The organism is Actinobacillus genomosp. 2 (genome assembly GCF_029773605.1).
Lineage (GTDB): Bacteria > Pseudomonadota > Gammaproteobacteria > Enterobacterales > Pasteurellaceae > Actinobacillus.
On the sequence record NZ_CP103807.1, the window covers coordinates 403,701 to 519,043 of the forward strand.

Below are 115,343 nucleotides of genomic sequence, written 5' to 3' on the forward strand. Positions count from 1 at the left end.
GAGATATTCGCCAATTTATCTAGTAACTGCTCACGTGCTTTTTCGTTACCAGCTCGGGAATCTCTTGAAAGTACACGAATACTTTCTATCAATTCTAAAATGTCGTTACCTTGGGCTTCACGGATGGTTTCGCCTAAAAAATCACCAAGCATATGGATGTTGTTACGCATAGCGGAGTATGGCTGGTTCATAATTTTTTCCTATGTATTGCATAAATTTAATTAGGGGTAGATATACCTAAAAATAGGCAAAATAGCAATAAGGAATTAATTAATTTTATGAAATAATGATAAAACGCAATAAATAATGCTATTTACTTTAAATAAAAAATAAAGCGGTCAAATTTAGGAAGTTTTTTTGAAAATTTTCCCCAAAATTTAACCGCTTATAATGAGTTTGAGATGCTTGTTTACCAGCTACCGCCTGCACCGCCACCGCCGGAAGAACCTCCGCCGAAGCTGTCACCGCTACCTCGACTTCCTCCGCCGAAGCCTCCTCCAAATCCGCCGGAAGAACCGCCACCAAAGCCACCGCCGAATCCACCTCTATGGCGAGATGAATTGATGATGATTCTACCTAATTGATCTGCGGCACTTGGGCTAATATATTGCGTATTTCTTCCTGGTCGGAAAATTAAGAAAATCACAATACCGGCAACAAGGAAGAACAGTAGACCGTCAATTTGCTCTAAAGATTCTTCACCTGCGTCTTCTCCATAACTATCATAAGCGGCATATTCGCCGTTAATTGCCGCCATAATCGCCGATAAACCGCTGGCAATCCCTTCCGCATATAAGTTTTGTTTGAAATAGGGTGTAATGTTGTGGCGAATAATGGTTGAAGCAATCGCATCAGGCAATGCACCTTCTAAGCCTCGACCGGTTGCAATAAACAGTTTTCGATCGTTTTTTGCAATCAGTAATAATACGCCGTTATTCTCATTATTTTTGGTGCGACCAATGCCCCATTTATTAAATAAGTTATGCGAATAACTTGCGACATCTTCGCCATTGGTTGATGGCACAATTACCACAATAATTTGCGAGCTGGTTTTCGTACGGTTAGCAATTAGCGCATCTTCTAAAGTTCGCCATTCTTGTTGAGTTAAGGTTTTGGTGTAATCGGTCACATAATAAAAAGGATTCGGTGCAGCAGGGTAGTTATCTGCAGCAGTAGCTTTTAATGTGAAAAATACCAAAAGGATAAACCAAATCGGCTTAAAGAACGCTTTTATCATTTAATTACCACCTCATTTGACAATTCATTCGTATCATTATCACAACGAGGAAAATAAGTGACTAACTGTGCTTCCACTTGTTTAATGCCGTCACAAATTGCTTGAGTATAATCCGCTTGTTGACATTGTTGTTTCATCGCATCATAAACCGATTGCCAAAAAACTTGGCCGACTTTTTCGTGAATCGCTTTATCGCCGACAATCGCTAAGTTGTGTGGTTTAAAAGAGAGATAAATCAGTACGCCGTTACGTTCAGCAGTTTCTCGCATTTTTAATTCATCGAAAAGTTGATTTGCTCGAGTGATAGCATCGGCTTTTGCTTTACTTTTACGTTCGACAACTACGCGTAATTCGGCAGAGGTTTGTTGCTCTAAATGTGAAATTGCCTGTTCGATACGCTGAGTATCAACAGGCAATTTATTTGAAAGAAAAGAAAATAATTTCATATCGTTATCATAAAATTCACGGAAAACATAGAATCTATCCGGACATTCCGTGCTTTCCGTGATAAATCCATTAGTTGAAGTTAACTGTTGGTGCTTTTTCTGAACCTGCTTCCGCTTTGAATTGTGGTTTGGCTTTAAAGCCCATAATCATCGCAGCGATTTTGGTTGGGAACTCACGCACTTGTTTGTTGTATTCTTTCACCGCAGCGTTGAAGTTATTGCGTTCAACATTGATACGGTTTTCCGTACCTTCTAACTGTGCTTGAAGATTTAAAAAACCTTCGTGTGCTTTTAATTCGGGGTATTTTTCAACTGAAACTAATAAACGAGAAAGGGCAGAATTTACACCTTGTTGAGCTTCTTGGAATTTTGCCATTTGTTCTTCGGTTGCATTGTTTGGATCAATGGTTACTGCGGTTGCTTTAGCTCGAGCTTCAATCACAGAGGTTAAGGTTTCTTTTTCAAAGTTTGCTTGACCTTTTACTGTGTTGACTAAGTTAGGGATTAAATCTGCACGACGTTGGTAAGCGGATTCTACATTACCCCATACTGAGTTGATATCTTCTTCTGCACGCATTAAGTCATTATATTTGGTTAAAGAGAAACCGCCGACAGCAAGTACGGCAATCACTAAAATCCATAAAATTTTCTTCATATTAAAAAGTCCTATTTAAGGTTAAAAAAACGGGCGGATTTTATAGGTAAGCGGTCGAATTTCCTAGCAAACTTACAAAAGTTTTCAGAAAAAACGATATGTGTTAGATAAAAAAACGGAGCTTTTTAGCTCCGTTTTTGTTTATTGCAAAAGAATTATTCTGATGCTTTTTGTTTGATTGCCGCGTAAATCACACCGGTTACCACTGAGCCGATTGCGATTGCTACTAAGTACATTGACGGTTGTGAAACGAATGGAATCACAAATAAACCACCGTGTGGCGCTTGGAGTGTGATAGCAAATGCCATTGAGATCGCACCTGCAGTAGCACCGCCTAACACAGAACTGATAATGACACGTACCGGATCTGCCGCAACAAACGGTAATGCACCTTCAGAAATAAAGCATAAACCTAACACGAATGATGCTTTACCTGCATCACGTTGGTTAGAGGTAAATTTATTGCGTGCAATTAAAGTTGCAATCGCCATACCGATAGGTGGAACCATACCGGCTGCCATAACTGCTGCCATTGGCGTATATTGTTGTGAAGCAATTAAACCGACACCGAACGTATATGCCGCTTTATTTACCGGACCTCCCATATCGATACACATCATTGCACCAAGGATTGCACCTAAGATAATCGCATTCGCTTGACCCATTGAATTTAACCATTCAACTAAAGCATCCATAATGCCTTTTACCGGTGGATTGATCAGGTAAATCATCGCTAAACCGACAATCGCAGAACCTAATAGCGGTAGAATTAAAATCGGTTTAAGCGAAGTTAAACTTGCCGGTAATTGAATCACGCCGTTTAAGAATTTCACGGTATAACCCGCAAGGAAACCGGCTACGATACCGCCTAAAATCCCCGCACCGGCTGTCGTGGCTAACATACCACCGATTAAACCGACTGCTAACCCCGGGCGGTCTGCGATAGAGAAGGCGACATAACCGGCAAATACGGCGATCATTAAGTGGAATGCTGCGCCGCCACCGATATCCATTAACGCTTTCGGTAAGCCGCCTGCGATGGTTTCATCTTTAAACGCTTCAATACCAAACATAAATGAAATCGCAATTAATAAACCACCGGCAACCACTAACGGTAACATATGTGAAACACCGGTCATTAAGTGTTTATATAAACCTTTTTTCTCGCCGCTTGCTGAACCTTCAGCTTGTTGTGCAGTCGTTGCACCACCTTGATAAACGGTTGCTTGTGCAAACGCTTTTTCAAATTCTTGTGCCGTTTTCTTCAACGCTAAACCGGTTGAGGTACGGTACATCGGTTTACCTTTGAATTTGTCTAAATCCACGTCAATATCCGCCGCCACGAAAACTAAGTCTGCCGCTGCAATTTCTTCCGCAGAAATCGGGTTACCCGCACCAACTTGACCACGGGTTTCAACTTTAACGTTCCAACCTTGCGCTTTGGCATAGTTTTCAATCGCTTCCGCAGACATAAAAGTATGTGCAACGCCAGTCGGGCAAGCGGTTACTGCTACGATGTTTTTTACACCTGAATTTGATGCGCTAGAAACGGTTGCATTTGCAAAAGTTTTTGCATTTTCGACCGCTTGTTTAAGAATCGTTTCCGGTTGAGTAAAGGCTTGGTCTAAATTCACCACTGCACCTTGTTTGCCGGCAGCAATAGTCGGAATTTCATCGTTAAATAACACGACAAAATCAGCTTGTTCAGCGTTTACAACTTGATGACCTTGTTGCTTGGCTGCCGCTGATAATACTTCATTCACGAGGAAAGCTCGGGCTTTACCCCGTGATTGAGGGAATACAAAGGAAATATTCATTTTGAGATCCTTATAAGTTTGAGAGAATTTTATTTCTCCCTTCTTTAGCAAAGAGGGGCTGGGGGGAGATTTAGCAGAAATAACTTTACACTCATATGAGAATTTGACTCTATAATCAAATCTCCCCTACCCCTCTTTTCTAAAGAGGGGGATTTTATTACAAATTATTAGCTAATTGAGTTAATTTCACCTGTGCCACAATCTCATCTAGGGCATTTCGGTCGCTGATACCAACATTGCTTTGTGATACCGCTAATGCCGATGTACCGCTTGCGAAGGCGAGGGTTTTCGCTTTATTCCAACCTTGAGCAAGCCCATAAATTAAGCCTGCCACCATCGAATCGCCGGCACCGACCGTACTCACAACATTTTGGCAACGAGGCGGTTGAGCTTGAACCACGCCTTCGCTGTTGAGCCATACAGAGCCGTCTGCGCCCATTGAAATAATCACGTTCTCAATACCACCGGCACGTAATTCTTGTGCCGCTGCAATCACTTCTTCTAAGCTGTTTAGCGGACGATTCGCCCAAACTTCTAACTCACGACGATTCGGTTTTACTAACCACGGATGGGCTTTTAAACCTTCGGTTAATGCCGCATTGCTGCTGTCTAATACAACTTTTAAGCCTTGTTGGTGGAGTGATTCCAACCATTGTGAGAATTGTTGCGCCGTTACACCACGAGGGAGTGAACCGCATACCGCCACCAAATCAAACTCTTTTGCCCATTGTTGTGATTGAGCGGTAAAGTTTGCCCAATCTTCAGCGCTAATTTCAAACCCTAAGAAGTTTAAGTCTGTCACATCCGCTTCGGTTTCGGTAATTTTCACGTTAATACGAGTTTTACCGTCAATACGATAGAATTGATCGTCCACACCGTTTTGTTTAAACGATTGAACGAAATCGCCTTGATTTTCAGCACCTAAAAAACCGGTAACTGCTAATTTAACGCCGAGATCCGCTAATACTTTCGCTACGTTGATACCTTTACCGGCAGGGTATAAGCCTAAGGTTTCAACGGTATTTACTTCGCCCACTTCAATGCGTTGTAGGCGGCCGACCAAGTCAAACGCCGGATTTAAGGTTACGGTTGCAATACGTAATTGTTGTGTCATTGTTTGTTCCTTAATTACTCGCCTAAACCCGCAGCAATCGCCGCACTGATACCGTCAATCGCTTTTTGGGCGTCATCACCGGTTGCCACGAAACGTAAGCGGTGCCCTTTTACTACACCTAATGCTACAATTTTCATTAGGCTTTTCGCACTGACTAATTGGCTGTCTCGATCTAAGTTTTGCACAACGATAGTTGCATTATATTTTTTCACTTCGTTGACTAACACCGCACTTGGGCGAGCGTGTAAGCCGTGTTCGTTTTGAATCACGAATGTGCCTTCCACTTGACCTTCTAGTGTAGGCTCAGAAGCGGTCAGATTTGCAGAATTTTGTGCAGATTCAACCGCTTGCGGCTGTGCTACATCTTCAATCGTATCTTCAACCGCAGGCACAAATGAAACGCTTTCACCTAAGCCTTCTACGAATGCTTTTGCTAACGCTTCGATCGCTTGTTGAGCATCTTCACCCTCCGCCACAAAACGTAAACGATGTGCTTGGCTTGCACCTAACGCCACCACTTTCATTGTGCTTTTCGCATTCGCCGGCGCAGTGCCACGATCTAAGTTTTCTACCGTTACTTTTGCCGCAAACGGTTTTAAGGTTTGCACTAAAACAGCACTTGGGCGAGCGTGTAAGCCGTTGTCGTTACGTACGGTGAAAGTACCGATAACCTGACCCGCAGCCGGTTGCTCGGAAGCAGTCGGATTTGCAGAATTTTTTGCAGATTCAACCGCTTGCGGTTGTGCCGTACCTTCAATCGTATCTTCAACCGCAGGTACAAATGAAACGCTTTCGCCTAAGCCTTCTACGAATGCTTTTGCTAACGCTTCGATCGCTTGTTGTGCATCTTCGCCTTCCGCCACAAAACGTAAGCGGTGTGCTTGGCTTGCGCCTAACGCCACCACTTTCATTGTACTTTTCGCATTAGCCGGTGCTGTGCCACGATCTAAGTTTTCTACCGTTACTTTCGCCGCAAACGGTTTTAAGGTTTGCACTAATACTGCACTTGGACGAGCGTGTAAGCCGTTGTCGTTACGCACGGTAAAGGTGCCGATTACTTGACCTGCAATATTCTGAGTAGAAGCGGTTGGATTTTGTCCGCTATTTGCAATATTTTCCCCATTGAATAAAGCAATAATTTGAGTAGCAGACGCTGTACTAAATTGAGTTCTTACTTCATTGCTTAATAAACGGCTTAAGTATGTTTGAAGTGCATTATCCGTTGCGGAAACCGTTACTAAGGTTTGACCGGTTGTGTTACGAGCAACGGCAATACCATTTGCCTGATTACCTTTTGCTGAATCGGAAAGATAAACTTGATTACCGAGATTAAGCGGCAGATTTGCAACAACGTCACTAATAAATGCTTGAGTAACATACGCTTTTTCTTGGAGTTTACCGGCATTAATCGCAGAAAGTGTCACTAAACTTGGCGTATCTACATTTAATGAAATTAATGACTCATCTAATACAGCTAGTGATTTTTTACCGCTTAAAACACGAATAAATTCTTCAACATCTTGTGTTTTTTCTAACACTTCAGCCGCATCTTCATCGCTTAATACGGTTGTTAATTGGCGTAACAGAGTAAGATGTTCGTCTGATTTCGCCGCAATACCGATCGCAACGTATGCTTTATTACCTTCACCCCATTCGACACCTTGAGGAAATTGATAGATTTGTACACCGGTTTCTTTGACTAAGTGACGGGTATCTAATGTGCCGTGCGGAATCGCAATGCCATTACCTAAAAAGGTTGAGGTTTGGGTTTCGCGAGCTAACATTCCTGCTTCGTAACCTTCCGCTACATTACCATTTGTCACTAAACCTGCCGCTACTAATTTAATTGCTTCTTCTTTACTGTTTACAGAAGCATTTAAACAGATATTTTGTGCCGATAAATTGAGCATCTTAACTCCTTATTTGGATTTAATTTAGAAAATAAAAATATTGTGGAATATTGTACTCGAATATTTGCTAAATCGTTCTAGCAAACCTAAAAAAATGTCAAAAAATGTGATCTAGTTCGCATTTTTGCAGAGAAAAGTATGATTTTAATCACAAAAATAAATACTGGTTCAGCAGGAGTATAAAGGCAATGCTATAATGCAAACGTTTTCGTAAAAAGAAAAATAATTTAGTTTCTGAAAAAATGTTGGGGGAGAGCATGAGTGGTTATACGTATTCGAAACAGGATTTAATTTTTATTGAGCAACTTTCCCAAGCCTATTGTAAAGATCCGTTTTCCTACCTCGGTTTACATCAAGTAAATAATCGCTCCTTGATTAGAGTATTTTTACCTGACGCTACCTCAGTAACTATTATTGATTGCGAAGGTAAATGCTTGGCAGAAACACAAAAAATTGATGATTGCGGTTTATTTGTTGCAACCTTAACGACTCAATTTACTACGTTAAATTATCGTTTACGAGTAGGTTATTCATTGGCAGAAATTGAAATGGAAGATCCTTATCGTTTTACGTCTTATCTTTTGCCTTTAGATAATTGGCTCTTATCCGAAGGTACATATCTTCGCCCTTATGAAAAATTAGGTGCTCATTTAGAAAGTCAAGCAGGCGTTTCTGGCGTACATTTTAGTGTATGGGCTCCTAATGCTCGCCGGGTTTCGGTTGTCGGTGATTTTAATCATTGGGACGGGCGTTTGAATCCCATGCGTTTTCACTCGGAAAGTGGCATTTGGGATATTTTCTTACCAAATGTTGAGAAAGGGGCACTTTATAAATTTGAAATTTTAGACAGCAATGGTGCGATTCGTCTGAAATCGGACCCTTACGCATTTGCTTCTCAATTCCGTCCGGATACCGCTTCGGTCGTGACCGGTTTACCGGAAAAAATGGCGATACCTGATAATTTACGTCGAGCTAATGAAGCGGATCAGCCGATTTCTATATATGAAGTTCATCTTGGATCATGGCGTCGTAATCTTGAAAATAACTATTGGTTGAATTACGAAGAAATCGCTAATGAACTGATTCCTTATATAAAAGATATGGGATTTACGCATATCGAATTATTACCCATTACTGAATATCCGTTTGACGGTTCTTGGGGCTATCAACCGACCGGTCTTTATTCTCCGACTAGTCGATTCGGTTCGCCAGAAGATTTACGTACTTTTATTCGTAAAGCTCATGAGGCAGGAATCAATGTCATTCTTGACTGGGTTGTCGGACATTTCCCAACTGATTCGCACGGATTAGCACAATTTGACGGTTCGCATTTATACGAGCATCAAGATCCAAGAGAAGGCTATCATCAAGATTGGAATACCTTAATTTTTAATTATGGTCGTTATGAAGTGCTTAATTATCTTTCTGGAAATGCCTTGTATTGGACCGAGCGATTCGGCATTGACGGATTGCGTGTTGATGCGGTGTCTTCAATGATTTATCGCGATTATTCCCGTAAAGATGGGGAATGGATTCCGAATCAATATGGTGGACGAGAAAATTTAGAAGCATTAGATTTCCTACGTAAAACAAATCAAATGTTAGAAAAAGAAGGACAAGGAGCAGTTGCGATTGCTGAAGAATCGACCTCATTTGCCGGCATTACGCATAGTCCAGCGGAAAACGGCGTCGGTTTCGACTATAAATGGAACATGGGTTGGATGAACGATACCTTACGTTATATGTCGCTTGATCCGATTTATCGTCAGTATCATCACGATTGGATGACATTCGGCATGATGTATCAATACAGTGAAAAATTTATATTACCGCTTTCACATGATGAGGTTGTACACGGTAAAGGATCGTTACTTGGCAAAATGTCAGGTGATTGTTGGCAAAAATTTGCGAATTTACGTGCTTATTACGGCTATATGTGGGGTTATCCGGGTAAAAAATTACTGTTTATGGGGAATGAGTTTGCCCAAGGTCGTGAATGGAATTACAACGAAAGCCTAGACTGGTTCTTATTAGGCGAGCAAGGTGGCGGTTGGCATAAAGGTGTACTGAATTGGGTGCGAGATCTGAACCGTGTTTATAAACAATATCCGGCACTTTATCAGTTAGATTATGACCCTCAAGGTTTTGAATGGTTAGTCGTTGATGATTGGCAACAATCCATCTTTGCCTTTGAGCGTAAAGCTAAAGAAGGGGAAAGCATCATTGTGGTCAGTAACTTTACCCCAGTTGTTCGTCATAACTATCGTATCGGTGTGAATCAGGACGGCAAATATACTGAGATTTTAAATTCGGATGCAGCATATTACGAAGGTAGTAATGTAGGTAATTATGGTGAAATCAAATGTGAGAAAATCGCCTCACACGGAAAAGATTTTTCGATTGAGCTTTCTATTCCACCGCTATCGACGATTTTTATTCGTTGTCAGCCGAATGTGAAAACAGTTAAACTCAGTCGTGAGCCAAAAATGGCATCCGTTCAGGTCAAAGCATCTAAGAAATCAAAAACAGCGAAAAAACAATATAAAAATAAGCAATGAAAGTAACAGCGGGTAGCCCTACGCCATTAGGTGCGAAAGCGGTCGGAAATGGCACAAATTTTGCAATTTTTTCGGAAAATGCGACCGCTATTGAGCTTTGTATTTTTGATAAGCACCAAGAATTACGTTTTTCGATGCAGCGTACCGCTGATATATGGCATTTATTTGTCGAAAATATCGGGGGCGGTACACGTTACGGTTTTCGTGTTAGTGGTTTGGCAGATGAGAAAAACGGGGCGTTATTTAATCCGCAAAAAGTGTTGTTAGATCCATATGCTAAGCAAATTGTCGGGAATCCTTCAGCTAAAACCGAAGATGAATGGCAATATTTTCAGTGGAATGATCCTCGTGATAATGCTCATTTAGCTCCTAAGTCCGTTGTAGTAAATGAAGATAACTTTGATTGGCAAAATGAGGAAAGACCATATTATCCGTGGTCGGAAACCATTATTTATGAATTGCATATAAAAGGATTTAGCCAATTAAATCATAAAATTCCGCCGCATTTACGAGGTACTTATGCCGGTTTAGCTCATCCTGAATCTATCGCTCATTTAAAGCGTTTAGGTGTCACGACAATCGAATTACAACCGATTAGTCGCTATATAGATGAAGTGCATTTGCAAAAAATGGGTAAGACGAATTACTGGGGGTATAGTGTTATCGGGCATTTTGCCGTTGAGTCTCGTTTGGCAAGTAATCAAGAGGATCCGATTTGTGAATTTAAGCATTTAGTCAAAACACTCCACCAAAACGGTTTTGAGGTCATTTTAGATTTAGTCTATAACCATACGGCAGAAGGCGGAAAAGATGGGTTTATGTTGTGTCAAAGAGGTATTGATAACCCAAATTATTATTGGTTGGATGAGCAAGGCGAATATCAAAATTGGACCGGTTGTGGTAATGCTCTTAATCTGACCCATCCACAGGTTTGCCAATGGGCGATAGATAGTTTGGTGTATTGGGTAAATGAATATCATATAGACGGTTTCCGTTTTGATTTGGCAACGACACTTGGTCGAACGCCAAACTTTGAAATGACATCCCCATTTTTTGAAAAGATCAAACAAACACCGGAATTACAACATATTAAATTCATTGCCGAACCTTGGGATATCGGTCCTAATGGTTACCAAGTTGGTGGATTTCCGCTGCAATTTGCTGAATGGAACGATAAATATCGTACGGCAATGCGAGAATTTTTCTTATGTGAAAGTGGCAATTTAGGTGAGTTTGCTCGACGTTTAGCCAGGAGTGATGACCTGTATTGGCAATATTCCCCAGCAAAAAGTATTAATTATTTTGCTTCTCATGACGGTTTTACGTTACAAGATCTCGTGAGTTATAACAACAAACATAATGAAGCAAATAGTGAGTGTAATCGTGATGGCGATAGTCATAATTATAGCAATAATCACGGTGTTGAAGGAGAAACGGATAACGAATTTGTAAATATTTTGCGAGATCAAGCCGCTTGTAGTTTATTAGCAACGCTGTTTTTATCAAATGGTGTGCCAATGTTACTTGCCGGCGATGAGTTAGGACATTCTCAAAAAGGCAATAATAACGGTTATTGCCAAGATAATGAAACAACTTGGATTGATTGGCAAAATGTGAACGAATCAAGAATAGAATATGTAGCAAAATGGATTGCATTACGTAAGCGAATCGCTTTGCTTTCTCATCAAAATCATTGGTGGACGGAAAACGATGTTCAATGGTTTTCTCCGCAAGGAACATTGATGGAAGTGGCAGATTGGCATAATAAGCAATTAAAAGCGTTACAAATTCTGTTACAAGATCATTGGTTGATTTTAATCAATGCCAAGAAAACCACCCAGCAATATGTTTTACCTGATGGAAAATGGCAGCTTTGTATCGGTAAAAATATTGCAACTTTTGTAGCAGGTACGCAATCGATTGCTTTGCAGTTGGAGCAAATGGGCGTATGTGTGCTTCAGAGAAAATTAGGCCTATATTAGCCTAGGAGAAAATTATGCTTACACAAGAAAAAAACGATCTTACAAAAACAGGTCTTGATATTACTAATGATACATTAGTGCTTATCTTAGCGGGTGGTCGTGGCTCTCGTCTTTATGAATTAACCGATAAACGAGCAAAGCCTGCCGTGTATTTCGGTGGTTGTCGTCGTATTATTGACTTTGCATTATCAAACTGTATTAATTCTAATTTATTAAAAGTGGGTGTGATTACCCAGTATGCGGCACACTCGTTACTTCGCCATTTACAACGCGGATGGTCTTTCCTTCCGTATGAACGTAACCAATATATTGATATGTTACCGGCTCGTCAGCAATTGGATGAGAATACTTGGTATCGTGGTACGGCGGATGCGGTTTATCAAAATATGGCGATTATGAAATCACATTACCGTCCTAGATATGTCGTGATTTTAGCTGGCGACCATATCTATAAAATGGATTATACCCAGATGTTGCGTGACCACGTAGAAAGTGGTGCTAAATGTACGGTTGGTTGTATCGAAGTGCCACGTGAGCAAGCAACAGAATTTGGTGTAATGGCAGTAAACGATAAATTAAAAGTCAAAGAATTTGTCGAGAAACCGGCGAATCCGCCAGCAATGCCAGGTAGACCTGATTCATCGCTTGCCTCAATGGGTATTTATGTATTTGATGCAGATTATCTCTATAAAATGTTAGAACAAGAGGCGTCATCGCCGGGTACATCACACGATTTCGGTAAAGATATTATTCCGAAAGCGGTGGAAGAGGGCGTATTATACGCTCATCCGTTTGAGCGTTCTTGCAAAGGTAGAAATGCAAGTGGGGCAATTTATTGGCGTGATGTTGGTACGATTGATAGTTATTGGTCGGCACATATGGATCTCGTTTCAGAACAGCCACAATTAGATTTATATGATGAATCTTGGCCGATTCACGGTCGCCCACAACAAACTGCGCCGGCACGTTTCTATTATAATAAACAAAGACAACGCACTTTAGATAACTCGTTAATTGCCGGTGGTTGTGTGATTACCGATGCTGAAATCAGTAATTCAGTATTATTTAATCGTGTACACGTTGAAGCCGAAGCAATCATTGAGCATAGTGTTATTCTTCCACAAGTCACGATTGGTAAAAACTGTGTGATTAAACGTGCAGTGATTGACCGTCACTGCGTTATTCCTGATGGCTTACAAATTGGGGTAAATGCAGAAGATGATGCGAAACGCTTCCGTGTAAGTAAAGGCGGAATCGTCTTAGTTACGCGAGGTATGTTGGATGCTTTACAAAAGCAACAATCTGAAGCGGAATTAAATCAATCTATTTAGATAATGTTTATGGATCAAGGACGTACATTGTACGTCCTTTAACCGTTTCTATAAGCGGTCGGATTTTTTTATTTTTTACAATCAATGAAATGGCAATTAGATGAAAATTTTACATATTTGCTCAGAAATGTATCCGTTAATTAAAACGGGCGGATTAGCCGATGTGATGGGAGCATTACCTTATGCACAACAAACAGCAGGCAATGATGTTAGAGTGCTGCTTCCTCTGTATCCCCAAGTAGCGGAGAAAATCGGAGAAACTAATGAAGTGGCAACAATTGGTACATTTGCCGGTTTAGTGACGATTCGTTTTACTTATTTTAATGGTTTAGGTGTGTATGTGATTGATGCACCGCATTTATTTCAGCGTTCGGGAAATCCATATCATGACTCAGGTTATGCAGATTATCCGGATAACTATAAACGTTTTGCGCTTTTAGGCTATTTAGGTGCACAAATTTCTGAGGGATTGGATAAATGGTGGGGTAAAGCAGATATTCTACATGCTCACGATTGGCAAGGCGGTTTAGCCTGTGCTTACCTGAAAAGCTGGAATAGTCCGGTAAAAAGTGTATTTACTATTCATAACATTGCGTATCCAGGACGATTCCATTCATATCATCTGCACGAATTAGGTTTACCTTGGCATTTCTTCCAAGCCGAAGGTTTAGAGTTTTATGGTGAGATTTCATATCTTAAAGCCGGATTATATTTTGCAGATAAAATTACAACAGTAAGCCCAACTTATGCGTTGGAAATTACCGAAGAAATTGCCGGTGGCGGTATGCACGGTTTATTACAAACTCGTAAAGCACAAGGTCGATTACATGGTGTATTGAACGGGGTAGATGATGCTGTTTGGAATCCGGAAACAGATACGAATATTGTTGCGACCTATAAACCGAGTTATATGCACGGCAAAGCGAAAAATAAAGTGGAATTACAGAGAATGTTCCACCTACCGGAAGATAAAGATGCAATGTTGATGGTAATGGTGACTCGTTTAACCGAGCAAAAAGGTGCGGATTTTCTGCTTGATCGTATTGATGATGTGATGACTCAACCCGTACAACTTATTGTGTTAGGTAGTGGATCGCCTCATTTAGAGTACTTATTAAATGAAGCTCGTAGTCACTATCCTGAACAAATTGGGATCTATATCGGCTATAACGAAGCACTTTCTCATCAAATTATTGCCGGTGGCGATGTGATTTTAGTGCCTAGCCGTTTTGAACCATGCGGTTTAACCCAGCTTTATGGCTTAAAATATGGTACGTTACCTCTTGTCCGTCGTACGGGTGGATTAGCCGATACTGTTGTAGATAGCCATAAAGAAACGATAGAACAAAGAACGGCTACCGGTTTTGTATTTAATTATCCGAGTAGTGATGATTTCTTAGAGGCTTTCCAGAGAGCAGTAAACTTGTGGCAAAAACAAAAATTATGGTCAAGTGTACGCCAAAATGCATTAGCCCAAGATTTTGGATGGGCGAGAGCTGCTGCTGCATACCAAGCTATTTATCAAGACATTGTATAACGAATTTAATTTATTATTAGGAGTCGCAAATGGGCAATAAGGTTTTAAGTCCGGAGAATATTCAACAAGTTAAAGATGCTATTTTATATAAGATGGTGTTTGCTCTAGGGGTAGAGCCTCGTGATGCAAGTAAACGTAACTGGCTTAATGCTGCATTACGCGTTGTGCGTGATTTATCTACTGAATCTTGGTTGCAGACACGCCGTAGCCAAATGGCAAATGGCAGTCGCCGTGTCTACTATCTTTCAATGGAATTTTTAATGGGGAGAACCTTCTCAAATGCAATGATAGCGGAAGGTGTTTATGAACTGATTGATGCGGCATTAAAAGAACTTGGTCAAAATTTAGAAGATATTATTAATGAAGAGGGTGATCCGGGCTTAGGTAACGGTGGTTTAGGACGTTTAGCTGCTTGTTATATGGACAGTCTTGCGGCAATGAAAATTCCGGCTATTGGTTATGGTATCCGTTATGAATACGGTATGTTCCGTCAAGAAATTCGTAATGGCGAACAAGTTGAACAGCCGGATCAATGGTTGGAAAATGAATTTGTATGGCCGTATTTACGCTCAAGTAAACGTTTCCCGATTTGTTTTGGCGGACGTGTATGGAATGAAGGCTCGAAAGTTGTATGGCAAGCGGATGAAGAAATTGTTGCTCAAGCACATGATCAATTGATTCCAGGTTATGAAACAACCTCAACGAATAGCTTACGTTTATGGTCGGCACACGCTTCGGGGAAAGGTTTCGGTTTAGCAGATTTCAACCGTGGTGATTATTTTTCGGCAATGAGTCGCCAGAATCTTTCAGAGAATGTTTCTCGTGTGCTTTATCCTGACGATTCAACTTATAATGGACGTGAATTACGTTTACGCCAAGAATATTTCCTCTGTTCCGCTTCGGTGCAAGATATTATTCGCCGTCATGAAGCAGAGTGTGGTTCTTGTATTAATCTAGCGGATAAAGTCGCGATTCACTTAAATGATACTCATCCAACACTTGCCGTACCGGAGCTAATGCGTATTCTGATTGATGAGAAAGGCTATAGTTGGGATCAAGCGTGGAATATGACTCGCAAAATTTTCTACTATACTAACCACACCTTAATGAGCGAAGCATTGGAAACTTGGCCGGTGGAAATGTTAGGGCGTATTTTACCGCGTCACCTAGGTATTATTTTTGAAATCAACGAATGGTTCTTAAATGAAGTACGTGAGAAATTCCCGGGTGAAGAAGATTTAGTACAACGTGTGTCACTGATTGATGAACAGGGTGATCGCCGAGTGCGTATGGCGTGGGTGGCGGTAGTCGCTTCAACTAAAGTAAATGGTGTTGCGAAGATTCACTCGGATTTAATGGTGGAATCCATTTTTGCCGATTTTGCACGTATTTATCCGGATCGTTTCACTAATGTGACCAATGGGGTAACGCCTCGCCGTTGGATTAAAATTGCCAACCCGGGTTTAGCCAATATTTTAGATAAACGTATCGGGAAAAATTGGCTAACCGATCTCAGCGAATTAGAGAAATTTAATGTCTTTGTGGATGATGCGGATGTTCAAGCTGAAATTGCAGCGGTGAAATATGAGAATAAACGTAAATTAGCGGATTATGTTGAGAAAAATTTAGGCATCAAACTCAATCCAGAAGCGATTTTTGATGTACAGGTTAAACGTATTCACAAATATAAACGCCAACAGTTAAACGTATTACATATTATTACGCTCTATAATCGTATCTTAAAAAATCCAAATGCGGATTGGACACCACGTGTGTTTATCTTTGCTGGTAAAGCAGCAAGTGCTTACTATGCGGCGAAGAAAGTCATTCGTTTGATTAACGATGTTGCAAATGTCATCAATAATGATGAACGAGTACGTGATTTGATCAAGGTGGTGTTTATTCCGAATTATGGCGTATCGCTCGCACAAATGATTATTCCGGCAGCGGATGTGTCCGAACAAATTTCATTGGCGGGAACAGAGGCTTCTGGTACGTCTAATATGAAGTTTGCCTTAAACGGTGCATTAACTATCGGGACGTTAGACGGTGCGAATGTAGAAATTTTAGATCACGTCGGTAAAGATAACATCTTTATTTTCGGTAACACGGTCGAACAGGTAGAAGAGCTGCGTCGTAATGGTTATTCGCCGTATCATTATTATGAAACGGACGGTGAATTAAATGAGGCGGTTTCGCAAATCTTAAACGGTAAATTCTCACCGGATGATCCATATCGTTACCAAGATCTGATTTTAAATTCAGGTGATTATTACCAAGCCTGTGCGGATTTCCGTAGCTATGTTGAGGCACAAGAGCGAGTTGCAACCGCTTATCGTAATAAGAAAGCATGGACACGTTCAGCAATTATCAATATTGCGAATATGGGCTATTTCTCATCAGATCGCTCAGTATTAGATTACGCACGAGATATTTGGCATATTGATCCAATGGATGAAGTACAATTAAAAGAAAATACGGATTTGGCGAGTATTATTGAAAGTTCAAGTAAGCTATTGATTATTCGTAAATAATATGAACAAGCGGTCTGTTTCTTGCAAAACTTTGCGGAAATTTGAGCGCTTGTAGAGCTAAAAAAGCCGTTTGTTTTGGACAAACGGCTTTCTTTTTATTTTCGCTTAAATAATTTCATTCGGTGTGAAGAAGTAAGCGATTTCACGTTTTGCAGATTCTTCAGAATCCGAACCGTGAACTGAATTTTTACGACCGCTGATAGCGTAGAGCGCTCGAATCGTGCCGGCTTTACGTTGCTCTGGATTCGTTGCACCCATTAATTCACGGTAGTGAGCGATAGCATTCTCGCCTTCAAGCACCACCGCAACAATCGGTTCTGAAATCATAAATTCGACTAATGGCGCAAAAAATTCTTTACCTTGGTGTTCGGCATAGAAACCTTCCGCTTGTGCTTGGGTCAGTTGTACTTTTTTGAGTGCTTTAACGGTTAAGCCTGCTTCTTCTAAATGGCTAAGAATTTTACCGATTAGATTGCGTTTTGTTGCATCGGGTTTAATTAAACAAAGCGTTTGTTGGATCATTGTTTCTCCTTAATTCGCAAAACAAGCGGTGAATCTCACCGCTTGTTATTGCTTTTATTTTACTTGCATACCAGGGCGGATACCTTCATCAGCGGAAAGTAAGAATAAGTCTGCACCGCCGGTGCCTGCCGATAAGATCATACCTTCCGATACGCCGAATTTCATTTTACGTGGTGCAAGGTTTGCGACCATAATCACAAAACGTCCGACTAATTCTTCTGGATTGTTATAAGCCGCTTTAATACCTGATAACACTTGGCGTTGGTGATCACCTAAATCTAATTGGAATTTCAATAATTTGTTTGATTCCGGTACGGCTTCACAGCTAATCACTTTTGCCACACGTAAATCTAATTTTGCGAAATCATCTATCGTGATTTCCGCTGCGATAGGCTCAACAGCCGTATTTTCGGTATTTTCCACTTTTTGTTGTTTTCCTTTTTTATCTTCTGTTTTATTTTGTTCTGCAAACAGTGCTTTGGTTTCTTCAATCACAGCATCAATTTGTTTTTTCTCAAGACGAGAGAACAATGATTTAAACGATGCAACATTTTTACCTAATAATGGTTGATGAATGTTGTCCCACGTTAATTCGGCTTGTAAGAAAGCTTCGGCACGTTCCGCTAACTGTGGTAATACAGGTTTTAAGTAACTCATTAACACACGGAATAATTCAATACCCATTGAACAAACCGCTTGTAATTCTGCTTCACTACCTTCTTGTTTTGCGATCACCCAAGGTGCTTTATCATCGACATATTTATTTGCTTTATCACAAAGATCCATAATTAAACGAATTGCTTTGTTAAATTCACGATTTTCATAATGTGTTGCGATCTGTTCTGATTGTGCAATAAATTCTGCGAAAAGTGTTTCGTCTTCTAATTTATCAGCCAGTTTTCCTTCAAAGCGTTTTGCAATAAAACTTGCATTACGTGAAGCAAGGTTCACTAATTTATTAACGATATCGCTGTTGACTCGTTGTACGAAATCTTCAAGACTTAAATCTAAGTCTTCAATTCGCTCGTTCAGTTTTGCCGCATAGTAATAACGTAAACATTCCGGATCGATATGTTTTAAATAAGTACTTGCTTGAATAAAAGTACCGCGTGATTTTGACATTTTCACACCGTCAACCGTGACGTAACCGTGTGCAAATACATTGGTCGGTTTACGTAATTCACAACCGTCTAACATCGCCGGCCAGAAAAGGCTATGGAAGTAAACGATATCTTTACCGATAAAGTGATAAAGCTCGGTATCTGAATCTTTTTTCCAAAATTCATCAAAGTTTAAACCGCTGCGATCACATAAATTTTTAAATGACGCCATATAACCGATAGGTGCATCAAGCCATACGTAGAAGAATTTATTTTCTGCATCTGGAATCGGGAAACCGAAGTAAGGCGCATCACGGCTGATGTCCCATTGCTGTAAACCACTTTCAAACCATTCTTGCATTTTATTGGCAATTTCTGATTGTAATGAACCTGAGCGAGTCCATTCTTTTAGCATACCTTCAAAACTTGGTAAATCGAAGAAAAAGTGTTCGGATTCTTTCACGATCGGTGTTGCACCGGAAACTGCAGAACGAGGATTAATTAAATCCATCGGGCTATAGGTTGATGCACATACTTCACAGTTATCACCGTATTGGTCTTCCGCTTTACACTTCGGGCAAGTACCTTTTACAAAACGATCCGGAAGAAACATTTGTTTTTCAGGATCAAATAACTGAGAAATCACACGACTTTTGATAAAACCATTTGAACGTAATTTCTTATACATTTCGGTAGTAATTTCACGGTTTTCTTCACTATGAGTCGAATGATAGTTATCGAAACTAATGTTAAAGCCTTTGAAATCCGCTACGTGATCCGCTTTAGCTTTTTCAATGAGTTGTTCCGGAGTAATGCCTTGTTTTGCCGCATTAAGCATAATTGGTGTGCCGTGTGCATCATCCGCACAGACAAAGTGGATTTCGTTACCACGCATACGCTGGAAGCGTACCCAAATATCTGCTTGGATATGTTCAAGCATATGGCCTAAATGGATTGCACCGTTTGCATAAGGCAAGGCACAAGTAACCAGCATTTTTCGTTTTTGGTTTGACATTCGTAATTCTCGTAAGTAAAAAATAAGCTATGGATGTTATTCCATATCATCTAAAAATTTGTAGGAAATTGTAGCCCAAAAGCCGTGATTTTTCTAGTAGAAAGCCATTGAGCAATGTGTTAAGCCTTATTCGTTATAAAGTGCCATATAAAGATTTTGTTCAAAATTTACTAAAGCGGCTCGTTTAGTTTTACTTTCAAGTTCTCCGGTTGAATAACCATTCACAAATTGTACAAATGCGATTCGTTCGCCACGAGCATTTTTCATAAAACCGGCGAGATTATATACACCTTTTAATGAGCCTGTTTTAGCAATCAAATTTTTAGCGAGCGGTTCTACGGCGATAGAGCCTCGTCCGGAAAGCGTACCGTCTACACCTGCTATCGGAAAAGTATCGAATAATTGCAAATTTTGCTCGTTTTTAGCGATATATTCTAATGCTTGTAACATTGTTGCTGCACTGACTTGATTATGGCGAGATAACCCCGAACCGTCTACAACGACACTATTATCGAATTTTATGCCTGCTTTGCTTTTTAGCAACGATCTCACTACATGGCTTGCTAACGGAAAAGATGCCGCACGATTTTGCTGTTTATAAGCAATCGTACGAAATAGACTATCAGCAATTTGGTTGTCAGATTTCTTCATCATTTTCTTTAGAAGTTCCGGTAATGGTACGGACCAATGTTCAGCTAATAATGTTCCATTTTGTGCATTGAGTGGTTCTTGAATTTTTCCTTCAAAGGCGATACCAAGGCGTTTCAAATTTGCCTTGATGAGATTCGCCCCATATATCGCCGGATCTTGAACTGAAAAACTAAGTCCAAAAGGTTCTGTTTGACGAGCCATACAACCTTTAATTTGGTAGCGATTATTATCATTCACAACCACATCCAGCTGGCAATAAGCGGCTTCAGATTTATCTACAATATATGCTGAGCTAAAAACTTGTACCGGATAAGCACTAGGAATATTTACTTTTGCGACATCTCCGACTTTTTGATTAGCATCTAAATTGACGTAAAAGCAATTATTATCGACATTTACTGCGGCAGGCGGTGCATTAAAACACATGGTTAAATCATTCCAAATCCAGCCGGCAGCTTTATCGTGACTGGCAAACACCGCCGTATCTAAAATTAAATTACCCTCAATTTTAGTGATACCTTGCTTTTTTAACTCGTTAATTAATTGATAAAGTTGACCGCTTGTTAAGTCTGGATCACCACTAAATTTAGCAACCAAATCGCCTTTTAGTATTCCATGCTCGACTTTACCATTTGTAAGTAGTGCGGTTTGAAAGCGGAAATCTTGTGGTAAAGCTAATTTGGCTGCTAAAGCGGTAAAGACTTTTTGAGTGCTAGCAGGCAACATAAAAATATCACTCTGATATTGGGTAAGAATTTGATCGGTATCAAGATTTTTTGCAATAAAAGCTGCGGATGCTCCGGGTGGTAAATAACTTACAAGTTGAGAAGGATTAATTTCAGCTATCGCAACAGAGGGAAGTAAGAAGCCAACTAAGGTTAGTTTAGACATTAAGGAACGGGCGGATTTAAACAACATATAAATTCGGGAGTTGATATTTTTAACAAGACGTTGAATAATAGCCCTTTCACTTATATTCGTAAACCTTAAAATTTTTATAAAAGGATAAATAATGAAACAAATTCCAATGACGGTGCGTGGAGCAGAGTTGCTTCGTGAAGAATTAGAATTTTTAAAAAATGTTCGCCGCCCACAAATTATTGATGCGATTGCGGAAGCACGCGAACACGGTGACTTAAAAGAAAATGCGGAATACCACGCAGCACGTGAACAGCAAGGTTTCTGTGAAGGTCGTATTCAAGAAATCGAAGGTAAATTAGGGAATGCGCAAGTTATTGATGTGACGAAAATGGCAAATAACGGCAAAGTGATTTTTGGTGCAACTGTTAGTTTGGTCAATGCAGATACAGATGAAGAAGTGACTTATCGTATTGTTGGCGATGATGAAGCAAATATTAAAGAAGGCTTAATTTCAGTAAACTCACCGATTGCTCGCGGCTTAGTTGGCAAAGAAGTAGACGATTCGGTGAGTATTGTCACTCCGGGCGGTAAAGTAGAATTTGACATTATTAATGTAGAATATATTTAACTAAATTCCGTATAAAGTTAAGCGGTCATATTTCTTCAATATTTTGCAAAAATAGAAGAAATATGACCGCTTTTTATGTTTATTGGAATAAATGATGATGTTTGACTAATTCTTCTCGGGTAAGGGTAAATACACCCAGTCCGCCATTTTTAAATTCGAGCCAATGGAATGGTACACTAGGGAATTGTTCAATCAAATGCACCATGCTGTTACCGACTTCACATACCAATACCCCGTTATCGATAAGATAATTCGGTGCTTCGGCAAGAATACGTTTAGTAATATCTAAACCGTCAATACCTGAACCCAATGCTAACTCCGGTTCATGGTGAAATTCGTGAGGCATATCGTCCAAATCTTCTTGATCAACATACGGTGGGTTGGTCACGATTAAATCATATTTATCTTGTGGAATATCGTTAAATAAGTCCGAACTGATCGGGAATACACGATGTGCAACTTGATGGCGTTCAATATTAATTTGTGCGACATCTAAAGCATCAAGCGATAAATCGACCGCATCGACTTCCGCATTAGGGAATTGTTTGGCACAAGCAATGGCAATACAACCGCTACCAGTACACATATCTAAAATACGTTTCGGTTCATTTTTTAATAAACCTTTAAAGCCGTTGGTAATTAATTCTCCAATCGGCGAACGAGGGACAATAACACGTTCGTCCACATAATATTCCTCTCCACAGAACCACGCAGAATTGGTTAAATACGCAACCGGTTTACGCATACCTAAACGCTGTTGAACCATTTCGATAACACGTTCTTTCTCGATACGAGTTAGATTGGACGAATACATTGCTTCCGGTACATCAATCGGCAAATTTAATGCACTAAGTACAAGTTGGTGGGCTTCATCCCAAGGGTTATCTAACCCATGACCATAATAGAGATCAGAAGCATTGAAATAGCTATACGCCCAACGCATCATATCTTGAATCGTTTTTAAATCATCAGCAGCAGATGATTCGATAATTTCTTCTAATAATTCTAGGTTATGCTCAAACATAATTGTCCCTTTAAAAAATAATGAAAAATTGGTCTATTTTATACTGATATAGTTTTTTGTGCTAGAATCCGGCAAAATTAAAGGAAAATAAAAATGAGAATAACTCAGCTTATTGAATTAGACCAAAAACACATTTGGCATCCTTATTCTTCCATTACTAATCCTATTCCTGTTTATCCGGTAGAACGAGCAGACGGCGTGATCATCACTTTAAAAGACGGTCGTAAACTGATTGACGGAATGTCTTCATGGTGGGCGGCGCTACACGGCTATAACCATCCTCGTTTAAATCAGGCGGCAACTGAACAATTAAGCAAAATGAGCCACATTATGTTTGGTGGCTTGACTCACGAACCAGCGACTAAACTTTCGCAAAAATTATTAGAAATTTTACCGCCTGAGCTGAATAAAATTTTCTTTGCAGATAGCGGTTCGGTCGCAGTTGAAGTCGCTATGAAAATGGCATTGCAATATGCCCAAGCAAGCGGTCAAAAAAATGCTAAAAAACGCACTAAATTTGCCACGATTCGCTCCGGTTATCATGGCGATACTTGGCATGCGATGTCAGTTTGCGATCCTGTTACCGGTATGCACGGTCTATTCAATTCCAGCTTGCCAGTACAATATTTTTTACCGCAACCGAGTGTGAAATTTGGTGAAGCATGGCGAGATGAAGCGATTTTGCCACTGCAAGAGTTATTTGAACAACATAGCGATGAGATTGCCGCATTAATTCTCGAGCCTGTTGTACAGGGTGCAGGTGGGATGTATTTCTATTCGCCGGTGTATTTACAAAAGGCGAGAGAATTATGCGACCGTTTCGGGATTTTGTTAATTTTCGATGAAATTGCCACCGGCTTCGGGCGTACCGGTAAATTATTTGCATTGGAATACGCTGAGGTAGTGCCGGATATTATTTGCTTGGGCAAAGCGTTAACCGGCGGTTATTTGACTTTATCGGCAACAATCACCACAGAAAAAGTTGCAACGGTCATTTGCGAAGGAGAGGCAAAATGTTTTATGCACGGCCCGACATTTATGGCGAATCCGCTTGCCTGTGCGATTGCTTATGAATCGATTAATTTATTATTAGAAAGTGATTGGCAAGCCAATATTAAACGTATTGAACGGCAATTAATAGATGAACTCACACCGGCGAAACAATTTAAATCGGTAGCGGAAGTACGGGTATTAGGCGCAATCGGTGTATTAGAAATGCAACAGCCGGTTGATTTGGTATTACTACAAAAATTATTTGTCGAACACGGCATTTGGGTTCGCCCTTTCGGCAAACTGGTTTACATTATGCCGCCGTTTATTATTAGTCAGGCGGAATTAACCCAACTCACTAGCGCCTTATTACAAGTATTAAAAATAGCTTATAACGAATAAAAACGTAATACATTTGATTGGAGGTTTTATGAATGTATTCGAACAAAAGTTAGCGGAATTAACACAAGCCGGCTTAAAGCGAGCGTTACCGCCGATTCAACATGATGGCAAGTGGATTCTTGCTGATAATCGCAGAATGTTAAATTTTTCCTCAAATGATTATTTGGGGCTAGCTTCAGACCAGCATTTACAGCGTCAATTTTTGCAAAAAATCAGTGAAAATGAACCGCTTGTTACTCCACTTACCTCATCTTCTTCGCGTCTACTGACCGGTAATTTCCCGATTTACCAAGATTTTGAACAGCTGATTGCCAACCGTTTTAAGCGAGAAGCGGCTTTGTTATTTAACAGCGGTTATCATGCCAATATCGGTATTCTGCCGGCGTTAGCGGATAAAAATACCCTCATTCTTGCCGATAAGTTAGTTCACGCCAGTTTGATTGACGGTATCCGTTTAGCCGGTGTGTATTTTTATCGCTATCAACATAATAACCTCGAACATTTAAGCCAATTACTCAGCAAATATTCCACTCAGTTTGAGCGGATTATCATTGTGACTGAAAGTATTTTTAGTATGGACGGCGATGTTGCACCTTTGGTTGAACTCGTGGCGTTAAAAAGAGCCTTTGCCAACCAATGTCACATTATGTTGTATGTGGATGAGGCACATGCAATCGGTGCATACGGAGAACAAGGCTTAGGTATGGCGGAAGTATTAGGCTGTATTGGAGAAATTGATTTTTTAGTAGGTACGTTCGGCAAAGCATTGGCTTCGATGGGAGCTTATTTGGTTTGCGATCAAGTGATTAAAGATTACTTAATTAACACGATGCGTCCATTGATTTTTTCGACCGCATTACCGCCGCTAAATGTTGCATGGACGGCATTTTTATTTGAGCAGTTAGCCGAATTTCACCGTAAACGACAATATTTAGCACAGCTTAGTGAGAAACTAAAACAAGCGGTACAGCAGAAAAATAGTTATCCATTACAAACGCAAAGTTGCATTATTCCGTTTATCGTGGGAGAAAACGAACAAACGATGCAAAAAGCCAAAACATTGCAACAACAAGGTTTTTATTGCTTGCCGATTCGTCCGCCGACAGTGCCGAAAGGTACGGCTCGTATCCGCTTATCCTTAACCGCTGATTTAACCATAGAAGAATTAGATCGTTTAATTGCTTGTTTATAAGGAGACAATGTGAAAACAAAATTAATTTCAACTCAACAAGCCAATTTGATTATTTATTTTGCCGGTTGGGGCACACCGGCATCGGTTGTCTCACATTTAGCGTTGCCGAACGGTTATGACTTATTGATTTGTTATGATTACCAAGATTTAAACTTTCCTGCTTTTGATTTTAGCCGTTACCAAACCCTCCGCTTAGTTGCGTGGTCGATGGGCGTTTGGGTGGCGGAAAATGTATTACCGGAGATTAATTTGGCTTCTGCGACAGCGATTAACGGTACGTCTTTTCCTAAACACGATGAATGGGGGATTCCGCTACAGATATTTAACGGCACATTACAAACATTAAATACAGAAAATCGCTTGAAGTTTGAACGCCGAATTTGTGGTGATAAACAGTTGTTAAATGCTTACCTCGCATTACCCGAACAGCGTTCGCTTGCTGAAATTCATCATGAACTTGAGGTATTGAATACGGCAGTTGAGGCAAATCTTGTTACGCCGAAGCTACATTGGACGAATGTGATTATTGGCGAGAAAGATCGTATTTTTTCAGCACAAAATCAGCTAGCTTTTTGGCAAGATAAAAATGTGCGTATGACACAAATGCCTAAAGGTGAGCATTATCTCTGGCAACATTTTTCTGAGTGGGAGCAATTATGGCAAAGTTAGCTAAGCCATTGATTGCACAACGTTTTGCTACCCATGTCACAGAATATGACGAGCATGCGATCGCTCAACAACAGATTAATCGACAATTGGTAAATTTGCTTGCCCAAACGAATAAACAATGTTTTCGGCGAGTGTTGGAAATCGGTTGTGGTACGGGCGATTTAACCCAGCATTTAGTGCGTGAATATCAAATGGAATATTTGGTCGTCAATGACCTGAGTGATGTCTATCAAGATTGCGTTTTGCAAAAAATTGGCGAAAATCGACCGCTTGTTTCCTTTGAGTTTATAGCCGGCGATGCGGAACATTTGTCCTTTGATGGACAATTTGATTTGATCAGTTCTGCGTCCGCAGTACAGTGGTTTGAACAACCGCAAACTTTTGTTTCGCAAGCCGTGAATCTGTTACAGCCAAATGGTGTTTTGCTATTTAATAGTTTTGCAACGGAAAATTTGGCGGAAATTCGTCAACTAACGGGAGTTGGGCTGACTTACCCAAGCCTAGAAGATTGGCATGCTTGGTTAAGTAAAGACTTTACCCAGTTACAGATTATACAACAGCAGATTCGTTTAACCTTTGCTTCACCGCTTGCCGTGTTGCAACATCTGCGGAAAACCGGGGTAACGGCAATTAGTACGCAAACCTGGACACGCAAAAGGCTGATGGCATTTAGTGAACAATATCAAGCTCAATTTAGCTGTGAACAAGGCGTTTATTTGACTTATGCACCGATTTTTATTTTGGGAGTGAAAAAATAATGGGCAAAATCATTTTCGTATCGGGCATTGATACCGACATTGGCAAAACGGTTGCCACCGGATTTTATGCTAAACGTTTGATGGAAAGAGGCTACTCGGTGATTACACAAAAAATGATTCAAACCGGCTGTGAAGGAATTTCCAGCGATATTTTGCAACACCGCCAAATGCAAAATATGCCGTTAACTCAAGAGGATAAAGACGGTATTACTTGTCCTTATCTTTTTTATTACCCTTGTTCGCCACATTTGGCAGCGGAAATGGAAAATACCGTGATTGATACGCACAAAATTGCTGAAGCCAGCCAATTGTTAGCCGAAAAATATGATTATGTTTTGTTAGAGGGCGCTGGCGGCTTGGCTGTGCCTTATGATAATCGATATACCACGCTTGATTACATTGCGGAGCAGCAATTACCATTGATTTTAGTCACTTCCGGCAGATTAGGTTCGATTAATCACACCTTGCTCAGTTTAATGGCGTGCCAACAAAAACAGATTCCATTAGTCAGTTTGATCTATAATAGCTATCCACAAACAGATGAAATTATTCAGCAAAGTACGTTAAACTATTTAAGAGAATATATTGAACGCAATTTCCCGGAAGCGGAATTTTTAGTAATGGACAAACAAGCATGTTAGATAACGAAGATTTTGCCCTTTTCCAAGAAGCGGTAAAAGGCACGAAAAAAATTAAACAGGATACTTTTGTACCGAAAACAGCACCTCGTAAAAAAGTTAACGAGCTGAGAGAACTACAAGAACAAAAAGATACCGAATTTTTCTTCTCTGATGAATATGAACCGTTATTACGAGAAGAAAATGAGAAAATCAAATATTTGCGTGCGGACATTGACCCGTATATTTTGAAACAATTACGCCGTGGTGATTTTCAGCCGGAGCTTTTTTTAGATTTGCACGGTTTAACTCGTGAACAAGCGAAAAAAGAATTAGCGGCACTAATTTTGGCGTGTGAGAGAGAGCAGGTTTATTGTGCCAGCATTATGACCGGTTTTGGTACACGTACTTTGAAAGATCAAATCCCTCGATGGTTGGTGCAACACCCTAAAATCATTGCTTTACACCAAGCACCAAGAGAGTGGGGAGGGGATGCGGCAATTTTAATTTTGGTAGAACAAATCGAAAATCCGGAAAGACGTTTATTTGAACGTAAATAGCCCTCTACAAGCGGTCGTTTTTGTCAAAATTTTACGATATGTCATAGATATATTTATAAGCACACGGATGAAAACAGCGTGTGCTTTTTTGTATGCTATCGATTTATTAATGCCTCTTGAGACAGAGATCACAAAAATAAAAAAACATAATAATAGAAAAAATAATGAGAATTGAGAGATTGATTTTTTGGCGTACAATCATCTTATTTATACCGACAAGCGGTAAGATTTTCAGTTAATTTTGCAAAATGAGGGAATAAAAATGAAACAGCGTCGATTTGGTAAAACAAACAAAATGGTTTCTGAAATAGGGTTGGGTACTTGGCAGTTAGGCACGAAATGGGGAGAGGCATTTAATCATCAAGAAGCAATGGCGATTCTAGAAACGGCTTATGAACAAGGCATTAACTTCTTAGATACTGCAGATGTATATAACAATGGTCTGAGTGAAAAAGCAATTGGTGAGATCCTTAAAAAATATCCTGATTTTTTCTATGTCACCACCAAATGTGGCAGAGCATTGAATCCGCATATCGCTGAAATGTACACACCGAAAGCGATTGAAGGTTTTGTTGAGGGGAGTTGACAACGTCTTAGTACAGAAAAATTAGATTTAATTCTGCTGCATTGTCCACCGACTTCCGTTTATCGCAACGATGAAGTTTTCGCTAAACTGGAACAGCTTAAAACTGCCGGTAAATTAGTTAATTACGGTGTAAGTATTGAAACAGTTGAAGAAGGCTTAATCGCAATGGAATACGATATTGCCGCAATGGAAGTCATTTTTAATATGTTCCGTATTAAACCTTTGGAGCAACTTTTCCCAACCGCACAACAAAATGATGTTGGTATCATTGCTCGAGTGCCACTTGCTAGTGGGCTATTAACAGGCAAATATAATGCGAATACCACTTTCGGAAAAGATGATCACCGAACCTTCAATCGTAACGGTGAAGCGTTTGATAAAGGAGAAACTTTTTCCGGCGTGGATTATCAGCTCGGTTTACAAGCCGTTGATGAATTAAAAGCACTTTTCGGTACGGAAGATCTGATTCCTTATGCCTTACGTTGGGTACTAATGTACGATGAGGTGAGTACGGTTATTCCGGGAGCGAGTAATGCAAAAAGTGACGGAAATCTATAACCGGCTCATTCGACCAAGTGTACACCCACTTTGGTAAAAAGGGTTCAGTCATTTAGTCAGAAATCAGAAAAAGCCATAGTAGATTTAAATATATCTGCTATGGCTTATTTTTTTGATTAGATAGACAAAATTTTGCAGAGATCCGACCGCTTGATCTATCTATCTGATTCGGAAATTTGTAGAATGTAAACCTTTATTTATAAAGGAGAATTTTTATGTTAGAACTTGTGATCGCTATTTTGTGTAGCGTATCAGTCGGTGTGCTGATTAAGGTTGCACGTCAGAAGCAAATTGCTATTGATCAAAGTATCGCAGTGAACTATATCGTCACGACTTCAATGACCTATTTTTTACTGAATCCGGATTTTAAAGGGCAAACCGTAGTTGATATTGTGGCGAATAGCCCTTCGTCTTATCTGTTTTTTGCATTAGGTTTCTTATTACCGACTATTTTCCTGATTCAAGCTAAATCGCTTGAGTTTGCCGGCATTATCCGTACTGATGCGGCACAACGCCTTTCGCTGTTTTTACCGATTTTGGCAGCATTTACTATTTTCGGTGAACAAATTACCCAAAATAAATTAATTGCTCTAGTATTAGCTTTTATTGCTCTGGGGTGTTTACTCTGGAAAACCCATCATGGTATGGGTAAAGGTGGTAAAATTGCAGTAATTAGCTTGGCTTGTGTATGGTTAGGTTATGGAATGACCGATACGCTATTTAAGCAAATTGCTAAATCAGGTTCAGCTTTTCCAGTAACATTATTTATTGCTTTTGTCTTTGCCGGCTGTTTAATGTTTGTTTATTTACTGCTTAAACGTACACAATGGCACGTGCCGAGCGTTGGTGTTGGTTTAGTATTAGGTGTGTTAAATTTCTGTAATATTTTATTCTATATCAAAGCACACCAAGTGATGAAAGATGATCCGACATTAGTATTTACCGGTATGAATCTAGGTGTAATTTGTTTAGGAACCTTTATCGGGGCGTTAGCCTTTAAAGAAAAAATTAATAAAGTGAATTACTTAGGCGTACTGATTGCGATTATTGCAATTATCTGTTTATTTTATTGGAAATAATCCGATCCGAATCAATAATCCCAACTATTCAGACAGACAGTTTGAGCTATAATAAATCCTCTCCGTTAGCTAATGGAGAGGATTTTATGTTTTTAAGGGGAGAAGAATGAAGTTAATCAAGCAATGTAGTCAAAATTATGTGAATTGGGTGCTACGCTTGGGCAGAGCAAAAGCCGCCTTGTTAGGTTTTTTTGTGTTGGCAATTTTTGCCATTATTGTTCAAGGCGCATTAACCTATTTATTTACCGGCGAAATTCAAACACGTGATATTTTACGTTCGATTTCTTTCGGGATGATTTCTGCCCCATTCGTGATTTATTTTTTCAATCTCATTGTCGTCAAACTGGAAAAATCACGTATTCAACTAGAACAAAGTATTTATGATCTCGGTGTGTTACGTGAGCAAGATGCACGTTTAAATGCCACGCTTGAAAAAAATAACCGAGATAAAAGCGTGTTAATGGCAACAATTAGCCATGAATTACGTACACCGCTTAATGGTATTATCGGTTTAAGTCGAATTTTGTTAGAGGGAGAACTCACTCAGCAACAGCGAGAATATTTAAAAACAATTAATATTAGTGCGGTTTCCTTAGGACATATCTTTAGCGATATTATCGATTTAGAGAAAATTGATAGTCGCCGTATTGAGTTATTCAATAAGGAAGTTGAGTTTTCTCAGTTGATCAGTGACATCAGCAATTTTGCCAATTTAATGGCAGATCAACGTAAAATTAAATTCCATATCAGTTATTCGGATAATCTGCCGAACTTTATTTTAGTCGATAACGCTCGTTTAAGTCAGGTGTTGTGGAATTTGGTCAGTAATGCGGTCAAATTCACCCCAGCAGGCGGTGACATTTATCTTGATGTACAACGTGTAGATGAAGACCATTTTAGCTTTACGCTTAGAGATACCGGTATCGGTATTCCGAAAAACGAACAGCGTAAAGTCTTTGCGATGTTCTATCAAGCAGAAAATGCACAAGAGAAAAAAGCACAAGGTAGTGGTATCGGCTTAGCCATTTCAAAACGTATCGCTAAATTAATGGGCGGTGATCTCATCCTTGAAAGTGAGGAGGGCAAAGGTTCAGTCTTTACCTTAACCATTCAGGCGGATACGGTTGAGGCGAAAAAAACGGTTAAAATTAATGACCATGCGTTAAAGGTGTTATTGGTTGAAGATATTGAAGTCAATGTCGTGGTTGCTCGTGCAATGTTAGAAAAATTTGGCTGTGATGTTGATGTGGCAATGAGCGGCAAGGAAGCATTCCAATTGTTTGAACAGAATAGCTACGACCTTATTTTACTCGATATTCAATTACCGGATATGACCGGGTTTGATATAGCAAGACAATTACGAGAACGCTATGAAAATGAAGAAGTGGATTATTTACCACTTTTAGTAGCATTAACCGCGAATATCATGCAAACCAAACAAGAATATCAGCAACAAGGTATGGATGACGTATTGCGTAAACCGCTTTCGTTAGAAGCATTATCCGAATGTTTGAATCATTACTTTAACAGCGATTTTGTGGAAAAAACCGGTGAAATTAGACCGCTTGTTGAAACGGCAGACACGCTAAATTTACCTTATGATCGTAAGATATTATCTGAATTAATCGAAGTAATGGGAACAAAAGCGGTACTGGCTAATTTTGCATTATTTGCTCAGCTTATGCCTGACTATTTGGACAATTTGCAGAATTATTTAACGGAATGGCTTGCGACAGATTCTGTAGAGATGCGAAAGAATACGGCGGATGAAGCTCATAAGATCAAAGGTGCACTAGCTTCAGTCAGCTTAAAACGTTTGCAAGAAATTGCTCAATATGCCCAAACCGATAACGGAGAGGTTTGGGAGCAGAATATTGCACAGTGGGTATTCCAAATTGCACAGCAATGGCAAGCAGATCTAGCTTTAGCAGAGCATTGGGTAAAAGAAAATTATTAATGAAAGCGTAATTTAAAAATGGGAAGATAAATTATTTATTTTCCCATTTTTTATGTTTCGGATTCACAAATTCCACACCCTTATCTTTAAAATGAATACCTTCCAATGCTAATAAATAGCGTTTTGCCGGTAAGCCGCCACCGAAGCCGGTTAGCGTTTGATTTTTTCCCAATACACGGTGACAAGGCACAATAATTGAAATAGGATTACGTCCTACTGCACCTCCCACGGCACGCATTGCATTCGGTTTACCAAGTTGCTGAGCGATTTCACCATAGCTTGTCGTTTTACCGTAAGGGATAGTTAATAAAATCTTCCATACGACTTTTTGAAATTCCGTACCTTGCGGTGCCAGAAAATCTAAATGCTGAAAATCCAATTTCTCACCGGCAAAATAGCGGTCTAAAATGTTACGTGTTTTACAGAAAATATCAAAAATTTGACCGCTTGTTTCAGTCGCAATTTGCCATTTTTGAGCATCAGTAGTGAGTTGTTCTTGTTCAAATTCAATGCCGAGTAATCCATTATTATTGGCAATCAATAACAGCTTCCCGACAGGTGAGTAGTAATATTGATAGTGAATAGTAGACGACATATTAACCTTATTTCAAATAAAAAAGCGTGTAAGAGTTTACACGCCTTTTAAACATTCGTAATTGCCTATTTTGAGTTAGACATTAGAATTTGTAATTAAGATTTAGACCGTAGAGGTTACCACGAGCTTTAGTTTTAAGCACAGTGCCTTTTTCAGTAAAGCTATGTGCTGTACCACGTAAGAAAGCATAGCCTGCATCAACTGAAAGAGCTGGGGTTACACGATATGTTGCACCCACTGAATACCACATACGGTTTGTGTCAGGGATAGAAATTGATGGATGGTTAGTGCTGGCATTTTCATCATAAGCAATACCTGCTCGTAATGTTAATGGTTCTGATACATCATAAGATACACCTAACGCATAACGATTTGCATCCGAGAAATCTTCTTGTTTATGTAAGTAATGCTCGCCTTTTGTACCGTAAGCATCTAATGTTTTTAAACGACTCCATTCAGTACGTTTCCAACTATATTGAACCGCTAAGCGATCGGTTAATTTATGGAAACCTGATAACTCCCAATATGCAGGTAAGTTTAGAGTAAGTTTACCAGGTAACTCTTGACCTGAAGTAGGGAAATCTACAAGCGATGATCCCGTTAATGGAGAAATACCATTACTATAATGCCCTTTGAATTTTACGTCTACAGGAGAATGATAAGCTAAACCCCAACGATGATTTTCGTTTAACTCATAAGTTAAACCAGCATTCCAACCTAATGACCATTCATCACCTGAAACACGAGCTACTTCGGTTGAACGTTTATAAGATGATAAAGTATTTGCAACAAGTTTATATTGTCCTGCTGCCATCGCTGCTTGTTGGCTACCTGTTACTTTGGCAAGTTGTTCATAACGTTGTGAAGCAAGTTCAGCTTCTTTTGCTTTTTGTTCAACTAAGGCTGCGTTATCACCTAAATGGCGTATAAACTCTGCTTTTGAATAAACAACATTTAGACCAGCACCAATACTAAAACCGTGACCTAATTTATATGCACCGCTGAAGTTAAAGTTATGTGCTTGTAATTCGGTATTACCACCTAATGATCCGGCTGCAAAATCAGTTGGATATTTTGTTTTTAAACCATAATTGACGTTATAGCCTAAACCTAATGAGAAATCATCATTTACTGGTAATACAAAATACATATTAGGAATAGGAGCGGTTGGTACGACATTACCTGCATAGGCTTGATTACCGTTTGGTGTTGTACCACGTACACTTAAATCGGTATCGACAAGAACACCACCCGCTGAAATTTCAGGACGTTTGAATTTCGTCATTAACGCGGGGTTATTTGCAACTACCGAGGCATTATCTGCAACGGCAGAGTTACCGGCATAAGCCATACCTAACCCTGAAGTTGAAACTTCAGCAAGTTGGAATAAAGATGCGGAAGCACTACCTGCTGATAAAGTAATGAGAGAGGCAAGTAAAGTTTTGTTAAATTTGTTATTCATTAGGTGTCCTTTTAAAAGAAAATAACCGTTAGGCAAGAACGATTTCAGTGAACATATGTTCATATTTTAGGGTTGCTAAAATGAAAAGCGGCGTGATTCTACGTAGGGAATCTAAAGCAAGCAAGCCTATTTACTTAAAAAAGAATGAGTTCCGACCAGTGAACAGCTGTTCATTTTTATTCATAAATTTTATTGATTGAGCGAAGTTTAAAAAGTTTCGTTATATATGTATAAATTGTATTTCTCTCAAGTTTGACTCTCCTCTATATTTTAAGTGAATCAAAAATCATTTATAATTATAGGGATTTTAGGTTAAAAAAGATGCAAACTATTCCTCTGTGTTATCAAGCATAAATATTTGTATTTCTGATCATTTATAAAACCTTTCAGTGTGATAAGTGTAAGATTCTTGACTAAAATAGTCGGGCATATCAAAATTCACACATAGATTGATTACTTTTCTTTTTCCAAAAAGAGGGCAAACTATGAAATTAACGTCAAGAGGGCGTTATGCGGTAACAGCAATCTTAGATATTGCGTTACATGGAAAATCTTTACCGGTAAGTCTTGCCGATATTTCTGAACGTCAAGCGATTTCTTTGTCGTATTTGGAACAATTATTTGCTCAATTACGTCGAGAAGGGATTGTACACAGTGTACGTGGACCCGGTGGCGGTTACCAATTAGGTAAGCAGCCGGAAGACATTAGCGTAGGTATGATCATTGCGGCGGTGAATGAAAACCTTGATGTGACGAAATGTAAAGGTAGCGGTAACTGTAGCAAGAATTCACAATGTTTAACCCATCATTTATGGGAACGTTTAGAAGATCAAATCGGCGTGTTTTTAAATACGATTACCTTGGCGGAGCTTGTTGAAGAGCATTCGGATCACGATTGTGAAAAAGAGCATTGCCACGATCATTCGCATAAACACTAATTGTAAAAATTTAATAAAAAACGACCGCTTATTTCAAGCGAGTTAGGAGTAAAAATGTCAATTAAATTACCTATCTATTTAGATTATGCTGCAACCACTCCAATGGATGAGCGTGTTGCACAAAAAATGATGCAATATATGACTAAAGACGGCATCTTTGGTAACCCTGCATCACGTTCACATAAATTCGGTTGGGAAGCGGAAGAAGCGGTAGATGTTGCACGTAACCATATTGCGGATTTAATCGGTGCAGATAGCCGTGAAATCGTATTTACTTCAGGTGCAACAGAGTCAGACAACCTTGCGATTAAAGGTGCTGCACACTTCTACCAAACTAAAGGTAAACACATCATTACCGTTAAAACTGAACATAAAGCAGTATTAGATACTTGCCGTCAGTTAGAGCGTGAAGGTTTTGAAGTAACTTACTTAGATCCTGAAGAAGATGGATTATTAGATTTAGCAAAATTAGAAGCGGCAATCCGTCCGGATACGATTTTAATTTCTGTGATGCACGTAAACAATGAAATGGGTGTGATCCAAGATATTAAAGCAATCGGTGAAATTTGCCGTGCGAAGAAAATCATTTTCCACGTGGATGCAACTCAATCAGTTGGTAAAGTACCAGTAAATGTGCAAGAGTTAAAAGTAGACTTAATGTCTTTCTCAAGCCACAAATTATACGGACCGAAAGGTATCGGTGGTTTATACGTATGTCGTAAACCTCGTGTACGTATTGAAGCAATTATTCACGGTGGTGGTCACGAGCGTGGTATGCGTTCAGGTACATTACCTGTACACCAAATCGTAGGTATGGGCGAAGCATATCGTATCGCTAAAGAAGAAATGGCAACTGAAATGCCACGTTTACGTGCTTTACGTGACCGTTTATACAACGGCTTCAAAGATATCGAAGAAGTGTATGTAAACGGTTCAATGGAAGAAGGCAAACGTGTAGATTCAAACTTAAATATCAGCTTCAACTTTGTTGAAGGTGAGTCATTAATGATGGCATTACGTGATATCGCAGTTTCATCAGGTTCTGCATGTACTTCAGCAAGTTTAGAACCTTCATACGTATTGCGTGCAATCGGTCGTGACGATGAATTAGCACACAGCTCAATTCGTTTCACATTAGGTCGTTGGACAACAGAAGAAGAAATCGATCACACTATCGAAATTGTGAAAAAAGCGATTGTGAAACTTCGTGAACTTTCTCCACTTTGGGAAATGTTTAAAGAAGGTGTAGATTTATCAAAAATCGAGTGGAATCACCATTAATCATTAGCCTCCCCCTTTAGAAAAGGGGGATTGAGGGGGATTTGATAAGCGGTTAAATATTTGACTTTATTTACAAATCTCTCCCTAACCCCCTCTTTACTAAAGAGGGGGAATATTTAACAAAAGGAATAAAAAATATGGCATACAGCGAAAAAGTAATTGACCATTACGAGAACCCACGTAACGTAGGGACATTTGATAAAGAAGCAGCGGATATCGGTACTGGTATGGTTGGTGCGCCGGCTTGTGGTGATATTTTGCGTTTACAAATCAAAGTAAATGATCAAGGTATTATCGAAGATGCACGCTTTAAAGCATACGGTTGTGGTTCTGCAATCGCATCAAGTTCTTTAATTACCGAATGGGTTAAAGGTAAATCTTTAGAAGAAGCGGGTGCGATTAAAAACAGCGATATCGCAGAAGAATTAGAATTACCACCGGTAAAAGTTCACTGTTCAATTCTTGCAGAAGATGCAATTAAAGCAGCGATCGCAGATTATAAAGAAAAACAAGCTAAATAATATTTAGTTAGGATAACACGGAAAACACGAGAACAAGCGGTTGATACTTCGCAAAGTTTTGCAAAATCAACGTTTTCGGGTATTTCCGTGTTTTCCGTGATAAAGATCGCATTCATTTAACAGATTAAAAAGGATACTTTATGGCAATTACATTAACGGAAACAGCAGCAAATCGAGTTCGTACATTCTTAGAAAACCGTGGTAAAGGTATCGGTTTACGTTTAGGGGTAAAAACATCCGGCTGTTCGGGACTGGCTTATGTGCTTGAGTTTGTTGATGTGTTAAATGAGGATGATCAAATCTTTGAGCAACACGGAGTCAAAGTGATTGTGGATGAAAAAAGTCTTGCTTATTTAGACGGTACTGAATTAGATTTCGTCAAAGAGGGCTTAAATGAAGGCTTTAAATATAACAATCCGAATGTAAAAGACTCTTGCGGTTGTGGCGAAAGTTTTAACGTATAGAGGCAAGCAATGAATAATCCTTTTGCATTATTTGATTTACCTGTTCAATTTCAATTAGATAATGCTTTACTTTCAGAGCGTTATCTTGCATTACAAAAACAACTTCATCCGGATAACTTTGCGAATACATCTTCAGCAGAACAGCTTGCTTCAGTACAGAAATCGGCAGATGTCAATACGGCATTGCAAATTTTAAAAGATCCGATTCTACGTGCGGTAGCAATTATTGAAATTCATACCGGAGAAGTAAAAAATCTCGAAGAAAAAAGTATGCGAGATATTGAGTTCTTAATGCAACAAATGGAATGGCATGAGAAACTTGAAACGATTGAACATCGTCGTGATGAAGACGAATTAACCGCCTTCTTAAAGCAAATTAAAGCTGAACAAAAAGTGGTTTTACAGCAGCTGGAGCAAGCTCTGGAAGCACAGCAATGGCAACAAGCCGGCTCTTTAACTGATCGTTTGCGTTATTTTAAAAAATTGATTATTCAAATTGAGAAAGTTGAAGAAAAATTCTTTGAAATGTAATACTTAAGGCGTTTGATAAGCGGTCGGATTTTAAGAGAATTTTGCAAATGTCTTTACCCTATATTTTGTTGGCATTAGTCGCAGGTTCTGCTCTGGCAAGCCAAGCGGCAATCAATAGCCGTTTAGCACAGGCAATGCTTGGTCAGCCTTTAGTTGCTGCAACTATCTCGTTTGCAACCGGTACAATTGCGTTACTACTATTTTGTTTTTGGAAAACGGATTTAAGCGGTGCGTTACAACAGCTTCCTTCACAACCGTTTTGGAAATTACTCGGTGGCATTTTAGGTGCGGGTTTCGTCTTTACCACGGTATTTTTAGCGCCTAAAATCGGCATTACCAATATGCTGTTTTTTATTATTGTCGGACAGTTGGTCACAGGAGCGATTATCGATCATTTTGGTTTGTTTGGTATGGCGGTTCGTCCTTTCCAATTAAATCAATTAATTGGGTTATTGACAGTTGCTTGTGGATTAGGAATTTATTTCTTAGCCCGAAAATAAGCGGTTGAATTTAAAGGAAATTTTGCAATGAAAGCATTAGAAGAATTATTAGATAAGCAATCAGCGTGGCTCATTTTAAGAGACTGGTTTACGCAAGCAAAAAATCATTATGAAATTTTAGCGAGTTATCCGGAAGATGCCGGTGCAGCATTGGTCGGAATGCAACTTTCAACTCGTTCGCCAATAGGGGCAATTGTGTATGAAACCGGTGGTATTTTTATTGATCACGGTTGGTTACGTATTTTAGGCTCAGGCAATGAAAAATTACCGAGAGGCTTATTTGATTGGAATTTTGGTAAAACTTTTAAACAATCAGGCGAACAACCGAGCCATTTATTAGTGGCGGATGATGCGATTGGTGGTTATTTTGCGATTAATGCCGGCGGCTTAGGTGATAAACTCGGGCAAGTTTACTATCACAATCCGAAAACGAAAAAATGGGAATCGTTAAATTTAGGTTATTCGGAATTTCTTGGTTGGGCGTTAGCCGGTGATTTAGCCGATTTTTATCAAGATTTACGCTGGGAAAACTGGCAAGCGGATATTGCGAATTTACAAGGTCATCAAGTATTAGAATTAGAAAGTAAAATCGCTGTACCAATCGAACGTCACTATCAAGGCGTATTCGCACCGGAAAATATGGGATACTCCGTGGCATAATTCGGAGTGATTGTAGGGACGCAATGCTTGCGTCCGTGGACACACGTAGTGTGTGCCTACCAATAAAAAAGAGAGATAAACAATAATGGCATTACTTCAAATTGCTGAGCCGGGACAGATGGCTGCACCGCATCAGCATCGTTTAGCAGTCGGTATTGACCTTGGCACAACCAATTCATTGGTGGCAAGTGTACGTAGCGGGCAAACGCAAGTGTTGTTAGATGATCAGGAACGTGTATTAGTTCCATCTGTCGTTCACTACGGCGAACAACAAAAAACAGTTGGGGTTGAAGCATTTGAACAGGCAAGTGTTGACCCTCAGAATACGGTAATTTCGGCAAAACGTTTAATTGGTCGCTCACTTGCAGATGTACAAGCACGTTATCCTAATTTACCTTACCAATTCATCGCTAGCGATAACGGCTTGCCGTTAATTCAAACTAAACAAGGTAACAAAAGTCCGGTAGAAGTGTCGGCGGATATTTTGAGTCACTTAAATCGTTTTGCTGAACAGCGTTTAGGTGGAGAATTGTCCGGTGTGGTGATTACGGTGCCGGCATATTTTGATGACGCACAGCGCCAAAGTACCAAAGATGCGGCTCGTCTTGCCGGTTTAAATGTATTACGTTTATTAAATGAACCGACAGCAGCTGCGATTGCTTACGGGTTAGATAGCGGACAGGAAGGTGTTATCGCAGTCTATGATTTGGGCGGTGGTACTTTCGATATTTCGATTTTGCGTTTAAGTCGTGGCGTGTTTGAAGTGTTGGCAACCGGTGGCGATACCGCACTTGGTGGTGATGATTTCGATCATTTACTCGCTGATTGGATTGCAGAACAGGCAAATTACAAACCGCAAAATGCCAATGAACAACGTGAATTATTAACGCTAGCTACCCAAATTAAAGTCGCACTTTCACAAGCGGTCGAAACCGAAGTGAAATTTGCAAATTGGCAAGGCACGGTAAGCCGTGAACAATTTAATGAGTTAATTCAGCCGTTAGTTAAACGTTCATTAATGACCTGTCGCCGTGCGTTAAAAGATGCCGGTGTGGAAGGCGAAGAAATCCGTGAAGTGGTAATGGTTGGCGGATCAACCCGTGTACCATTTGTACGTGAACAAGTCGGTGAATTTTTCGAGAAGAATCCGTTAACTTCGATTGATCCAGATAAAGTGGTTGCATTGGGAGCGGCAATTCAGGCAGATATTTTGGTCGGTAATAAACCAGATAGCGAAATGTTGTTGCTAGATGTCGTACCGCTTTCACTTGGTATCGAAACGATGGGCGGTTTAGTGGATAAGATTATTCCGCGTAATACAACGATTCCGGTTGCACGAGCACAAGAATTTACGACTGCGAAAGATGGTCAAACTGCAATGAGCGTACATGTGTTACAAGGTGAACGTGAGTTAGTCGAAGATTGTCGTTCACTCGGTCGCTTTACGCTAAGAGGCATTCCACCGATGGTTGCCGGTGCAGCGACAATTCGTGTAACTTATCAAGTGGATGCAGACGGTTTACTTAGCGTAACCGCAATGGAAAAATCGACCAAAGTACAGGCTTCAATTCAAATTAAACCGTCTTACGGCTTAACTGATGAAGAAGTGACGCAAATGATTAAATCTTCAATGGCAAACGCCAAAGAAGATATGGAAGCTCGTCAACTTGCTGAACAACGTGTTGAAGCGGATAGAACGATTGATACGGTTATTTCGGCATTACAACAAGACGGTGCGGAAGTATTAAGCGTTGAAGAGTTTAAATTAATTGAAGCTGAAATTGAAAAACTGATTCAATTAAAACAAGGGACGGATCGACAAGCGATTGCCCAAGGGGTAAAAGATTTAGATCTTGCAACACAAACATTTGCTGCGAAGCGAATGAATTTATCAATCCAGAAAGCATTAGCGGGTAAAGCCGTTGATGAGATTATTTAATTAGTTTTATCTCTTTAACAGAGGTGGAATCAAAAAGAGAGGATATTATGCCAAAAGTTGTTTTTCTTCCGCATGAAGAGTTCTGTCCGGAAGGTATGGTGATTGACGCACAAACCGGTGACAATTTATTAGAGTTAGCCCATAATGCCGGTGTTGAAATTCACCACGCATGTGACGGTTCTTGTGCTTGTACAACTTGTCACGTTGTAATTCGTGAAGGGTTTGATTCATTAAATGACACAACCGATCAAGAAGAAGATATGCTAGATAAAGCATGGGGTCTTGAAATGGATAGCCGTTTAAGTTGCCAATGTGTAGTTGGCGAAGAAGACTTAGTGGTGGAGATTCCGAAATATAACTTAAATCACGCAAATGAGGCGGCACACTAATGAAATGGTCTGATACCCGTATGATTGCGGAAAATCTATATGATATGAATCCTGATTTGGATCCGACGACAGTTCGTTTTACCGACATGCATAAATGGATCTGTGAAATGGAAGATTTTGATGATGATCCGGAAGCGTCAAACGAACATATTTTAGAAGCGATTTTAACGATTTGGTTAGAAGAGTACGAATAGTTAATTGCTTTGGTTATAAAACATAAAAGAGCGGTGTAAGATAATTACACCGCCTTTTTTACGTGTGCTGATCGATTAGAATTTTACATTTACTGAAAAGGTAAAGTTACGTCCGATTTGTGGTACATAAGGTAAGAATGAGTTATGGATATAAATTTGCTCATTTAATACGTTATTTGCTCGTAAAGAGAAAGTGTAATCGACATTTTTAATAATGCGATTGTAATCAATCCCTAAATTCAACAAGTTGTAACCTTGTGTTTTATTTTCCGTTACTTTACGAGCGACCATCGGTAAATTATTATTCACGTAGTTTTTAATTTCGCAGTTATCATCACTTCGAGTACAGCCTTTTGGAGTATGTAATCTCGGTTTAATTGCAATGGTTGAAGTTGAAACTCGTTTTTGAGTCAAGACACGAATATATTCTACATTTGCAGACCAGTTCTGATTGAAATAGCCTTGCCAACGGAAACCTAAACGGATTGGTGGAACACGAGGTGCGTTAGTTGCCGGGCGTTTAAGTTTATCTGTACCGATTTTACCAGGATAAGTGATGACACAGTATTCCGGTTCATTTTCAATATTTTTTTGAGTGCAACCAGGATCTAAGCTAACTTCCGGCGGTGCGATTAATTCCGATTGGTTGCTAAAGCTTACACATCGGCTTAAATCGCCACCGTTTAATAAACAAGGACTATCAATACTGCTTTCATCTAAGATCGGATCTTTATCATAGAAATTTTTACCAATCACCGGCGATAATTTTCCAATACGTCCACGCACAATATCACCGAATAATGTGATGCTGTGATCAGGATGGAATTGGTAAGTCACTTCTGCTTCTAAGCCATAAAATTTTGCGGTGGTCTGGTTATAACGGCGTAAGTAAAGATTTCCTTCCTTTTCTACATTCTCATTAAAAATATAGTTGTCGAAATCACTGTAATAGCCGCTAGTTTTATAAAAAACTTTATCTCCTGTGTGTCGGAAAGCTAATTCATAGTTATCTGATTTTTCTTTGGTTAAATCTTTATTGCCATGCTCAAAAGAACTGGTGGCAAGATGTCTTCCTTGATAATACAACTCCATCGGCGACGGAATACGTTCATTATGTGAATAACTCAATGACAAACGATTCTCTGGAGTAAAGTCCCAAGACATGGTTGCCGCATAAGAAAGCGCATTTTGTTTATATGGGGTTAAATCGGGATGAATCGGCGAATATACCTTAGGTCTTGACGGATCTTTTTGCAAACTGTTCAGTGCATGATTTAACAATTTTTGTTCATAGTGAACCGGTGTCCTTTGTTTTTCATATCGAATAGCGGTATCTAAGCTAAATTTCCCTAGATTAAATTGCTCCAAGCCGAATAAACTTAAACTCTTATTCGTATGCGGTACCAGTAAATAAGGGCGATAACTGTTCACATTATTTTGTAATGCTTCGCTATAAGCTTCCGGCGACTCAAAATAACTTGGCAGTAATACTTCTCCTACACTTGCTTTTTGGGTTTGATACTGTAATCCAACAAGCCCTTTAAAATGCTTAGTCGGTGCGTGATAAAGTTCTAAGCGACTATTAAATCCTTTATTTTTGAAAATGGCATTTTCACTATTTTTATCGACAGTTGGGTTTCGTTCGCTACTTTTCGGATTGCTTTGAGTCTGCGGATTACCCGGATCTCGTTCATCGTGGTAATAATCGGCAAAAGTCAGACTCAATTTTGCTTTATCTAACCATTTAAACGGTTGTAATAATTCGCCACGCATATCATATCGCTTGGTATTCATCAAAATATAAGGGCTGTCGTGCAGGTGATTAACTAATATCCCCGTTGGGTTGTCTTCACTTGGTTCATTATGATTATGTCTACAATGTGTATGCGGATTATCATAAATATCCTCATCTCCCATTAAATGTGGATAGATAGACAGATAATAGCGTCCGGAGCCATACCATTGTGTGAAATGTTCTCTATCACTATTACAATGAATATGTCTGGGAATACTGTAGCGGTCTTTACGGTGGCTGTAAGATGCACCTAAATAGCCTTTATCGTGAATATAAGAAAGCCCGATTGTACCAACTTGTGATTTATTATCACTTCCTGGTAAATAATGTAATTGCTCTGATTCCGCTTGGAATCTTGGCACACGGTAGTTATCAGCATTACGTTTTAAGGCTTCAAGACGTAGAGCAAAATGATTACCCAGCCCTAAAGTCATACCGGCAGTATTCACAACTTCTTTGCTAGCTGTGTTATAGCGAGTTAGTGCTTCTCCTTCCAAATTAGGTAAGATCGCACCCACAGGCATTTGAGTTGGGATTCGCCCGTCCACCACATTTACTACGCCGGCAGGCGAAGCGGTGCTATATAAAAGCGTATTTGCACCTCGTACAATTTCCACTTGGCTGGCGAGCAAGGTATCGGCAGCGACTACATGATCGGGAGAGAGTGAGGACATATCAATCACATCCGTACCGTTTTGCAGAATTTTAACGCGTACCCCGTCTTGTCCTCGAATAATCGGTTTACTTGCACCGCCACCAAACGGATTCGAGTGTACGCCGAGTTCTCCTGCTAAAGCATTACCTAAGGTTGCCGACCGATGTTTTAGTTGTGATTTATCAACGACTTGATCACTGATATTATCGGCATTGTTGAGAGCTGAATCCCCCAGTTTACCTCGTGCATTAACTTTCACTTCTTCTAATTCAATACGTTCTTCTGCGTGAGCCGTTAGACTTAATAACGTAAAGAGAGCCACTGTAATGGCATTTTTTTTCATGGTTGTCCCCTTTTATATGAATAATAAGAATAATTAAAAAGGGGAGTATTATAGAATGAATAAACCATAAAAAAATAGTGGAAATAGCAAAAAAACCATTAAATTTTTATGGTTTATATGAGTGAGAGGAAAAATATAATGTTTGGGTTATTTTTTCTTTAGTGTCGCGATCGTATTTGTCCGACGTCTATTCAGTTCATCCCTAATCGCTTGTTTTTCAAAACCATCCGCAATCACTTGTTGCACATCGACTTGATTCGCAACTTCAAAATAACGTTTAGCGAGTTCTGCTTGAGGATATTCTCTATTTTCAAAACCTAATCTGCCACGTGCATCCGCTTCACAAGCGAGTAAAAAATCAAAGAAACGTTGCGGTTTACGCCATACATCAAGTGCATTAAATACTTTTAATACTGTTTCCGGACGCAGCTCCGCCATTTTATGGCAATGTGTATGATATTCTGTTACTAAAATAGCGAAATCTTTTACGTCTGTTGGCACTTTCAGGCGATTTGAAAGTTCTCGAGCCGGTTTGATACCTTTTACTTCGTGTCCGTAATGATGTGGAAGAATCTCTTTTTCGGTTAAACCTTTGCCTAAATCGTGGCAAAGGGCAGCCCATAGCAAAGCGGTCGGATTTTCCGCGTTTTTTGCAAGTCTTTTGGCTTGCTCAATTACCAGTAAGGTATGAATTCCACTATCAATTTCAGGGTGATGTTGCTCGGGTTGAGGTACGCCGAATAAGCGGTCTAATTCTGGAAATAATACGGCTAGCGCACCGATTTCTCGTAATACTTCAAAATAGATTTGCGGATTATCCGTTGCAAAGGCTTTCTGGGTTTCTAACCAAACACGCTCCGCAGTTAAGTGAGTCAATTCACCATAAGCGGTCATTTCTTGCATTAATTTTACCGTTTCAGGGGCGATCTTAAAGCCAAGCGAATGGAAACGGGCGGCAAAGCGAGCCACTCTTAAAACCCGCAGCGGATCTTCGCTAAATGCCGGCGAAATATGACGAAGCAGGCGATTTGCTAAATCTTGTTTACCGCCGTAAGGGTCAAAAATTTGACCGCTTGCATCTTGGGCAATCGCATTAATAGTTAAATCTCGGCGGATTAAATCTTGTTCGAGTGTGACATCCGGCGAAAAGTCGCAGAGAAAACCGTTATAGCCGACCCCGTTTTTACGTTCTTGGCGGGCCAGCGCATATTCTTCTTTGGTTTTTGGATGTAAAAAAACGGGGAAGTCATTGCCGACTTGCTGATAACCTTGTGCTAATAATTGTTCAGGCGTTGCGCCGACCACGAGATAATCCCGATCTTTTACCGGTAAGTTCAATAATTGATCACGTACTGCACCGCCAACGAGATAAATTTGCATAGTTTTGTTACTTTTGTGAAAGAGGATTCTATTTTGCAGAATGATAAAAAAATTTGACCGCTTGTGTTGAGTGCAAGCGGTCAAATTTCTAACTTATTTTGCGATTATGCAACGGTTACTGATTCAATTACGACATCTTCAACCGGTACATCTTGGTGGAAGCCTTTGTTGCCGGTTTTCACGCCTTTGATTTTATCAACCACGTCCATACCTTCAACCACTTCACCGAATACCGCATAGCCCCATTCTTGAACCACTTCACGACCAAACATTTCTTTTGAACGGTAATCTAAGAAAGTATTGTCCGCTACGTTGATAAAGAACTGTGAACTTGCTGAATGAGGATCAGAAGTACGCGCCATGGCAAGTGTGCCACGTTTGTTGCTTAAACGGTTGTTCGCTTCGTTTTGAATCGGCGCTTTGGTTGCTTTTTCAATTAAACCTGAAGTCATACCGCCGCCTTGAATCATAAAACCATCGATAACACGGTGGAAAATCGTACCGTTATAAAAGCCTTCTTTGCAGTAATCTTCAAAGTTTTTTGCGGTTACTGGTGCTTTTTCAAAGTTAAGTTCGATTTTAATGTCACCGAAATTCGTATGTAATGTAATCATTTAGATTTCCTTATAAAAGAGAAAGGGGAGTTTGGTGCGTTATTATTAAAAAGTTTACGGGAAATTGCAAAAAAATCTCAAAATTAGACCGCTTATTCGCTATACTTCTCAACATTGCGATAACAAATCAGTACAGAGGATACTATGCTCAAAATTTATAACACTTTAAAACGTGAAAAAGAAGAATTTAAACCGATTAACCCGAACCAAGTTGGTATGTATGTCTGCGGTGTTACGGTTTACGATCTCTGTCACTTTGGGCACGGACGTACTTTTGTATCATTTGACGTGATTGCACGTTATTTACGTTATTTAGGCTATAACTTGCGTTATGTGCGTAATATTACCGATGTAGACGATAAAATCATCAAACGTGCGTTAGAAAATAACGAAACTTGCGATCAATTAGTCGATCGTATGATTGCCGAAATGCATAAAGATTTTGATGATCTGAATATTCTTCGCCCGGATGTTGAGCCTCGTGCAACTAAACATATTCCGGAAATTGTGGCGATGGTGGAAAAACTGATCGCAAATGGCCACGCTTATGTAGCGGCAGACGGCGATGTAATGTTTGATGTGGAAAGTTTCAAAAAATACGGTGCGTTATCTCGCCAAAATTTAGAACAATTACAAGCGGGCGCACGTGTTGAAATTAAATCGGTTAAGAAAAATCCGATGGACTTCGTATTATGGAAAATGTCGAAAGAAGGCGAACCGAGCTGGCAAAGCCCGTGGGGTAACGGTCGCCCGGGTTGGCATATCGAATGTTCGGCAATGAACAGCAAAGAATTAGGTGAACATTTTGATATTCACGGTGGCGGTTCGGACTTAATGTTCCCACACCACGAAAACGAAATTGCGCAATCTTGCTGTGCCCATGGCGGCGATTATGTAAATTACTGGTTACATACCGGTATGCTAACGATTGATGATGAGAAAATGTCAAAATCGCTCGGCAATTTCTTCACGATTCGCACCATGTTAGAAAAATATGAATCGGAAACTTTACGTTATTTCTTCTTAACCGCGCACTATCGTAGCTTATTAAATTACAGTTTAGATAATTTAGATTTAGCTCGTTCGGCGTTAGAGCGTTTATATACTTCATTACGTGGTTGTGATTTATCGGTTGAGATTGCTGGCGGCGAACAATACGTCGAAGCGTTTAAAGCGGCAATGGACGATGATTTCAATACACCGGGCGCATTAGCGGTGTTATTTGAAATCGCACGTGAAGTGAATAAACTCAAAACCGAAGATATGGCGAAAGCGAACGGTTTAGCGGTACGTTTAAAAGAATTAGCCGGCGTATTAGGTTTACTCTATCAAGCTCCGGAAGCGTTTTTACAAGGCGATGCGGATAATGATGAAGTTGCGGAAATCGAAGCATTAATCAAACAACGCAACGAAGCGAAAGCGGCGAAAAACTGGGCGGTAGCCGATGAAGTGCGCGATAAGCTAAAAGCAATGAATATCGTGCTGGAAGACACTCCAAACGGCACCACGTGGCGTAAGGCGTAAGCATTAAGCGATAAAACAACAAGCGGTTGAATGTGTAAAAAATTTTGCAAATTCAACCGTTTTTTCTTTCTTAGTATGATTAGTTGGTTTTTTATTCTTTTTTGATATAAAAAAACTAGTTTAGTGAATTGACATAGCAATCTAGACGTCTAAAATAATAAACTAGTTTTTTAATTTATAGTGTGGAATATATTGGTATGATTCAGCTGAAAAATATCAGCAAGCAGTTTGAGGTAAAGGGTAAAAAAATTACCGCCTTAGACAATGTAAACCTTGAGGTGCCGAAGGGGACAATTTACGGCGTAATCGGGGCGAGTGGTGCGGGCAAAAGCACGCTTATTCGCTGTGTGAATTTACTTGAACGTCCGACAATCGGTAGTGTGATTGTGGACGGGCAGGATTTAACCGCAATGTCGGAAAAAGAGCTGATTTTAGCTCGCCGTAATATTGCGATGATTTTCCAACATTTTAATTTGTTGGCATCACATACGGTATATGAAAATATTGCATTACCATTAACCTTAAGTAATACACCGAAAGATCAGATCGAGAAGAAAGTAAATGAATTAATTGAATTGGTCGGCTTAACCGAACGTAAAGACGTTTATCCAAGCAATTTATCCGGCGGTCAGAAACAGCGAGTGGCGATTGCTCGTGCGTTGGCAAGTGATCCGCACGTTTTATTATGTGATGAAGCGACAAGTGCGTTAGATCCGGCGACAACCCAATCGATTTTACAGCTATTAAAAGACATTAATAAGCGGTTAGGTTTAACCATTTTATTGATTACTCATGAAATGGAAGTAGTAAAACGTATTTGTGATCGCGTAGCGGTGATTGATAAAGGTCAGCTAATTGAAAGCGGTTCGGTGAGTGAAATTTTCTCTAATCCAAAAACGGAATTGGCACAGAAATTTATTCAATCGACATTCCATTACGAATTACCGGCGGAATATACCGAACAGCTTTCTGAGCATCCAACGCCCAACGGGAAACCGATTATTAAATTTGAATTTACCGGTCGTTCGGTGGATGCACCGTTACTTTCTACCGCATCGAAAAAATTCGGCATTGATTTCAGTATTTTAATGTCGCAAATTGATTATGCTGGTGGGGTCAAATTCGGCTTTGTGATTGCGGAAGTTACTGGTAATAACGATTCGATTGCGGAAGCAAAATTCTATTTAATGGATAATAATGTAAAAGTGGAGGTGTTAGGTTATGTGGGATAATTTTATGCAAGAACTCACACCTCAAATGTGGGGCTTAGTCGGCACTTCAACGCTTGAAACGCTCTATATGGGGTTTGCCTCAACTTTATTAGCAGTAGTAGTCGGTTTACCAATTGGCTTTTTGGCTTTTTTGACCGGTAAAGGTGAGATTTTAGAGAATCCTCGTTTACATCAAATCTTAGATATTATTATTAATATCGGCCGTTCTGTTCCGTTTATTATTTTGTTAGTCGTGTTGTTACCTTTTACCCGTTTATTAGTTGGGACAACGCTCGGTACAACGGCAGCTATTGTGCCGTTAAGCGTTTCGGCAATTCCGTTTTTTGCGCGTTTAACTTCAAATGCGTTATTAGAAATCCCAGCAGGTTTAACCGAAGCGGCTAAATCAATGGGAGCAACTAATTGGCAAGTGGTCAGTAAATTCTATTTACCGGAATCATTGCCGATTTTAATTAACGGTATCACATTAACTTTAGTTGCCTTAATCGGTTATTCTGCCATGGCAGGTGCGGTTGGTGGCGGTGGTTTGGGTAATCTTGCCATCAGTTATGGTGAACACCGTAATATGGTCTATGTAAAATGGATCTCAACAATTATTATTGTAGCGATTGTAATGATCAGCCAAAAAATCGGTGATGACCTTGCAAAACGTTATGATCATCGTTAAACACAACATTAAAAGGAGTTTTCCTATGAATTTTAAAAAAGTATTAGGTATCGCGTTAGTGTCTGCATTGGCATTAACAGGTTGTAAAGAAGAGAAGAAAGCGGATGTTCCAGCAGCACAAACCACTTCAAAAATTAAAGTAGGCGTAATGTCTGGTCCGGAACATACTGTGGCGGAAAAAGCGGCACAAGTAGCGAAACAAAAATACGGTTTAGAGGTTGAATTTGTATTATTTAATGATTATGCGTTACCAAATACGGCGGTAAGCAAAGGCGATTTAGACGCAAACGCTTTTCAACACAAACCGTATTTAGATAAAGACAGCCAATCAAAAGGCTTAACTAACCTTGAAATTGTTGGTAATACTTTCGTATTCCCACTTGCAGGCTATTCTAAAAAAATTAAAAACGTATCAGAGTTAGCAGAAGGTGCTGTGGTTGCTGTTCCTAACGACCCTTCAAACCTTGCGCGTGCCTTAATTCTTTTAGAGAAACAAGGTTTAATCAAATTAAAAGACAATACCAACTTATTCTCAACTACATTAGATATTGTTGAAAATCCGAAAAAATTAAATATCAAAGAAGTGGATACTTCGGTGGCAGCAAAAGCATTAGATGATGTGGATTTAGCGGTAGTAAACAATACTTACGCGGGGCAAGTCGGTTTAAGTGCGAATGACGGTATTTTTGTAGAAGATAAAGATTCTCCATATGTAAATATCATTGTAGCACGTAAAGACAACAAAGACAGCGAAGCGGTGAAAAACTTTGTGAAATCGTTCCAAACTGAAGAAGTGTTCGGCGAAGCACAAAAACACTTTAAAGACGGTGTCGTGAAAGGTTGGTAATCATTAACTGATTCCGAAAATTGTTAAACAAGCGGTAAAATTTATCTAAAATTTTGCAAAAGTAGCAGAGAATTTTACCGCTTCTTTTTATCTAAATTGAGAGGTTTATCCTATGAATATTAAGAAATTATTTGGTTTAGCCGTTGTTTCAGCTTTGGCATTAACCGGTTGTAAAGAAGAGAAAGCAGTAGATACTACAAAAGTAGAAGCAAGAACATTAACTGTCGGTGTGATGCAAGGGCCTGAAGCACAAGTAAACGAAGTAGCGGCTCGTATCGCAAAAGAAAAATATAACTTAGATGTGAAGTTGGTTGAATTTAGTGAATATACTCAACCGAATTACGCATTAAGCCACGGTGATTTAGATGTAAATGCCTTCCAGTCAGTACCGTTCTTTGAGCGTGAAATGAAAGAGAAAGGCTATAAATTTGTTGCACAAGCGAATACGTTTGTGTTCCCTATTGCAGGTTATTCAAAAACGTTAAAAGCCATCGGTGACTTAAAAGAAGGTGCAAAAATTGCGATCTCAAATGAACTAAGTACAGTAGGTCGTTCATTACTGTTATTACAAGCCAACGGCGTGATTAAATTAAAAGATCCGACAAATCTTTATGCAACCGAAATCGACATTGTTGAAAATCCGAAAAAAGTGAAAATCACGCAAGTGGATACAGCATTATTAACACGTGCATTAGATGATGTAGATCTTGCCATCATTAATAATAACTATGCAGGTCAAGCAGGTTTAACACCGGAAAAAGACGGTGTGATTGTGGAAGCGAAAGATTCTCCGTATGTGAATTTGATTGTTTCTCGTGAAGACAACAAAGACAATCCAGCAATTAAAGACTTTGTTAAAGCCTTCCAAACCGAAGAAGTGTATCAAGAAGCACTTAAACACTTCCCGGGCGGTATTGTAAAAGGTTGGTAATAAACGATAAGCGGTAAGATTTTGTGAATTTTTTGCAAAAAATTATCGCTTTTTTTATTCCCTTAACTCATCAATCACGCACTTCAGCGCTGGCGAAGTATTCCGATGAGGGTAATAAAGATGAAAGCCCGTAAAGGTATAACTAAATTCGCTTAGCACTTGAATCAATTCGCCTTTTTCCAACTCTTTCTGAACCAAATCTTTACAGATATAGCCTAGTCCTAATCCTAATTTCGCAGCATCTCTAATCGAATAATCATTAGAAAATGTCCATTGTCCTTGTGTTTTGACCTGAATATGCTCGTGATTGACGATGAAGTCCCAATGGTACATCGCTCCGCTGGCGTAGCGATAATTTAAGCATTGATGATGAGCTAAATCAGAAGGTGTTTTTGGAAATCCGTAAGTATGAAAATAATCAGGTGCTCCAATAACCGCCATTTCTTCATCATTACTAATTCTGACAGCAATCATTCCTTCAGCAACTGAATCGCCAAAACGAACACCAGCATCAAACTGCTCGGAAATAATATCGGAAAATGCAGTATCGCTGATTAACTCAAGTTGAATATCAGGATATCGTGTTTGAAATTGAGCGAGTTTAGGCAATAACACTTTATCAAGAGCATATTGTGAGGCTGTGATCCGTACCAAACCAGATGGTGTTTCACGGTAATGACTTAACATTGTTAGTTCTTGATCGAGTTTAGAAAATGTTTGTTCAGCAGTTTGAAAAAGCTGGTTACCGGCGTGAGTTAGTGATAATCGGCGGGTGGTTCGAGCAAAGAGTTGTACGCCTAAACGAGATTCCAACTGTTTAATCGTACGACTTAACGCAGATTGTGAAATATCCAATTTAGTGGCAGCTTTAGTGAAATTTTGTTCCCGTGCGACACATAAAAAAGCATACAGATCATTATAATTTTCTCGTTGAAACATAATACAAATCTTGTGGTAAAAATAGGAGAAATTTAACCGCTATTTTACCTGATTTAGAACTTGAATGAATAAATGTTATTGAATTTTTGGTCATTATCATTTGAATGGAAATTTTTATAATGCACACATCTTTTGAAATGATTAATGAGGAAAGCAAATGAAAATTCGTACTAAGTTAACCGCACTTTCGAGTGTACTTTTATTTAGTTCTACGCTTATCGGAGGCAATGCTATGGCAAATTTACCGCAATCGGCAACGGTGGTTGAAGTTCCTGCTCAAACTATCCAACTTACTCAAGAATGGGATAAAACATTCCCAAAATCAGACAAAGTAGAACACCGCAAAGTAACCTTTAAAAATCGTTATGGTATTACTTTAGTGGGCGATTTATATGTGCCTAAAGGGGCGAAGGGCAAATTACCAGCGATTGCAGTAAGTGGCCCATTCGGTGCAGTAAAAGAACAGTCTTCAGGTCTGTATGCTCAAACGTTGGCGGAACGTAGTTTTGTAACCATCGCATTTGATGGTTCATATACAGGAGAAAGCTCAGGATTACCTCGTAATACTGCTTCACCAGAAATCAATACTGATGATTTTGTATCAGCTGTAGATTTTTTAGGTTCGCTTGATAACGTTGATCGTGAAAAAATTGGGGTGTTAGGTATTTGCGGTTGGGGCGGTTTTGCACTGAACTCAGCAGTTTCAGACCCTCGTATTAAAGCGGTAGCTGTTAGCACGATGTATGATATGACTCGAGTTATGGCTGATGGTTATGAGATTAAAATGGATCCATCTCCGCAAGGGCAATATGAACGAGTGCCAGCAATGACGACAGAAGCTCGTTATAAAATGAAACAAGATTTAGCTAATGCACGTTGGGAAGCTGCTGCAAATGATTATGCATTAAATGGCAACGCGGAAGATCATTTAACACCGCAAGATAAAATTACAGCAGAAACACCAAGATTTGTGCGTGAATATTCAAACTATTATAAAACACCACGAGGCTTCCATTCTCGCAGTGTCAATTCAACCATAGGTTGGAACACTGTGATGGCATCATCATTTATCAATATGCCTTTGTTACAACGTGCAAGCGAATTAAAAGCGCCGGCACTTGTGGTTCATGGTGAAATTGCTCATTCACGTTATTTTGGTGAAGATGCATTCAAATCTTTAGGTAGTAAAAATAAAGAATTATATATCGTACCAAATGCCACTCACACCGATTTATATGACAATGTTGCAGGCAAAATTCCATACGATAAATTTGAACAGTTCTTTAAAGCTAACTTGAAATAATAACAAGCGGTCAAATTTCGCTAAATTTTGCAAAAAATGAGAGGAGTTTGACCGCTTATCTTTTTGAAAACCGGAGAACAAAAATGCAATATGCTGTTGATTTACCTATCGATAAGTTGATTCCTCAAGGAAGCCAAGTTTTTGAGGATATTCATCGAATTGTAGCAGAAAATGCCCCTAGAATTGCTGAATTATCAGGAAAGTTTCAAACACAATCTGAAATCCAACATCTATTAAGCGAGATTACCCAATCGCATATTGATGAAACTTTACACGTTAATTTGCCGTTATATAGTGATTTCGGTCGTCATCTTCGCATTGGTAAAAATGTATTTATTAATACCGCTTGTGTGTTTACCGATTTGGGTGGGATTACACTCGAAGATAATGTTTTGCTTGCCCCGAGAGTAAATATTATTACGGTTAACCACCCAACGGATCCGAAAACTCGTCGTGGTGTAATCGTTAAACCTGTGGTGATTAAGCAAAATGCTTGGATTGGTGCAGGCGCAACGGTTTTAGCAGGAGTTACGATCGGTGAGAATGCGATTATTGCAGCAGGTAGTGTGGTTACTAAAGATGTGCCGGCAAATACGCTTGTTGCGGGAGTACCAGCTAAAATCATCAAAATGATTGATGAGGTTAGCGATGAAAATTAAGGCTTTACTTGGGCTGATTTTTAGTCTGCTTTTTAGCCCATTTTTACAAGGAAAAACGATGCAAATTACGATAGGACAACAAACTTTCGAAGCAAAATTAGCCGATACCAAGGCTGCACAGCAACTTACAGAATTGTTACCTTTAACATTGGAAATGCAAGACCACCTACGCAATGAAAAATTTGCAGAATTACCTAAAAATTTGACTGCTTATGATCACGCAGTTGGCTTAATTCAAACCGGTGATATTTTGCTTTGGCAAGGGAAGACATTGGTGATTTTTTATGAGAGTTTTGATACCCCTTATCATTATACTAACATTGGTAAAATTCATAATGTGAAGGGATTAAAAGAAGCGTTAGGGAAGGGGAGTATAAAGGTCTCTTTTGAGCATTAACCATAATACGTGAACTTTGTATATTTCAAATAGCTAAAGAAGAAAGCCTTTCAAACTTTCTTCTTTTTATTAATAACGTTATTTATGATAACCAGCGAGCAAGGCTTGCCAATTTTGCTCGTTAAATTGAATATTTAAACGTGTTTGTTCTTTTTTAAACGAACGTAGCAAACGGGCTAAATTTTCCGATTTCCAATCATTAGTTTGTGAAATGCCACATTTATCGAAATCAATTAAGAAAAATTGATCGCTGGTTGGCTCAAGCAAAATATTATGGATATTCAAATCCGAATGGTGTACTTGATGATCGTGTAATCGGCGAATTAATTTACCGATTTGTTGATATTGCATGTCAGAAAGTGCGTGAGTTTGGAGATATTTACTCAAATCTTGCGTTCCTTCAATTTTTTCCAGCATAATATCCGCTCTATACCAACAGCCGGTTTTTTCTACTTTTAATGCAATCGGTCGAGGGACGGGTAAATGCCATTCGTGCAATTTTTCCAATAAAGAAAACTCTTGAAAAGCTCGAGTATTTTCTAGCCCGTTAAATAGATACTGATCTTTGACGATTTTACCGAACAGCCCACCTCGATAGTAATGACGAAGCACCACATTTACACCCAGTTCGGCTTGAGTGTTTAGAAACCAAGTAATGCCTCTGCCTTTGGATGAACCTAACAAGCGGTCTGAATCGGCAAAATATTTGCAATTAAGTAGCGTTTTTAAAGTGTCTATTTGTGAATGTGGCACAAGATGAGTATTAAAATGGTAAAAAGTCATATGATTTATTGGAATGAGTTATTATTGAGATAAATTTTAGTGCTATTTTTTTTGATGTCAATTTGTTAAAATTTCAGCCTTAATTTTTAGAGGATCCCCAATGAGTATTATCTCCGCAGAAGCCCAAAAAGTGCGTGAAGCCTTAATTGCGAAAGGCATCGAAACCCCAACGATTCAATTAACTAAAGATAAAGATTCCCGTCGTGCAGAAATTCAGCAGCATATGCGTTCGGTGATGGAATTACTTGGTTTGGATTTACAAGACGATAGTTTGGAAGAAACCCCGCACCGTTTGGCGAAGATGTATGTGGATGAAATTTTTAGTGGTTTAGATTATGCGACTTTCCCGAAAATTACCAATATTGAAAATCGTATGAAAGTCAGCGAAATGGTGTTAGTGGACGATATTACCCTAACTTCTACTTGTGAACATCATTTTGTTACGATTGACGGTAAAGTAGCGGTAGCGTATTACCCGAAAAAATGGGTGATCGGTTTATCTAAAATTAACCGTGTTGTACAATTTTTTGCACAACGTCCTCAAGTGCAAGAGCGTTTTACCGAACAAATTTTGACTGCGTTCCAAACCATTTTAGAAACCGAAGATGTGGCGGTTTTTGTTAAAGCAACGCATTTCTGTGTGAAATGCCGTGGCGTGAAGGATACCAATAGTTATACGGTGACTTCCGCATTCGGAGGTGCTTTCTTGGAAGATCGAGAAACGCGTAAAGAATTTTTAAATTTAATCAATAAATAATTAGGTGGGCGAAAGCCCACTTTTGCTATATAAAGCAATAAAGAGCGTAACAAGCGGTCAGAAATAAGAGAAATTTTACAAATGAAAATAGCGTTAGGCATTGAATATGATGGTAGCAGTTATTTCGGTTGGCAGCGTCAAGACGAAGTGGAAAGCGTGCAACAAAAGCTGGAAGAGGCATTATCGGTTGTTGCTAATGAATCCATAGAGGTTTTTTGTGCTGGTCGAACTGATTCCGGCGTACATGGTACGGGGCAAGTGGTACATTTTGAAACGGAGGCAATGCGTCCGTTGCAAAGTTGGTGTTTCGGTACTAATGCGAATTTACCGGACGATATTGCGGTGAAATGGGCAGTAGAAGTCAGCGAAGATTTCCACGCTCGTTTTAGTGCGACAGCAAGACGTTATCGTTACATCATTTTTAATAATAAACTGCGTTCAGCAATTTTGCCGAAAGGTGTGTCACATTATCATCATGAATTAGATCATCAAAAAATGTACGAGGCAGGTCAGTTCTTATTGGGCGAGAATGATTTTAGTTCATTCCGCGCCGCAAAATGTCAGTCGCATACGCCTTGGCGTAATATTCATCACCTGAATGTGAGCCGATTAGGTAATTATATTGTGGTGGATATTCAAGCCAATGCTTTTGTGCATCATATGGTTCGGAATATTGTTGGAAGTTTGATTGAAGTCGGGCAGGGCAGACAGCCGGTAGAATGGATTAAATGGCTATTGGAACAACGAGATCGGACTTTGGCTGCGCCAACCGCAAAAGCGGAAGGTTTATATTTAGTCGATGTACATTACCCAGAGCGTTTTGGGATTCCTAAAACGGCATTAGGTCCACTTTTCTTAGAAGCATAGCAAACAGTCCATAACAAATAAGCGGTTATTTTTAATCAGGATTTTGCAAGATCTTGAGGAAAAACAACCGCTTTTTTATGCTTTGTGAGCGTTATTCTACTTGGAATAGGAACGGATTTAAGCCGCTACGAGCTAACCCTTTTTGTTCCATTTCAGCGTCTAACACTAAGGTTGCTAAATCATCGGCAACGGGTTCTACATGCGGATCTTTTTCTTGATAAAGCACTTTTAGATAGCTCTCACAATCGCCACAACTTTCTGCTTTGACTGCCGCTTCTACGCTATCAATACTCCAATAATCCAATTTACCGCTTTGATCACACACTGAACATTGTGAGCGAGTCATATTCCATTCACTTTCACATAATGCACAATGCAAATAACGAAGTCCTTGTGTATCACCAAAATGTACTACACTTGCAACCGGTGCAGAATCACATACCGGGCAGGTATGGCGTTCGCCGACTTCGGTTTGCGTGTTACGTGGTAATTGTTGTGCAAGTTGTGTCCAGTAAAGAGAGAGTGCTGCCCATAAGAAAACCGCTTTATCTGCTCCTACGGTTTCAAAACGTTCATTAAGTAAATCATCAGCAAAGGCTTCTAATTCAGAACTTGACGATTTTTCTAGCAGTTCGATTGTGGCTAGCATTGTATCGTTTGCATAAGGCTTAAATTTATCGATTAATGCAAGTAAGATTTCTCGCCATTCTTCCGTTCTTTGGAAAGTCTTAGCGTTTAAAGGTTTTTGACCATTTGTTGTTTGAACACAAGCGGTAAGTTTTTCTGCATAATTGGCGATAGGGCGATTTTCTAATAAGTCTAACTGAACTTCAGAAAGGTTTGCAGCAAATTCTAAATAATCGCCGAAAGAGTTATTTTCTGCTAAATCTCTTAATCGTTTTGCTCGGCGAAAATAGAGATTCTTTGGGTTGGCAAAGAGCAGAGGGGGATTTTGAAATGAACTTGCAGCTTGTTTAATTTCATTTTCAGGTAAAATTCTAATACTCATATTATTTTCTCTCGTTAAATCTTGCTAAATTCCCTTAAAAAAGAAATTTAGCAAGCATTTAAAAATAAAGTGCGGTAACTTACCGCACTTTAGATGACTTAGGGATAGAATCAGTTATTTTTTGACCTGATTTTCAATTTCAGGAAGAACTTCTTCTTTAAACCATTTCGGGTGATGTTTTTTCGCCCAGCGAACTGTTACCCAACCTTCAACCATACCGGTAATTGAACCTTTCACCCAGAATGCCATATACATATGTACAAGAATACCGGTAAATAATGCAAAGGCACTTGCTGAGTGCAACAAGATTGCAATACGTAAGGTAGTAATTGAGAAGTTAGCAGAGAAGTATTTTCTCCACATAATAATACCCGTAATTAATAAGGTAAACATTGCTAAAATCAAGGTCCAGAATAACATTTTCTGACCGAGATTATATTTGCCATTATAAGCAACAGCATGTTCGTTACCTTTTAATACTTCAACAATCCCTTTTGCCCAACGAATATCGTTTTTCTCCGGAATATTATGATGCCAATAGATAAATGCCATAATAATAAACGCAGTAAACATCACGATACCGGTAAACGGATGGATTGCTCGTGCAAGTTGCGGTGTACCTAAGATCTCGGTTAGCCATGCAAAATCCGGGAAGAAAAATGCTACACCGGTAAACATAGTTAAGAAGAATGAGATAACTAAGAACCAGTGGCTTACACGGGCAAGCGGTTTATGACGAACGATTTTCGTATCATTCGTAATCTCTAATTTCTTACTCATGTTTATCTCCTTCCTCATGATGATCTTCGACATCTTCTTCAACGTTTGGACCAATCGTTACATAGTGAGCAACTTCAGCGAGGGCTAGACCACCCATTGCGATCGCCGCAACCGGTTTTAATACGTCTTTCCAAAGCGTAACTGTCGGATCAATGCTTGGGTCTTTCGGTAAGCCCGAATATAACTCCGGTTTATCGGCATGATGTAATACGTACATTACGTGCGTACCGCCCACACCTTCAGGGTTATAAACACCGGCATTTTCATAGCCACGACTTTTGAGTTCCGCTACACGTTGTTCGCCATAATGAAGCATTTCTTCTTTAGAACCGAAACGAATCGCACCAGTCGGGCAGGTTTTTACACAAGCCGGCTCTTGGCCTACGTTTACACGGTCAACGCAAAGGGTACATTTATATACACGGTTATCTTTATCGTTCATACGTGGAATATTAAACGGACAACCAGCAATACAGTAACCGCAACCGATACATTTATCGGATTGGAAATCAACAATACCATTTGCATATTGAATGATTGCGCCCGGTGCCGGACAGGCTTTCAAACAACCCGGTTCTGCACAGTGCATACAACCGTCTTTACGAATTAACCATTCTAAGCGATCATTTTCTTCCACTTCATTGAACTTCATTACCGTCCATTGTTCGGCATTTAGATCAATCGGGTTATCGTAAACACCCACACATTCTTGCGGAGCAGTACGGAGGTCATTCCATTCGGAACAACCTACTTGACACGCTTTACAACCGATACAAGTTGATACATCGATAAGTTTAGCGACTTCTACTACACCACCGGTACGAGCTTGAGGTGGCGGAGTAACAAATGAAGTGGCTGAGATTTTAATAATGTTTTGGTCTTGAACTGCTGACATTATGCCACCTCCGACACTTTCTCAATGTTCACAAGGAACGTTTTGTATTCTGGGGTTTGCGTATTCGCATCACCGACACGACCGGTTAAACTATTTGCTAAGTAACCTTTTTTACCCACAGTTGCAAAGCCACCGTGAATTGGAATACCTACAGTATGGATAGTTTTTCCGTCTGCTTCGACAGAACGTACACGTTTAGTTACCACAACTTTAGCTTTAATAAAACCACGTTTAGAACTTACTTTAACGGTATCACCGTTTGCAATACCTTTTTCTTTTGCCAATGCTTCACCGATTTCCACAAATGGTTCAGGTTGTGCAATAACATTTAACATCGCTTGTTTGGTCCAGAAGTGGAAATGTTCCGTTAGACGGTAAGTTGTACCAACATAAGGGAATTCGTCTGCTGTACCGAAACTTGATTTATCACTTTCCAAAATACGAGCCACCGGATTTTGTACCACATTCGGATGAAGTGGGTTCGTACCGATTGGGCTTTCGATTGGTTCATAATGCTCAGGGAACGGACCATCGACTAATTTATCAATGGCAAATAAACGACTTACCCCTTCCGGCTGCATAATGAATGGACTTACATTACTATTTGGCGGTGCAGTTCCGAAGTCTGCCACATCAATATAGTTCCAGTTTTTACCATTCCATTTCACAAGCTGGCGTTTCGGGTTCCACGGTTTACCAGATGGATCTGCACTCGCACGGTTATAAACGATACGACGGTTTGCCGGCCATGCAAATGCCCAACCTAACGTATTACCTAAACCTGACGGGTCAGAGTTATCACGGTTTGCCATTTGGTTACCTTTTGGTGTCCATTGACCGGTATAGATCCAGTTACCTGAAGAGGTTGTACCGTCATTGCGAAGTTGTGCGAATGAAGAAAGTAATTCGCCTTTTTTCACTAAAACTTGACCGCTTGTCGGATCAATGATGTCTTCTAATGCATAACCATTAATTTCTTTAGCTAACTCGTCTGCTTTCGGTTCTGCCGGATTTGCATAGTTCCAAGCCATTGCCTCAATCGTATCAATCGATTTACCACCTTCATGGTGATACATTTCTAACATCACTTCACGGATTTCTGAAAGAATATCAACATCCGGTTTTGCTTCTTTTGGTGGCTCAGCTGCTTTCCAGTGCCATTGTAGCCAACGTCCGGAGTTTGCAATCGAACCGTCTTCTTCCGCAAAACATACGGTTGGCAAACGGAATACTTCCGTTTGAATATCTGCCGGATTGACATCATTCATTTCACCATGGTTCTGCCAGAAGTTAGAGGTATCTGTTTCTAACGGATCTAAAATGACTAAGAATTTTAGCTTGCTTAAGCCTTTACGAACTTTGTTAGAATCCGGATAAGATGCAATCGGGTTATAACCTTGGCAAATATAACCGTTAACTTTTCCCTCTACCATCATATTGATGTATTGCATTGGGTCGAGTTTTTTCGGTAACTGTTTTGGTAAATTATGGAAACCGTATTCATTTTCAGCAGTTGCTTTGTCACCATAGAATGATTTAAGCAAACTGACTAAGAATTTCGGTGTATTTTGCCAATAGTTTACCTGACCTTCAGCCGTTGTTTTTGGTGTAATACGTTTTAAAAACGCATCTAATGACGCATCATTTTCTGTCGGAAGCGGCATATACCCGGTTAACATTGATGGGAATAACCCCATATCTGTAGAACCTTGCACGTTTGAGTGTCCGCGTAATGCATTTACACCGCCGCCAGCCATACCGATATTACCGAGTAGCAACTGAATCATCGCCATTGAACGGATATTTTGTGTACCGACAGAGTGTTGTGTCCAACCTAACGCATATAAGAAAGTGGTTGTACGTTCAGGTGTTGAGGTTGATGCAATGGTTTCCGCAAATTCTAAGAAGGCTTTTTGCTTCGTACCGCAGATACGTTCTACCATTTCCGGCGTGTAACGTTCAACGTGTGCTTTTAATAAGTTAATGACACAACGAGGATCTTGGAATGTTAAATCACGTTTCGGCTGACCGTTTTCATCAAGTTGATAAGACCAAGTTGATTTATCGTATTGACGGGTTTCTGCATCGTAGCCGGAGAATAAACCGTCTTCAAATTTGAAGCCTTCGTTTACTAAGAAACTTGCGTTGGTATAGTGTTTAACGTATTCGTGTTGAATTTTATCGTTCGCTAACAAGTAACGGATCACACCTAATAACATTGCGATATCGGTACCCGAACGAATCGGTGTATAGAAATCTGCAACAGATGCCGTACGGTTAAAGCGTGGATCAACCACCATTAACTTCGCACCGTTTTGTTTTTTCGCTTCGATTGCCCAGCGGAAACCGACAGGGTGTGCTTCAGCGGCATTACCGCCCATTACGACCACAACGTCCGCATTTTTGATATCAACCCAGTGATTTGTCATGGCACCGCGACCAAATGTTGGAGCAAGACTTGCTACCGTTGGTCCGTGTCAGGTACTCGCTTGGTTGTCTAAGTAGAGCATACCGAGAGAACGCCCCCACTTATGCGTGAGGTAACAGGTTTCATTACTTGCGGCAGAGGCACATAACATACCTGTGGTGAGCCAACGATTTACCGGTGTACCGGCTTCGTTGGTTGCTTGGAAGTTCGCATCACGGTCTTCTTTCAACAGTTTTGCAATTTTATGAATAGCATCATGCCATGAAATGCGTTCCCATTTATCAGAACCCGGAGCGCGATATTCTGGATATTGTAAACGGTTTGGACTGTTCACAAAATCTAAAACACCTGCACCTTTAGGGCATAACGCACCACGACTTACCGGATGATCCGGATCACCTTCAACGTGGAATAATTTACCACGTGAATTCATTGCACCGTCACCCATGCTGTACATCAGCATACCGCAGCCTACGGCGCAATATGTGCAAGATTGGCGAGTTTCTTTTGCACGCAAAAGTTTATACTCACGAGGGGCTGCTAATGCGGTTGCCGGTGCAAAACCTAACATTGCCGCAGAAGTACCTGCCATACCACTTGCACAGATCTTAAAGAACTTACGTCTAGAGACCTGCATAATCACTCCTAATTAAACATTAATAAGATAATTAATGTGAATGTAAATAACTCAGAATCTTTAACTGTAACATACACCTAAAGAGACGGTTATTATTGACCTTTATAGATAATAAGCTATACCCAATCGTAAGTAAAAACAGCTTTATTTGCACTTAATTTGATATAGCTTAAATATTCGGTATAACACACTTGGATTGAAAAATTCTAGTGTATATTTTGCAAGAATTTAACAACTTTTACGCTGGAATTGCAAGCAAAACAATCTTTTTTGTTAAAAAAATGTTAATCAAGTTGAGAGTGATTCTTATTAGATGCGTTTTAGCCAGTATATAAAGTAGAATCTAACTTTTGAGGTTTAAATCCCCTTAAAAAATTGTAGAATAGCTGTACCTAATTTTAGGATCAATAGACCCGAGTACGAATGAGAATATAAATGTTTAGTACTATAAAAAAAGAAGCAATAAAATACCAAACTAATATCACGTCATCTAGTTTATCTACAATTCAAGACGATTTAATCAATGAAGTGCCGGTTGCACTTGTCTATAACGGCATTTCTCACGCAGTAATGATGACAACCCCACAAGATTTGGAAGATTTTGCGTTAGGTTTTTCGTTAGCAGAAGGTATTTTAACCGATAAAAAAGAATTGTACGGATTGGATGTGATTGAACAATGTAATGGTATTGAAGTACAAATGGAAATTGCCACCCGCCAATTTGTTGCACTAAAAGAAAAACGTCGTTCAATGACTGGTAGAACTGGTTGCGGTATTTGTGGAGTAGAGCAGTTAGAGCAAGTCAGTCAAAGTTGTCAAATTTTACAAAAAAATGACCGCTTACAAGCCGTTAATCCACAGATATTTGATGATTGTTTAAAACAACTTGAGCAGGCACAACAACTTGCACAGCTGACAGGTGCAAGCCATGCGGCAGCATTTTTTTCTCCACAAGGCGAATTACTCGCCATTCGAGAAGATGTCGGCAGACACGTTGCACTAGATAAACTGATCGGTTGGTATGCAAAAGCAGGAGAACCGCTTGGTTTTGTATTTGTGACTAGCCGTGCCAGTTTTGAAATGGTACAGAAATGTTTGGCGGTCGGTATTGAAATGTTATGTGCAATTTCAGCAACAACAGCTTTAGCGGTTCAAATTGCTCAAGAAAATGATTTTACGTTGAGTGCATTTACTCGCAAAGGTAAAGCGACAATTTATTCCGGTAAAAAACGATTGTTGTTGGAGAATGAATAGTATGGAGATTGCTCTATTATTAGCCGAGAAAATTACCCAGTTAACTATTATTGTATTACTCGGTTATTTATTGGTGAAGCTGAAATTGCTGACTTCGGAACAAAGCTACCCAATTTCGGTTATCGGGCTTTATATTATTAGTCCATCGGTGTTGATCTCCGCTTTTCAAATTGAATATTCGGATGCGATTCTGCATGGTTTATATCTTTCCTTTGGTTTAGCAATTCTGTTAAGTGGGTTACTCATTTTAATTAGTAAAATTTTAAAACCGATTTTTAAATTAGATAACCTAGAATATGCTACTGCGATCTATTCTAATTCAGGGAATTTGATTATTCCATTAGTTGCTTCGTTATTTGGCAATGAATGGGTCATTTATACGACCGGTTTTATGGTGGTGCAGAATTTCTTGTTTTGGTCGCATTTGCGAATGTTATTGTGCGGTAGAGGCAATGTGTCCTTGAAAAAGATATTTACCAATATCAATATTATTGCCATTTTTATCGGTATGTTATTGTTCCTATTGCAAATTAAGTTACCGAGTGTGATTGCGGGTACATTGGCATGGTTGGGTGATATGATTGGACCGATGGCGATGTTAGTCGCAGGAATGTTAATTGCGTCGATTCCGCTAAAAGAAATTATGATGGATAAACGCATTTATTTGGTCGCTTTTTTACGTTTGATTTTTATTCCGCTAATTATATTAGTGATGATCAAAACAGTCGATTTTGGTAGCCTCGTAGCAGAACATGGAACAACCATTGTGATGATTAGTTTTTTAGCAACTATCAGTCCTTCGGCAGCAACCGTAACGCAAATGGCGGTAGTGTATAAACAAGATGCAAGAAAGGCGAGTGCGATTTATGGTGTGACAACTTTACTTTGTGTCTTCACTATGCCATTGATTATCGCACTATATCAGTGGCTTTAAAGCTAAACAAGCGGCCTGTTTTGTGAAAGATTTTGCAAAAAATTTCCTAAAACAGACCGCTTGTTTTATTGTTTCTGGAGAGTTAGTGACCTAAACCGCTGGCTCCAAGCATAATAGCAAAGAGTGCCATTTGTAATTCAGATTCTGAAACCTCTCTCCCATTGAGCATCACTTTGCCGTTTTCAATTGCTAATGCCATTTTAATCTTTTCAGCATCTACGCTAGCTAATCCTGAGCTTTGAGCATAATGAGCCAATTCTTGTACAAGTGCTTTCGCATTTTCTTCCGCTGTTCCGGCTTGATGCTCCGGATAAATTGTTAACCACTGTTTAGCCGCTTCCTCACTTGCAGCTAAGTTTAGATTAACGTTTAGATTTGACGGTTTAAAGATTTTAAGCGTATCTTGGATAGATTTCGCTTGCGACATCTGTAACATATCAAATTTATCTAAATCCAGATTGAGTGAAAGCGTATTTTTCCCTTTCGCATTTTCAAGCGAAAATTCGTTGATTTTTAATTTTGGCGATTGAGTCACTAATGCCATAACAATCGCTTGAATCTGTTGCTGAACTTCAGGTGATTCACTTTCTAATTTATCTGAAAGTGCCGTTAAATCGTTAAATGCTTTTGCATCAACATCCATTGAAATATCGGTTTGAATCTTGCCTAAATCGGCAGTTTTATTATTCCCAGTAAGATCGGATTTTACTGAAAAATTGCCGGAACTTAGAAGACGTCCGTTCTCAATTTTGCTATTGCCTTTAGAGGTAAACTCATTGAGACTGACCGTTTGATTATTCTCGGCAAAGAGAGCCAGCTTTTTAAATGAAACGTGGTAGTCGCCAATACCTTGTAAAGTTGGAAATTGCTTATCTTTGACATAATTCGCATCGTAATTTAAGTCAGTAATTTCAATTTTTTCGTGGTTTTGTTCGGGGCTAGCATCGGCATTTTTAAATCTAATTAAATCTGCAGTAAATTTCTGTTTGCCGAAACCGGTATAATCACCTTCAAAATGAATTTTTGAGGTCTCGATAGTATCTGATTTTAATGGATTAAGCGTAGCATTACCGGCAACTTCTCCGTTGTAGTTCACATCAGTAATAGCAGTAAGTACATCGTTATTAGCAAAATAGGTCTGAATACTTTTATCAACCGCAGAAATATGCGTTTCTCCACTTAATAACATTGGCATAAAGTTACCTTTCATTAGGCGATTAAGCGGAATTGGACCGTGATAAACTTTATCATTACCTTTAAAGCTAAAGGTTTGAGTATCGAGTTTTATATTGACGTTATATTGAACATCTGAACTAAAAATACCTTTGGTGAGTTTTACATCACTAATATTGGCATCAATCCCGTAAGAATTAAGTGATTTTAGACTATTGTTAGCTTGTTCAAATAGTGTTGGATAACGCTGTTCAATTTGGTTGCCCGTATACCACGCACCGCCGGTTGTCATTGCGGCCAAAGCAACAATAATAGAAGCTGCAACGGTTGATTTTTTCATTAGTTAATCCTTAAGTAGCGAAAGAAATAATATATAGATTCTAATAAAAACCAGACCTTTGTAAAAGCTGGTTTTTTAGTCAAGTATTTTAGTTTTCAGCTTGTTGGATTAACCATTCGCAAGGTTCAAATCGCTTACCGAATTGCTTACGATGAAGATGTAATTGACGTACAATTTCTTTTGCACCGATTTTCTCTATATAAGCATAGATACCGCCTCGGAATTCCGGAAATCCCGTACCGAGTACAGATGCGACATTTCCTTCATCCGTAGATAAAATGACGTTATCTTGCAAGCACCAGGCTGCCTCATTAATCATGCGCAAGACACAACGGCGTGCAATTTGTTCGGATTCCAAGTCGTTACGAGCTATGGTTTCCATTACGTGATAAATGCTTTTATCCTCCTGTAAACGTTCGCCAAAACGGTTGTACATATAAAATCCTCGTTTATTCTTACAGCCCTTGCGTTCATTTCTGACTAATAGATCAACACTATTCGGTAAACTAAATCGTGAACCTAATTCACGCACTAATGCCGGATTAGATTTAACCAATACGTCCAGCCCCATTTCATCGATCATCGCCAACGGGCCTAACTTAAAGCCAAATTCTTGTAATGAACGATCGATAAATTCGATTGACTCACCGTCAATTAAACATTGAATCGCTTCAAGTAATAATGGTGTTAAGATTCGATTAATGAAAAAGCCTTGTTTATCTGCCACCAAGAGCGGTACTTTTCCTTGCTGAATCGCAAAATGAATTGCCGTTGCAATCGTATGTTCGCTGGTTGTGGTATGCGGTATGATTTCCACTATTTTTTGTTTAGTCACCGGACTAAAGTAATGTAGGCCAATGACATTTTCCGGACGTAGCGCATGAGTAGCAATATCTTTAATAGCTAAGGTCGAGGTATTTGTCGCAAAAATGATATGTTTACTATAATAATTTTCACTCTCTAATAACATTCGTTGCTTAAGTGCGAGATCTTCATATACCGCTTCAATAACAAAATCAGTTGATTTAGCCGCGACTAATCGCTCTCCACCTGTAATGAGATTCATTCTTTGGAGCATTTCGCCATGGTTTAATTGATTGTTATCTACGGCTTTTTGCATTAATTCAAAGCTGGTACGTAATGCTTTACGAATTTCAGAGGGATGAATATCTTTAATGCGAACAGGAACTTTCGCATTATTTGCAGTTAAATAAGCAATGCCGGCACCCATATAACCTGAGCCTAAAATACTCACTTGAGTGATGTCGCGAACGTTACCACGAATACGATATTTATCTTTCATTGCTCGTTCGGTTTTCTTCAATTCAATTAATACTTTTGACGTTTCCGTATTAAACAATTCTACAAAGGCTTGCTGTTCAAGAATTAAACCTTGTTTAAAATGCGGTTCTTTAAGTAATTCGATTAGTTTAGCGACCGCAGGATAGTTACCGAATGTTTCAAGCCAAATTAAGTTTTCTGTTCGATCTAAAAACTTATGACGGAATAATTTGTTGCCCTCTAATTGTTTACGCCACTTTTTGAAGAGAGTAAGCGGTCGTTTATGATCGGTTTTTTGTATTTTACTGCTATGCAATAATTGGTAAGCCGTAGCCAGTAATTTTGTGTTAGGTACTAGTTGATCCACTAATCCTAAAGATTTTGCTGCTGTCGCATCAATTTTCTTACCGGATAACAATAAAGGTGTTGCGTTTTGTAACCCAATCAAACGAGGTAAGCGTTGCGTTCCTCCGGCAAAGGGTAAAAGACCCGAACGGACCTGAGGCATAGCAAATTGAGTATGTGGCTCATCGCTGGCAATTCGATAATCGCAGGCTAAAGCAAGTTCTAAACCGACACTAAAGCAATTACCATCAATCGCCGCAATAATCGGTAATTTAAGCGTATTGAGTTCTCGCATGATAGCTTGAGCATTTTGTGAAAATGCTAATAACTGTTCATCCGTTTTTTGTTTGAGAATACTGGGTTTTAAGCCTTGGATAAAATTATTCTGACGAGCGGAAATCAGAATTGCACCTTGAGCTTGTTGGTAAATAAGCGTACCGATTACATCACGTAATTGCTCTGCAAAGTTTTCGGTTAACCAGTTGGCATCATTATCAGCGGAATGGATACGAATGATGGCAATTCGATTATCATCCACTTCCACCTGAAACATTGGCGGTTGAATTAATTGTTCTGTCATAATCTATCCTTATTCGCTTTCTAATACCATTGCTGCCCCTAATCCACCTAAACCACTTGAGGCAACTAATGAAAGACCGCCGCCTTTACGTTTAAGTGCATAAAGCGATTGAATGATCGTACGTAGACTAGTTACCGCACGAGGATTACCAAAAGCAATAGAACCGCCCAAATGATTGAATTTGTCCATATCGATTTTACCCAAACAAGCGGTACGATTTAGCTGATTTTTAGCAAAGTCATTCGATTCAAATAATCGGAGATTCGCCAAGATTTGGCTAGCGGACGACTCGTGAATATCAATATAATCCATATCTTGCAAACTTAATTCCGCTCGATCTAAAGCCTGTGAGCTGGCAATTGTCGCACCGGCAAACATATCTTGCCAAATATCATTACCAGTAATCGCATAGCTACGAATATAGCCTAAAGGCGTTAAGCCGAGAGCTTTGGCTTTGGATTCATTCATCAGTAATACAGCTGCCGCACCGTCCATCGGTTGTGGCATATTGGCTTCAGTGACTGTGGCATATTCTTTATTCACAATCGGTGAGAATCGTTGATAATAGCTTTCTCTAGTTGCCGCAGACACTAATGTATCCGAAACCACAAAATCTTTATAAGGGCGAGGAAATGACGGCATTACTTCTTCTTTTAATAGACCAATTTTCCACGCATCGGACGCTCTTTGATTGGAAAGACGAGCATATTCGTCTTGTTCCGCACGGCTAATATTATGATCTTGTGCCATCTGTTCCGACACTTCGGCTACTGACATTTGGGTAGTAAAATCTCTTAAATTCACACCGTGAGGTTTCAGATCTTTCCACGAAAAATGACGAAAACGGCGATATTTTTCCTCAAGCGATCCTGTGGCAAAAATAGATTTCAATTTATAGATAACCCGAGGGCTAATACTGAGTGGTGCATTTGAAATAGAATCCGCACCACCGGCAATGCCGGCATTAATTGAACCACTGACAATACTGCCGGCAACATTGGCAATCGCTTGTAAACCGGATAAACACGAACTACTGATACTATAAGACTGTAATTTAGGCATATTTAATGCCAATGCGATTTCTCTTGCCGGATTAGGAATATCGGGCTGTTGAATAACTTGTCCGAAAACCAGTTGTTCGATTTCATGGTGTTCAATTGCCGTACGGCTAAGTAATTCATTGGTTACGATTGTGCCAAGACTGGTCGCATAAGCGTCTTTAAACCCAGTATCTTTTCGAGCAAAAGGGGTTCTCAGTCCGGATACAATCGCAACACGCTCACCTTTTGTGGTCAGTAAGTGCTGATTCGGCATTATTTATCCTTATCGGGAGGGGATTAGAATTGTAAAGCCAGTATTGTAACACCGTTAGTTTGAAAATAAATAACGGATATGTAACGCTAAAGGGGGAATTAATAGGAGGGGAAGAGGGATGGATAAACACAAGCGGTCAAATTAACATTTTTCTTTGCAACAAAATAGGAAAATTTGACCGCTTTCTGAGGATAGAACTATTCGGTTTTATCTTTAAATTCACATAAATCTTCGATAATACAAGACCCACAACGAGGTTTTCGGGCTATACAGGTATAACGTCCGTGTAGAATTAGCCAATGGTGAACATCGACTTTAAATTCTGCCGGTACGACTTTGAGCAGTTTTTCTTCCACTTTGACCACATCTTTTCCTGGTGCAAATCCAGTACGGTTTGATACACGGAAAATATGCGTATCCACCGCAATGGTCGGATGCCCGAATGCTGTATTCAGCACAACGTTTGCTGTTTTTCGCCCGACACCGGCAAGTGCTTCCAAGGCTTCTCGATTTTCTGGCACTTCACCGTTGTGTTTTTCAATCAGATCTCGGCAAGTTTTAATAATATTTTCCGCTTTACTGTTAAATAACCCAATGGTTTTAATATACTCTTTTAAACCATCCACGCCTAAATCTAAAATAGCTTGCGGTGTATTGGCAACTGGAAATAATTTATCAGTTGCTTTATTTACCCCTTTATCTGTTGCTTGAGCAGAAAGAATTACCGCAATCAATAACTCAAAAGGATTGCTGTAATTCAATTCGGTAGTCGGATGGGGATTTTCATTACGTAAACGGGTTAATATTTCAATTCGTTTTGCTTGATTCATTTAAATTCCTAGAAAAGATAAAAATCCTTGTTCATATAACATTTTGACAACCATTAAAAATGACATCGTCACGAGCATGGGGCGAACCAATTTCTTACCTTTAGTAACCACCATTCTTGCCCCTAATGTGCCACCGATAAATTGCCCAATCATCATAATAAAACCGATTTTCCATAAAACTGCACCACCTAATATAAAAAAGATAAGTGCGGCAAAGTTAGAAGTAAAGTTTAACACTTTGGCATGGGCGACTGCTTTCGGTAAATTAAAGCCAAGTAATAAGATAAATGCTAGTGTAAAAAACGAACCGGTGGCTGGTCCGAACATTCCGTCATAAAAACCGATGCTGGCAGCGGCACTAAAAGCAAATAGCGGAAAGCTGATGCGTTGTTTTCTATCTTCATCACCGACAGTCGGACTGAATAAAAAATAAATACCGATAATTAACACTAAAAATGGTAATAACATTTTGAGTGAATTGACATCAATCATCTGCACGAAGATTGTACCGCAAGCCGCACCGATAAAGGTCAATAGAATCAATAGGGAAATTTGTCTGAGATTAACGGCTTTTTGACGTACAAAATAGAGTGATGCAGAAAATGAACCGCCACAGGCTTGTAATTTATTCGTGCCAAGTGCCATCGTAGGTGGTATACCGGCTGAAAGTAAAGCAGGAATAGTCAGTAAACCGCCACCACCGGCAATCGCATCAATAAAACCAGAAATGGTTGCAATGCCGAATAACATAGCTAAAACATCAAACGAAAGTTCCATAAAAATCCTTTTATTTTAATAAATAACCATTTCATCGATATGTACCGCAACTGAACCAAATTCATAACCAAGCAAGGATTCAATCTCTGCTGATTTTTTTCCTTTAATCCGCACAAGTGCATCGCTATTATAACGAGCGAGTCCTAATGCGAGTGCTTTACCTTCCTGATTGAATATTTTAACGACTTCGCCACGGCTAAATACGCCATTAATTTCAGAAACACCGACAGGTAGTAATGATTTATGTTGTAACAATGCGGCTTCCGCGCCTTTATCTACCACAAGTGAACCAACTTGCGGTGCGGCGAATAACCATTGTTTACGTCCCTCCAAGCGGTCGGATTGTACTAAAAATTTACTACCAATCGATTCGCCGTTGGCGAGATCCACTAATACATTTTCACGAGAACCGGAAGCGATGATTGTTTCAACGCCCGAACGTGTCGCAATATCGGCTGCGGTAATTTTTGTACTCATACCGCCGGTACCAAGACCGGTTACACTACCACCTGCCATTTGGCGAATTTCAGGGGTAATTTTTTCGACCACGGAAAGTAATTTAGCATGTGGATTTGAGCGGGGATCTGCATCAAATAAGCCCTCTTGATCCGTGAGTAAATAAAGCTGGTCCGCATGAGCTAAAATGGCAACAAGTGCAGAAAGATTGTCATTATCGCCAACTTTAAATTCTTCGGTGGCTACTGTGTCATTTTCGTTGATTACAGGAATGATTTTTTGTTCCAATAACGCATTAAGCGTATCTCTTGCATTTAAAAAACGCTCACGATCATCAATATCGGCACGAGTCAATAAAATTTGCCCGATATGAATCCCATAAATATCAAATAAATTTTCCCAAGTACGGATTAATTGGCTTTGTCCTACAGCAGCAAGCATTTGTTTATATGCAAGTGTTTTAGGTAATTCGGGATGACCTAAATAATCTCTGCCTGCAGCGGCTGCTCCGGATGTCACGACAATTACCCGATGATGTTGATGCAGTTGGGCAATTTGTTTGACTAATTCCAGCATATAAGGGCGACTTAAACTTTTTCCGCCGTGAGTCAGTGTGCTAGTTCCAAATTTAATTACAATTGTCTTTTGCATAGTCTTATCCCGATAAAAATTTAGCACAAAAGTATCACTTTTATCTGTTAAAATCACGCCTATTTTATTAAAAGGGAAGAAAAAATGAAGATAAGTTTAATTGTTGCCAGAACCTTAAATCACGTTATCGGCAAAGATAACCAAATGCCGTGGAGTTTACCGGTAGATTTAGCTTGGTTTCGCCAAAATACGTTAGGTAAGCCGGTCATTATGGGACGTAAAACCTATGAATCTATCGGGCGACTTTTACCGAAACGTCCAAATATTATTTTGAGCCGTTCCGGATTTTGCGTAGAGGGGGCCTATATGGCGGAAAACTTTACACAGGCGGTCGAGTTAGCCAAAACTTTTGCAAATACAGATGAAATTATGGTAATCGGCGGCGGAGAATTATTTAAGCAGACTATACCTGAAGCAAGCAAACTTTACTTAACAGAGATTCAAGCGGAAATAGAGGGTGATACTACCTTTGAATTTGATGAATCAAATTGGCGATTATCGGCAGAAAAATGGTCGGAAATTGATGAGCAAAACGCATATCGTTGCCATTTTATGATCTTAGAAAGGGTATGATTGTTTATTTTACAAGCTATTAATCGATCTTTACAAAACGCAAACCTTTGCATTTTTAGACCTTAAACACAAAGTAAAAAAGAAAGCGTACAATAAGTTCAATCATTTTAATAAAGGAGTAAATATGGATTACGTTGAACTTTTAGGCTATGCAGCAATGGGATTTGTCGGTTTATCTTTTGTATTAAAAGATGTCGTTAAGCTTCGTTTAATTAATGCGATTGGCTGTGTGTTATTCGTTATTTACGGCTTTTTTATCGGCTCAATTCCTGTTATCGCAATGAATTTTTTTGTTGCGATGCTTAATTTCTACTTTGTGGTAAAAAATTGGAATAAACCACTAGAAGTTAATTCGTAAGATTTTATGTGAAACAGACCGCTTGTAAGCGGTCTGTTTTTGTATTAAAGGTTACCAAGAATATCAAGCGCATCACTTAATTTTTTCACGGTAAAAACTTCCATACCTTTAATCGGCTTTTTAGGCGCATTTCCGTGAGGAATAATTGCACGTTTAAATCCATGTTTTGCTGCTTCGCTGATTCGTTCTTGACCGCTAGGAACTGGACGGATTTCTCCGGCTAATCCGACTTCGCCGAAAACGACAAGATCCTGTGGTAATGAACGATTCCTAAAACTGGATATTAATGCCAATATTAATGCTAAATCTGCACTGGTTTCTGTGACTTTGACCCCTCCGACTACATTCACAAACACATCTTGATCCGACATTTGTAAACCGCCGTGTCGATGTAAGACGGCAAGTAATAAGGACAAACGGTTATGATCTAATCCGACCGCAACACGACGGGGATTCGCTAACATAGAATGATCAACTAACGCTTGAATCTCGACTAATAGAGGACGAGTACCTTCCCAAAGTACCATCACGGAACTACCAGGTGTTTGTTCTTCACTACGGCTAAGGAAAATTGCTGAAGGGTTTTTTACTTCTCTTAATCCTTGCTCAGTCATTGCAAATACACCTAATTCATTGACTGCACCGAAACGGTTTTTTTGACTGCGTAAAGTACGAAAACGAGAATCCGATTCGCCTTCTAATAAAATAGATGCGTCAATACAGTGTTCCAAAACCTTAGGACCAGCAAGCGTACCGTCTTTTGTGACGTGTCCAACCATGATAATGGCCACTTGGCGAGTTTTTGCATAGCGAGTTAAAAACGAAGCACATTCTCGTACTTGAGATACACTACCAGGGAAGATTGGATATCGGCAAGGTGCATTACCTGAATAGAGTCAATCACCATAATTTTCGGCTTTTCTTGATCGGCAATATTACAGATATGTTCAACGGAGGTTTCTGATAGCATCTTTAGATTTTCAGTTGGTAGTTCTAAGCGATTGGCACGCATCGCAACTTGCTGTAATGATTCCTCACCGGTCACATAAAGTGTCGGCAAATCTTTAGATAAACCGCACATAACTTGCAAAAGTAGGGTAGATTTACCAGCACCAGGGTGACCACCGATTAAAATTGCTGATCCGGGAACGACACCACCACCGAGGACACGATCCAACTCATTAAAGCCACTACTGAAACGAGGCACTTCTTGTAAACTGATTTCAGATAAGGTTTGCACTTTGCCTGAGGTTTCTCCGGCATATCCGCTAAAACGATCGCTCTTACTCGTTTCTTTACTGGATATTAGGCGAACTTCACTAATGGTATTCCAAGACTTACATTCTTTGCATTGCCCCATCCAGCGAGAATATTCTGCGCCGCAATCATTACATACATAAGCTGTTTTTGGTGCTTTTGCCATTTTGACCTCTAAATTGATGAAAACGACATAATCATAGCAAAATATACTGACTAAATGAACAGTTATAAAGATATTGTTTTTGCGATGCGGATCGCAAAAGTTATTTTGTTCGCTAGTGATAGCCAATGAAATATTGCAGACTGTTTAGGCGTAATCATACGCAGAAATATTGAGATAATAAGGAACATTGTATGCAAAAAATCAGATTAATTAGACCGCTTGCTAAGGCTTTTACATTAATTGAATTAATGATCGTTATCGCAATTATTGCCATTCTTGCCACTATTGCGATTCCTTCCTATAACAGCTATACCCAAAAAGCTGCACTTTCGGAATTACTTTCCGCTTCATCTTCTTATAAAACCGATGTTGAAATTTGTGTGTATAACACCGGAGATATTAATGCCTGTAACAGCGGACAAAATGGGATTAAAAAAGATAGTGATCTTAAAAATTCAAAATATCTGAAATCGGTATCGGTAACAAATGGAGAAATAAAAGTAGTTGGGCAAGGGAGCTTAGAGAATTACAGCTATACGCTAAAACCGAATAAAAATGGACAAACTATCACGTGGGAAACTCAATGTAGTGGCGATGATACAAGTTTATTTCCGGCAAACTTCTGTTCATAACGTTAATGGATAAGGAGGAAACCAAATGCCATATTCAGTTTGTGATGTTAACAGCCAACAGGTGTTTGAAATTTCTGATGAACTTTGGCAAAAGAATTTTGATGAACGTCATATTTTATTACGTTATCTCGCTGTGCCGGTTCAGGAGAATCAACAAATGTTATGGCTAGCAATAGATGATATGAATAATTTGAGTGCTTGTGAAATTTTTGCATTTATTGCACATAAACAAATTGAGCCGGTATTGGTTTCCTCCGATGAATTGAAATATCTTTTAAGTCAACTAATGCCGGAACAACGATCAGTGTATGAAGAAACCGAGCTACCTTATCAATCTTTAGAATCATCGGAACATTTCAACGTGAATGATCCGATTATCCGGAGTTTAGATAATCTTTTTAAATATAGTTTAAAACATAATGTATCTGATATTCATATTGAACCGCAAAAAGAAAAGATCATCATTAGATTACGTATTGATGGTGTTCTTTATCATTATAAATCGCTCTCAAGACAACTTTCTGAGCGAGTTATTTCCAGAATTAAGTTATTGGCGAAATTAGATATTAGTGAATCTCGCCTACCACAAGACGGGCAATTTAGCTTTAAAACAGCATTATCTGAAACACTCGATTTTCGGGTATCAAGTTTACCGACACATTGGGGAGAGAAGATTGTTTTACGTTTACAAAAAAATAAACCGACGCATTTTGATTTTCTTACGTTAGGTTTTTTAGCGGAGCAGAAAGCAAAGTTATTGAAAGCATTACAGCAACCACAAGGATTAATTTTAGTTACTGGACCTACTGGTAGCGGTAAAAGTATTACTTTATATAGTGCATTAAATTATTTAAATGACAGTTCCAGACATATTATGACTGCAGAAGATCCAGTAGAAATTGAAATCGAAGGGATCATTCAAACTCAAGTCAATTCGGCGATAGGTTTGGATTTTAGTCGTTTATTAAGAACATTTTTACGTCAAGATCCGGATGTGATTATGTTGGGTGAAATTAGGGATAGAGAAAGTGCGGAAATTGCACTACGTGCGGCACAAACTGGTCATTTAGTGCTTTCCACGTTACATACGAATGATGCACCTTCCGCAATAGAACGTTTATTACAGTTAGGCATAAAAGAATATGAGATACGTAATTCATTGCTATTAGTGATTGCTCAGCGTTTAGTCCGAAAATTATGTTGTGAATGTGCCGGCAATGGTTGTAAGACGTGTTATCAAGGCTATAAAGGGCGTGAAGGCGTTTATCAAATCTTAGCCAAAAATGGTGAGATATTTGATAAAAACACAGCTTATTTAGACTTTAAAACGTTACATCAAAGTGCGGAGCAAAAAGTCCAGGCGGGTATTACCTCGTTAGTTGAAATAAAAAGAGTATTGGGCGATGCAGAAGCATAAAGTGTATGAATTTCGCTGGAAAGCAATAAACAGATTTCAGCAATCACAAATAGGATGTTTTCTTGCAGAAACTCTGGAGGAGGTTGAAAATAAACTTCTTAAAAAAGGTTATACGAATATTCGTATTCAACGTAATTTTGTCTTTTCGACGAAGCCTTCCTCAGAAAATATTACACAAGTCATCAATCAACTAGCACTATTACTAAATGCCGCAATTCCTCTGAAACAAGCCCTTTGTATGGTTCAGGAAAATAGTGGCAATATTCGACTTTATTTATGGCTTCGTGAGTTAATTGGATTAATTGAGTCGGGATATTCCTTATCAAAGGGGTTAGATAAACTTAAACTTTATTTAGTAAAAAATGAAATACAACTTATTAATATTGGCGAAAAAAGCGGACAATTAGGCGTGATATTGGCCAATATTGCACAAAGTCGTTCTCAAACAGAAAAGTTACATAAAAAAGTAAAAAAGATAATGTTTTATCCATTAATGACATTAAGTATTTCCCTAATATTGTCTATCGGAATGTTGTTATTTATTGTCCCTCAATTTATTGAAGTATATAGCGATAAAGAAAAAGTTCTTCCTTTGCTTACATCCATTCTATTTTCACTATCTGTTTTTTTGCAAACTTATGGGTTATTGATAGCATTTGCCTTTGTAGTGTTAGGTACTATGTTTATTTGGTTTGCTAAAAACAGTACATTTTTAACTGCTTTTAAATGGCGAATGTTTAGTTTATTGCCGGTATTTAATAAGGTTATTACAAATTCGAGAATTGTTTTTTTTAGTCAAAATTTGGCGTTAATGTTAAAAAATCATATGCGGTTGGAAATTGCATTAAATGCGTTCCTTTCTGCTCAAACACAAGATATCCAGTTAAAAAAAGAGATAAATATGATGTTAACTTTTTTACGACAAGGCTATAAATTGTCTGACTGTTTAAATCCAACAGTATTTCAGAGCCAAGTGATTCAAATGATCGCAGTAGCTGAACGAAGTGGTAGTTTGATTCAGATGCTTGAGCATATAGGAGAAATATATCAACAGAAATTGGATTATCAAATTGATCTACTTTCTCAAATGATTGAGCCTATCTTAATGATGATGATTGGTTTAGTGATAGGCACGATTTTAATTGGTCTATATTTACCTATTTTTGATATGGGGGGCTTGGCAGGGTAAATATGGACGGGTTCAGACAATATTTTATGCTTATCTTTGCCTTGAGTTTTGCTTGGTGGTGTAAACAAGCTATACCAAAGTTTGCTGATAAAATTAATCGTCAGGTGTATGACGAATATTATTCATTATTAGACATTCGTTATTGTTATCACGATTTTCGTCACTCTTCGAGATTACAACCTAAAATAACCGCATGGGGAAACCTGTTTTATGGCATATTTCCTTTAATTGCTTGGAGGATGTCTGATCCGATACTTGCATTGTTGTTTATGATATTAGCTTTTTTGTCAGTGCTGGACTATTGCTATTACTTAACGGATATTCAATATGTTGCAAGTATCTTTATATTGTCTCTCTTGTTCTCATTAGATGAACCGCATCAAATAAGTTTATTATTTTGTTGTGTCTTTTTTAGTGTGATTGGCTTTTTTACTCAAAAACTTTTAAAAAAGGAGATACTAGGCGGCGGTGACAGTTTATTATTTATTGCTTTATCGCCCTTGTTTACAGTAGATGAACTATTTGGCTTATTACTGTTTTCTTCTCTTTTCGGCATAGGATTTATGCTTATATATCGCTTATATACGCAAAAAATTCTGCGAAAGTTAGCGTTTATTCCGTTTATTAGCATTTCGACATTTTTTATGATTATTGATAAAATAAACACTTAATTTGATGTGTAAGGAAAATATATGGCATTGGTAGTAGGGCTAACCGGTGGAATTGGAAGCGGTAAAACAACGATTGCTAATCTATTTTTAGAATATAACGTACCTATTATTGATGCGGATATTATCGCTCGCCAAGTGGTTGAGAAAGGCTCGCCACTTTTGGCTAAAATTGTCGAGCATTTTGGGCATAATATTTTAACAACAGATGATGAATTGGATCGTGCGAAGTTACGCCAAATTGTTTTTGCGAATGAACAAGAAAAAGTATGGTTAAATAACTTGCTACATCCAGCAATTCGTCAAGAAATGTTACGTCAAATTCAAGCCTGTTCAGCCCCTTATTTGTTGTTTGTTGTACCGTTATTAATTGAAAATCAGTTAACGACATTATGTGATCGTATTTTAGTGATTGATGTTGATCCGTCAATTCAGTTAGAGCGAGCAACTAAACGAGATCAAAGTAAAATAGACACGATTAAAAATATAATGGCTTCGCAAGTAAGTCGTGCAGAGCGGCTTCGTTACGCTGATGATGTGATTGAAAATAATTTACCGCTGGAGCAAGGGCTTGAGAAAATAAAAGCACAAGTGTTGGCATTACATCAATATTATTTAAATTTAGCAAAAAGTTATTAAAGGAAAGCCAATGTCAGAAACTATAGTAAATTGTCCTACTTGTAATAAAGAGGTTATTTGGAAGCCTGAAAGTAAATATCGCCCGTTTTGTAGTGAGCGTTGCCAATTGATTGATTTAGGCGAGTGGGCGAATGAAGAAAAGCGTATCGCAGCGGTAGAAAATGATGTAATGACGTCTGATTTAGAGGGACATTATTTGTAAAATGCTTAGTGACAAATCTATCTAAAAATTAAACCGCTTGTAGCTTGAGGCTACAAGCGGTTTATATTTAAATATCTTCTTCCTCGTCATAACCGTCGTAGTTCAGATCTTCGTCGGCTAAAGATGCACAACCATATTGTTCTAATTTATTTTTAGTAAAGTTTGAACGAATAGCAGAACTGCGGTTATTTAAACTGATGACACCGATAGTTGCATGATTACATTGGTGTTTATTTACAAAAACTAAGTTATAACCTGACTCACGAATATAGCCGGTTTTATTAATTGCCGCATCAAACATTTCTTCTCGTACCAAGGCACTCGTATTTTGCATAAATACATTACGTTTACCTGCACGAATATAGGCAGCTTTGGTATTTGATAGTTCTTGGATTTTTGCGTTATTGAGCGAATATTTTGCTAGTTTAACTAAATCCATCGCACTGGAGATATTTGCACTTGATAAACCGGAACTATCGTGAAAACGTGTAGAACGCATACCTAATTGTTGAGCTTTTTGGTTCATCTTTTGGATAAATTGCGTACGACTCATCCCTGCAGAACGAGAAAGAGCGTGAGCAGCATAGTTATCCGAATGAACTAACATTGCTTTTAATAATTCGTCACAAGCAATTGGTGTGTGTTTAGGTAATTTAGTACCTGTACCTTTAATATAATCAAAATCTTGATCAGAAATTGATGCACTACAGTTTTTATTTTTATTATTTTCTAAGAAAACATTTGCAGTCATTAATTTAGTGACTGAGGCAATAGGTTGCACATTATTTGCTGAACGACTTTCTAAAATTCGGTCATGAGTAAAATCATAGACTACATAAGATTGAGCAATAGCCAAAGAGGGAGAAAATAAAAATAAAGGGAGTAGTTTTTTTAGCATATTAATTTAAGTCACTTCAGTTAAAAAAGACCTGTTATTCTAACAGGCTTTTTTTATCCTTACTATCAATTAAACAATTCTTATGAATACCAAATGTTCTTTACAAAAGGAATAATAGTTTTAAGAGCTTCGTCAATAGAGATGAGTCCCAAATTCATTTGTTGTGTTTTTTTCTTAGCTTCAGGTGGCATAAAGGCTAAGTGTTTACCATCTTCATTGATTGGACGCCAACGGCGAGGTAATGCAGATAAACGGCTCGGATAAAAACCGATAGTAGCGACATTCAACGCTCCAGCAATATGTAAAGGTCCGGTTGAACCGGCAATAAATAGATCGGCACAAGCAATCGAACAGGCAAAATCTTGTAAACCATCATTTTTATCATACACAACCGCTTGAGTCGCAGTAATTTGTTTCGCTAATTGGTGAGCTTTTTCGCTTTCGCCTTTACCAGCAGTCAGTACAATTTCACAATTGGTTTCTTTGGCGATGCAATTCAGCATTTTTGCATATTGTTCAATAGATAAACTGGTTGCCGAACCGCCGGTAGATGCATGCACAAATAACCATTTACAAGCGGTTGAAATTTGCAGATTTTTTGCTAATTTTATTTTTTGTTGTGCAATTTGCTCTTCACTGAATTTTAAGTAAGGTGGCTGAGGTTCAACTGCTGCAATATGGTGTTTTTGTAGAAAAGCACGAGCCAAATCGAGATTATATTCGCTTTCCGCTTTTGCCGATTGCGAACGGCGTTGCGTTAAACGTTGGTTATATAGAAATTGAAAAACTTTAGTTGCCGGAGCAAGGCGGTGTTTAATGCCGCTTTTCCAAGCCAATTTCGCATTATACCAATCGGAAACAAAACTGATTACTGCATCAAATTCTGAATTTTTAACCGATTGTAAAACACGCTGAAATTCAGCTTTATCTTTTTTATTCGGGGTGTCGATAATCACGTGATCAATTGAAGGACATAGTTCAGCGAGCGGTGCGGTATAGCTCGGCACTAATGCGGTAATTTCTACATTCGGCATAGCTTGTTTTAGCATCGCAAATGCCGGAAAACAAACCATAAAATCACCGATTTTGTCATTGCGAATAACGAGAATCTTTTTCATGTTTACCAACCTTTAAAACAAATTAGGCACTATTTTAGCATTTTCTAAGCAGAATTTTTGGTAAAAAATTATGGAAATTTAACCGCTTGTTTATCTCTTGTTATAGCATTGTTTAACGCTAAAAAATTTCTGCCGAAATTTTAGATGTAATTTTTATAGAATTGGACTAGAATAGATGGAATGGCACAAATGCAACCGTTTGCGTCAGTTTTACTTATATTTAAAAATTTATAGGAATTCGTATGTCAGCAACAATTTTAGAATCTCTCCCGTTAGGTCAAAAAGTAGGTATCGCATTTTCCGGTGGTTTAGATACGTCAGCCGCATTACTTTGGATGCGTAAAAAAGGTGCAGTGCCTTATGCTTATACTGCAAACTTAGGTCAACCGGATGAAGACGACTATAATGCAATTCCGAGAAAAGCGATGGAATACGGTGCGGAAAATGCTCGTTTAATTGACTGTCGTGCTCAATTAGCACATGAGGGTATCGCAGCGATTCAATGTGGTGCTTTCCATATTTCAACCGGCGGTATTCCATATTTCAATACGACGCCACTTGGTCGTGCGGTAACCGGTACAATGCTTGTTGCTGCAATGAAAGAAGATGACGTAAATATCTGGGGTGACGGTTCAACTTTTAAAGGTAATGATATTGAGCGTTTCTACCGTTACGGCTTATTAACCAATCCAAAATTAAAAATCTATAAACCTTGGTTAGACCAGCTTTTCATCGATGAGCTTGGCGGTCGTTTTGAAATGTCTCAATTCTTAATCGCTAACGGTTTTGACTACAAAATGTCGGTAGAAAAAGCATACTCAACAGATTCGAATATGTTAGGTGCGACCCACGAAGCGAAAGATTTAGAAGAATTAAGTACTGGTATGAAAATTGTGAAACCGATTATGGGTGTAGCATTCTGGGACGAAAATGTAGAAATTAAACCTGAAACCGTGTCTGTGACCTTCGAAGAAGGTGTGCCGGTGGCATTAAACGGTAAACGTATCGAAGATGCGGTTGAATTAATTTTAGAAGCAAACCGTATCGGTGGTCGTCACGGTTTAGGTATGTCGGATCAAATCGAAAACCGCATTATCGAAGCGAAATCTCGCGGTATCTATGAAGCACCAGGAATGGCGTTATTACACATCGCTTACGAGCGTTTAGTGACCGGTATCCACAACGAAGATACAATCGAACAATATCGCATTAACGGTTTACGTTTAGGTCGTTTATTATACCAAGGTCGTTGGTTCGATCCACAAGCGTTAATGTTACGTGAAACGGCTCAACGTTGGGTGGCAAAAGCGATTACCGGTACCGTAACCTTAGAATTACGTCGCGGTAATGACTTCACCATTTTAAATACCGAATCACCAAACTTAACCTACGAAGCGGAACGTTTAAGTATGGAAAAAGTAGAAGATGCACCGTTTACACCGGCGGATCGTATCGGTCAATTAACTATGCGTAACTTAGATATCGTGGATACGCGCGGTAAATTAGGTATCTATACCGAGACAGGTTTATTATCCGTTCAAAACAACGTATTACCGCAACTTGGTAAAAAGTAATCTTGATCTAATGCTTCAGAAAATTTAGAATCAATCAAAAGCCCCAATAGTTTACGCTTTGGGGCTTTCATTTTTTTCATCAATTTTTAAATTAAGCGGTCAAAAATTAAGAATTTTTTGCAAATGAAATTAGTTGAAATATTTACGGACGGTTCGTGCTTGGGTAACCCTGGTAAAGGTGGAATCGGCATTGTATTGCGTTACAACGGACATGAAAAGCAGGTCAGCAAAGGCTACTTTCAGACTACCAATAACCGGATGGAATTGCGTGCGGTGATTGAAGCGTTGGCAATGTTAAAAGAGCCTTGCCAAGTGCAGTTGAATTCAGATAGCCAATATATGAAAGACGGCATCACTAAATGGATTTTCAACTGGAAGAAAAATAACTGGAAAACGGCAAATGGTAAGCCGGTTAAAAATAAAGATTTGTGGATAATGCTAGATCAAGAGATTCAGCGTCACACAATTGAGTGGGCTTGGGTAAAAGGCCATTCGGGTCATCGTGAAAATGAAATTTGCGATGAGTTGGCTAAAGCCGGTGCAAATAACCCTACATTAGATGATGTAGGGTATAATGCGGATTAGCCAAAGAGGCAATCGGTCAAATTTTTCAAAATTTTTGCAAATTTGAACCGCTTGTAAATTTTTTAGCATATATTATGCGTTTTTTATGAAGTTTGCTCTACGCAAACGTTTTCTTTTTTTGTAGAATATAGGTTCTTAGCCTTTAGAGGTTTTTATGGTTGACATTATTATCATCGGATTAATTGCATTTTCTATCTTGGTCAGTCTTTGGCGAGGTTTTATAAGTGAAGTGCTTTCACTTGCCGGTTGGGTCGTAGCATTCTTTGTTGCTAGCGGTTTTTATCCTTATCTTAGTGGTTACTTAACACAGGTTAATTCGGTATATCTACAAAATTCGGAATATTTACGTAATGGGGTTGCCGCTGCTGTTCTTTTCATTATTACGTTGATTATTTGTGGTGTAATTACGACACTTTTAAGCAAACTTGTTGATACAACAGGATTATCTGCAACGGATAGAGTATTGGGTGGTGCATTTGGTGCATTGCGTGGTATTTTGATTGTTGCGGCAGTTTTATTCTTCTTAGATACTTTCTCATCTGCAAGCCAAACGGAATTATGGAAAGAGTCTCAACTCATTCCACACTTTGACTTTATTGTGAAATGGTTCTTTGAACAACTACAAGCTAATTCCAGCTTTTTAAATTCGACTAAATAGAGAGGTTTTTGATATGTGCGGCATTGTCGGCATTATTGGGGGATCGCCGGTTAATCAGGCGATTTATGATGGTTTAACATTACTTCAACATCGCGGGCAAGATGCCGCAGGTATCGTCACAATTGATGATGAAAACCGTTTCCGCTTACGCAAAGCTAATGGCTTAGTAAGTGATGTGTTTCATCAAGAACATATGCTCAGATTACAAGGTAATGCGGGTATCGGCCATGTTCGTTACCCGACTGCCGGCTCATCAAGCGTTTCAGAAGCACAACCTTTCTATGTAAACTCACCTTTCGGTTTAACTTTAGTTCACAATGGTAACTTAACCAATAATGCTGAATTAAAAGAACGCTTATTCAAAGAAGCTCGCCGTCACGTTAATACCAATTCGGATTCAGAATCATTATTGAATATTTTTGCTCACTATTTAGATCAATATCCGACAGCGCATTTAACCCCTGAAAATATCTTTGAAACGGTACGTAAAACCAACGAAGTGATTCGTGGTGCTTATGCGTGTATTGCAATGATTATCGGTCACGGTATGGTAGCGTTCCGTGATCCGTTCGGTATTCGTCCGTTAGTATTAGGTAAACGTGTTGTAGAAGGTAAAACAGAATATATGTTTGCTTCCGAAAGCGTTGCCTTAGATATTGTTGGTTTTGAATTTGTACGTGACGTAAACCCAGGTGAAGCGGTTTATATTACTTTTGAAGGTGAATTACATTCAGCAATTTGTGCGGATAATCCGAAATTAAACCCATGTATTTTCGAATATGTTTATTTTGCTCGACCGGATTCCGTAATTGATGGCGTATCTGTTTATGGTGCTCGCGTACATATGGGTGAGTTATTAGGCGAAAAAATTAAACGTGAATGGGGTAGAATGGTTGATGAAATTGATGTGGTTATTCCAATCCCTGAAACCTCAAATGATATTGCCGTACGTATTGCAAATGTCTTATATAAACCTTATCGTCAAGGCTTTGTGAAAAACCGTTATGTGGCACGCACCTTCATTATGCCAGGACAAGCACAACGTAAAAGCTCAGTACGCCGTAAATTAAATGCGATTGCAAGCGAGTTTAAGGGCAAAAATGTTTTATTAGTTGATGACTCTATTGTACGTGGTACGACATCTGAGCAGATTGTTGAAATGGCACGTGCTGCCGGTGCAAAAAAAGTTTACTTTGCGTCTGCTGCACCGGAAATTCGTTACCCGAACGTATATGGTATTGATATGCCAACTTGTGAAGAACTTGTGGCGTATGATCGCTCTGTTGAGGAAGTGGCGGAAATGATTGGCGTAGATAAGTTGATTTTCCAAGATCTTGAAGCACTTTATAAAGCGGTGCAAACAGAGAATCCGGCAATTCATAATTTTGATGCTTCTGTATTTACCGGCGAATATATTACTGGTGATGTTGATAAATCTTATCTTGATGCCATTGCCTGCGCACGTAACGACAAAGCGAAAGCCAAAGCGGCAAAACAGGCAACCAATTTAGAAATTCATAACGAAAACTAAATTCAAGCATAAAAATACAGCCCTTGAGTCTGAGAAGATTCAAGGGCTTTTTGTTGTATGATCGTTTACTTATATATTTGTGGTATTGAGGATTCAATCCGTTGTTTAATCTGAGCATAGATTGGCTTGAAGTCTTCGCAACGAGATTTGTCAACATTAGCTTTTTGGTGATTGTATTTCTCATGCATTTGTTCGAAATAGTGGCGTGAGCCTTTGTCTTTTTCAATGAGTTGTGTATTTTGTTCGCCAATCAGGTCTTTTAATAAGTTTTGTTGAAAATAGAACATCGTCATATTTTCTGACACAGACCAATTATCGTAAATTTTCTGGTAATCAGATTTAGCTAATCCGGGAAATATACATTGTTCAATGTTATTTAACTGACGAATTAAGATTTTTACATCTGTTTCGGAAATTTTATATTTAGCTTGTTCTGGAGCAGCGGTCAAATTTTCAGTAGTATTTGCAAAAGCAGTATGACACAAAGTTGTACAGAGCAATGTAAATAAAATTTTTTGCATAATGTTATTCCTATCTTTAATTGGAATAGCATAGCATAAATCTTTTATTTCGCACAAAAAATAAACCCTCCGAAGAGGGCTTATTTTAGTGGAAATCGTTATACGATACCTTGTTCTAACATTGCTGTCGCCACTTTTTTGAAGCCCGCAATATTTGCACCATTTACATAGTTCACATAACCGTCTGATTCTGTACCGTTTTCCACACAGTTTTGGTGAATCGCTGTCATAATATTGAATAGACGTTGATCAACTTCTTCACGAGTCCAAGATAAACGAATTGCGTTTTGGCTCATTTCTAAACCTGAAGTTGCTACACCACCAGCATTTGCTGCTTTACCCGGTGCGTAAAGGATTTTCGCCGCGATAAATACTTCCACTCCTTCAAGTGTAGTCGGCATATTTGCGCCTTCAGCCACACAGAAACAACCGTTTTTCACTAATTCTTTTGCCGCTTCGCCGTCTAATTCATTTTGTGTTGCACACGGAAGTGCAATATCACATTTCACACCCCATGGTTTTTGACCTTCAAAGTATTGGATGCCTTGTTCTTTCGCATATACTGATAAACGTTCACGACGTTCATTTTTCAACACTAATAAATCCGCTAATTGTTTTTCTGTCATACCTGATTCAGGGAATAACACATAACCATTTGAGTCTGAGACAGTTAAGACTTTCGCGCCTTTTTGAATCGCTTTTTCAGCTGCGTATTGTGCCACGTTACCAGAACCTGAGATAACGACACGTTTACCTTCAAAGCCTTGACCTTTAGTTGCTAACATTGCGTCTGCAAAGTAAACCGCACCGTAGCCGGTTGCTTCTGGACGAATTAAGCTGCCACCCCAGGTTAGACCTTTACCGGTTAATACAGAAGCAAATTCATTACGTAATTTTTTATATTGACCGTACATATAGCCGATTTCTCGACCGCCAACACCGATGTCACCTGCCGGTACGTCAGTATCTGCACCGATATGGCGAGATAATTCGGTCATAAATGCTTGGCAGAAACGCATGACTTCGGCATCAGATTTGCCTTTTGGATCGAAATCTGAACCACCTTTGCCACCACCCATTGGTAATGTAGTTAAGGCATTTTTGAATACTTGTTCAAATGCGAGGAATTTTAAAACACCTAAGTCAACAGTTGGGTGGAAACGAATACCGCCTTTATAAGGACCAATCGCAGAGTTCATTTGCACACGGTAACCACGGTTTACTTGCACTTGACCTTTATCATCAACCCAAGTTACACGGAAAGTAATCACACGCTCAGGCTCAACAATACGTTCTAAGATACCTTGTTGAGTATATTGTGGATTTTTTGCAAGGAAGGGTGCTAATGAACCGAAAACTTCTTCTACCGCTTGGTGGAAGGGAGCTTGGTTAGGATCACGTTGTTTGATTTTTTGGAACAATGCGTTTAAGTCGCTCATAAAGTACTCCTGTTATGTTTAAATTTTTGTAAGAAATGAGTTGTGTTTTGCTATGTCTTGGAGTCTATCAAGCAATTTTAAATTTGAAAAGCATTAATTAAAAAAAATAATCAAATAAATTACAAAAATTTGTTTTATTGTTTATTTATTGATCTAATTATGGATGTTTATATCTATTTTTTAGAGAGAAAATGCATAAATTTAGATAAAAATTAAAAAAATATATAAGAGTATACAAAAAGTAATGAAGTGGGTTAGGATTAGAAAAATTAATGATGGTATGTAAAAGAAAACCCACAAAAATGTGGGTCATCATATTTATTCAGCTAAAGTTGTTTCAATCGGTTTATCCAATTTAATATCGCTGACTAAACCTTTAGAATTAAAATAAACGAATAGAGTATGTTGAATAGGATCATTATAACCTTCACGCTTGATGTAAACATAACTCCAACGATCTTGATTAAAGCTGTCTTTTAACATCGGCGTACCCAGCAAATATTGCACCTGAGCTTTATTCATACCAACTTTAACTTGGTCAATTTTTTCTTGCTCTAGGTAGTTACCTTGTGGAACATCAATACGATATACAACTTTTTTTACTGTAGAACAAGATGTTACGCCTACAGCAAGTAATATGATAGCTAAAAGAGATTTCATTTTCATAATGTTTATTGACCTTTAAAGTATTCAAAATGATTGGATAGATAATACCCAAACTGATAAAATTTTTCCATTATTTATTGCGTTCTAATTGGTCACGCAAATTTGCCGGTAATCCTTTGATTGTCAAAGTATCGTTTAGTTCATCCCAAATTAAACGTTCGCCGAGTAATTCCGCATTAAAGCTGATTGTTACCCCTTTACCTGAGCCTGAATATTTGGTTAAGGTTTTCAACGCATTATGAACAGGTGGAATATTTTCTTCGAGTCCGTATTCTTGTTCTTGAGTAAATTGTGCGAAATTAACCTCATTAAGTGTTGGTAGTGCTTCAGATAATTCACTTAATGTAATTTCTTCTCCGCTATTCATTTGCCCTTTACAGTATTCAAATACCTGTTTTTTGATTTCACGAGTTTGTGGGGAAGATAATTCACCTTGATCACAGTAGTCACTTACTGCTTGTAAAAGTGTTTGATTCTGTAGTTGAGGGTTTAGCCCCTCTTCAGCACTCAGAAAATCCATAAAGAAATCCGCAATTTTGCGTCCGACTCGCCCTTTAATAAAGGTTAAATAGCGATTTGATTGTGCATTGATTTTTAATTCGGTTAGATTGATACGGCAAGCGATATCATACTGAGTAATATCCAAATATTCAGTACGTTTAATATCTAATTGATCGTCGACTAACATTGAGGTACGGCTATCAATCAATGCGATAAATAAATAATCCGTGGCTAAAAAGTTATAACTGCAAAGGATAAAGGTTCCGCCCGATGCAAAAGGATATTTCGCTAATTCGCTAGAGAGCATTTTCGCACAACTGTGACTAAACGGTAAAAAATCAGTTTCCTGCTCTAATAGGCGATTAAGTTGCTGAGCAAAAATAGATTCATTTCTAAATATACCATAAGCCTTCGCTTTACTTTGATAAGCCTGATGAAGTTGTAACATCATTTGCTCCACTTCGGGGCTAATGGCAAGCAGGTTGTCGCGAAGTACCGTATTTAACTCCGGTATTTCGCCTTCTGTTTGATGAATCTGATGAAGGACAATTTCAGTAACATTAATGCTCATACTATTTCTCTTGAGATTAGGGGTAGAAATAAAAGGTGGGAGATATTATCATTAAACACACTATTTTTCATTATCAAAAGAAGGAATACATTATGACTAAAGTTATTCATACAGAAAAAGCACCAGCAGCAATTGGCCCATACGTACAAGCGGTTGATTTAGGCAATCTTATTTTAACATCAGGACAAATTCCGGTTAATCCGCAAACAGGCGAGATTCCAACAGATATTACTCAACAAGCTCGCCAATCATTAGAAAATGTAAAAGCAATTATTGAACAAGCCGGTTTAAGCGTAGCGGATATTGTTAAAACAAGCGTTTTTGTGAAAGACCTAAATGATTTCGCAGCCGTTAATGCTGAATATGAAGCATTTTTCCGAGAAAATAATCATCCGGCATTTCCGGCACGTTCTTGTGTTGAAGTTGCTCGTTTGCCAAAAGATGTTGGCTTAGAAATTGAAGCGATTGCGGTACGCAAATAAGCGGTCATTTTTTAGAGAAAAATTTGCAATGAAAAACATTACGCCAAATTGGAATGCACCGGAGCATATTCGTGCCTTTACTACTGTCAGAACAGGCGGTGTTAGCCAAGCACCTTTTGATAGCTTTAATTTAGGTGAGCATGTCGGTGATAATCCTTCGGATGTGCGACAAAATCGCTGGTTATTGGTAGAGCAGTTCGGCTTACCTCATCTTCCGTTATTTTTAACGCAAACACACAGTACTCGAGTGATTCGTTTACCATATGACGGAGATAATTTAGACGCGGATGCGGTCTATACCAATCAACCGAATCAAGTTTGTTTAGTGATGACGGCAGATTGTTTACCGGTACTTTTCTATAGTAAATACGGAAAAGAAGTGGCAGCCGCCCATGCTGGATGGCGAGGTTTATGTGATGGTGTATTAGAAAATACGGTGGCTGAATTTGCTTGTTCGCCGTCAGATATTTGTGCATGGTTAGGACCAGCGATTGGTCCGAATGCTTTTCAAGTCGGCAAAGAAGTGATTGATCAGTTCTGTGCCTTTGATCCACAAGCAGAACAGGCATTTGTTACGGACCCGACAACAAGCGGTAAATTTTTAGGAAATCTTTACCAAATTGCTCGGCAGCGGTTGAATAAACTTGGTATTACCGAAATTTCCGGTGGAGAGCATTGTACTTTTACCGAGCAAGCACGATTTTTCTCTTATCGAAGAGATAAGCAGACCGGGCGTATGGCAAGTCTGATTTGGCGTGCAGAATAAAGTATAGTTTATCATGTAGTATGTTTTTTATCCGGGTGTTCGCCTAACGCTAGACGAACACCCAAAATTTTCCTATAATTCAGCCTCATTTCTTAATCCCCCCTTAGCTCAGTCGGTTAGAGCAGGCGACTCATAATCGCTTGGTCACTGGTTCAAGTCCGGTAGGGGGGACCAACTTCACTTTTCTACTCTTTCGTATTCTTCCGTACTCTTACGCTCAAGCCTTGATATTACTAGCTTTATCTTACTTTTTCATTCTTTTTTCTTACGTATTCTTTCGTGTTTATACGTTTACAGCCGTGAATTTTAGTTATACATTTAGTTATATGTTCCGTATAACTAAAAAAATCGTATAACTAAAAGGGCTGAAATGGCGAGATTAACTAAACCACTTACTAATACCGAAATAGAGCGGGCCAAAGCTAAAGAGAAGGAATATACCCTTTCTGATGGTGGCGGACTTTATCTACTTATTAAACCTAATGGGGCTAAATTGTGGCGGTTTAATTACTATAAGCCAATTACTAAGAAAAGAGCCTTAATAAGTTTTGGACGCTATCCTGATATATCTCTACAACAAGCGAGAAAGCAACGTGATGAGTGCCTATCACTATTAGCAGTCAATGCTGATCCGCTAGAACACCGCCAACAGTTAGAGAGGGAAGAACAAGCAAAGCGAGAAAATACCTTATTGAAAATTGTTGAGCTATGGCACAGCAAACGCCTTGATGATGTAAAGCACGGGGAGATTCAAGCGGAAACCTTACGAAAAAATAGGGCAATCTTAGATAAGCATATTTTGCCAACGTTAGGGCATTTAGCGATAACTGATATTAGCCCGAGGATTGTTATCAATGCGTTGGAACCGGCGAAAGAGCGAGGTTTAGGCGATACACTCAAGCGATCGGTTCGATTATTGAATGAAGTATTAAATTTTGCGGTAAATGCAGATTTAATCGAGTTTAACAAATGCTTAAAAGTGAGTGAGCATTTCAGCACACCTAAAGCCGTAAATAATCCGACCATTCCGCCGAAAGAATTGCCGGCATTTCTCGAAGCCTTGAGGGATAGCAATTTATCCTTACAAACGAAGTTATTAATTAAGTGGCAGTTACTCACGATAACACGCCCTAGGGAAGCAAGCGAAGCACTATGGAGCGAAATAGACTGGGAAGCTAAAACGTGGACATTACCCGCTGAAAAAATGAAGATGAAGCGCCCGCACGTAATTCCCTTAAGTAACCAATCATTGCGCATACTTGAAAAGATGAAAAAGATTACGGGTAACAGTCCTTTCATATTTCAAAGCGAGATAAAGCCCAAGCAACCAATGAATAGCCAAACAGCAAATAGGGCAATCAAATTACTAGGCTATGAGGGGCGTTTAACCGCTCACGGTTTAAGGTCGATAGCTTCTACTTACCTGAATGAACAATTAGTCAATTATGACGTGGTAGAGGCTTGTTTAGCCCACGTTATCAAAGACCAAACCCGAAAAGCCTATAACCGTTCTGATTATCTCGATCAGCGTGTAGATGTAATGCAGCAATGGGCGGATTATGTCGAAAGCTGCTCTACTGGTATTTAGTAAATTTTTGGCGGAATTTGACCGCTTTTCTTAAGATTAAAACGAGGTGAAAAATGAAAAAAACAGAATTATTTGAATATATACCTAAAGAAAGCGTAGTAAATTTCAAATGGTTTAATTTAGAGAAATATGCGTGTTTAAATGCAATGAATAGAACTCAATGGGATCGTATTGTATGGGTAAGAAAACTTACTCAAATGGAAATAGACGAACATCAGCTAATTTCAAGTGATGGTACTACTAGGACAGAAGATCAATTTATTAGCTCAGTCGGAGGATTTATTCTGTCAAATGTTGAAATGCTATCTATAGAACAAAAATTTCATAACAAAGAAACATCAATAGATGAAATAATAACAAATTTTGATTTTAGCTTATTTTCTGCTTGCTATGATGAAATCTTACTAGACAAAGATAATACAAGAGCTAATTTTCTAAAAAAATTGGCAAATCTAATAAAAACTTCTAATGATTATAAACACCTTAGTTTTTATGATGAATTAGATGTTCCTCACAATATCCCTTTTGCTGACTTAGATAATGTTATAGTTATTGATACAATGTTTTCAGATGAAGCCATATTAAGTGCAGTCAAAGAAAAATTAAAACATATTAGACAAAAAGAAAGCCATCACAAAGAAACAGTTTCAAAGCGATATTCGGATAGTCAAATTAGTAGTTTAATTGAAAATAAGGTTATACCTTATATAGACTTAATGCAATGGCAAAATGTAACAGGAGAAAAATTAACGGATAGAGAAATATCGGATTTGTTATTTCCTATAGACAAGCAAGATAAGGATAAGCCAAAAGGTATTGATACATTAAGACAAACAACTAAGAAAAAAGCATACGAGCTATTAAAAGGCTCAATCAAATTCATCTAATAAAATATTAGCGTGATTTTCTACTAATAGGATTTTACGCTTTTTTTCTACTAATAAAAAAACATTTCTAATTTTTATCAATAAAAAATCACATTGTATTTTTACTAATAAAAAACATCTCTTTTTTCCTCTCTCGATCAGTTTATTAAACCTATAGAAAATGTATGTAGTTTTATTAAAAACAAGAGGAAAATAAAATGGAAACTAACCCTATCACTACCCTACCACCACAAAAACAGCTTTTAGATGCTCAAGATGTTAAGGCACTAACAGGCTTTTCAGTTACGACCATTTATAAGTATGTAAAAAATGGCACATTCCCACAGCCGAAAAAATGTGGGCGATCTACTCGTTGGCGATTAGCGGATATTCAAGCCTATATCAATTCGTAGGGGGAGCTTATGAACGCCAATACTACACGCAAGGAAAAACTAGGAAGCTATTTATTAGCAAGCCGTAACGGTTTTTCTGAACTGGACGGAATGAGGGAATTAGGCATCACCAGCGGTCGAAACGAGATCAACGCACTAGAAGCGATTACACAGACTGAATTTATTCGTATTCAAGAACATAACCAAAACGGAGGTACGCATTTTCGCTATTTCTTAGCGGATAAAACACAAGCGGAGAGATTAATCACTTTCCTAAATGGAAAAGCGGTAAGTCGTAACGCCGCGATTCCCTATCCGCCAACGGTGGCGGAATCCGTACTTAATCAGTTAGCAACGCCAACGGAAGCGCAATTACAGCACAAAGTACGTAAACCGGTGAAAGGAGTGTAAAAGGAGTGATTCAGTATGAAGTGTGAAATAGCCAAGATGAATACAGTATTAATTCAGCACGCATTTAATCATTACTACACATATCGAAATAAGGGAACATTCACATTTAAGAGCCTATACAACGATGAAGAACCCTACCCACTTGAGGAGCTTATTACTTGCCTTAATACGCACATTCAGATGTTAGAAGCAGAACAGCAAGAAAAACACACCGAGAGCCGGCAGACTTCAATATGGCTATATGCGAAAAGAATTAAGCAATTGGAAACGATTAGAAAGTGGAGAATAAGATGAAAGGATTAAAAGAATTATTACCGGTCATTCAAACATTACAAAAAGGCGGATTACCACAGCAATTAATCAATGCCCGTGATTTATGGCAGTTCTTAGAGAGTAAGCAAGAATTTACCCATTGGCTTAAAAATGCAGTAGAAGCCGGTCAATTTCAAGAAGGAAAAGATTACTTTTTGCTTGATAAATTTATCAAGCAAAAAATGAACAATTCAAATAAGCGAGGTGGACACAATCGTAAAGATTACTTGATTACCCTCTCAATGGCGAAAGAGATTGCAATGCTAGAACGCAATCAGCAAGGGAAATTAGCCCGTCAATATTTTATCAAGTGTGAGGAAACGCTATCACAGATTGCTCCGGATATGGTGGCTCAATACCGCCAAGAATGGAAGCAGAAACGCAATGAGGCGATGACACCTTATAAACGTACTTGCGAAGCCTTGAAACGTTGTAGAGAGCGATTAGGGAAGCCTACAGAAAGCCACATATTCACCAATGAAGCCAATATGCTTTCATCATTGGCGGTAGGTATGAGTATTCAGCAATGGAAACAAGCTCACGGCATTACTACAGAGCCGAGAGAAGCATTCAATGCGGAGCAATTAGAAAAGCTCACTTACTTAGAACAAGCGGATGAAATGCTTTTAGATTTAGGCATTATCGACTTTCAACAACGCAAAGCCAAATTGGGCGAAATGTTGGCGGTAAGGTTTAGTGGTTCAAATTGAGCGACTAAATTTTAAACAATCTATCCCAATGGGAGCGTTATACGGAATGGTAGAGCTATTACTACTACGAATTACTACACACTACTATGAATTTTAAAGGAGCTAACACAATGGGCTACGGTACAGGCATTCGTCAAAGGTTCGCTATTGAGTACGCCCACAAGGGCAATGCAACACACGCCTTAAAAGCCGTATTAGGTACAGAACGAGCCGAGCGAATGAAAGCGGTAACGCTACGAGCCAAAGCAAGCGAACTGTTAAATGACTATCGCACCGTGGAGCTAATCGAGCAAGAAAAGCAAGCAATGGCGGAACGAGGGGAACGCTTACCAAGATTTAGAAAGCGAACTTATCGCACGGATTTAGTAAGTGGAATGAGTGAATACAGCAAGCGGACACCATCACAACCGACAGTCGTTCTACAAGAAATCAGAGGTTTTAAAACAATATTGAAACAGTTATCACGAGCAACAAAACGAGGACAGAAACGGTAACAAAACGGTAACGATATGGAATAGATGCGGAACATTTTTTCAAAAGTTCCACTAGTAAAACTTGACTTTATTAGCAAATAAAAACGCCCTCAAAGCGACGCTAAGAGGGCAAGAACAAAAATCTAAAAAAGGTATTTAACCGATGAATATTTTACAGTACATCACAACAAATAGCGACACAATCGACAATAATCCGCAAGGTTATTTAGATATGGTTCATTCCGTGCTATCGGCGGAATTTGCAAAAAATGAAGAAAATTCGACCGCTTGTAAAAAGAATTGCTTTACAAGTTTAGCGAATAAGGTTTATGCTATTCTCGCTTTCGCAAAATCGGAAGCCGAGCGTGGAAACTCGAATAATTTACTTGTGGCGAACACTAGCACGCCCTTCAATGACCGTGCTTTTTTTGTTCGTGGACTAAACACACCTAAAGAAAATAACCAAACCAAAAATGGATTGGTTACATTTCTCTCAATGGTAGCGTTTAGTGGGCAACGTTTAATCGTTGGCTGTGTTCCACAAGTCGCAGTTTTCCACCCCGCTAAACGCTATCGCCAAGCCGTGGAAAGCAAAGCGATAGACTCTAAAAATTTACTTGTGGAGCTATCAGCCATGATCTACCTATTCAAAGCCGTAAGCCGTTTAGACTTACGCAACACTTCAAAACCGATTTCATCATTCCCTTGCTATACCGTGCGTATTAAAGCCGATAGCTTAGAGCAAGCCAAAGCGATGGTATGCCCTTTCTTTGCCGTTAAGGAGGTGGTTTATGCGTAACCAAACCGTTAAACCACAAGCCACTACCCTAACTGCTGAAGATATTCAAGCGATTAAAAAGGCACGTAAGCAGTTATGGCAAGTCCTAGCCATTATTCAAACAATGAGCTTATCGCAACACGATGAGTATATAGATTACGGTACAGCCCTTGAGGGCGTGGCGGAGTTAATGAGTAATTCCCTTACCGGATTAGACGACTTGGATATTTAAGGGGGTGGATCTATGCGTAACACAAATAAATTGATCACAGATATTTATGAACAAACCGACAAAATCGATATATTGCTATTTTATGCGGATAGTTTAGCCAATGCGATTAGCATTGATCATTCCGAGAACCTAAGCACAAATGGCGAGGGTGGATTTGCTTACAATAACACTATCGCCGATGGCTTACTGGGGCTTAATACTTACCTTATTGAGCAGGTCAAACAGGCACACCGCCAACGTGACGACCATATTTTCGAATTAATCAAAGCTCACGAAGCACAAACAGAAGCATTGAACGCTTACAAATTGGCGGAGTGTGAACGAAAAGCGGTGGAGGTAGCAAAAGATGAATAATTTAGAACCAAAATATCAAGTAATCGCCTTTTCCGATTCTCCTACAAAAATTCAGCAATCTAGTTCCGTAGCCGAAAATGTTTCTCACCGTGACGCATGGCAAATCGCACGCCAAGTAATGGATGAGAACGAGCATATTTACGCAGTAAGCGTACGAGCAATGGGGGGCAAAGATGAATAATTTAGACACCCTCCGAACAATTAAACAGCCATTAGATATGGCGAAGATGTTCTTTGAAATTGCTTTAACTGGCAACGGTGCGGTAGGGCGTGAAAACGGCACGCTTATGAGCCGAGATGAAATACTGGCGGAAGCCTTTCAATACTTAGACGAAGCTCACACTTACTTACAGGAAGTGATCGAAGAGGTGGAATATGAACAAAATTCGCTTTTATGATGACCAGTTAGCAAAAACGAATGTCCTCAACGATTGGATTATTCTAGCAGGAAGAGACGCACACAAAGCCTATTACCGATGGAATAGTACGATGAGCCGTTCAGAAGCCGGCAAAGGCGAAAGATGGGCGTTAATTCGTGATAGCTTCAAGCTAGGCAATGATATGATTCCGTGCTTGTTGGATAGCAAAGAATTGAGCCAATTAGACCGCTTGTTACTTGCACCAACCGCACAGCGATTCATTAAAATATTCCAAGTGGGGGAACTCCCCACTTTGGCGAAAGATAAAGACGATTTTCGCACCCGAGTATTGATGAACCTCGCAGAACATTGCCCGAATCTTACCGCCATAGAATGGGTAGATGAAGGTTTTGAGGCGGAGAATCTCACAAGCGAATATCAACGCATTAAGAACGGACAGCACGCTACTGCTGAAATTTTAGAGCAACGCACACTTAACCCCGAAGATGATACCGCCCCACGTGTAGAAATGCGTAAGCGTGGCGGATTAAAAGGCTTGTACTATGTTACTACTCGTATTGTGGACGGTGAGAAAGTCGAAAGCGAAAAATGGTTATCCGATTTTGTCGAGGTAATTGGGCTAGGTAAAGGCGAAAGTGAACATTTCATTATTTTGCAAAAAGAGAAGCAAGAACGACCGCTTGTTATGCCATTGAAAGATGTAGGCGAGCGTGATGGTTGGCAATATTTGAAGCGTAATGATGTTACCGTAACAACGAAGCAAGCCTTGCGTGCGGAATTGGCGGATTATTTGCAATTTAAAAGCCGAACCGCCAAGCAGTATTACATTACTGACAAAACCGGTTGGAATGACGATTTAACCGCTTTCATCTTGCCAAACGGGGAAACCCTAGGACAACCTCTAACTCCAACCATTTTCCGCAATTTAACGCAGAATATTGACGGGTACAGAGTAAGTGGAACAACAGCGGATTGGGTAGATAATGTAGGGCGTTATTGTGTAGGCAATCCGTCGATGATGTTATCAGTTGGCGTTGCGTTAAGTGCGCCATTATTGAAACTTTTAGAAGCGGACGGCTACGGCGTACACCTCTACGAAGATTCAACATTCGGCAAAACAACCGCTTTAAATATTGCTTCCTCAATTTACGGACACCCAAGAGAAACCCGTACAGCGTGGAATGCGACACCGTTAGCCTTACAGAACGAAGCCTTTAGCCGTAACGGGCTATTTATGCCGTTAGATGAAATCAGTGAAGCCAGTCCGAAAGCCGTAGCACAGACTGCTTATAGCTTGTTTAACGGACAAGGCAAGCTACAAGGTGCGAAAGAGGGGGGAAATCGCAAGTCGATCAAATGGCTAGTGACGAATCTCTCCACCGAGGAGGAGGGCTTAGAAAGCTATCTCAAGCAACAAGGGATAAAAGTCAATGCCGGGCAATTAGTCCGCTTGCTTAATATCCCGATGAAACGAGCGACAGAGTTTCACGGCTTAGCGGACGGTAAAACGCACGCTGATATGCTAAATGCGAACGTCATTCGCTATTTTGGTGCGGTGGGCGTAGATTGGATTACTTACTTGATTCAAGCAGAGAAAAGCGAATTAAAGGCGTTATACGATAAAGTAAAACAATCTCGATTAAAGAGCTTGCCGGATAATTCAGAGCCACAAATTAAGCGAGTGATGGCGGATAGATTCGCCCTCATTGAAACCGCCTTATTGTTGGCCAAGGATATTTTACAATGGACGGAAAAAGATATATCAAACGCTATTACGGCCAACTTCAATGAATGGGTAAATGCTTATGGTTGGCACTCGAAGAAACACACTCAAATCATTGAACAAGTGAACGGTTGGCTATTGGTAAATGCTGATACTCGTTTTGAAGAGTTTCCACCGGACGGCACACAGAAACCTATCAGTAATAAAGCCGGTTATCGACTGGTAGAAGATGACCGTTATTTTGTATTCAAAAGCGTATTTGAAGATGAAGCCTTACAGGGGCAGACGAAAGAGGTCGCTTTACCCGTGCTTTTAAAAGCGGGGATTCTTCACAAGGGAGAAGGCAACGGCTACGCATACCTCCAACGAATGCCGCACAAGATCAACCCAAAGAGAACGAGGGCATATCTTGTAGAGATTCTCAATGAGAATAGCGACGAATAGCCATATCATTAAACTACATTCAGACCGCCATTATTGGCGGTTTTTTTGTTATGCTTTATTGTTTATAAAATGCACTTTTTATACAGCCTGTATAAATTTATTCCCCCTTTCTATTAGGAAGCATATTTTTAATAGTCCAATAGTCCAAAACACCCTTTTTAAGGTGTGAAATCATTATATATCAATAAGTTAGATGTAAAATTATTGGACTATCATTGGACTAAAATCGCCATTTTTGGACTAAAACACCCCCTTTTTGGACTAAATGCTAAAGTTAAAAAAATGAAAATCTTCAAAATCATTTAGTCCAAAAGCCACCTAAAATAGTCCAAAACGGAAAAAAAATAGTCCAAAAAATTTTATGTAACCAATTGAATATAAAAAGAAAAGTGAGTTTTTGGACTAATTGGACTATTGGACTACGAATTTTTACATATATATAAGAGAGGGGGAAGCGTGAGAATCTTATACAGTGGTTTTTTTGGGGGGAAATCAATTTTATCTTGCTATATCGAACAACGAGCAACAGAAACCGTCCCTTGAACTCAATTTTTACAACCGCAAAATTAAACGAGTTTAGGGAACAATACGCGCGCGTACTGCTGACAAAATTCCTACCCTCACACTTTCCCCTAAACTCAAAATCCCACCGCTTGAATATTGTATGAATTATCCGATTTTCGTATGAATTGACCGATAAAAGAACCTTATAAAACCTTACACCCAACACCGCCAACATTTAACCAGCCCAATTACGTTCTACGGGTGGGTGTAAGCCGTTGCCTGATACGTAAGGAACGCCTACTGTATGGGGGAAATCCCCACACAGACACAGGCAAACATTAATAAGTTGTGGTCATATCACCACAACTAAGCCGTTGCAATGAATCCTAGCTAAAGAACACTAAGAACCTTATCCGAATATAGATAGGGCTTTTTATTACCGGCGAATTATGGCTATTACGACCACGGTTCGTAGTCGTGTACATAAGTACACCACAGCAACAACCCTAGAGAGGTATGCCCACTTTTGGACGCACTCTAAATTTGAGGACTCCCTAATACTTTTACCGAAACAGTAAAACATTAACCAAAACAGTAAAAGTAGATTCTGCCTCTAGCGGATTGTGTTCATATACTCCTAATAATTCCCTATTATTTCAGGAATATAACCGGCTCAACATTGAGTGGTTGCCTCAAATTTGAGGTTCGTATAAATTTTGGACGAAGCTCAACATTGAGCTTCGCAGAAATATTGTACAAATCCAGTTTTTAATTGGCTAAATTAACCGGCTCAATATTGAGCTGGTTGCCTCAAATTTGAGGACACCCCCTAATGCTTTTACCGAAACAGTAATCTCTATCACGCCGGTGCAATGAATCCCTATAATTTCGGGAACTCCCTACTTTTTCGGGATTCATTCCGCCAACCATTCTTACGATATGAATTATTGTATGTAAAATATACTAATTTATAGATGACTTTTTGATTTAGTTATACGTTTGGTTATACGGAATGAATTTGATTTTTCTTAGAGTGTTGTGTTGCAATGCTTTGTGTGGGTTGGTTCAAACTCGGTAGGGGGACCATTTACCCGTTGCATATTGTCTTTTATTGTCTTAAATCCTTTGTAAATCAACAAGTTATAAGTCTTATATAATCCTTTATTGTCTTTTTTGTTGCTTATTGTCTATGGTTTTATGATCCCTTGGATGATCCCTTGAATAAAAAGGGAAATTTCAAGGGATCATGATGGATAAAATAACAGGCAAAAAGCATAGATTTTCCGCTTATTTGCCATTGCATAAGTAACTATTTTATGGCAATTAAAAATTACCCTTTAAATGATACCCAAATTAAGAATCTAAAACCTCAGACAAGCGTTTTTCAAGTGAGCGATGGTAGTAGCGGTCTTCTATTAAGAATTTATCCTAGCGGCGTTAAAAGCTGGATTTTCAGCTATATTCATCCGGTAACGGGGAAGCGAATCACTAAAAAATCTTTCGGGAAATACCCGGAAATCAGCCTAGCTCAAGCTCGTAAAATTAGAGATGAATTTAAATCTTTATTAGTCCAAGGTATTGACCCTTACGAATATAAAGCTAATCAGTTAAAAGCGAAGGAGAAAGAGGAAGAAACGCTGGAAACCTTGGCTTATAAATGGATTGAGTGGAAAGCGGACAAAGACAAACTCAAAGAAGACACTAAATAGAAAACAATTAGGCGATTATTTATATACATAAAAAATACTTTTATTTCTACTGACTTAATGTGACCGGTAGTATTAAGGTATCAAGCACAAAACTTAGTGGTAAATCAACCACTGCGGGGATGCTTAAGATTCCTCCGTTTTGGATAGCTTTGAAATCTTTGGTGACTCCAGAGTAAACAGAGTAATCACCTTCAGTTAGGCTGATGATTGTACCGCAGGCGGTCAAATTTTGGCTAAAAATTACAATTGCGATAAATTTTAGAAAGTGTGTCTTCATATAGTTCCTCAAATTCTTGATTATTCTAGCCTAAATTTCACAAATTCCCACCCAATAGACTAAATTTTCAGTTAGAATATTTAACTTTAATTCATAACAATAAGAGGATTTCGTATGCAAACTTACAACATTGCAGTTTTAGCAGGGGACGGTATCGGTCCTGAAATTATGGCTCAAGCGCTCAAGGTGCTTGAAGCAGCACAGCAAAAATTTGGTTTTAAATTAAATTTTAATCATTTTAATATCGGTGGTGCGGCAATTGATGCACAGGGTAAAGCACTACCGGAAAATACTTTAAAAGGCTGTGAAGAAGCCGATGCGATTCTGTTTGGTTCAGTAGGTGGGCCTAAATGGGTAAATTTACCGCCGGATGAGCAGCCTGAGCGTGGTTCATTACTTCCATTACGTAAACATTTCAAATTATTCTGTAACTTACGCCCGGCCACTTTATATAAAGGTTTAGAGAAATTCTGTCCATTACGTGCAGATATTGCGGCGAAAGGCTTCGATATGGTTGTGGTACGTGAGTTAACTGGTGGGATTTATTTTGGTCAGCCGAAAGGGCGTGAAGGCGAAGGATCACAAACCAAAGCATTTGATACGGAAGTGTATTATAAATATGAGATTGAGCGTATTGCGCGTGTCGCTTTTGAATCGGCAATGAAACGCAACAAAAAAGTGACATCTATTGATAAAGCAAACGTATTACAAAGCTCGATTTTATGGCGTGAAACAGTAAGTGAGATTGCTAAAGAATATCCGGAAGTAACACTTGAACATATGTATATTGATAATGCAACAATGCAATTAATCAAAGCGCCGGAAACCTTTGATATTTTATTATGCTCGAATATTTTTGGTGATATTATTTCGGATGAAGCAGCAATGATCACTGGTTCAATGGGAATGTTACCATCTGCAAGTTTAAATGAAGATGGTTTCGGTTTATATGAGCCAGCAGGCGGTTCGGCACCGGATATCGCGGGTAAAAATATTGCGAATCCAATCGCACAAATTTTATCAGCAGCGATGATGTTACGTTATAGCTTTAACTTAAATGAGGCGGCGGATGCGATTGAAGCGGCAATTCAAAAAGCGTTAGCGGACGGTTATCGTACTGGTGATTTAGCGGACGAAAATACACCGGTTTCTACCAGTGAAATGGGTGATATTATTGCAAGAAATATTTTAGCTTAAAATAGCAGATTATTTTGCATAAACAAGTGGTCGAAATTTGAAGAATTTTTGCAAGTTTTTTTCAAATTTCGACCGCTTTTATTATGTTTAATGTATTAAATGATATTTAATTTATAAAATTAATTAACCATCAATTTCTTCGCCGGTTTTATCCCATTTAAAGTTGAGGGCGATAGAGTTTAAGCAGAAACGTAAACCTGTCGGCGGAGGCCCATCATTAAATACGTGACCCATATGCGAATCGCAGTTGCCACAACGAATTTCAGTACGATGGCGACCTAAACTATAATCGTCTAAATAACGTAATGCATCGTCTGAAACGGCTTCATAGAAACTCGGCCAGCCACAACCGGCATCAAATTTAGTATCGGAACGGAATAGTGCATTGTGGCAACGAGCACAACGGTAGGTTCCAATACGTTCCTCATGTAAGAATTTACCAGTAAATGGCATTTCTGTCCCATGATTAATCAGAATCTCAATTTGTTCTTCCGTTAGTTCATCAATATCTTTAATCATTTTCACTCCTAAGATAGAAATTTCTCTCCAATTCTACAGTTTTTTTACCACTTTAGCGTTACAAATTTTAAAATTTTGACATAGATCACAAAAAATTTATCTGTTATATTGGTTTCGGTTCTTTTAGTTGTAAGTCATACTGGAGTATGTGCTATAATCCGTACACTTCTTAAAAGTATTAGAAGAACAGTTTTGTTTAACTTTAATATAGGTAGAAAAATCTATGGCAATTAAAATTGGTATTAACGGCTTCGGTCGTATCGGTCGTATCGTGTTCCGTGCAGCTCAACTTCGTGATGATATCGAAGTTGTAGGTATCAACGACTTAATCGACGTTGATTATATGGCATATATGTTAAAATACGATTCAACTCACGGTCGTTTCAATGGTACTGTTGAAGTTAAAGACGGTCAATTAGTTGTTAACGGTAAAGCAATCCGTGTAACAGCTGAACGTGATCCAGCTAACTTAAAATGGGATGAAATCGGTGTTGATATCGCAGTTGAAGCAACAGGTTTATTCTTAGATGATGCGACAGCACGTAAACACATTACTGCGGGTGCGAAAAAAGTTGTATTAACTGGTCCATCTAAAGATGCAACACCTATGTTCGTTAACGGTGTAAACTTCGATGCATATGCAGGTCAAGATATCGTTTCTAACGCTTCTTGTACAACTAACTGCTTAGCACCATTAGCTAAAGTAATCCATAACAAATTTGGTATCAAAGAAGGTTTAATGACTACAGTTCACGCAACAACTGCGACACAAAAAACTGTAGACGGTCCATCGGCTAAAGACTGGCGTGGTGGTCGTGGTGCTTCACAAAACATCATTCCTTCATCAACAGGTGCAGCGAAAGCAGTAGGTAAAGTATTACCTGCATTGAACGGTAAATTAACTGGTATGGCTTTCCGTGTTCCAACAGCAAACGTTTCTGTTGTTGACTTAACTGTTAACTTAGAAAAACCTGCAACATACGAAGAAATCTGTGCAGAAATTAAACGTGCTTCAGAAAATGAAATGAAAGGTGTTTTAGGTTATACAGAAGATGCAGTAGTTTCTACAGACTTCAATGGTGCAGTGGAAACCTCAGTATTTGATGCTAAAGCAGGTATCGCATTAACAGATACTTTCGTTAAATTAGTATCTTGGTACGATAACGAAACTGGTTATTCAAACAAAGTATTAGACTTAGTAGCTCACGTTTATAACTACAAAGGCTAATTTTTAAATAAGTTTTATCTTAAACGCCATTCATTTTGAATGGCGTTTTTTTGTTTTAAAATTTCTTAATATAAAAACCTCGATATTTTTTGTTTATTAAAATTATTCATTGAAGTATAGGGGGCTTTTTTGTTATATTTAGTCGTAATTTTTTGCTCCGTGGTGAGCATTATTTTTTTATAGTTGCAAATTCCCAAATTCAATGGATTCCCTTATATGTTTAAAAAATTTCTAGGATTGTTCTCTAACGATCTTTCTATCGATCTCGGTACTGCAAACACATTAGTTTATGTGAAAGGTCAAGGTATTGTACTTGATGAACCATCGGTTGTTGCTGTGCGTCAAGATCGTATTGGTTCTTTAAAAAGTATTGCTGCGGTAGGTTCTGATGCTAAATTAATGCTTGGGCGTACACCAAAAAGTATTACTGCGATTCGCCCAATGAAAGACGGCGTTATCGCTGATTTCTTTGTAACAGAGAAAATGTTACAACACTTTATTAAACAAGTGCATAGTAATAATTTTATGCGTCCTAGCCCTCGCGTGTTAGTTTGTGTTCCGGCAGGTGCAACGCAAGTAGAACGTCGTGCAATTAAAGAATCTGCAATTGGTGCGGGTGCTCGTGAAGTTTATTTGATTGAGGAACCAATGGCAGCTGCGATCGGTGCAGGTTTACCTGTACATGAAGCAACAGGTTCTATGGTCATTGATATTGGTGGCGGTACGACAGAAGTTGCTGTACTTTCTTTAAATGGTATTGTTTATTCAACATCTGTGCGTATCGGCGGTGATAAATTAGATGAAGCGATTGTCGCTTATGTACGTCGTCATTTTGGTTCAGCAATCGGTGAGGCAACTGCAGAACGCATTAAGAAAGAAATCGCCATGGCGATTATTCGTGATGAAGATGAAATTCGTACGATGGAAGTTCACGGTCATAACCTTGCTGAAGGTGCACCACGTACGTTTGAATTAAATTCCAAACATGTTTTAGAAGCAATTGAACAGCCGTTAAATGGTATTGTGGAAGCGGTTAAATCTGTATTAGAGCAATGCCCTCCAGAACTTGCGGCAGACATTTTTGAGCGTGGTATGGTATTAACTGGTGGTGGTGCATTATTACAAAACTTAGATGTATTACTTTCAGAAGCAACCGGCGTAACGGTAATTGTGGCAGAAGAGCCTTTAACTTGTGTTGCTCGTGGTGGCGGTAAAGCACTAGATATGATCGATATGCACGGTGGCGACGTATTTAGTAGCGATGACTAGTTCTCCATTTTATTGATATAAATAATAATGGGTAATGGCATACAATATGTCCATTATCCATTATTTTCTTATCGGTCCCCAGTCATTTACCTATCAAAATAGTAAACAATGAAACCAATTTTTGCTAAAGCCCCATCATTAGGTGTACGCCTATTTCTTGCTATTGTTATTTCTATCACACTCATTGCTTTTGATGGTAGAAGTTCTGCGATTATTCAATTCCGTAATATGCTTGAAACGGCGATTAGCGGTTTATATTACTTTGCAAATACTCCCCGTTCCGTCTTAGATGGCGTCAGTAACAATTTTATTGATAATAATAAATTACAACTGGAAAACCGTGTTTTAAAAGAGCAGTTACGTGAAAAAAATGCTGATTTATTGCTGTTAGATCAACTTAAAGTGGAAAATCAACGTTTACGATTATTATTGAGTTCTCCGTTGCGTCAAGATGAGTACAAAAAGATTGGTGAAGTTTTAACGGCAGAAATGGATGCATATCGTCAACAGGTAATTATCAATCGAGGTAAGAATGACGGAGCTTTTGTCGGGCAGCCGATTATTGATGAGCGCGGTGTGGTAGGGCAAGTTATCTCTGTAGGAGAAAACAGTAGCCGAGTATTATTGATTACCGATGTTACGCATGCGGTGCCAATTCAAGTGCTTCGGAATGATGTTCGAGGTATCGCAAACGGAACAGGGCATAATGACGAAATTTTCATCGATAATTTACCTCGTTCGGTTGATGTGGTGAAAGGCGATGTTTTAGTGACTTCCGGCTTAGGTGGACGTTTTCCGGAAGGCTATCCGGTCGCTATTGTTGAAGCGGTCACAAATGATACGCAAAGCCAATTTGCTCGTATTATTGCACGGCCGTTAGCCTCATTTGATCGCTTAAGATATTTACTTCTATTATGGCCAACTTCGGAAGAGCTTCGTAAGGCACAGAGTTTGTCGCCTCAACAAGTTCGTGATGTGGTTGAAGAACGTCGTAATAGTTTGAATCCTCTTGATCGTTTAAAAGAGAAGAAAAAAGAAGAGGTTAAAGAAGATACTAAAGAAGAAATACTTGAGAATACGGATGAGCCGATTAATCCTGCAACTCAGCCGGAAACGGACAGTGATGAGCATCATCATACAGAACAAGGAGCAGAGTAATGCGAACAAATCCACTTTTTCAGATTTTGGTATTATTATTTATTTTCACGGTTGCATTTGTTTTGGAAATAATGCCTTGGCCGGTAGGGTTACAAGGGTTACGCCCAACTTGGGTTGTGTTGGTGTTGATTTATTGGGCATTGGCATTACCGAATAAAATTAGTGTCGGTACAGCATTCTTAGCTGGTATTGTGTGGGATCTTATTTTAGGTTCAATTTTAGGGATTCATGCATTAGTTTTATCCGTTGCTATTTATTTTGTGGCAAAACATCATTTAATTTTGCGTAATTTATCGCTCTGGTTACAAGCCATTTTAGTGATGTTGTATATTATTGTAATCCGTTTCTTAATTTTCTTTGTTGAATTGGTTTTACATAGTGCGGAATTTAATTCGCAAGAAATTCTCGGTGCTGTTATTAGCGGTATTCTATGGCCTTGGATTTTTTTATTGATGCGTCAAATTCGTCGTCAATTAAGATTACGTTAAACTATGAATAGCTTATCTTTTGATTTCTCGTCAGATTTCCAACCCTTACCTGCTAGAATGCGTCCTCGTACTCTAGCAGAGTATGTCGGACAATCTCATCTTATTGGTGAAGGTAAACCGTTACGCCGAGCGATTGAAGCCGGACATTCTCATTCAATGATCTTTTGGGGACCGCCCGGTACAGGTAAAACGACTCTCGCTGAAATTGTTGCTCATCATTTTGATGCTGAAGTAGAACGCCTTTCGGCGGTAACAAGCGGTGTGAAAGAAATCCGTGAAGCGATTGAACGAGCAAAATTAAATCGTCAAACCGGTAGACGGACTTTACTCTTTGTGGATGAAGTCCATCGTTTTAATAAAAGTCAGCAAGATGCTTTTTTACCTCATATTGAAGACGGCACGATAATTTTCATCGGTGCGACAACTGAAAACCCATCCTTTGAACTGAACAATGCGTTACTTTCCCGAACGAGAATCTATATTCTTAAGCCTTTGCAAGCAGTCGAAATTTGTCAAGTTTTAACCACTGCATTACAAGATAAAGAACGTGGTCTTGGTACAGAAAATTATCATATCGAAGATAATGTGATTGAATTACTTGCTGATTATGTTAATGGTGATGCACGTTTTGCATTGAATTGCTTAGAGCTGATGAGCGATATGGCAATAGATTCCGCACAAGGAAAATTACTGAATAAAGATTTACTTGTTGAAGTTTTAGGGGAACGTCAAGCTCGCTTTGATAAAGGTGGTGACCGCTATTATGATCTTATCTCGGCATTACATAAGTCTGTTCGAGGTTCTTCTCCAGATGGTGCACTTTATTGGTATGCACGTATTTTAACAGCCGGTGGTGATCCGCTTTATGTCGCTCGTAGATTATTAGCTATTGCATCGGAAGATATTGGTAATGCGGATCCTAGAGCAATGCAAATTGCACTCAATGCTTGGGATTGTTATACCCGTGTCGGAGCTTATGAAGGGGAGCGTGCGATAGCACAAGCGGTCATTTATTTGGCGGTAGCACCTAAAAGTAATGCGGTATATAACGCATTTAATCAAGCAAAACAGTTAGCCAAAGAAGCTAAAGATTATGATGTTCCTGAGCATTTACGCAATGCTCCGACCAAGTTAATGAAATCTTTAGGCTATGGTGAAGAATATCGTTATGCTCATCTTGAACCGAATGCTTACGCAGCAGGCGAGAATTATTTTCCTCCAGAATTGAAGGATACGGTTTTTTATCAGCCAACCGAAAGAGGAATGGAAAAACAGATTAAAGAGAAAATGCAATGGCTGAAATCACAAGATGCAGCCAGTGCAGTACAACGTTACAAGCGGTGATATTTTCGCGAATTTTGCAAAAAACGGACCGCTTGTATTAGAGAAATATCACGTTTGGAATAAACAAAGATATGTTTGAAATTTTATTTCCGGCTTGGTTAGCCGGGCTATTATTGGTATTCATTACCGCACCGCTCGGTGCTTTTGTGGTATGGCGTAAAATGGCATATTTTGGCGATACCCTTTCACATTCTGCCTTACTCGGCGTAGCCTTAGGGATTTTTCTACAAATTGATCCTTATATTGCCGTGATTATTATGACATTAATTTTGGCAATGCTTTTGGTTTGGTTGGAACATAAAACCAGTTATTCACTGGATACTGTCTTAGGCATTATTGCTCATTGTAGCCTTTCGCTGGGTGTGATTACAATTAGTTTACTGGACAATGTAAGAGTAGATCTGATGTCCTATTTATTTGGTGATCTATTGGCGATTGATTTTAATGATGTCGTATTTATTGGTATCGGCACATTATTTATTGGTGGCATACTGGCTTTTTTCTGGAAGAACTTACTTTCAATAACGATTAGTCCGGAATTAGCTCAAATTGAAGGGCTAAATGTTGCACGTTTACGCTTATTACTGATGTTATTGACTGCTTTGACGATTGCGTTAAGTATGAAATTTGTTGGTGCATTGATCATTACATCTTTGCTGATTATTCCTTCTGCAATAGCTCGTCGTTTTTCTCGAACGCCGGAAGCGATGGTAGGTTATGCTATTTTCTTTAGCATTTTAGCTGTGAGCGGTGGGTTATTATTCTCAGCTTGGAAGGATACGCCGGCAGGACCTTCGGTGGTTGTATGTGCTGGCACTATTTTCTTATTTTCTCTCTGTAGAAAAGAAAGTGTATAGTTAATGCTGGTATCGATGGGAAAATATATTATTATATAGACATAAATAATGACTATAAGCTATAAAATTTTTGATCTAGTTCTATTGAATTATTTATAAGATTTGTGAAAATAGCTTTAGTGATAGCCGAAAGGTTAATTTTTAATAATTTTCAACTTTATCTAACAAAGAATAAAATTTATGTGTCAATTACTCGGAATGAATTGCAATACCCCAACGGACATTACCTTCTCCTTTGAGGGATTTCGTCGCCGTGCAGGCTTAACTGATCAACATACTGATGGTTTTGGCATTGCATTTTTTGAAGGTAAAGGTGTGCGTATTTTTCGAGATAACCGTCCGGGTGCTTCATCTCCAATGGCGGACTTAGTCAGCCAATATCGTATTAAATCATTTAATGTTATTGCTCATATTCGTAAAGCAACAAGAGGTGATATTAATTTAGAAAATACGCATCCATTTATTCGAGAATTATGGGGTGAAAACTGGGTTTTTGCTCATAATGGCACGGTTGAAGGGGTCGGTGTTTGTGAAGAATGTCATTATCAACCGATTGGTTCGACTGATTCGGAAGCTGCATTTTGTTGCTTAGTTTCCCAATTAAGAGAACGTTTTCTCAAAAAACCGAGCGAGAAAGAAATTTTCGATGCAGTAGTTGAGATTACGTCAGAAATGGCCACTCACGGCGTATTCAATTTTATTCTTTCTAATGGTCACTGGATGATCGCTCGTTGTTCAACGAATTTATATTATGTGACGCGAAAAGCACCGTTTAGTACCGCTTTACGTGATGACGATGTCGAAATTGATTTTAGTAAATACACAACGCCTAATGATAAAGTCACGATTATTACCACTCAACCACTCACTAAAAATGAACAATGGGTAAAAATGCAAAATGGTGGTTATGTCTTTTTCAAAAACGGTGATTTAATTGAAGAAATTAAAGGTACTTTACCCGTTCAGACCCATGTTTAGGGTCAATAGTATGTAGAATGAAAGGTCGCAATATCAAGTGACCTTTTATGTTTTAGATTTGGTTAAAACTTGTTTTAGCTTTTTAACCCTTTTCTGATCATTGGCTCAAAGAAATCATAATCAACCAGAAAGGCATCGTGTCCGAAATTAGAATGAAATTCATAGTAATCCACTTTTACGCCGGCACTTTCTAATCGTTGTTTACTTTTTTGTACGTCAATTTGTTTGAATAATTGATCGCTAGTTACCGCCACTAAGGTATAATTCGCTTTAATACGCTGTAAGGCTTCTTGTTCATTTGCGTAGCCAAGTGCAGGATCATATAGATCCAATGCTCTTAATAAACGTAAATAGCTGTTAGCATCAAAACGATCGAGAAATTTCATACCTTGATAACTTAAATAGGATTCGACTTGGAAATAATCTCCCCAAATCTCACTTTGTTGCTTCATTTCTCTTCCAAATGCTCGTGCCAGTTGTACATCTGTTCGGTAAGTGAGCATCCCTAACATTCGTGCTATTTTTAAGCCATTATCCGGCGGTGTTCCGTCATAATAATCACCATGATTAAAATGTGGGTCATTAATAATTGCTTGACGCATAACGTGGTTGAATCCGATGGCTTCAGCACTAAATGTTAGTGAAGAACAAAGATTAACGATATTATCGACAAAATCAGGATAACTAATGCCCCATTGGGTTGCTTGCATTCCTCCGAAAGAACCACCGACTACGGCATGTAAATGAGAAATATCTAATGTATCAAGTAAGGCTTTTTGTACTTGAACAATATCTTGTACAGTAATGACTGGGAATTGACTGCCATATGGCTTACCAGTGCTAGGCGAGATGGAAGATGGGCCTGTTGTTCCTTTACAGCCACCTAAAACATTTGAACAGATAAAAAAGTAACGTTTAGTATCAAAGGCAAGCCCTTCCCCTATAAAATCTTGCCACCAACCTTGCTCCGGTGAATTTTTATAAGGTTCCGCATCACCGGTTAGGGCATGACAAATAAGTACGACATTGCTTTTATCCTCATTTAGTGTACCGTAAGTTTGGTAAGCCACTTCAATAGGAGATATTTCACCTCCAAGTGCAAGTGTTAGAGGTTGTTCTTTAAAAAGAGTCATACTATATGCCATCGTTTGTCCTAGATTTGCAAAATTTTATAAAAAATAAACCGCTTTATCTTTTTATGTGTATAGACGTCTAAACGCCTAAAAATATGTATAAAGTAATCGCCTAGAGAGCCTTTGTCAAGAAAATTTAGCCGTCTAAACGTCTAGAATTCTGGCTGTTAAGTTAGGCTTGCAATTTTCATTGGCTCAGTTATGCTAGCTAAGTTGAACATTTGCTCAAATGTATAGTCTATATACGACAGCCTTATCATACGGAATAATATGGAACTTATGCAAACGACAGAAACAGCGGTATACATAACACCTCTATGGAAGAGGTGCGTAGCGTTCTGTTTTCGTACTAGCTTATTATTCGGTTGGAGTATATTTATCATTGGTTTTTTATTGGTTGTGATTGATTGTGCTACCGGTTGGTATGTGAAAGATCGTATTTATACGGATATTAATAAGCTACCAAAGCATAAATATGCAATGGTACTTGGTACGGCAAAGTTTTATACAAAAGGTGTACCAAATCTCTATTATAAATATCGCTTAGATACTGCTGCGGATTTAATTAAAAAAGGAAAAGTCAGTCAGTTATTAGTCAGTGGGGATAATAAAACGCCATATTATAATGAGCCGAAAGTGATGTCGAACGATCTATATCGTATGGGGATTCCAAAATCGATTGTGAAGCAAGATTTTGCTGGCTATAGAACATTAGATTCGGTTGTGAGAGCAGCTAAAGTTTATAAAATAGAACCCTTTATTATTATTTCCCAACAGTTTCATTGCGAAAGAGCATTATTTATTGCTAAATATCATAATATTAATGCGATTTGTTTCGCTGCGAAGTATCCGGAAGGGCATATTAAGGTAAGATTGAGAGAGCTTTTAGCTAGAATTGGTATGATTTGGGATTTCCTAATTTGGACAAAGCCTGAAACTTTTGAAGATGTCAAATCAAAATAAAAATGCAACCGGGTTGGTTGCATTTTTTGTCTACAATCCTAGCAAAATATTTAGCTTTCACGTTTTACGATAAAAGCAGCAAGCTCTTGTAGTGCGGTAGTATCAAATGGTAATTGTTCAAGTGAATCTAATGCGATTTGGTATAATTCTTGTGCTTTTTGTTTTGCACCTTCTAACCCCAGTAGTTTCGGATAAGTGCTTTTATGCAAGTTTTCGTCTGAACCTACCGTTTTACCAATTTTATCGGTTTCACCAATCACATCTAAAATATCATCTTGCACTTGGAACGCTAATCCAATTGCTTGTGCATAGCGTTCAAGCGGTTGTTTTACGGCTAAATTTTGCGAATGAGCGGATAAATTAAAGCCCATCAATACGGAAGCAATAATTAATGCACCGGTTTTATTACGATGAATTAATTCTAATTCAGCTAAATTGACCGCTTTATCTTCAGCAAGCAAATCGAGGCTTTGCCCTAAACACATGCCTCTTGCACCAGCAGCTTGAGCAAGTGCTTGAATTTGGCGGACTTTTTGCGAATCGGTTAATGATTCGTCTTGGGCGATCAGTTCAAAAGCAAAACTTTGTAACGCATCGCCGGCAAGAATAGCGGTTGCTTCATCAAAAGCAATATGACAGGTTGGTTTACCTCGGCGAAGTTTATCGTCATCCATTGCCGGTAAATCGTCATGCACTAATGAATAAGCATGGATTGCTTCCATTGCTGCAGCACTGTGATCAAGCTGTTCAAGCGATACGCCCAACATTCTGCCGGTAGCATAAATTAAGAACGGGCGAACTCGTTTTCCACCCAGTAATACGGCGTAAGACATTGCATCAATTAAAGCAGAATCATAGGCTTGATATGTTTTTAATTGGGTACTTAAAAAATGATTGATGCGTTGTTGAATAACGCTAAGATCAGTTGAAAGAGAGTAGCTCATTGTTATTTTTATTCGTAATCGGAAAGTTCAGCTTGCGCGTTTTTATTGAGTAAAATCTGAATACGTTGCTCCGCTTTTTGTAAGCGTTCTTGTCCTTGTTGGACAAGTTTTACCGCAGTTTCAAATTCATTGAGTGCTTCTTCTAAAGGCAATTCGCCCGTTTCTAAGTGGCTGACAATTGCTTCTAATTCCTTAAGAGTTGATTCAAAATCTTGGGTGGTTTTTTTAGCCATATTTCAATTACCTAATTTAGGGCGATAAATGCGATAAGTTTATCGCCTCCCTTCTTTATTTGCAAATTCCTTTTACTTTTTAACCGCTTTTAGGTATGGTGCGAACGTATTTATACAAGCGGTTAAATTTACAGGAATTTTTACCCATGAAAGTAACACAACTTAACCTTTATCCGATTAAATCAACGGCAGCTTATCGTGTCGAGCAAGCCTTTGTCGAGCCTAAAGGGCTAAACTTTGATCGAGAATTTATGATTACCGAAACCGACGGTAAATTTATAACAGCCCGTAAAGATGCGGAGTTATACAACTTGTCTGTGTTTCCAA

112 protein-coding genes, 1 tRNA gene and 2 pseudogenes (2 of these 115 cut by a window edge) are annotated in these 115,343 nt (G+C 39.0%); 75 read left to right on the forward strand and 40 right to left on the reverse strand.

From position 1 onward, the window contains the following. The 7 genes from ppc to fruB form a co-directional block, all read right to left on the reverse strand. Positions 1–191: the start of a phosphoenolpyruvate carboxylase gene (gene ppc / locus NYR60_RS01915; protein ID WP_279467470.1), read on the reverse strand. 2,449 nt of this gene lie to the left of the window's left edge; only the first 191 of its 2,640 coding nucleotides appear in the window; it begins with the start codon at positions 189–191; its stop codon lies beyond the left edge, outside the window. Positions 192–409: 218 nt separating this feature from the next. Then, positions 410–1,237: a TPM domain-containing protein gene (locus NYR60_RS01920; protein WP_279467472.1), complete on the reverse strand. Its 828-nt coding sequence runs from the start codon at positions 1,235–1,237 to the stop codon at positions 410–412. Continuing rightward, a complete protein-coding gene (locus NYR60_RS01925) occupies positions 1,234–1,683 on the reverse strand; it encodes a TPM domain-containing protein (protein ID WP_279467473.1) in 450 nt (149 codons plus the stop codon). Before NYR60_RS01925 ends, NYR60_RS01920 begins: the two co-directional genes overlap by 4 nt. A gap of 70 nt (positions 1,684–1,753) precedes the next feature. Then, positions 1,754–2,338, reverse strand: a complete 585-nt coding sequence (locus NYR60_RS01930) for a LemA family protein (RefSeq protein ID WP_279467474.1) — start codon at positions 2,336–2,338, stop codon at positions 1,754–1,756. A 155-nt stretch (positions 2,339–2,493) separates the two neighbouring features. Beyond that, the gene (locus NYR60_RS01935) at positions 2,494–4,155 is read right to left on the reverse strand and encodes a fructose-specific PTS transporter subunit EIIC (RefSeq protein WP_279467475.1); all 1,662 of its coding nucleotides are present in this window, start codon (positions 4,153–4,155) and stop codon (positions 2,494–2,496) included. A gap of 157 nt (positions 4,156–4,312) precedes the next feature. After that, positions 4,313–5,269 carry a 1-phosphofructokinase gene (gene fruK / locus NYR60_RS01940; protein ID WP_279467476.1) on the reverse strand — a complete coding sequence of 319 codons (957 nt, stop codon included), beginning with the start codon at positions 5,267–5,269 and terminating at the stop codon, positions 4,313–4,315. 14 nt (positions 5,270–5,283) lie between these two features. Beyond that, entirely contained in the window at positions 5,284–7,179 is a 1,896-nt protein-coding gene (fruB, locus tag NYR60_RS01950) for a fused PTS fructose transporter subunit IIA/HPr protein (protein ID WP_431831744.1), read from the reverse strand. 257 nt (positions 7,180–7,436) lie between these two features. Between fruB and glgB the strand changes: the two genes are divergently transcribed. From glgB to NYR60_RS01975, 5 genes are all read left to right on the forward strand, one after another. Further along, positions 7,437–9,737 (forward strand): 1,4-alpha-glucan branching protein GlgB, encoded by a 2,301-nt coding sequence (gene glgB / locus NYR60_RS01955; protein ID WP_279467477.1) that lies wholly within the window; start codon positions 7,437–7,439, stop codon positions 9,735–9,737. Beyond that, entirely contained in the window at positions 9,734–11,719 is a 1,986-nt protein-coding gene (gene glgX, locus NYR60_RS01960) for a glycogen debranching protein GlgX (protein WP_279467478.1), read from the forward strand. Before glgB ends, glgX begins: the two co-directional genes overlap by 4 nt. A 14-nt stretch (positions 11,720–11,733) precedes the next feature. Continuing rightward, positions 11,734–13,050, forward strand: a complete 1,317-nt coding sequence (gene glgC / locus NYR60_RS01965; protein WP_279446175.1) for a glucose-1-phosphate adenylyltransferase — start codon at positions 11,734–11,736, stop codon at positions 13,048–13,050. Positions 13,051–13,150: 100 nt separating this feature from the next. Next, entirely contained in the window at positions 13,151–14,587 is a 1,437-nt protein-coding gene (glgA, locus tag NYR60_RS01970; protein ID WP_279467480.1) for a glycogen synthase GlgA, read from the forward strand. A 29-nt stretch (positions 14,588–14,616) separates the two neighbouring features. Further along, positions 14,617–17,121 (forward strand): glycogen/starch/alpha-glucan phosphorylase, encoded by a 2,505-nt coding sequence (locus NYR60_RS01975; protein ID WP_279467481.1) that lies wholly within the window; start codon positions 14,617–14,619, stop codon positions 17,119–17,121. A gap of 105 nt (positions 17,122–17,226) precedes the next feature. On the opposite strand, the gene ndk is transcribed toward NYR60_RS01975, so the two are convergent. The 3 genes from ndk to dacB form a co-directional block, all read right to left on the reverse strand. Beyond that, positions 17,227–17,643: a nucleoside-diphosphate kinase gene (ndk, locus tag NYR60_RS01980; protein WP_279467483.1), complete on the reverse strand. Its 417-nt coding sequence runs from the start codon at positions 17,641–17,643 to the stop codon at positions 17,227–17,229. A gap of 54 nt (positions 17,644–17,697) precedes the next feature. After that, positions 17,698–19,782: a methionine--tRNA ligase gene (metG, locus tag NYR60_RS01985; RefSeq protein WP_431831750.1), complete on the reverse strand. Its 2,085-nt coding sequence runs from the start codon at positions 19,780–19,782 to the stop codon at positions 17,698–17,700. 102 nt (positions 19,783–19,884) lie between these two features. Beyond that, on the reverse strand, positions 19,885–21,327 hold the full coding sequence (dacB, locus tag NYR60_RS01990) for a serine-type D-Ala-D-Ala carboxypeptidase (protein WP_279467485.1): 1,443 nt from the start codon (positions 21,325–21,327) through the stop codon (positions 19,885–19,887). A 94-nt stretch (positions 21,328–21,421) separates the two neighbouring features. Between dacB and greA the strand changes: the two genes are divergently transcribed. Beyond that, the gene (gene greA, locus NYR60_RS01995) at positions 21,422–21,898 is read left to right on the forward strand and encodes a transcription elongation factor GreA (protein WP_279467486.1); all 477 of its coding nucleotides are present in this window, start codon (positions 21,422–21,424) and stop codon (positions 21,896–21,898) included. Between the two features lie 79 nt (positions 21,899–21,977). Here the strand turns inward: greA and prmB are convergent, their stop codons facing one another. Next, positions 21,978–22,922 carry a 50S ribosomal protein L3 N(5)-glutamine methyltransferase gene (gene prmB / locus NYR60_RS02000; RefSeq protein WP_279467488.1) on the reverse strand — a complete coding sequence of 315 codons (945 nt, stop codon included), beginning with the start codon at positions 22,920–22,922 and terminating at the stop codon, positions 21,978–21,980. Between the two features lie 93 nt (positions 22,923–23,015). Between prmB and bioA the strand changes: the two genes are divergently transcribed. The 9 genes and pseudogenes from bioA (at position 23,016) to NYR60_RS02045 (ending at position 32,290) form a co-directional block, all read left to right on the forward strand. Next, positions 23,016–24,314, forward strand: coding sequence for an adenosylmethionine--8-amino-7-oxononanoate transaminase (bioA, locus tag NYR60_RS02005; protein WP_279467490.1), 1,299 nt, complete (start codon positions 23,016–23,018; stop codon positions 24,312–24,314). A gap of 28 nt (positions 24,315–24,342) precedes the next feature. Next, positions 24,343–25,506, forward strand: coding sequence for an 8-amino-7-oxononanoate synthase (locus tag NYR60_RS02010; protein WP_279467492.1), 1,164 nt, complete (start codon positions 24,343–24,345; stop codon positions 25,504–25,506). Positions 25,507–25,515: 9 nt separating this feature from the next. Then, positions 25,516–26,175, forward strand: a complete 660-nt coding sequence (locus tag NYR60_RS02015; RefSeq protein ID WP_279467493.1) for a DUF452 family protein — start codon at positions 25,516–25,518, stop codon at positions 26,173–26,175. Then, on the forward strand, positions 26,163–26,933 hold the full coding sequence (bioC, locus tag NYR60_RS02020) for a malonyl-ACP O-methyltransferase BioC (RefSeq protein ID WP_279467495.1): 771 nt from the start codon (positions 26,163–26,165) through the stop codon (positions 26,931–26,933). The genes NYR60_RS02015 and bioC overlap by 13 nt, the downstream gene beginning before the upstream one ends. Then, the gene (bioD, locus tag NYR60_RS02025; protein WP_279467496.1) at positions 26,933–27,574 is read left to right on the forward strand and encodes a dethiobiotin synthase; all 642 of its coding nucleotides are present in this window, start codon (positions 26,933–26,935) and stop codon (positions 27,572–27,574) included. Before bioC ends, bioD begins: the two co-directional genes overlap by 1 nt. Beyond that, positions 27,568–28,110, forward strand: a complete 543-nt coding sequence (gene smrB, locus NYR60_RS02030; protein WP_279467498.1) for an endonuclease SmrB — start codon at positions 27,568–27,570, stop codon at positions 28,108–28,110. The genes bioD and smrB overlap by 7 nt, the downstream gene beginning before the upstream one ends. Positions 28,111–28,405: 295 nt before the next feature. Then, a pseudogene (locus NYR60_RS02035) lies at positions 28,406–29,254 on the forward strand (aldo/keto reductase). Between the two features lie 215 nt (positions 29,255–29,469). Then, positions 29,470–30,333, forward strand: a complete 864-nt coding sequence (locus tag NYR60_RS02040; protein WP_279467499.1) for an EamA/RhaT family transporter — start codon at positions 29,470–29,472, stop codon at positions 30,331–30,333. 106 nt (positions 30,334–30,439) lie between these two features. Then, on the forward strand, positions 30,440–32,290 hold the full coding sequence (locus NYR60_RS02045; RefSeq protein WP_279467501.1) for an ATP-binding protein: 1,851 nt from the start codon (positions 30,440–30,442) through the stop codon (positions 32,288–32,290). A gap of 31 nt (positions 32,291–32,321) precedes the next feature. On the opposite strand, the gene NYR60_RS02050 is transcribed toward NYR60_RS02045, so the two are convergent. Then, positions 32,322–32,885: a methylated-DNA--[protein]-cysteine S-methyltransferase gene (locus NYR60_RS02050; protein ID WP_279467503.1), complete on the reverse strand. Its 564-nt coding sequence runs from the start codon at positions 32,883–32,885 to the stop codon at positions 32,322–32,324. A gap of 82 nt (positions 32,886–32,967) precedes the next feature. Continuing rightward, positions 32,968–34,347 (reverse strand): porin, encoded by a 1,380-nt coding sequence (locus NYR60_RS02055; RefSeq protein ID WP_279467504.1) that lies wholly within the window; start codon positions 34,345–34,347, stop codon positions 32,968–32,970. Positions 34,348–34,832: 485 nt separating this feature from the next. Between NYR60_RS02055 and NYR60_RS02060 the strand changes: the two genes are divergently transcribed. From NYR60_RS02060 to iscX, 10 genes are all read left to right on the forward strand, one after another. Further along, positions 34,833–35,285 carry an Rrf2 family transcriptional regulator gene (locus NYR60_RS02060; protein ID WP_279467505.1) on the forward strand — a complete coding sequence of 151 codons (453 nt, stop codon included), beginning with the start codon at positions 34,833–34,835 and terminating at the stop codon, positions 35,283–35,285. 60 nt (positions 35,286–35,345) lie between these two features. Continuing rightward, entirely contained in the window at positions 35,346–36,566 is a 1,221-nt protein-coding gene (locus tag NYR60_RS02065; protein WP_279467954.1) for an IscS subfamily cysteine desulfurase, read from the forward strand. Positions 36,567–36,703: 137 nt separating this feature from the next. Further along, on the forward strand, positions 36,704–37,087 hold the full coding sequence (iscU, locus tag NYR60_RS02070; protein ID WP_005597611.1) for a Fe-S cluster assembly scaffold IscU: 384 nt from the start codon (positions 36,704–36,706) through the stop codon (positions 37,085–37,087). A gap of 140 nt (positions 37,088–37,227) precedes the next feature. Further along, entirely contained in the window at positions 37,228–37,551 is a 324-nt protein-coding gene (gene iscA / locus NYR60_RS02075) for an iron-sulfur cluster assembly protein IscA (RefSeq protein ID WP_279467506.1), read from the forward strand. Between the two features lie 9 nt (positions 37,552–37,560). After that, positions 37,561–38,082 (forward strand): Fe-S protein assembly co-chaperone HscB, encoded by a 522-nt coding sequence (gene hscB, locus NYR60_RS02080; protein WP_279467516.1) that lies wholly within the window; start codon positions 37,561–37,563, stop codon positions 38,080–38,082. Between the two features lie 47 nt (positions 38,083–38,129). Beyond that, positions 38,130–38,582: a DMT family transporter gene (locus tag NYR60_RS02085; protein WP_039196395.1), complete on the forward strand. Its 453-nt coding sequence runs from the start codon at positions 38,130–38,132 to the stop codon at positions 38,580–38,582. A 27-nt stretch (positions 38,583–38,609) separates the two neighbouring features. Next, positions 38,610–39,242, forward strand: coding sequence for a DUF2625 family protein (locus NYR60_RS02090; RefSeq protein WP_279467517.1), 633 nt, complete (start codon positions 38,610–38,612; stop codon positions 39,240–39,242). Positions 39,243–39,327: 85 nt separating this feature from the next. Beyond that, complete coding sequence (hscA, locus tag NYR60_RS02095) at positions 39,328–41,181, forward strand: Fe-S protein assembly chaperone HscA (protein WP_279467518.1); 1,854 nt, start codon at positions 39,328–39,330, stop codon at positions 41,179–41,181. 47 nt (positions 41,182–41,228) lie between these two features. Beyond that, a complete protein-coding gene (gene fdx, locus NYR60_RS02100) occupies positions 41,229–41,570 on the forward strand; it encodes an ISC system 2Fe-2S type ferredoxin (protein ID WP_279467519.1) in 342 nt (113 codons plus the stop codon). After that, complete coding sequence (gene iscX, locus NYR60_RS02105; RefSeq protein ID WP_018651770.1) at positions 41,570–41,764, forward strand: Fe-S cluster assembly protein IscX; 195 nt, start codon at positions 41,570–41,572, stop codon at positions 41,762–41,764. Before fdx ends, iscX begins: the two co-directional genes overlap by 1 nt. 75 nt (positions 41,765–41,839) lie before the next feature. On the opposite strand, the gene NYR60_RS02110 is transcribed toward iscX, so the two are convergent. From NYR60_RS02110 to NYR60_RS02120, 3 genes are all read right to left on the reverse strand, one after another. Beyond that, positions 41,840–44,557, reverse strand: coding sequence for a TonB-dependent receptor (locus tag NYR60_RS02110; RefSeq protein WP_279467520.1), 2,718 nt, complete (start codon positions 44,555–44,557; stop codon positions 41,840–41,842). A 147-nt stretch (positions 44,558–44,704) separates the two neighbouring features. Further along, positions 44,705–45,937: a multifunctional CCA addition/repair protein gene (locus NYR60_RS02115; RefSeq protein ID WP_279467521.1), complete on the reverse strand. Its 1,233-nt coding sequence runs from the start codon at positions 45,935–45,937 to the stop codon at positions 44,705–44,707. Between the two features lie 104 nt (positions 45,938–46,041). Then, positions 46,042–46,551, reverse strand: coding sequence for a peptidylprolyl isomerase (locus NYR60_RS02120; RefSeq protein WP_005612256.1), 510 nt, complete (start codon positions 46,549–46,551; stop codon positions 46,042–46,044). A 144-nt stretch (positions 46,552–46,695) separates the two neighbouring features. Between NYR60_RS02120 and cysS the strand changes: the two genes are divergently transcribed. The 5 genes from cysS (at position 46,696) to NYR60_RS02145 (ending at position 51,752) form a co-directional block, all read left to right on the forward strand. Continuing rightward, positions 46,696–48,075: a cysteine--tRNA ligase gene (gene cysS, locus NYR60_RS02125; protein WP_279467522.1), complete on the forward strand. Its 1,380-nt coding sequence runs from the start codon at positions 46,696–46,698 to the stop codon at positions 48,073–48,075. A 197-nt stretch (positions 48,076–48,272) separates the two neighbouring features. Next, positions 48,273–49,307, forward strand: a complete 1,035-nt coding sequence (gene metN, locus NYR60_RS02130; RefSeq protein ID WP_279467523.1) for a methionine ABC transporter ATP-binding protein MetN — start codon at positions 48,273–48,275, stop codon at positions 49,305–49,307. Further along, positions 49,297–49,974 (forward strand): methionine ABC transporter permease, encoded by a 678-nt coding sequence (locus NYR60_RS02135; RefSeq protein WP_279467524.1) that lies wholly within the window; start codon positions 49,297–49,299, stop codon positions 49,972–49,974. The genes metN and NYR60_RS02135 overlap by 11 nt, the downstream gene beginning before the upstream one ends. 25 nt (positions 49,975–49,999) lie before the next feature. Next, the gene (locus NYR60_RS02140; protein ID WP_279467525.1) at positions 50,000–50,821 is read left to right on the forward strand and encodes a MetQ/NlpA family lipoprotein; all 822 of its coding nucleotides are present in this window, start codon (positions 50,000–50,002) and stop codon (positions 50,819–50,821) included. 112 nt (positions 50,822–50,933) lie between these two features. Beyond that, the gene (locus NYR60_RS02145) at positions 50,934–51,752 is read left to right on the forward strand and encodes a MetQ/NlpA family ABC transporter substrate-binding protein (RefSeq protein WP_279467526.1); all 819 of its coding nucleotides are present in this window, start codon (positions 50,934–50,936) and stop codon (positions 51,750–51,752) included. Between the two features lie 54 nt (positions 51,753–51,806). Here NYR60_RS02145 and NYR60_RS02150 read toward each other — a convergent pair whose 3' ends face one another. Beyond that, positions 51,807–52,691, reverse strand: a complete 885-nt coding sequence (locus NYR60_RS02150) for a LysR family transcriptional regulator (RefSeq protein ID WP_279467527.1) — start codon at positions 52,689–52,691, stop codon at positions 51,807–51,809. Between the two features lie 157 nt (positions 52,692–52,848). Here NYR60_RS02150 and NYR60_RS02155 point away from each other — a divergent pair, with 157 nt between their 5' ends. The 3 genes from NYR60_RS02155 (at position 52,849) to NYR60_RS02165 (ending at position 55,050) form a co-directional block, all read left to right on the forward strand. Then, positions 52,849–53,994: an alpha/beta hydrolase gene (locus tag NYR60_RS02155; protein WP_279467528.1), complete on the forward strand. Its 1,146-nt coding sequence runs from the start codon at positions 52,849–52,851 to the stop codon at positions 53,992–53,994. Between the two features lie 83 nt (positions 53,995–54,077). After that, positions 54,078–54,653: a sugar O-acetyltransferase gene (locus NYR60_RS02160; protein WP_279467529.1), complete on the forward strand. Its 576-nt coding sequence runs from the start codon at positions 54,078–54,080 to the stop codon at positions 54,651–54,653. A gap of 58 nt (positions 54,654–54,711) precedes the next feature. Continuing rightward, complete coding sequence (locus tag NYR60_RS02165) at positions 54,712–55,050, forward strand: cyclophilin-like fold protein (RefSeq protein WP_347710221.1); 339 nt, start codon at positions 54,712–54,714, stop codon at positions 55,048–55,050. A gap of 78 nt (positions 55,051–55,128) precedes the next feature. Here the strand turns inward: NYR60_RS02165 and NYR60_RS02170 are convergent, their stop codons facing one another. Then, complete coding sequence (locus NYR60_RS02170; RefSeq protein WP_279467531.1) at positions 55,129–55,833, reverse strand: 3-deoxy-D-manno-octulosonic acid kinase; 705 nt, start codon at positions 55,831–55,833, stop codon at positions 55,129–55,131. Positions 55,834–55,933: 100 nt separating this feature from the next. Between NYR60_RS02170 and folE the strand changes: the two genes are divergently transcribed. Then, positions 55,934–56,590 carry a GTP cyclohydrolase I FolE gene (gene folE, locus NYR60_RS02175; RefSeq protein WP_279467532.1) on the forward strand — a complete coding sequence of 219 codons (657 nt, stop codon included), beginning with the start codon at positions 55,934–55,936 and terminating at the stop codon, positions 56,588–56,590. Positions 56,591–56,671: 81 nt separating this feature from the next. After that, positions 56,672–57,457 (forward strand): tRNA pseudouridine(38-40) synthase TruA, encoded by a 786-nt coding sequence (truA, locus tag NYR60_RS02180; RefSeq protein ID WP_279467533.1) that lies wholly within the window; start codon positions 56,672–56,674, stop codon positions 57,455–57,457. Positions 57,458–57,548: 91 nt separating this feature from the next. Here the strand turns inward: truA and fdhE are convergent, their stop codons facing one another. From fdhE to fdnG, 4 genes are all read right to left on the reverse strand, one after another. After that, positions 57,549–58,466, reverse strand: a complete 918-nt coding sequence (gene fdhE, locus NYR60_RS02185) for a formate dehydrogenase accessory protein FdhE (protein ID WP_279467534.1) — start codon at positions 58,464–58,466, stop codon at positions 57,549–57,551. Between the two features lie 114 nt (positions 58,467–58,580). After that, complete coding sequence (locus NYR60_RS02190) at positions 58,581–59,246, reverse strand: formate dehydrogenase subunit gamma (protein WP_279467535.1); 666 nt, start codon at positions 59,244–59,246, stop codon at positions 58,581–58,583. After that, complete coding sequence (gene fdxH, locus NYR60_RS02195; protein WP_279467536.1) at positions 59,239–60,141, reverse strand: formate dehydrogenase subunit beta; 903 nt, start codon at positions 60,139–60,141, stop codon at positions 59,239–59,241. Before fdxH ends, NYR60_RS02190 begins: the two co-directional genes overlap by 8 nt. Beyond that, positions 60,141–63,206, reverse strand: a complete 3,066-nt coding sequence (gene fdnG / locus NYR60_RS02200; protein ID WP_279467537.1) for a formate dehydrogenase-N subunit alpha — start codon at positions 63,204–63,206, stop codon at positions 60,141–60,143. Before fdnG ends, fdxH begins: the two co-directional genes overlap by 1 nt. A 435-nt stretch (positions 63,207–63,641) precedes the next feature. Here fdnG and fdhD point away from each other — a divergent pair, with 435 nt between their 5' ends. Together fdhD and NYR60_RS02210 are read left to right on the forward strand one after the other, a co-directional pair. Further along, on the forward strand, positions 63,642–64,460 hold the full coding sequence (fdhD, locus tag NYR60_RS02205) for a formate dehydrogenase accessory sulfurtransferase FdhD (protein WP_279467538.1): 819 nt from the start codon (positions 63,642–63,644) through the stop codon (positions 64,458–64,460). A 1-nt stretch (position 64,461) separates the two neighbouring features. Further along, a complete protein-coding gene (locus tag NYR60_RS02210; RefSeq protein WP_279467539.1) occupies positions 64,462–65,394 on the forward strand; it encodes an AEC family transporter in 933 nt (310 codons plus the stop codon). Between the two features lie 82 nt (positions 65,395–65,476). On the opposite strand, the gene NYR60_RS02215 is transcribed toward NYR60_RS02210, so the two are convergent. The 6 genes from NYR60_RS02215 to proB form a co-directional block, all read right to left on the reverse strand. Further along, the gene (locus NYR60_RS02215; RefSeq protein WP_279467540.1) at positions 65,477–66,907 is read right to left on the reverse strand and encodes a YdgA family protein; all 1,431 of its coding nucleotides are present in this window, start codon (positions 66,905–66,907) and stop codon (positions 65,477–65,479) included. Positions 66,908–66,995: 88 nt separating this feature from the next. Further along, complete coding sequence (locus NYR60_RS02220) at positions 66,996–69,113, reverse strand: 3-hydroxyacyl-CoA dehydrogenase NAD-binding domain-containing protein (RefSeq protein ID WP_279467541.1); 2,118 nt, start codon at positions 69,111–69,113, stop codon at positions 66,996–66,998. 9 nt (positions 69,114–69,122) lie between these two features. Then, on the reverse strand, positions 69,123–70,427 hold the full coding sequence (locus NYR60_RS02225) for an acetyl-CoA C-acyltransferase (protein WP_279467542.1): 1,305 nt from the start codon (positions 70,425–70,427) through the stop codon (positions 69,123–69,125). Positions 70,428–70,624: 197 nt separating this feature from the next. Beyond that, a complete protein-coding gene (nth, locus tag NYR60_RS02230) occupies positions 70,625–71,257 on the reverse strand; it encodes an endonuclease III (RefSeq protein WP_279467543.1) in 633 nt (210 codons plus the stop codon). Beyond that, on the reverse strand, positions 71,258–72,034 hold the full coding sequence (locus NYR60_RS02235; RefSeq protein ID WP_279467544.1) for a TSUP family transporter: 777 nt from the start codon (positions 72,032–72,034) through the stop codon (positions 71,258–71,260). A 15-nt stretch (positions 72,035–72,049) separates the two neighbouring features. After that, on the reverse strand, positions 72,050–73,141 hold the full coding sequence (gene proB, locus NYR60_RS02240; protein WP_279467545.1) for a glutamate 5-kinase: 1,092 nt from the start codon (positions 73,139–73,141) through the stop codon (positions 72,050–72,052). 84 nt (positions 73,142–73,225) lie between these two features. On the opposite strand from proB, the gene NYR60_RS02245 reads away from it, so the two are divergent. Together NYR60_RS02245 and NYR60_RS02250 are read left to right on the forward strand one after the other, a co-directional pair. Further along, entirely contained in the window at positions 73,226–73,714 is a 489-nt protein-coding gene (locus tag NYR60_RS02245; RefSeq protein ID WP_279467546.1) for a dihydrofolate reductase, read from the forward strand. Positions 73,715–73,838: 124 nt separating this feature from the next. Then, positions 73,839–74,072 (forward strand): YgjV family protein, encoded by a 234-nt coding sequence (locus tag NYR60_RS02250; RefSeq protein ID WP_279467547.1) that lies wholly within the window; start codon positions 73,839–73,841, stop codon positions 74,070–74,072. Positions 74,073–74,116: 44 nt separating this feature from the next. Here the strand turns inward: NYR60_RS02250 and radA are convergent. After that, positions 74,117–75,495 (reverse strand): annotated as a pseudogene (gene radA / locus NYR60_RS02255) (DNA repair protein RadA). A gap of 191 nt (positions 75,496–75,686) precedes the next feature. Between radA and NYR60_RS02260 the strand changes: the two are divergent. From NYR60_RS02260 to yacG, 6 genes are read left to right on the forward strand one after another with little or no spacing between them, the layout of a single operon-like run. Beyond that, positions 75,687–76,127, forward strand: coding sequence for a prepilin-type N-terminal cleavage/methylation domain-containing protein (locus NYR60_RS02260; protein ID WP_279467548.1), 441 nt, complete (start codon positions 75,687–75,689; stop codon positions 76,125–76,127). 25 nt (positions 76,128–76,152) lie between these two features. After that, a complete protein-coding gene (locus NYR60_RS02265; protein ID WP_279467549.1) occupies positions 76,153–77,544 on the forward strand; it encodes a GspE/PulE family protein in 1,392 nt (463 codons plus the stop codon). Beyond that, on the forward strand, positions 77,531–78,733 hold the full coding sequence (locus NYR60_RS02270; protein ID WP_279467550.1) for a type II secretion system F family protein: 1,203 nt from the start codon (positions 77,531–77,533) through the stop codon (positions 78,731–78,733). Before NYR60_RS02265 ends, NYR60_RS02270 begins: the two co-directional genes overlap by 14 nt. A gap of 26 nt (positions 78,734–78,759) precedes the next feature. After that, positions 78,760–79,404, forward strand: coding sequence for a prepilin peptidase (locus NYR60_RS02275; protein ID WP_279467551.1), 645 nt, complete (start codon positions 78,760–78,762; stop codon positions 79,402–79,404). 21 nt (positions 79,405–79,425) lie between these two features. Continuing rightward, the gene (coaE, locus tag NYR60_RS02280) at positions 79,426–80,040 is read left to right on the forward strand and encodes a dephospho-CoA kinase (RefSeq protein ID WP_431831745.1); all 615 of its coding nucleotides are present in this window, start codon (positions 79,426–79,428) and stop codon (positions 80,038–80,040) included. A gap of 10 nt (positions 80,041–80,050) precedes the next feature. After that, the gene (yacG, locus tag NYR60_RS02285; protein WP_279467552.1) at positions 80,051–80,242 is read left to right on the forward strand and encodes a DNA gyrase inhibitor YacG; all 192 of its coding nucleotides are present in this window, start codon (positions 80,051–80,053) and stop codon (positions 80,240–80,242) included. Positions 80,243–80,309: 67 nt separating this feature from the next. On the opposite strand, the gene NYR60_RS02290 is transcribed toward yacG, so the two are convergent. Beyond that, on the reverse strand, positions 80,310–81,140 hold the full coding sequence (locus NYR60_RS02290) for a D-alanyl-D-alanine carboxypeptidase family protein (RefSeq protein ID WP_279467553.1): 831 nt from the start codon (positions 81,138–81,140) through the stop codon (positions 80,310–80,312). An 80-nt stretch (positions 81,141–81,220) separates the two neighbouring features. After that, the gene (locus NYR60_RS02295) at positions 81,221–82,258 is read right to left on the reverse strand and encodes a glycosyltransferase family 9 protein (RefSeq protein WP_279467554.1); all 1,038 of its coding nucleotides are present in this window, start codon (positions 82,256–82,258) and stop codon (positions 81,221–81,223) included. 242 nt (positions 82,259–82,500) lie between these two features. On the opposite strand from NYR60_RS02295, the gene argG reads away from it, so the two are divergent. From argG to purF, 4 genes are all read left to right on the forward strand, one after another. After that, positions 82,501–83,832 carry an argininosuccinate synthase gene (gene argG, locus NYR60_RS02300; RefSeq protein WP_279467555.1) on the forward strand — a complete coding sequence of 444 codons (1,332 nt, stop codon included), beginning with the start codon at positions 82,501–82,503 and terminating at the stop codon, positions 83,830–83,832. A 123-nt stretch (positions 83,833–83,955) separates the two neighbouring features. Beyond that, positions 83,956–84,417 carry a ribonuclease HI gene (gene rnhA / locus NYR60_RS02305; RefSeq protein WP_279467556.1) on the forward strand — a complete coding sequence of 154 codons (462 nt, stop codon included), beginning with the start codon at positions 83,956–83,958 and terminating at the stop codon, positions 84,415–84,417. Between the two features lie 154 nt (positions 84,418–84,571). Then, complete coding sequence (locus tag NYR60_RS02310; protein ID WP_279467557.1) at positions 84,572–85,075, forward strand: CvpA family protein; 504 nt, start codon at positions 84,572–84,574, stop codon at positions 85,073–85,075. Positions 85,076–85,088: 13 nt separating this feature from the next. Further along, positions 85,089–86,606, forward strand: coding sequence for an amidophosphoribosyltransferase (gene purF / locus NYR60_RS02315; protein ID WP_279467558.1), 1,518 nt, complete (start codon positions 85,089–85,091; stop codon positions 86,604–86,606). A 65-nt stretch (positions 86,607–86,671) separates the two neighbouring features. Here the strand turns inward: purF and NYR60_RS02320 are convergent, their stop codons facing one another. The 4 genes from NYR60_RS02320 to yejK form a co-directional block, all read right to left on the reverse strand. Further along, positions 86,672–87,130, reverse strand: a complete 459-nt coding sequence (locus NYR60_RS02320) for a DUF5358 family protein (RefSeq protein ID WP_279467955.1) — start codon at positions 87,128–87,130, stop codon at positions 86,672–86,674. Between the two features lie 95 nt (positions 87,131–87,225). Then, positions 87,226–88,566: an NADP-specific glutamate dehydrogenase gene (gdhA, locus tag NYR60_RS02325; protein WP_279467559.1), complete on the reverse strand. Its 1,341-nt coding sequence runs from the start codon at positions 88,564–88,566 to the stop codon at positions 87,226–87,228. A 318-nt stretch (positions 88,567–88,884) separates the two neighbouring features. After that, positions 88,885–89,232, reverse strand: a complete 348-nt coding sequence (gene bamE / locus NYR60_RS02330) for an outer membrane protein assembly factor BamE (protein ID WP_279467560.1) — start codon at positions 89,230–89,232, stop codon at positions 88,885–88,887. Between the two features lie 70 nt (positions 89,233–89,302). Further along, the gene (yejK, locus tag NYR60_RS02335; protein WP_279467561.1) at positions 89,303–90,304 is read right to left on the reverse strand and encodes a nucleoid-associated protein YejK; all 1,002 of its coding nucleotides are present in this window, start codon (positions 90,302–90,304) and stop codon (positions 89,303–89,305) included. Between the two features lie 92 nt (positions 90,305–90,396). Here yejK and NYR60_RS02340 point away from each other — a divergent pair, with 92 nt between their 5' ends. The 16 genes from NYR60_RS02340 to NYR60_RS02415 all read left to right on the forward strand — a co-directional run bounded on the left by NYR60_RS02340 (position 90,397) and on the right by NYR60_RS02415 (position 102,428). Further along, on the forward strand, positions 90,397–90,786 hold the full coding sequence (locus NYR60_RS02340) for a RidA family protein (protein ID WP_279467562.1): 390 nt from the start codon (positions 90,397–90,399) through the stop codon (positions 90,784–90,786). Positions 90,787–90,814: 28 nt separating this feature from the next. Beyond that, positions 90,815–91,552 carry a peptidoglycan editing factor PgeF gene (pgeF, locus tag NYR60_RS02345; protein ID WP_279467563.1) on the forward strand — a complete coding sequence of 246 codons (738 nt, stop codon included), beginning with the start codon at positions 90,815–90,817 and terminating at the stop codon, positions 91,550–91,552. Between the two features lie 97 nt (positions 91,553–91,649). Next, positions 91,650–91,726 (forward strand) — tRNA-Ile (locus NYR60_RS02350). 196 nt (positions 91,727–91,922) lie between these two features. Beyond that, positions 91,923–93,140 carry a tyrosine-type recombinase/integrase gene (locus NYR60_RS02355; RefSeq protein ID WP_279467564.1) on the forward strand — a complete coding sequence of 406 codons (1,218 nt, stop codon included), beginning with the start codon at positions 91,923–91,925 and terminating at the stop codon, positions 93,138–93,140. Between the two features lie 53 nt (positions 93,141–93,193). After that, the gene (locus NYR60_RS02360) at positions 93,194–94,027 is read left to right on the forward strand and encodes a DUF6387 family protein (protein ID WP_279467565.1); all 834 of its coding nucleotides are present in this window, start codon (positions 93,194–93,196) and stop codon (positions 94,025–94,027) included. A gap of 197 nt (positions 94,028–94,224) precedes the next feature. Next, positions 94,225–94,419, forward strand: coding sequence for a helix-turn-helix transcriptional regulator (locus tag NYR60_RS02365; RefSeq protein ID WP_279467566.1), 195 nt, complete (start codon positions 94,225–94,227; stop codon positions 94,417–94,419). Positions 94,420–94,428: 9 nt separating this feature from the next. Then, positions 94,429–94,809 (forward strand): hypothetical protein, encoded by a 381-nt coding sequence (locus NYR60_RS02370; RefSeq protein WP_279467567.1) that lies wholly within the window; start codon positions 94,429–94,431, stop codon positions 94,807–94,809. A gap of 290 nt (positions 94,810–95,099) precedes the next feature. Then, on the forward strand, positions 95,100–95,831 hold the full coding sequence (locus NYR60_RS02375; RefSeq protein ID WP_279467568.1) for an antA/AntB antirepressor family protein: 732 nt from the start codon (positions 95,100–95,102) through the stop codon (positions 95,829–95,831). Positions 95,832–95,941: 110 nt separating this feature from the next. Further along, positions 95,942–96,325 (forward strand): hypothetical protein, encoded by a 384-nt coding sequence (locus NYR60_RS02380; protein WP_279467569.1) that lies wholly within the window; start codon positions 95,942–95,944, stop codon positions 96,323–96,325. Positions 96,326–96,467: 142 nt separating this feature from the next. Continuing rightward, on the forward strand, positions 96,468–97,103 hold the full coding sequence (locus NYR60_RS02385; RefSeq protein ID WP_279467570.1) for an ash family protein: 636 nt from the start codon (positions 96,468–96,470) through the stop codon (positions 97,101–97,103). Further along, a complete protein-coding gene (locus NYR60_RS02390) occupies positions 97,096–97,314 on the forward strand; it encodes a hypothetical protein (RefSeq protein WP_279467571.1) in 219 nt (72 codons plus the stop codon). The genes NYR60_RS02385 and NYR60_RS02390 overlap by 8 nt, the downstream gene beginning before the upstream one ends. Positions 97,315–97,326: 12 nt before the next feature. Beyond that, the gene (locus tag NYR60_RS02395; RefSeq protein ID WP_279467572.1) at positions 97,327–97,668 is read left to right on the forward strand and encodes a hypothetical protein; all 342 of its coding nucleotides are present in this window, start codon (positions 97,327–97,329) and stop codon (positions 97,666–97,668) included. After that, positions 97,661–97,849 carry a hypothetical protein gene (locus tag NYR60_RS02400; protein ID WP_279467573.1) on the forward strand — a complete coding sequence of 63 codons (189 nt, stop codon included), beginning with the start codon at positions 97,661–97,663 and terminating at the stop codon, positions 97,847–97,849. The genes NYR60_RS02395 and NYR60_RS02400 overlap by 8 nt, the downstream gene beginning before the upstream one ends. Further along, positions 97,842–98,066 (forward strand): hypothetical protein, encoded by a 225-nt coding sequence (locus NYR60_RS02405; protein ID WP_279467574.1) that lies wholly within the window; start codon positions 97,842–97,844, stop codon positions 98,064–98,066. Before NYR60_RS02400 ends, NYR60_RS02405 begins: the two co-directional genes overlap by 8 nt. Next, a complete protein-coding gene (locus NYR60_RS02410) occupies positions 98,044–100,215 on the forward strand; it encodes a DUF927 domain-containing protein (protein WP_279467575.1) in 2,172 nt (723 codons plus the stop codon). Before NYR60_RS02405 ends, NYR60_RS02410 begins: the two co-directional genes overlap by 23 nt. A gap of 1,820 nt (positions 100,216–102,035) precedes the next feature. Then, positions 102,036–102,428 (forward strand): integrase arm-type DNA-binding domain-containing protein, encoded by a 393-nt coding sequence (locus NYR60_RS02415; protein ID WP_279467576.1) that lies wholly within the window; start codon positions 102,036–102,038, stop codon positions 102,426–102,428. Between the two features lie 46 nt (positions 102,429–102,474). On the opposite strand, the gene NYR60_RS02420 is transcribed toward NYR60_RS02415, so the two are convergent. After that, complete coding sequence (locus NYR60_RS02420) at positions 102,475–102,705, reverse strand: YceK/YidQ family lipoprotein (RefSeq protein WP_279467577.1); 231 nt, start codon at positions 102,703–102,705, stop codon at positions 102,475–102,477. A 114-nt stretch (positions 102,706–102,819) separates the two neighbouring features. On the opposite strand from NYR60_RS02420, the gene leuB reads away from it, so the two are divergent. Further along, entirely contained in the window at positions 102,820–103,902 is a 1,083-nt protein-coding gene (gene leuB / locus NYR60_RS02425; RefSeq protein ID WP_279467578.1) for a 3-isopropylmalate dehydrogenase, read from the forward strand. Positions 103,903–104,025: 123 nt separating this feature from the next. On the opposite strand, the gene msrB is transcribed toward leuB, so the two are convergent. Beyond that, the gene (gene msrB, locus NYR60_RS02430) at positions 104,026–104,421 is read right to left on the reverse strand and encodes a peptide-methionine (R)-S-oxide reductase MsrB (RefSeq protein WP_279467579.1); all 396 of its coding nucleotides are present in this window, start codon (positions 104,419–104,421) and stop codon (positions 104,026–104,028) included. 223 nt (positions 104,422–104,644) lie between these two features. Between msrB and gap the strand changes: the two genes are divergently transcribed. The 7 genes from gap (at position 104,645) to NYR60_RS02465 (ending at position 111,743) form a co-directional block, all read left to right on the forward strand. Further along, complete coding sequence (gene gap, locus NYR60_RS02435; protein ID WP_014991331.1) at positions 104,645–105,649, forward strand: type I glyceraldehyde-3-phosphate dehydrogenase; 1,005 nt, start codon at positions 104,645–104,647, stop codon at positions 105,647–105,649. A 216-nt stretch (positions 105,650–105,865) separates the two neighbouring features. Continuing rightward, entirely contained in the window at positions 105,866–106,918 is a 1,053-nt protein-coding gene (locus NYR60_RS02440) for a rod shape-determining protein (RefSeq protein WP_279467580.1), read from the forward strand. 108 nt (positions 106,919–107,026) lie between these two features. After that, positions 107,027–108,076: a rod shape-determining protein MreC gene (gene mreC, locus NYR60_RS02445; protein WP_279467581.1), complete on the forward strand. Its 1,050-nt coding sequence runs from the start codon at positions 107,027–107,029 to the stop codon at positions 108,074–108,076. Continuing rightward, positions 108,076–108,564: a rod shape-determining protein MreD gene (gene mreD, locus NYR60_RS02450; RefSeq protein WP_279467582.1), complete on the forward strand. Its 489-nt coding sequence runs from the start codon at positions 108,076–108,078 to the stop codon at positions 108,562–108,564. Before mreC ends, mreD begins: the two co-directional genes overlap by 1 nt. 3 nt (positions 108,565–108,567) lie before the next feature. Continuing rightward, positions 108,568–109,908 (forward strand): replication-associated recombination protein A, encoded by a 1,341-nt coding sequence (locus tag NYR60_RS02455; protein ID WP_279467583.1) that lies wholly within the window; start codon positions 108,568–108,570, stop codon positions 109,906–109,908. Positions 109,909–109,979: 71 nt separating this feature from the next. After that, complete coding sequence (gene znuB / locus NYR60_RS02460) at positions 109,980–110,765, forward strand: zinc ABC transporter permease subunit ZnuB (RefSeq protein WP_279467584.1); 786 nt, start codon at positions 109,980–109,982, stop codon at positions 110,763–110,765. Between the two features lie 180 nt (positions 110,766–110,945). After that, entirely contained in the window at positions 110,946–111,743 is a 798-nt protein-coding gene (locus NYR60_RS02465) for a class II glutamine amidotransferase (protein ID WP_279467585.1), read from the forward strand. A gap of 74 nt (positions 111,744–111,817) precedes the next feature. On the opposite strand, the gene metX is transcribed toward NYR60_RS02465, so the two are convergent. Continuing rightward, positions 111,818–112,888, reverse strand: a complete 1,071-nt coding sequence (gene metX / locus NYR60_RS02470; RefSeq protein ID WP_279467586.1) for a homoserine O-acetyltransferase MetX — start codon at positions 112,886–112,888, stop codon at positions 111,818–111,820. Positions 112,889–113,146: 258 nt separating this feature from the next. On the opposite strand from metX, the gene NYR60_RS02475 reads away from it, so the two are divergent. Then, on the forward strand, positions 113,147–113,839 hold the full coding sequence (locus NYR60_RS02475; protein WP_279467587.1) for a SanA/YdcF family protein: 693 nt from the start codon (positions 113,147–113,149) through the stop codon (positions 113,837–113,839). A 50-nt stretch (positions 113,840–113,889) separates the two neighbouring features. On the opposite strand, the gene ispA is transcribed toward NYR60_RS02475, so the two are convergent. Together ispA and xseB are read right to left on the reverse strand one after the other, a co-directional pair. Next, on the reverse strand, positions 113,890–114,783 hold the full coding sequence (ispA, locus tag NYR60_RS02480) for a (2E,6E)-farnesyl diphosphate synthase (protein ID WP_279467588.1): 894 nt from the start codon (positions 114,781–114,783) through the stop codon (positions 113,890–113,892). 8 nt (positions 114,784–114,791) lie between these two features. Next, positions 114,792–115,016 carry an exodeoxyribonuclease VII small subunit gene (gene xseB / locus NYR60_RS02485; RefSeq protein WP_279467589.1) on the reverse strand — a complete coding sequence of 75 codons (225 nt, stop codon included), beginning with the start codon at positions 115,014–115,016 and terminating at the stop codon, positions 114,792–114,794. Positions 115,017–115,162: 146 nt separating this feature from the next. Here xseB and NYR60_RS02490 point away from each other — a divergent pair, with 146 nt between their 5' ends. After that, positions 115,163–115,343, forward strand: partial view of an MOSC domain-containing protein gene (locus NYR60_RS02490; protein WP_279467590.1) — the beginning only. Its footprint extends 608 nt past the window's final position; the window shows 181 of its 789 coding nt (coding positions 1–181); the start codon lies at positions 115,163–115,165; the stop codon falls past the right edge of the window.

Bases quoted from the DNA above. Each gene is read 5' to 3' on its own strand.
- NYR60_RS01920 (WP_279467472.1), bottom strand. From the start codon at position 1,237: ATGATAAAAGCGTTCTTTAAGCCGATTTGGTTTATCCTTTTGGTATTT.
- NYR60_RS01925 (WP_279467473.1), bottom strand. From the start codon at position 1,683: ATGAAATTATTTTCTTTTCTTTCAAATAAATTGCCTGTTGATACTCAG.
- NYR60_RS01930 (WP_279467474.1), bottom strand. From the start codon at position 2,338: ATGAAGAAAATTTTATGGATTTTAGTGATTGCCGTACTTGCTGTCGGC.
- NYR60_RS01935 (WP_279467475.1), bottom strand. From the start codon at position 4,155: ATGAATATTTCCTTTGTATTCCCTCAATCACGGGGTAAAGCCCGAGCT.
- fruK (WP_279467476.1), bottom strand. From the start codon at position 5,269: ATGACACAACAATTACGTATTGCAACCGTAACCTTAAATCCGGCGTTT.
- fruB (WP_431831744.1), bottom strand. From the start codon at position 7,179: ATGCTCAATTTATCGGCACAAAATATCTGTTTAAATGCTTCTGTAAAC.
- glgB (WP_279467477.1), top strand. From the start codon at position 7,437: ATGAGTGGTTATACGTATTCGAAACAGGATTTAATTTTTATTGAGCAA.
- glgX (WP_279467478.1), top strand. From the start codon at position 9,734: ATGAAAGTAACAGCGGGTAGCCCTACGCCATTAGGTGCGAAAGCGGTC.
- glgC (WP_279446175.1), top strand. From the start codon at position 11,734: ATGCTTACACAAGAAAAAAACGATCTTACAAAAACAGGTCTTGATATT.
- glgA (WP_279467480.1), top strand. From the start codon at position 13,151: ATGAAAATTTTACATATTTGCTCAGAAATGTATCCGTTAATTAAAACG.
- NYR60_RS01975 (WP_279467481.1), top strand. From the start codon at position 14,617: ATGGGCAATAAGGTTTTAAGTCCGGAGAATATTCAACAAGTTAAAGAT.
- ndk (WP_279467483.1), bottom strand. From the start codon at position 17,643: ATGATCCAACAAACGCTTTGTTTAATTAAACCCGATGCAACAAAACGC.
- dacB (WP_279467485.1), bottom strand. From the start codon at position 21,327: ATGTTGTTTAAATCCGCCCGTTCCTTAATGTCTAAACTAACCTTAGTT.
- greA (WP_279467486.1), top strand. From the start codon at position 21,422: ATGAAACAAATTCCAATGACGGTGCGTGGAGCAGAGTTGCTTCGTGAA.
- prmB (WP_279467488.1), bottom strand. From the start codon at position 22,922: ATGTTTGAGCATAACCTAGAATTATTAGAAGAAATTATCGAATCATCT.
- bioA (WP_279467490.1), top strand. From the start codon at position 23,016: ATGAGAATAACTCAGCTTATTGAATTAGACCAAAAACACATTTGGCAT.
- NYR60_RS02010 (WP_279467492.1), top strand. From the start codon at position 24,343: ATGAATGTATTCGAACAAAAGTTAGCGGAATTAACACAAGCCGGCTTA.
- bioC (WP_279467495.1), top strand. From the start codon at position 26,163: ATGGCAAAGTTAGCTAAGCCATTGATTGCACAACGTTTTGCTACCCAT.
- bioD (WP_279467496.1), top strand. From the start codon at position 26,933: ATGGGCAAAATCATTTTCGTATCGGGCATTGATACCGACATTGGCAAA.
- smrB (WP_279467498.1), top strand. From the start codon at position 27,568: ATGTTAGATAACGAAGATTTTGCCCTTTTCCAAGAAGCGGTAAAAGGC.
- NYR60_RS02040 (WP_279467499.1), top strand. From the start codon at position 29,470: ATGTTAGAACTTGTGATCGCTATTTTGTGTAGCGTATCAGTCGGTGTG.
- NYR60_RS02045 (WP_279467501.1), top strand. From the start codon at position 30,440: ATGAAGTTAATCAAGCAATGTAGTCAAAATTATGTGAATTGGGTGCTA.
- NYR60_RS02050 (WP_279467503.1), bottom strand. From the start codon at position 32,885: ATGTCGTCTACTATTCACTATCAATATTACTACTCACCTGTCGGGAAG.
- NYR60_RS02055 (WP_279467504.1), bottom strand. From the start codon at position 34,347: ATGAATAACAAATTTAACAAAACTTTACTTGCCTCTCTCATTACTTTA.
- NYR60_RS02060 (WP_279467505.1), top strand. From the start codon at position 34,833: ATGAAATTAACGTCAAGAGGGCGTTATGCGGTAACAGCAATCTTAGAT.
- iscU (WP_005597611.1), top strand. From the start codon at position 36,704: ATGGCATACAGCGAAAAAGTAATTGACCATTACGAGAACCCACGTAAC.
- iscA (WP_279467506.1), top strand. From the start codon at position 37,228: ATGGCAATTACATTAACGGAAACAGCAGCAAATCGAGTTCGTACATTC.
- hscB (WP_279467516.1), top strand. From the start codon at position 37,561: ATGAATAATCCTTTTGCATTATTTGATTTACCTGTTCAATTTCAATTA.
- NYR60_RS02085 (WP_039196395.1), top strand. From the start codon at position 38,130: ATGTCTTTACCCTATATTTTGTTGGCATTAGTCGCAGGTTCTGCTCTG.
- NYR60_RS02090 (WP_279467517.1), top strand. From the start codon at position 38,610: ATGAAAGCATTAGAAGAATTATTAGATAAGCAATCAGCGTGGCTCATT.
- hscA (WP_279467518.1), top strand. From the start codon at position 39,328: ATGGCATTACTTCAAATTGCTGAGCCGGGACAGATGGCTGCACCGCAT.
- fdx (WP_279467519.1), top strand. From the start codon at position 41,229: ATGCCAAAAGTTGTTTTTCTTCCGCATGAAGAGTTCTGTCCGGAAGGT.
- iscX (WP_018651770.1), top strand. From the start codon at position 41,570: ATGAAATGGTCTGATACCCGTATGATTGCGGAAAATCTATATGATATG.
- NYR60_RS02110 (WP_279467520.1), bottom strand. From the start codon at position 44,557: ATGAAAAAAAATGCCATTACAGTGGCTCTCTTTACGTTATTAAGTCTA.
- NYR60_RS02115 (WP_279467521.1), bottom strand. From the start codon at position 45,937: ATGCAAATTTATCTCGTTGGCGGTGCAGTACGTGATCAATTATTGAAC.
- NYR60_RS02120 (WP_005612256.1), bottom strand. From the start codon at position 46,551: ATGATTACATTACATACGAATTTCGGTGACATTAAAATCGAACTTAAC.
- cysS (WP_279467522.1), top strand. From the start codon at position 46,696: ATGCTCAAAATTTATAACACTTTAAAACGTGAAAAAGAAGAATTTAAA.
- metN (WP_279467523.1), top strand. From the start codon at position 48,273: ATGATTCAGCTGAAAAATATCAGCAAGCAGTTTGAGGTAAAGGGTAAA.
- NYR60_RS02135 (WP_279467524.1), top strand. From the start codon at position 49,297: ATGTGGGATAATTTTATGCAAGAACTCACACCTCAAATGTGGGGCTTA.
- NYR60_RS02140 (WP_279467525.1), top strand. From the start codon at position 50,000: ATGAATTTTAAAAAAGTATTAGGTATCGCGTTAGTGTCTGCATTGGCA.
- NYR60_RS02145 (WP_279467526.1), top strand. From the start codon at position 50,934: ATGAATATTAAGAAATTATTTGGTTTAGCCGTTGTTTCAGCTTTGGCA.
- NYR60_RS02150 (WP_279467527.1), bottom strand. From the start codon at position 52,691: ATGTTTCAACGAGAAAATTATAATGATCTGTATGCTTTTTTATGTGTC.
- NYR60_RS02155 (WP_279467528.1), top strand. From the start codon at position 52,849: ATGAAAATTCGTACTAAGTTAACCGCACTTTCGAGTGTACTTTTATTT.
- NYR60_RS02160 (WP_279467529.1), top strand. From the start codon at position 54,078: ATGCAATATGCTGTTGATTTACCTATCGATAAGTTGATTCCTCAAGGA.
- NYR60_RS02165 (WP_347710221.1), top strand. From the start codon at position 54,712: ATGCAAATTACGATAGGACAACAAACTTTCGAAGCAAAATTAGCCGAT.
- NYR60_RS02170 (WP_279467531.1), bottom strand. From the start codon at position 55,833: ATGACTTTTTACCATTTTAATACTCATCTTGTGCCACATTCACAAATA.
- folE (WP_279467532.1), top strand. From the start codon at position 55,934: ATGAGTATTATCTCCGCAGAAGCCCAAAAAGTGCGTGAAGCCTTAATT.
- truA (WP_279467533.1), top strand. From the start codon at position 56,672: ATGAAAATAGCGTTAGGCATTGAATATGATGGTAGCAGTTATTTCGGT.
- fdhE (WP_279467534.1), bottom strand. From the start codon at position 58,466: ATGAGTATTAGAATTTTACCTGAAAATGAAATTAAACAAGCTGCAAGT.
- NYR60_RS02190 (WP_279467535.1), bottom strand. From the start codon at position 59,246: ATGAGTAAGAAATTAGAGATTACGAATGATACGAAAATCGTTCGTCAT.
- fdxH (WP_279467536.1), bottom strand. From the start codon at position 60,141: ATGTCAGCAGTTCAAGACCAAAACATTATTAAAATCTCAGCCACTTCA.
- fdhD (WP_279467538.1), top strand. From the start codon at position 63,642: ATGTTTAGTACTATAAAAAAAGAAGCAATAAAATACCAAACTAATATC.
- NYR60_RS02210 (WP_279467539.1), top strand. From the start codon at position 64,462: ATGGAGATTGCTCTATTATTAGCCGAGAAAATTACCCAGTTAACTATT.
- NYR60_RS02215 (WP_279467540.1), bottom strand. From the start codon at position 66,907: ATGAAAAAATCAACCGTTGCAGCTTCTATTATTGTTGCTTTGGCCGCA.
- NYR60_RS02220 (WP_279467541.1), bottom strand. From the start codon at position 69,113: ATGACAGAACAATTAATTCAACCGCCAATGTTTCAGGTGGAAGTGGAT.
- NYR60_RS02225 (WP_279467542.1), bottom strand. From the start codon at position 70,427: ATGCCGAATCAGCACTTACTGACCACAAAAGGTGAGCGTGTTGCGATT.
- nth (WP_279467543.1), bottom strand. From the start codon at position 71,257: ATGAATCAAGCAAAACGAATTGAAATATTAACCCGTTTACGTAATGAA.
- NYR60_RS02235 (WP_279467544.1), bottom strand. From the start codon at position 72,034: ATGGAACTTTCGTTTGATGTTTTAGCTATGTTATTCGGCATTGCAACC.
- proB (WP_279467545.1), bottom strand. From the start codon at position 73,141: ATGCAAAAGACAATTGTAATTAAATTTGGAACTAGCACACTGACTCAC.
- NYR60_RS02245 (WP_279467546.1), top strand. From the start codon at position 73,226: ATGAAGATAAGTTTAATTGTTGCCAGAACCTTAAATCACGTTATCGGC.
- NYR60_RS02250 (WP_279467547.1), top strand. From the start codon at position 73,839: ATGGATTACGTTGAACTTTTAGGCTATGCAGCAATGGGATTTGTCGGT.
- NYR60_RS02260 (WP_279467548.1), top strand. From the start codon at position 75,687: ATGCAAAAAATCAGATTAATTAGACCGCTTGCTAAGGCTTTTACATTA.
- NYR60_RS02265 (WP_279467549.1), top strand. From the start codon at position 76,153: ATGCCATATTCAGTTTGTGATGTTAACAGCCAACAGGTGTTTGAAATT.
- NYR60_RS02270 (WP_279467550.1), top strand. From the start codon at position 77,531: ATGCAGAAGCATAAAGTGTATGAATTTCGCTGGAAAGCAATAAACAGA.
- NYR60_RS02275 (WP_279467551.1), top strand. From the start codon at position 78,760: ATGCTTATCTTTGCCTTGAGTTTTGCTTGGTGGTGTAAACAAGCTATA.
- coaE (WP_431831745.1), top strand. From the start codon at position 79,426: ATGGCATTGGTAGTAGGGCTAACCGGTGGAATTGGAAGCGGTAAAACA.
- yacG (WP_279467552.1), top strand. From the start codon at position 80,051: ATGTCAGAAACTATAGTAAATTGTCCTACTTGTAATAAAGAGGTTATT.
- NYR60_RS02290 (WP_279467553.1), bottom strand. From the start codon at position 81,140: ATGCTAAAAAAACTACTCCCTTTATTTTTATTTTCTCCCTCTTTGGCT.
- NYR60_RS02295 (WP_279467554.1), bottom strand. From the start codon at position 82,258: ATGAAAAAGATTCTCGTTATTCGCAATGACAAAATCGGTGATTTTATG.
- argG (WP_279467555.1), top strand. From the start codon at position 82,501: ATGTCAGCAACAATTTTAGAATCTCTCCCGTTAGGTCAAAAAGTAGGT.
- rnhA (WP_279467556.1), top strand. From the start codon at position 83,956: ATGAAATTAGTTGAAATATTTACGGACGGTTCGTGCTTGGGTAACCCT.
- NYR60_RS02310 (WP_279467557.1), top strand. From the start codon at position 84,572: ATGGTTGACATTATTATCATCGGATTAATTGCATTTTCTATCTTGGTC.
- purF (WP_279467558.1), top strand. From the start codon at position 85,089: ATGTGCGGCATTGTCGGCATTATTGGGGGATCGCCGGTTAATCAGGCG.
- gdhA (WP_279467559.1), bottom strand. From the start codon at position 88,566: ATGAGCGACTTAAACGCATTGTTCCAAAAAATCAAACAACGTGATCCT.
- bamE (WP_279467560.1), bottom strand. From the start codon at position 89,232: ATGAAAATGAAATCTCTTTTAGCTATCATATTACTTGCTGTAGGCGTA.
- yejK (WP_279467561.1), bottom strand. From the start codon at position 90,304: ATGAGCATTAATGTTACTGAAATTGTCCTTCATCAGATTCATCAAACA.
- NYR60_RS02340 (WP_279467562.1), top strand. From the start codon at position 90,397: ATGACTAAAGTTATTCATACAGAAAAAGCACCAGCAGCAATTGGCCCA.
- pgeF (WP_279467563.1), top strand. From the start codon at position 90,815: ATGAAAAACATTACGCCAAATTGGAATGCACCGGAGCATATTCGTGCC.
- NYR60_RS02355 (WP_279467564.1), top strand. From the start codon at position 91,923: ATGGCGAGATTAACTAAACCACTTACTAATACCGAAATAGAGCGGGCC.
- NYR60_RS02360 (WP_279467565.1), top strand. From the start codon at position 93,194: ATGAAAAAAACAGAATTATTTGAATATATACCTAAAGAAAGCGTAGTA.
- NYR60_RS02365 (WP_279467566.1), top strand. From the start codon at position 94,225: ATGGAAACTAACCCTATCACTACCCTACCACCACAAAAACAGCTTTTA.
- NYR60_RS02370 (WP_279467567.1), top strand. From the start codon at position 94,429: ATGAACGCCAATACTACACGCAAGGAAAAACTAGGAAGCTATTTATTA.
- NYR60_RS02375 (WP_279467568.1), top strand. From the start codon at position 95,100: ATGAAAGGATTAAAAGAATTATTACCGGTCATTCAAACATTACAAAAA.
- NYR60_RS02380 (WP_279467569.1), top strand. From the start codon at position 95,942: ATGGGCTACGGTACAGGCATTCGTCAAAGGTTCGCTATTGAGTACGCC.
- NYR60_RS02385 (WP_279467570.1), top strand. From the start codon at position 96,468: ATGAATATTTTACAGTACATCACAACAAATAGCGACACAATCGACAAT.
- NYR60_RS02390 (WP_279467571.1), top strand. From the start codon at position 97,096: ATGCGTAACCAAACCGTTAAACCACAAGCCACTACCCTAACTGCTGAA.
- NYR60_RS02395 (WP_279467572.1), top strand. From the start codon at position 97,327: ATGCGTAACACAAATAAATTGATCACAGATATTTATGAACAAACCGAC.
- NYR60_RS02400 (WP_279467573.1), top strand. From the start codon at position 97,661: ATGAATAATTTAGAACCAAAATATCAAGTAATCGCCTTTTCCGATTCT.
- NYR60_RS02405 (WP_279467574.1), top strand. From the start codon at position 97,842: ATGAATAATTTAGACACCCTCCGAACAATTAAACAGCCATTAGATATG.
- NYR60_RS02410 (WP_279467575.1), top strand. From the start codon at position 98,044: ATGAACAAAATTCGCTTTTATGATGACCAGTTAGCAAAAACGAATGTC.
- NYR60_RS02415 (WP_279467576.1), top strand. From the start codon at position 102,036: ATGGCAATTAAAAATTACCCTTTAAATGATACCCAAATTAAGAATCTA.
- NYR60_RS02420 (WP_279467577.1), bottom strand. From the start codon at position 102,705: ATGAAGACACACTTTCTAAAATTTATCGCAATTGTAATTTTTAGCCAA.
- leuB (WP_279467578.1), top strand. From the start codon at position 102,820: ATGCAAACTTACAACATTGCAGTTTTAGCAGGGGACGGTATCGGTCCT.
- msrB (WP_279467579.1), bottom strand. From the start codon at position 104,421: ATGATTAAAGATATTGATGAACTAACGGAAGAACAAATTGAGATTCTG.
- gap (WP_014991331.1), top strand. From the start codon at position 104,645: ATGGCAATTAAAATTGGTATTAACGGCTTCGGTCGTATCGGTCGTATC.
- NYR60_RS02440 (WP_279467580.1), top strand. From the start codon at position 105,866: ATGTTTAAAAAATTTCTAGGATTGTTCTCTAACGATCTTTCTATCGAT.
- mreC (WP_279467581.1), top strand. From the start codon at position 107,027: ATGAAACCAATTTTTGCTAAAGCCCCATCATTAGGTGTACGCCTATTT.
- mreD (WP_279467582.1), top strand. From the start codon at position 108,076: ATGCGAACAAATCCACTTTTTCAGATTTTGGTATTATTATTTATTTTC.
- NYR60_RS02455 (WP_279467583.1), top strand. From the start codon at position 108,568: ATGAATAGCTTATCTTTTGATTTCTCGTCAGATTTCCAACCCTTACCT.
- znuB (WP_279467584.1), top strand. From the start codon at position 109,980: ATGTTTGAAATTTTATTTCCGGCTTGGTTAGCCGGGCTATTATTGGTA.
- NYR60_RS02465 (WP_279467585.1), top strand. From the start codon at position 110,946: ATGTGTCAATTACTCGGAATGAATTGCAATACCCCAACGGACATTACC.
- metX (WP_279467586.1), bottom strand. From the start codon at position 112,888: ATGGCATATAGTATGACTCTTTTTAAAGAACAACCTCTAACACTTGCA.
- NYR60_RS02475 (WP_279467587.1), top strand. From the start codon at position 113,147: ATGGAACTTATGCAAACGACAGAAACAGCGGTATACATAACACCTCTA.
- ispA (WP_279467588.1), bottom strand. From the start codon at position 114,783: ATGAGCTACTCTCTTTCAACTGATCTTAGCGTTATTCAACAACGCATC.
- xseB (WP_279467589.1), bottom strand. From the start codon at position 115,016: ATGGCTAAAAAAACCACCCAAGATTTTGAATCAACTCTTAAGGAATTA.